The sequence below is a fragment of the Streptomyces sp. NPDC051109 genome (genome assembly GCF_044455885.1).
Taxonomy (GTDB): domain Bacteria; phylum Actinomycetota; class Actinomycetes; order Streptomycetales; family Streptomycetaceae; genus Streptomyces.
Map to the genome: position 1 here is coordinate 66,795 of NZ_JBITFF010000005.1, position 110,550 is coordinate 177,344.

The following is a 110,550-nucleotide window of genomic DNA, read 5'->3' on the forward strand; positions in this document are numbered from 1 at the left end:
GCTCTGGCTTGGGCTCGGACGCGATGCGTGCCAGCAGGGTGGGGATGTCCGCGGCGGAGCCGTAGGCGTGGCTGAGTTGCGGCCAATCTGTCATGCCGGGGATCCAATCATGCCTGTGGCTGCCAGGAACGATGGGATGGCCGCTCTCCAGCCCCAGCACTGTGGGCGGGCGGGGTGTCCTCTCTGTCACGTCAGGATGACGCACCCCCGTCGCTCCAGCTTGCTAAGGAGCGGCAGGGAGGGATCGACTTCGTTCCAACGTAGATCCAGCTTCTCCAGCGATGGCATATGGGCGAGCCAGTCGGGCAGCTGGCCGAGGCGGTTGCTCCGCAGGTCGATCTGACGCAGTCGCGGGAGGCCGGCTAGTGACTCCGGCACCCCAGCCAGGGAGTTCTCGCGTAGGTCTAGGTGGCGTAGTTCGCTCAGCTCGGCGGCCGACGATGGCAAGTGCTGGATTGCATTCCCTCGAAGCCACAGCTCACGCAGGCTGCGGAGCCGGCCGATGGAATCGGGCAGGGCGGTGAGCCGGTTGTGTTGCGCCCTGAACTCGATGAGGCCGCTCATCCCGCCGATGGTTTCCGGCAGGGTGGTGAGGGAGTTCTCGCCGACGTTGAGGTAACGCAACCGGGTCAGGTTTCCCAGAGAGTCCGGAAGTTGGGTCAGCTGGTTGTCGTGCAGGTAGAGGCAACCGCCGAGCTCGGTCAGCTTGCCGAGTTCGTCAGGCACAAACGTCAGCGCGTTGTGGCCGAGGTCCAGGGTGTTCAGCTGATGGAGTTGCCAGATTTCCGGCGGCAGGGTAGTCAGCCCGTTGTCCGCGAGGATCAGCACCTGGAGCCCGGTCTGATGCCAGACCGACTCGGGTACCTCTCCGAGCCCTTGACGCCACAAGTTCAGTGTGTGCCTCACGGCCATCCCCCTCGGTCAACACTCCTGGGCTCCGACTGTCGTCCGGGACTTCGGGGCCGGCAGACAGTTGGGACGTGATCAACCAGCCTCGGCGTGTTCGACCCGTCCCTGGCAAGCACCCTAGCGACTTCAAGACCCGTGAATAAAGCCACGCTTCCGCCGATTCGTCACGGACCAACTTGGTAGTAGCTGTTTCCGTTTGGAGAGAGTACGTGTCGCCGTATTGGGTCCCAGGCTCGCCGGAACACAGTGGCGAGGTAGCGGTGTGCGACGAGCGCTTCACCAGCGCGGTGGGATGGGTCGAAGGTGTGGGCGCGTCGTTGCTGCGCAAGTCGGATGGCGGGGCTAAGGGCTGGTTTCCGGAGATGACGTTTGGCGTCGTGGACGTAGATGGGAGTAAGCGGAGAGCGCTTGGCGTTCATGTTGGCCCAGTGACTGATGGGATCATTTTCGTGCTCTTTGTATCTGTAGTTGGGGTGTCGTAGCCGGTGGGCGATCTCGGTGTTGAAGAGGTGGCGGTTCCAGGTTGATTCCTGGGCCTGGTGTCTCCAGTAGGGCGAAGCGAAGAGCGGGGCCAGCGCGACGGCTTCGGGATAGACCACGGCGCAGAGGCGTGCGACGGAGAAGGCCGATTCGGCTGTATCAGGCGGGATGAGGATGCCCGCCCGGCGGACCCAGTCGTGCCAGGCTCCGCCGTTTTCGTTCTCCGGGCGTGACCAGAGCTGGCCGCAGATGAGTATGGCGGTGAGAACCGCGTCATAGGTGGTGGCCCAGCCGTGACGCCGGAGGATGCGCAGATGCCGGCGCTGTGCTTGCACGATTTCCGGGAGGGCGTGGAGGGGCGTGGTGTGTCCGTCGGCGTCAGACGGGCAGAGCCAAAGTCGGTGTTGGGTGCAGACGTAGCGGTGGTGCGGCACGATCCTGATGACTTCGCCGCCGGGGTGTTTGGCGTTGCAGTGAGGGCAGCCGGGTTGTGGCTGGTGACGGAACATGGCCCAGTCGGGCTGCGGATGGCGTAGCTCCGGCAGAGCACCGGAGAGAGCGTGGACGGTCCGGCCGGTGATGGTGGCCAGGCGTTCGGGGACGACGACGCGACGTATGCCTCCGGAGGCTTCGCGTTCGGTGAGGCATCGCCAGAGGTCGTTGATGTCGAGGCCGTGGAGCCGGGCCAGGCGGGCGATGTATGAGGCGGTGATCTCATGCCGGGCGGGTGGGACGGGATCAGGAAGACGGCGCAGGAGCATCAGGCCGCCCGCCTCCGCCGGGAGGCGGGCCTGGTCGGTGCGGTGAGCCTCTCGGACTGCTCGGCGGCGAAGTCGATGGGGACGAGAGCCAGCAGCTCTTCGGAGATGCGTTCACTCTCGTCCTCAATCGCCAGGACGGCGGCGCCGCGGATGAGCTGGGAGAGGCTGCCGATCATTCCGCCGGTGCGGTGGAAGATGTACTCGCTCAGTCCGGTGAGCGTGCCTGGGGTGTGGTGGTGCAGCCGGAGCATGGATTCCAGGGTGCCCACGAGGGCCCGCCAGGTCTCCCGGTCGGCGGTGGCGGCGTGGGAGAACGGGGCGGCGGGGATGACGATGAACCGACCGGCGATCTGCCGTCCCCGGGTCCCGGCGAACAGTCCCTGCGATTCGATGTCGATGCCCGCGTAGGCGAAGGTGGCGGGCAGCCGTTCGGCGAAGTACTTCAGCTGGTCGGAGGCTTCGGCGCCGGACCGCGTGGCCAGGTTGAGGTTGTGTAGCTCGTCAACGAGGACCAGGTCGACGTGGACGTGTGCGGCGGTCGCGCAGACTGCGTCCACGATGTCGGTGACGTTCACCCGGGCGGGTAAGGCCAGCCCGAAGAACCGGGCGAACTCCATCGCGAGCATCTTCGGTGTGGCCGCCGGCGGGACGGTGACGTAGACGACCGGCAGCCGGTTCCGGTCGCGTGGGTGCCGCTTGCGGATGGCCAACTCATGGGCTCGGCCCAGCTGGGTCAGGGCGGTCGTCTTGCCCGTGCCGGAGGCGCCGGAGAGGATCACACCGCGACGGGCGGAGATCTGATTGCGGTTGAGCTGGATCAACAGCCGCGACGTGGCGATGACCTTGCGGATGGTCGGGGTGTTCACCATCGGAAGGGCAGCGTGATACTCGCGGCGCCGATCCTCCTCGCGCAGGCGCTCGTTCCGGGTCAGCGCTGCCTTTTCGGTCCCTGTCAACAGCCGGGATGGGACCGGCTCATGTGCGACGAAACGGCCCCATCCCTCCTTCGTGGTCAGTGGACTGTCCGGAGGCGCCTGCCCGCCCGCGTCGGTGTCCGGGACGGACGGCTTGCGCTTGCTCATAGCCACCTTTCGGCTTCGGCGTGGGCGTCGAAGACCCCGAAACCTGCCACCGCGGTCGGAGGGCGAGCCTCGGGTTCTGGGTCGGGGTCCGTCTCGATCTCAGGTGCCGCAGCGGGCGTGTGGACGCCAGCAGCGACGCGGGTGCGGCCGACCACCTTGGCCGACCGGGTGTCCGGTCCGTGTTCGGCGCGGGTCAGCAGCGTGTCCAGGACACGGGCGATCGCCGTCTCGTTGGTGTCGTCTAGGCCCGCTTCGGCAGCCAGGCGACGGGCGTGGGCCCAGGTGAAGTCCGCGAACGGCGCGTTCACCAGCGGCAGGTGGACCCAGGGGACGGTGACCCAGCCCTGCTGGGTGCGTACGAACACCTGGGACAGGTCGTAGGGGTCGTAGTGGACTTCCCAGAGACCGTGCTTGGCCGTGTGCCCGGAGTGCTGGCGCCGGTGCGGTCCCAGCTCGGCGTTGTCATAGGTGCGGTAGCTGATCCGGATGCCGTAGTCGTTGATCGCTCGCCAGGCCACGGGCAGCAGCTCCAGATAGTCCTCGCCGCGCAGGACCAGCGGCAGGTAGCCGCAGGCCGCGACAAGCGAGGCGTACTTGTCGTTCGGGGACACAGGCTTCTTCGGCCGGAACGGGTCGCGCAGAGCGTCGTGCGGCCGCGCCTGCCACCCGGCCAGCAGCCACTCGTCCAGGAGGTCTTGGAGTTCGGGAACCGTCCAGACCGCCCGCTCCTCGACCCGCTCGCCGCGCCGGGCGACGTCCCGCCCCGTGTAGCCGGCCAGGTGCTGGACGAACAGCGTGTTGATCGCGGAGAACGTCGCCTCCACGATGCCCTTGTCGGTCGGTGTGCGCGGGCGTGCCCGCTGCACCGAGATACCGAGCCGGTCGCAGGCCCGGATGAACGTGTCGGAGACGAACACCTTCCCGCCGTCGATGACCACGGTGTCCGGCACGATCACCGGTTTCGCGGCGGCCTGCTCCATCCGCGTGTCCACGTCCAGCAGCCGCCGGTGCGGCAGCCGAGAGGCCGCCGCCCGCAACGAGGCGGACCACCCGGGCCGCATCGGCTCGGGCACCAGCATCCGTGCCAGCAGCAGCGATGCGTCCACTGCTTTGGTCCCCACCGGCCGCAGCACCGCCGCACAGATCGTGCGGGTGGCGACATCCACCGCGATCGTCAGATCCGCACGGACGGTGAGACCGGAATCCAGCACCACCATCACATCCAGGGGGGTGGAGTCGATCTGTACCTGTTCCCCGGGACGGTCGGCGAACGTCGGGGTGAACGGGCCTTCGGGTCGGTTCGCTGTCTGCCGCCGCGTGACGGCCGAGCCAAAGGTGTGCCTCCCCGTGGACAGAGCGTCGATCAGCTTGTAGAAGGTCCGCTGACTCGGCATGGGCACCACCCCTTCGCCGTGGGTGGCCTCCACCAGCTTGACCACCCGGCGGATCAGCCGCGATCGGGTTCCTGTCGAGGTGTGCGTCTCCGCGTCCAGGGCTTGCTTGACGGCTACGACCAGCCGAGCGTCCGCCCGCCCTGTCGCCTCCCAGGTCTGGGTTGTCCGCTGGTCCACCAGCCCCCAGACACCCTGGCGGACGTAGCGAGACCGTCGACTTTGCACGGTGCGAACGGTCACTCCCAGTTCTCGCGCCTTCGCAGCCATCCGCTCCATCAGCGAGAAGGCAGCCGGGTCATAGCCGGGGCGCGGCGGAGTGCCCGGCACGGTGCCGGGCAGCAGCCCGGTCTCGACTTCCACCATGTGCCGTTCCCACTCGCGCGCCGCCTCCAGCACCGGCTCCGCCAATGTCGCCAACAACCCGGACGGCTCCATCGCGGGCAGGGGCTCCGTGCCGGTGCAGGCGAAGTCCGGCGCCGCCATCAGATGCGACGCCAGCACCACCGATTCCGCCCCCGTCGCAGAGCGCAGCCGCACCGACGTGCCGGCGAGCGCCACCACCTGGTGATCCCCGTCGTCGTAGGTGACCCAGTCGCCGGGCCGCAACACCGGTTTGCCTCGTCCGGCCGTCATCTCCGCACCCCTGCCGACACCAGCGAGACAGCATGCAGCGGCACCGACACATCCGCGGTCAGCTCGTGCGACCACAGCAGGTGGAACAGCACCGGCAGCACCCTGATTGGATCCCCCACCGCCGAGGCCCCGTCCATCAGCGGCTGTGGCTCGGCGAACGCCGCCAGCAGCTTCGAGGCCACGGGTTCAAGTCGGTGCCGGGGGTGGCGGTAGCCCGCCAGCCAGCGCACATTTCGCACCACGATCGCGTCGGGTGCACCCACGAGCCGGAACTCCCACCCCACCTGGGCGCAGGCTGCCTGTGTCGCATCGAACTTCGCCACGTCTCTCGGCTTGCGCCGATTCGCAGGGCGGCAGTCGATCACGACCGCCGTGCCGTTCTCGCGGCGGGCGAAGTAGTCCGGCGCATGCGAGACGCTCTTGCCCGCGTCCGATCGCCAGAACAGCCAGAAGGGCTGCGACGAGATGCCCACCACCGACGGGTCGAAGTCCAGCAGCATCACATGATCGCGCTCCAGCCAGGACTCGTACCCGATGTGCCCGCCCACCGTGGACGACCACCACAGACCCGGCAGGTACCGCTGACCCTTGTACGACTTGAACGCGCGTACCGGCGCGACGTCCTCGAACCGCACTGCCCAGGTATCCACCAGCGAGCGCCGGAACTCAGACCCGCCCCGCTCGGCGTACGCGATCTCGAACCCCTCCGCCCGTGGCGCAGAGACACCACCCGGCAGCACCCCTAACGAGCCTGTCACGACTCACTAACCCGAGTCCGCGACGAAAGGTCACTCTGCAAGACGAAGCATCAGACGAAGGATGAAGCTGCAAAGCGAAGAGATCCACGTCAAAGGACACCGCCGAGGGGTGTTCGCCGGGGGCGAACGGGGAGTTGGGAACATTGGGGGGCGCACATGCATTGAGTCGGCATAGCTCAACTTCACTGCCGGAGGGAAGATCATGGCTTCGACGTCCGTAACGCTCACTCTGCCCGTGCTGCCGCTCGACGACGAGGTCGTGCTGCCTGGGATGGTCGTTCCGCTGGACCTGTCCGACGCCGAGGTGCGGGGGGCCGTCGAGGCCGCCCAGGCGGCGGTCCGGAGCGGGAAGCCCCGGGTGCTGCTCGTACCGCGGGTCGACGGGAAGTACGCCGGCACCGGTGTGCTCGGGACCGTCGAGCAGGTGGGGCGGCTGTCCGACGGTGACCCCGGGGCGCTCATCCGCGGTGTCGGCCGCGTCCGGATCGGGGCCGGGACCACCGGCCCGGGGGCGGCGCTCTGGGTCGAGGGCGAGAGCGTCGACGAGAGGCTGCCCGATCCGCTGCCGGGGTCGGTCACCGAGCTCGTCAAGGAGTACAAGGCACTCGCCACCAGCTGGCTCAAGAAGCGCGGGGCCTGGCAGGTCGTGGACCGCGTCCAGCAGATCGAGGGCGTCTCGGCCCTCGCCGACAATTCCGGGTACTCGCCCTTCCTGACCGTCGCTCAGAAGGTCGAGCTGCTGGAGACCGCCGACCCCGTCGCCCGGCTCAGGCTGGCCGTCGCCTGGCTGCGCGACCACCTCGCCGAGCAGGACGTCGCCGAGTCCATCGCCAAGGACGTCCAGGACGGCGTCGAGAAGCAGCAGCGCGAGTTCCTGCTGCGCCGCCAGCTGGACGCCGTCCGCAAGGAACTGCGGGAGCTGGGCGGAGAGAAGGACGGCGAGGAGTCCGACGACTACCGGGCCCGCGTCGAGGGCGCCGACCTGCCCGAGAAGGTACGGGAGGCCGCGCTCAAGGAGGTCGACAAGCTGGAGCGGTCCAGCGACCAGTCCCCGGAGGGGTCCTGGATCCGCACCTGGCTGGACACCGTGCTGGAACTGCCCTGGAACGAGCGGACCGAGGACGAGTACGACATCCGCGGCGCGCGGGCCGTCCTGGACGCCGAGCACGCCGGGCTGAACGACGTGAAGGACCGCATCACCGAGTACCTGGCCGTGCGCAAGCGGCGTTCCGAGCGCGGCATGGGCGTCGTCGGCGGCCGCCGCGGCGGCGCCGTACTGGCGCTCGTCGGGCCTCCCGGCGTCGGCAAGACCTCCCTCGGGGAGTCCGTCGCCCACGCCATGGGGCGCAAGTTCGTACGCGTCGCCCTCGGCGGCGTCCGCGACGAGGCCGAGATCCGCGGCCACCGGCGTACGTACGTCGGCGCCCTGCCCGGCCGGATCGTACGCGCCGTCAAGGAAGCCGGGTCCATGAACCCGGTCGTCCTGCTCGACGAGATCGACAAGGTCGGGTCGGACTTCCGCGGAGACCCGGCGGCCGCGCTGCTGGAAGTCCTGGACCCCGCCCAGAACCACACCTTCCGCGACCACTACCTGGAGGTGGAGCTGGACCTGAGCGACGTGGTGTTCCTGGCCACCGCCAACGTCCTGGAGGCCATCCCGGAGGCGCTCGCCGACCGCATGGAGCTCGTGCGCCTCGACGGGTACACCGAGGACGAGAAGGTCGTCATCGCCCGCGACCACCTGCTGCCCCGCCAGCTGGAGCGCGCCGGACTCGGCGCCGACGAGGTCGTGCTGCAGGAGGACGCCCTGCGCAAGCTGGCCGGGGAGTACACCCGCGAGGCCGGCGTCCGCACCCTGGAGCGCTCCATCGCCCGCCTGCTGCGCAAGGTGGCCTCCCAGCACGAGCTGGGGGAGCGGGAGTTGCCGCTGAGCATCGTGGCCGAGGACCTGCGCGCGCTCATCGGGCGCCCGCACCACGTCCCGGAGTCCGCACAGGACCCCGCCGAGCGGCGCACCGCCGTCCCCGGCGTGGCCACCGGGCTCGCCGTGACCGGCGCGGGCGGCGACGTCCTCTTCGTCGAGGCCTCGCTGGCCGACCCCGAGACGGGGGCCGCCGGACTCACCCTCACCGGGCAGCTCGGCGACGTGATGAAGGAGTCGGCACAGATCGCGCTCAGCTTCCTGCGCTCGCACGGCGCGGAGCTGGAGCTCCCGGTCGCCGACCTGAAGGACCGCGGCGTGCACATCCACTTCCCGGCGGGCGCGGTGCCCAAGGACGGCCCGAGCGCAGGCATCACGATGACCACGGCGCTCGCCTCGCTGCTCTCCGGGCGGCAGGTGCGGACCGACGTGGCCATGACCGGCGAGGTCTCGCTGACCGGTCGCGTCCTGCCGATCGGCGGCGTCAAGCAGAAGCTGCTGGCCGCACACCGGGCCGGTCTGACCACCGTGATCATCCCGAAGCGGAACGAGGCCGACTTGGACGACGTGCCGTCCGAGGTGCTGGAGGGCCTGGACGTCCACCCGGTGACGGACGTGCGCCAGGTCCTGGAGCTGGCCCTCACGGCGGACGCCGTCCCGGTGGCCGCCGCCGCCTGACCGGCCCGCGGCCCGTCCGGCCGGCAGTGCGACCGGCCCGGCGGATGCGGCCGCCGCGCCGGAGCTCACGGCCCGGGACCCCTCTGCGGCGGGGTCCCGGGCCGGTGGCGTGCCCGCTGCGAAATACTGGTGCCTCGGGACACCATCGATGGGAGCGGACGTGCACGGAAGCGAAGACCAGGAGTTCCTTGCCCTGGAGCGGGAGCTGTCCGTCTTCCTCCGGCGCGCCAGGGCCTCGTCCGGGGAGATGGCCCGCGCGCTCCATCCCGAGCTGGAGCCGGCCGCGTACGGGCTGCTGGTACGGCTGGAGGCCGCGGGCCGGCAGCGGGCCACCGAGCTCGCCGCGTACTTCGGTGTCGGCAAGGCCACCATGAGCCGGCAGCTGCGGGCCCTGGAGGTGCTGGGGCTGGTCGCGCGCGAGCCGGACCCGGCCGACGGCCGGGCCTTCCTCGTCGGCCTCACGGACGAGGGCCGGGAGCGTTTCCTGCGCGTACGGGGAGCCCGGCGCGAGCAGTACATGCGCAAGCTCGCCGACTGGGACCGGGGAGAGGTCGCGGAACTGGCCCGGCTCCTGCACCAGTTGAACCAGGGCGCGGAGTAGCCGCCCGAGCAGTCACGACCACGGCGGACGGCGACCGCCGCGGCTACAGCTCCGCGTACGCCGCCGACGCGTCGTCGTGGCGCTTGCCGCGCGTGCGGGGGCGGCCCGCGTCCGACTCCAGGGTGCGGACCCGGGCGATCAGGGACTCGGCGCCCTCCTTCCGGAGCACCGCGAGGCACTGGGCCCAGTCGCCCTCCCCGAACGTGTCCGTCCACCGGCTCGCCCCGTCGGTCAGCGCCGCCAGCGCCCGGACCCGCTCGCGCGGGGTCCGGCCCGTCACCGCCCGGGCGGCCACCTCCGGGTCCGCGGCCGCCGTGAAGAAGCCGCCCTCCGCGTTGCGCAGGGCGTCCGCCGAGGCCTGCGTCCGCAGCAGCTCGCGCGGGATCCGGTCCAGCCGGTCGTCGAGCACGGCCGTCACCTCGCCGCCGGGCGCTTCGAGGAGCAGTACGGAATCCGAGAGCACGAGGTGCTCCACGCACTCCTCGTCCCACCGCGCCATCACCACCGTCGCCTGCGGGGTCCGTACGTGAGAAAGGTCACAGGTGTCCCGGTGCGCGTCGGCGGTGCCGCGGACGGCCTCCGCCAGGATCCGGTCCAGCGGCATGTCCCGCCGCGATCCGGACAGTTCGGTCAATCGGCCTCCGAGCCGGGCCGCGAACCAGGGCACGCCGTGCGAACAGCCCACCTCGCCGCTCGGCGGGGTGACCCCGTCCAGGGCGACCAGGACTCCGCCGCCCGCGGCGGGCATCGCCGCCGATAGCCAGTCCTCGTTGGGGCGTTCCGGGCTGCCGGGGGCTGAGGCGAGGTCGATGCGCATGCGGGCATTCTGCCCGCCCCGCAGGTGTCGGACCTCGGAGCGGGGCGAAAGGTCCGTACCAATGCGGCGTCCGTCGGGCGCGCCGTATCCGCGCGGCCGACGCGGTGCCCGGCGGGCCTCCGGCGGCTGTGGGCGGGCATATTGCCAAAGCCCTCACCGATCTTTCAACCACCCGTCCATGACGGCCCCCTGCAGGCGCACCGCCGAGTTGGTCGCCAACTCATCCGTGATGTTCACTCGTTCGAGTGGCCGGGTGGGCGATGTCAGGCTCTCTCCCCAACACACTGCGAAGGTCTGAGGCGGTACGAGGGGGCAGGGGGCGTTTACTTGTTGACCGGCCGTTACCTCGGCCACACGAGTAGACGAGCACGAGCACACGTACAGGATTGCGAGCACCGGTGCAGAAGAAGCGGTCTCGGAAGAACGGCACCGCCACCGACGGACCAGCCCCCGCAGGACGCCCCGTCCGCGTGCGCAGCAGGCTCGTCATCGGCGTAGCCGTCGCCGGCCTCACCGTCCTCGCGGCCGGCGCCCCAGCCGTGGTCTCCGCGACGCGGGAGCTGAACGACTCCCAGCAGCTGGTCACGCTCGCCGAGCAGACCCAGCACACCCTCACCCTCGCGCACCTCCTCGGAGACGAGCGCGACGCCGTCGTCGAGTACGTGGCCAAGGGCCGCCCCGGCGCCCAGGCGAAGGGCCCCGTGCAGGAGCGCACCGCGCTCACCGACCGCCAGATCGCCGAGGTCCAGAACGAGGCCGACGAGGCGCTCGCCCGCGCCCTCGGCCGCGTCCAGGCCGTCCGCGCCGAGGCCGTCGACGGCAAGGGCAGCGCGCTCGCCGCACAGCAGGCGTACGCGGGCGTCATCGCGGAACTGCTCGCGCCGGGCGACCGGCTCGCCGAGCTGACCCCGCCGCGCGCCGTCGCCGCCCTCGCCACCACCCGACCGCTGGCCCCCCTCGGCCAGGCCGTGGAGCAGGCCTCCGCCACCCGCGGACTGCTGCTCGCCGCGCTGGCCGTCCCCCGCGGCGAACAGCCCTCCAACACGGCCGCCGCGGACGAACTCAGCACCGCCGCCCAGCGGGCCCGCGTACGGGAGCAGGCCGCGCTCGACGACTTCAACCGGGTCGCGCGGCCCGACGTGCGCCAGACCCTCGCCGCCACCGTCACCGGACCCGACGTCAAGGCGGCGGACGACTACCTCAAGCGGCTCACCGAACGGCCCACGCTCTCCACGGCCGACCGCCGGCTCGACGGCGCCGCCGTCGCCCCGTCGCTCACCGCCCGCATCGACCGGATGCGGTCCGTCGAGGCCACCCTCGCCGGGCAGCGGGCCACCGCGCTCGCCACCCTGCGCGACGACGACGTGACCCGGCTGGAGATGCTGGTCGCCGTCCTCGGGCTGCTGTTCCTGGTCGCCGTCGGCTTCTCGACGGCCGTCGCCCGCTCGCTGACCCGGCCGCTGTCCGTACTGCGCCGCGGCGCGGCCCGGCTGGCCACCCCGGAGGGCTCCGTCGAGCCGGTCCGCTTCACCGGCCGCAACGACGAGTTCGCCGAGGTCGTACGCCACCTCAACGCGGTCCGCGACCAGACCGTCTCCCTGCACACCCGGATCGCCGGCCTCGACGCCGACGGGCGCCGGCTCATCGGCCGCAACGAGGCGCTCTCCGCGGCCCGCGAGACGCTGGAGCGGGAACTGACCGCGAGCCGGGAAGCGGTGGAGCAGGAACTGGCGCAGCTGCGGGCCCACCTCGAAGAACACCGCCGCATCATGTCGACGACGTCGGTCTCGCTCTCGCTGCGCACGCTGGGGCTCGTGGAGCGCCAGCTCGCGGTCATCGAGGAGCTGGAGTCCAAGGAGCAGGACCCGGACCGGCTGGCGACCTTGTTCAAGCTGGACCACCTGGCGACGGTCATGCGCCGCCACAACGAGAACCTGCTGGTCCTGGCCGGCCAGGAGCACGGCCACGGCGCCGGGGCCGGACCGGTCCCCCTCGTCGACGTGATGCGGGCCGCGGTCAGCGAGATCGAGCGCTACGAGCGCGTCGACCTGGCGGCGCTGCCGCCGTTCACGCAGGTCGCCGGGCATGCGGCCGACGACATCTCGCACGTCCTCGCCGAACTGCTGGAGAACGCGACGACGTTCTCGCCGCCCGAGGCCAAGGTACGGGTCTCCGGGTGGCTGCTCGACTCGGGTGACGTGGTGCTGTCCGTCGTGGACGAGGGCATCGGGGTCACCGGCGACCGGCTGGAAGCGCTGAACGCCCGCCTGGCCACGCCGGAGGCCTACGACGAGGAGCCGGAGGCCGAACACGGCCTCGGCCTCGGCCTGTACGTCGCGGGCCGCCTCGCGGCCCGCCACGGGGTCACGGCCGAGCTGCGCGCCGGACGGCACGCGGGCACGGAGGCCCTGGTGGTCGTCCCGGCCTCGCTGCTCCCGGCCACGCCGCCGAGCTCGCCGGTGCACACGTACGCCACGCCCGCGCAGGGCGTGCCGGAGCTGCGGCTGCCGGGCGTGATCGCAGAGGCGAACGAGAACACGATCCCGGGGCGCCGGATGCCGGAGCCCCCGGCGGTGGAGCGGGAAGCGGAGGCGTCGGCGCAGGCCGGCCAGGCCCCCGCCCCGGCTGCCGAGCCCTTCCGGGACCCGGGCCCCGAGGCGGACGCCGAGCTGCTGCGGGGCATGGAGTGGGACCCGGTCGCACCGGACGGCGCGGACGAGCCGACGCCCGCAGGCACCGACACGGGCCAGGGCCCGGGCCAGGGCCTCGCGCCGACCGCGGAAGCGGAGCCGGAGCTGGTTTCGGATCTGGACTCGGACCCGGTCTCGGCCCCGGACCCGGACCTGGTTTCGGACCCGGAGTCGGACCCGGTCTCGGCCCCGGACCCGGACCTGGTTTCGGACCCGGTCTCGGAGCCGGAGTCCGCCCCGGTCTCGGAGCCGGACTTCGCGTCGGGCGCGGGCCTGGCTCCGGACTTCGGGCCGGATCTGGCCGGGGGGCTGGAGCCCGACGCGGCCGGGCACGCCCCGGCGGCGGACGGTCAGCTGCCCCCCGCCGACCAGGTGTTCACCGCCGGCCGCGGCCTCGGTGATCCCGCGGAGGTACTGCCCCCCGCCGACCAGGTGTTCACCGCGTCCGGCGGACCGGCCCCGGCCGAGGAGCTGCTGGCCCGCGTCGTCCCGGACGCCGCCCCGGCGGCGGAGCCCGAGCTTCCGGGCGCCGACCAGGGGGTCACCGCAGCCGGCAGCCCCGCAGAGGCCCCGGGCGAGCCCGATCCCGGCGAAGAACTCCTCGCCCGGGTCGTCCCCGACGCAGGACCGGACGGCTTCGCCGGGCCCGACCCCGACCCGGCGGCCCCCGACCGGCTGCCCGCTGCCGGCCCGCGGGCCGACGTACCGGAAGCAGGACTGCCGCTGCCCGGGGACCCCGCCACCGCCGTCGCCCCCGACGGCCCGGCGGAGCCCCACCGGCACGCGCCCGACGAGGCCGACTGGGTCCCCCGCCAGGGGAGCCACCCCGACTCCGGGCCGGAGGCGGCCGTCACCGGCAAGGGGCTGCCCAAGCGGACCCCGCGCACGGTGGGCGCGAGCCGCCCCGAGGCCGCGCGGCCGCCCGCGCCGCCGCGCCGCGTCGACGCCGACGAGCTGCGCCGCCGGCTCGGCGGCTTCTACCAGGGGACGCGGGACGGACGGCGCGTCGTGGCCGCCGAACTCGCACAGGACACCGACCAGGGGGACACCGCACAGGAGGCACGCACATGACCGCGCCCAGTACGTACGGACTGAGCACCCAGGCCCGCAACCTGCAGTGGCTGCTGACCGACCTGGTCGAGGAGGTGCCCGGCGTCAACTCCGTCGCCGTCGTGTCCTCGGACGGGCTCCTGCTGCTGTCCTCCGACCCCGGGGGAGCGGCCGCGGGCCGGAACCCCGCGCGCACCAAGGGTCCGCGCGGCGCCTCCGCCGACCTGGCGACCATCGTCTCCGGCCTCGGCAGCCTCACCACGGGCGCCGCCGAGCTCATGGAGGGCGGGGCGGTCAAGCAGACGATGGTGGCGATGGAGCACGGCTCCGTCTTCGTCATGGCCATCAGCGACGGTTCGCTGCTCGGCGTGCACGCCACCCCCGACTGCGACATGAGCGTGGTGGCGTACCACATGGCCCTGTTCGTCGGCCGGGCCGGCCACGTCCTGACCCCCGAAGTCCGCAGCGAGCTGCGCCAGTCGATGGAGAAGACCCCGTGAGGAGTACGGCCTCGGCGGCGTCCGCTTCGGCGTCCGACCGCCTGCCGATACGCGGAGCCGACCGCCGGCCCGCCCGCGTCCGCCCGTACTCCCTCACGGGCGGCCGCACCCGCTTCGCGCAGGTCCTGCACGTGGAGACGTTCGTCGCCGCCTGCGACACCCGGGCGTCGGAGCCGCAGCGGCCCGAGCCCGAAGACCGCATGCCCGAGATGCCGGCGATCGTCGAGGTCTGCCGCCGCATGCGCACCATCGCGGAGATATCCGCCCTGCTGAAGCTGCCGCTCGGGGTGGTCCGCGTCCTGGTCAGCGACCTCGCCGACCAGGGGCGGATACGCGTCTACGGGACGGGGCACGGCCCCGGGCGCCCCGAACGCGCGCTGCTGGAAAGGGTGCTCAGTGGTCTTCGCAGTCTCTGACCCGCCCGTCGGCACGCCCGTCGCGATACCCGGCCACGCCGGGACCGCCTGGGACGACGAGCCCGTCCAGCCCTGGCAGTACGACCGCTCCCGCGCACCCGTCGCCGTCAAGGTGCTGGTCGCGGGCGGCTTCGGCGTCGGCAAGACCACCTTCGTGTCCTCCGTCTCCGAGATCACCCCGCTGCGCACCGAGGCGGTGATGACCCAGGCCGCCGCCCCGACGGACGACCTGTCCGGCACCCCGGACAAGAGCACCACCACCGTCGCGATGGACTTCGGCCGCGTCACCCTCGCCGACGACCTCGTGCTGTACGTGTACGGGACCCCTGGCCAGGAGCGCTTCTGGTTCATGTGGGACGACCTGGTGCGCGGCGCCATCGGCGGCGTCGTCCTGGCCGACACGCGCAGGCTGCGCGACTGCTTCCCGGCGCTCGACTACTTCGAGAGCTGCGGTCTCCCGTACGCGGTCGCCGTGAACCACTTCGAGGGCTCGCCGTCGTACGAGCCGGAGGACGTGCGCGAGGCGCTGACCGTCCCGCCGAACGTACCGGTGCTGATCATGGACGCGCGCAGCCGGGAGACGGTCGTCGAGTCCCTGGTGACCCTGGTGGGCCACGCGCTGGACGCGACCCCCGAATAGGTCCCCCGCGCCGCCCGACCGGCGAACCGCCGAACCGCCGAACCGTCGAACCGCCGAACCGACACCCGAATCGAGAACGTGAGATGCGCAAGATACTCGTCGTGGGGGCCGGCCAGTCCGGTCTCCAGCTCGCCCTCGGCCTCCAGGCGAAGGGGTACGAGATCACCCTCATGTCCAACCGGACGGCGGACGAGATCCGCACCGGTCGGATCATGTCCACGCAGGTCATGTTCGACACGGCGCTCCAGCACGAGCGCGACCTCGGGCTGAACTTCTGGGAGCGCAGCGCCCCGCGGATCGAGGGCATCGGCGTGTCCGTGGCCGCCCCGGACGGCTCGCGCCCCGTCGACTGGCTCGGCCGCCTCAAGGGGTACGCGCAATCCGTCGACCAGCGCCTGAAGATGGCCGGCTGGCTCGACACCTTCGTGCAGCGCGGCGGACAGCTGGTGATCCACGGCGCGTCCGTCGCCGACCTCGACTTCTTCTCCCGTACGTACGACCTGGTGCTGGTCGCCGCCGGCAAGGGCGAGCTGGTGTCGATGTTCGGGCGGGAGGCGGCGCGCTCCCCGTTCGACGCACCGCAGCGCGCACTGGCGGTCTCGTACGTGCACGGGCTCGAACCGCGCCCCGAACACCCGGAGACGGAAGCGGTGCGCTGCAACCTGGTCCCGGGAGTGGGCGAACTGTTCGTGATGCCGGCGCTGACGACGTCGGGGCGGGCGGACATCCTGTTCTGGGAGGGGATCCCGGGCGGCCCGCTCGACGTGTTCCGCGGGGTGCACGAGCCGGCCGAACACCTCGCGCTCACGCTGGAACTGATGGAGAAGTTCACGCCCTGGGAGTACGCGCGGGCGGCGAACGTGGAGCTGACGGACGCGGGCGGCACGCTGGCCGGCCGGTACGCGCCGGTCGTCCGCAACCCGATCGGCCGGCTGCCGGGCGGCGGCCTGGTGCTGGGCGTCGCCGACGTGGTCGTCGCGAACGACCCGATCACAGGACAGGGCTCGAACTCCGCGTCCAAGTGCGCGGCCTCCTACCTGTCGTCGATCCTGATGCACGGGGACAAGCCGTTCGACGAGGCCTGGATGAAGGCCACCTTCGACAAGTTCTGGTTCACGACGGGCAAGCCGGTGACCCAGTGGACGAACGCGATGCTGGGCGTCCCGCCGGAGCACGTGCTGAACCTGATCGGGGCGGCCGGGCAGCTCCAGCCGGTGGCGGATCGTTTCGCCAACGGCTTCGACAACCCGGCCGACTTCGACGCGTACTTCTACGACCCCGAAGACGCGCAGGACTACTTGGCGGAGGTCGCGTCGTCGGCCGGAGCCTCCTCGGCGAAGTAGCCGGCGTCGCCGCCGTCCGCGGGCGAGGCAGCGGGGAGCGGCGGTGCGGTGAACGCGGCGAGCGGGGCCGCGTCCGCATCGGGCCGTACGGCGCCGAGCAGCGGATTGGCCGCGATGGGGGACACCTTGACCTTCGCGCCGGGGCGCGGGGCCTGGATCACCTTTCCGTCGCCGACGTACAGGGCCACGTGGGTGGCGGTCGGGAAGTAGACCACCAGATCGCCGGGGCGCAGCTCGTCCAGGGGCACCTTGGGGAGCTGCGCCCACTGTTCCTGGCTGGTCCGGGGGATGGACCGGCCCGCGTGCGCCCAGGCCCGCGAGGTGAGCCCGGAGCAGTCGAAGGACCCGGGCCCCTCGGCGCCCCACACGTACGGTTTGCCGATCTGCTCGGTGGCGTAGGTCAGGGCGGCGCCGCCCGCGGCCGTGGGCGTACGGGGGGTGTCGCCGAGCCGTCCGGAGTCCAGCAGCTCCCGCTGCGCGGCGGCGGTGTTCGCGGCCTCGCGGGAGCCGAGCCCGGCGAGCTGCTCGGGGGTGAGCGAGGCGAGGACCTGCTCGACCTCCTTGAGCTTGCGGTCGACCTCCTGTTTGTGGCGCTTGCGCTGCGCGGTCAGGTTCTGGCGGGCGTCGAGGGACTTGCGGGCGGCGGTGGCGAGGAGAGCGGCCCGGTGCTCGCTGCGGGTGAGCCGGGCCAGCACACCGGCCCGCCGGGCGCCCTCGCGGGCGGCGAGCCGACGCTGGTCCTGGGCGGCCTGGGGGTCGCCGGTGAGCAGCATCCGGGCGTACGGGGAGAAGCCGACGGCGCCCTGGTACTGCTCCCGCGCCACCCGCCCGGCGGCGGCCTTCTCGGCGCCGAGGTCCGTACGGGCCTTCGCGAGCTCGGCACTGAGTCGCCGCTCCTCGTCCTGCCCGGCCTTGAGCGCGAGTTCGGTGGCCTTGTACCCCTCGGCGGCGGCTTCGGCGTCCCGGTAGAGCCCCTGCAGCCGCGTGAGCAACTCCCCGACCCCGAGCCCCTGGAGGGCGCCGGCTCCTGTGCCGCCGGCTCCTGTGCCGCTGGCCCCTGTGCTGCCGGCCCCTGCGGCGCCGGGCCCCGGTAGCGCACCGGCCGCTCCGCTGCCGGGCTCCTGCCTGGCGGCCGCGCCTGCGTCCTCGGGGTTCCGCTTGGCGGCCGCGCCTATGTCGAGGGGGTTCCGCGGGGTGGCGGTCTGCGCGTCGGCGCCGTCCCCCGAGCCGGGCCCCTGCGCGGCGGTGGCTCCGCGGGCGCCGGGGGTCCGCCCGGAGGCGGTGTGCCCCGGGTCGGGGTGCTGCGCCGCAGGGGCGGTCTCCGCGGCGGTGGCCTGGGTCGAGCCGTGGGCCTGCCGGGCGGTGGTGCCCCGGGTGCCTGCGGGGTCGGCGGCGCGTGCGGTGGTACGGGGCTTCGGGGTCGTGGCGGCGGCCGAGGCCGCCAGGAAGTCGGGTACGGACCCGGCGTGCGTGACGGGGAGCGGCCCGGCCGACACGAACAGGGCGGCGATGCAGGCGGCACGGAGCACGCGGCGTGACATGTGATCACCTCCAGGCCGCCGATGCTGCCACGCCCGGTATGACAAATCCCCCACCGGGGACGGCCAGTTCCCCGTGCCCACCCGTCCGGCCCACCGCTGCCGCAGGCAGGGCCCCATCAGGCCCCCTGGGCGCGGCACCGGGCAGCCGGACCCTGCGGTCGGCCTCGGCCTCGGGCCGCCCCCTCCGTGCAGCGCGGCTTCGGATGGGCCGGGGCCGGGGCCGAGGCCGGGGGCCGGGGCGGGGCACGGCCATGGCGGCTGTCCGGGTCCGAGAGGTGCTCGGGGTCCCGCCGCACAGCACGTCTTACGCCCCGGCCGGCACCCCGCCCCACCCCACCTCACCCCCGACCCGGTCGGTCCCGCGCCCCGGCGCATTCGGCCCGACGGCGTCCGGGCACGGGTCCGGGAGGAGCCCGGGAAACGCGGCGGCACCCGTGCCGCCGACCGGCAGGGCCGGGTGGCCGGGTGCCTCCGCGCCGGGCCCTCAGGAGTGGAGGAGGCGGGTCTTGGCTTCCTTGAACTCCTGGGGGGTGAGGAGGCCTTCCCGGGCCAGGTTGGCCAGTTGCGCGAGTTCCGTGGCCAGGCCGACGGGCGGGGGCAGGGGCCCGCCGCCGCCGGTGGTCGTCCGGCGCTCCGGAGCAGCCGCCTCGGCTCCTGCCGTCCGCTCCTCCTCCGGCGCATGGCCGACCGCCTCGTGTCCCGTCGGCTGCGGGCCGGCTCCTAGGCCCGCGGACCCGGTGGGCTCGGCGCCCGCCGCGTCGGAGTCGGAGGGGCCCTCCGCGTCACGTGCCACCGGCGGCCGGCCCGCCGCTCGGGCGAGGAGCCCTTGGAGGAGGGGGTGGCCCGTGGGGCGGCGGGCCGGCTCCACTCTCGTACCGACCGGGCGGATGAACATCAGGCCGCCTCCGTCCGCTCCGGCGGGATCCGGACCGAGCCCACGATGCGGCCGCCCGCCGCCCGTACCGCGATCGCCGCGTCCTCGGCCCACACGTGCTCCACGAGCAGCAGCAGCGCGCAGCTGCCCCGTTCCAGCAGCTGCGCCGACTCCTCGACGTCCTCGGCCCCGATCAGCTGCGCGGCCTCCCGGTGCCGCAGCAGGCCCTGCAACTCCATGAACTCGTCGAACTCCGCCGCCAGCACCTCACCCGCCGCCGTCTTCGTGACCACGAGCCCGTCGATCAGCCGTACGACCCCCGCCTTGCGCAACCCCATCACGGCCTCGACCGCCGGTACCCGCAGCTGCTCCTCCGGGAAGGCCAAGACGATGAATTCCACTGGTCCCATGTCTCGCCGCTCCCACTCGTGACCGATTCTGACTACTCCTCGGCACTCTATGACATAAGCGGACATACCATCCGTCCGCTTGCTACGTTTCCGATATGACCGCTCTGACGGCAGAGGTGGCGGAGCCCGCGCCGCCCCCGCCCCCCGACGGCTCCGCGTCCACGCGCAGAGGCGTCGAGCTGACGCTCCTCGCCGGAGCAGTCCTCATCTGCGTCCTCGGCCACCTCTACGTCGGCCTGGCCACCACCGGCAGCGCCCCCGGGTCCGCCGGCCGCTACGCCGCCGGGCTGGGGGGCGCGGCCCTGCTCGCGCACCTCGCCGTCCGCTTCCGGGCCCCGTACGCCGATCCGCTCGTCCTGCCCATCGCCGTCCTGCTCAACGGGCTCGGCCTGGTCCTGATCCAGCGCCTCGACCTCACCACTCCCGCCCACCTCACCGCCGCCGACCAACTGCGCTGGTCGGCGCTGGGCGTGGTCCTGTTCGTCCTCGTCGTCGTGCTGCTGCGCGACCACCGGGTGCTCCAGAAGTACGCGTACCTCTCCGTGGCCGCCTCCCTCGTGCTGATGCTCGTCCCCGTGTTCTTCCCGGCGGTCAACGGCGCGCACATCTGGATCCGGTTCGCCGGACTCTCCTTCCAGCCCGGCGAGTTCGCCAAGATCCTGCTCGCCGTCTTCTTCGCCGCCTACCTGGCCGCGAACCGCACCGCCCTCGCCCTCACCGGCCGACGGCTGTTCTGGAAGCTGCGCCTCCTGCCCGGCCGGGTCCTCGGCCCGATCCTCGCGATCTGGCTGCTCAGCGTCGGCGTGCTCGTCCTGGAGCGCGACCTCGGGACCTCGCTGCTCTTCTTCGGGCTCTTCGTCGTCATGCTCTTCACCGCCACCGGCCGGATCGGGTGGATCGCGATCGGGCTGCTGCTCGCCGCGTTGGGCGCGTACGCCGTCGGCACGCTGGAGCCGCATGTGCACAGCCGTGTCGAGGACTGGCTGAATCCTTTCGCCTCCATCGAGAGGGGAGAAGGGCCGGGCCAGCTCGCCCAGTCCCTCTTCGCCTTCGCCGCCGGCGGGCTGCTCGGCTCCGGGCTCGGCCACGGGCAGTCCTTCCTCATCGGCTTCGCCGCCAAGTCGGACTTCATCCTCGCCACCGCCGGCGAGGAGCTCGGCCTCGTCGGCCTCACCGCGATCCTGTTGCTCTACGCGCTCCTCGTCCACCGGGGGTTTCGCGCCGGGCTCGCGCTGCGGGACCCCTTCGGCCGCCTCCTCGCCACCGGGCTCGCCTCGATCGTGGCGCTCCAGGTGTTCGTCATCGCCGGAGGGGTCACCGGGCTGATCCCGCTCACCGGCATGGCCATGCCCTTCCTCGCCCAGGGCGGCTCCTCCGTCGTCACCAACTGGGTCATCGTCGCGCTGCTCGTCCGGCTCGGCGACAGCGCCGGCCGGCCCCGCCCGGCCGAAGGGGGCGGCGCGTGATCCGGTACATCCGCTGGTGCGCGTACTTCTGCGCGCTGCTGCTCGCCGCCCTGCTCGTCAACGTGGCCCGGGTGCAGGTCTGGGAGGCCGCCGCGTACGGGGCGAACCCGGCCAACAAGCGCCCCGCCATCGAGCGGTACGCCGAGCCCCGCGGGGACATCCTGGTCGACGGGCGGCCCGTCACCGGATCGCGGGACAGCGGGCAACTGCTGCGCTACGAGCGGACGTACGCGAACGGTCCGCTGTACGCGCCGGTCACCGGTTTCTCCTCGCAGACGTACGGGACCAGTCTCCTGGAGCGCGCCGAGGACGCGATCCTCTCGGGCACCGATCCGGGGCTCTCGGCCTTCCCGCTCTGGTACGACCTGGCCCGCGGCCGCCCGTCCGGCGGCAACGCGGAGACCACCGTACGGTCCGGCCCGCAGCTCGCCGCGTACACCGGACTGGCGGGCCGGCGCGGCGCGGCCGTCGCCCTGGAGCCCTCCACCGGCAGGATCCTCGCGCTGGTCAGCAGCCCCTCGTACGATCCGGCGGCGCTCTCGGGCACCGGCGGGCCCGTGAAGGCGGCCTGGGCCCGGCTGAACGCGGACCCCGCCCGGCCCATGCTGAACCGGGCGCTGCGCGAGACGTACCCGCCCGGCTCCACCTTCAAGATCGTGACGGCGGCCGCGGCCCTGGACGCGGGCGTGGTCACCGATGTGGACGCGCCCACGCAGACCCCCGACCCCTACCCGCTGCCCGGCACCAGCACCCTCCTGCCGAACGCGGCCACCGGCTGCCAGGACGCCTCGATGGCCGAGGCGGTGCAGTGGTCCTGCAACACGGTGATGGCGAAGATCGGGGTACGGGTCGGACTGCGCGCGATGGCGGACGCGGCGCGCCGGTTCGGGTTCAACGAGGAGGGGCTGCGGGTGCCGGCCTGGGTGTCGCGGTCGAACTTCGACACGGACATGAGCCCGGACCAGCTGGCGCTGTCCTCGATCGGGCAGTTCAACACGACGGCGACGCCGCTCCAGATGGCGATGGTCGCGGCGGCGGTCGCGAACGGCGGCGAGCTCAAGTCCCCGTACCTCGTCGACCGGACCACCCAGGACGACGGGGGCCAGGTCCGGCGCGGGCAGCAGCACGGTCTGGGCCGGGCGATGACCCCGGCGACGGCGCTGCGGCTGCAGGAGATGATGGTGCAGGTGGTGGAGAACGGCACCGGGCGCAACGCCGGGATCCCGGGCGCGGTGGTCGGCGGCAAGACCGGTACGGCGCAGCACGGCGTCGGGAACGCGGGGACCCCGTACGCGTGGTTCATCGGCTGGGCGAAGGCCGAGGACGCGCCGCAGCCGGGGGTCGCGGTGGCGGTGGTGGTCGAGGACGCCGAGGCGCACCGCGGGGACATCAGCGGCAACGGCGCGGCCGCCCCGATCGCCAGGGCGGTGATGGAGGCGGCGCTCGCCGCCCGTTGACGCCGCCCGTTGACGCCGACCGATTGACGCCGCCCGATGGGGGCCGACCGGTTGACGCCGCCCGATGGGGGCCGACCGATTGACGCCGCCCGATGGGGGCCGACCGATTGACGCCGCCCGGTGTCGCCGACCGACGGGGGCCGACCGGTTGAGGCCGCCCGGCTCCCGTGCGGGGTCCGCCCCTACGCGGGGTCCGCCCCCTCCGCGATCGCCCCCTCCGCGATCGCCCCCTCCGCGATCGCCGCCTCCACCTCGGCCACCCGGTCCGCCTCCTCCGCCGCGAAGCGCTCGCGGTCCAGTGCCTCGGCGATCTCCTCGTCCTGGCTCATCAGCAGGTCCAGATTGGAGTCGCCCATCTCGAAGACGCCCATGTCCAGGTACGCCTTCTGCAGCCGCCCGCCCCACAGCCCGATGTCCTTGACGCACGGCACGATCCGGCTGAACAGCAGCTTCCGGAACAGGTGCAGGAACTCCGACTGCTCGGTGAACTCCGCGGCCTCCTTGCGGGAGATGCCGAAGTTCTCCAGCACCTCCACCCCGCGCAGCCGGTCCCGCATCAGGTAGCAGCCCTCGATCACGAACTCCTCGCGCTCGCGCAGCTCGGCGTCCGTCAACTGCTTGTAGTAGTCCCGCAGCGCCATCCGCCCGAACGCCACGTGCCGTGCCTCGTCCTGCATCACGTACGCCAGGATCTGCTTCGGCAGCGGCTTGTCGGTCGTATCGCGGATCATCCCGAACGCCGCCAGCGCCAGGCCCTCGATCAGCACCTGCATGCCCAGGTACGGCATGTCCCAGCGGGAGTCGCGCAGGGTGTCGCCGAGCAGCCCCTGGAGGCTGTCGTTGATCGGGTAGAGCATCCCGACCTTCTCGTGCAGGAAGCGGCCGAAGATCTCGGCGTGCCGGGCCTCGTCCATCGTCTGGGTCGCGGAGTAGAACTTCGCGTCCAGGTCCGGCACCGACTCCACGATCCGCGCCGCGCACACCATCGCGCCCTGCTCACCGTGCAGGAACTGGCTGAAGTTCCAGGCGGCGTAGTGCCGGCGCAGCTCCCCCTTGTCCCTCTCGGTGAGTCCGGCCCAGTGCCGGGTGCCGTAGAGGGTCAGCGCCTCGTCCGGGGTGCCGAGCGGGTTGTACGGGTCCACCTCCAGGTCCCAGTCGATGCGCTTGGCGCCGTCCCACTGCTTGTCCTTGCCCTTCTGGTACAGCGCGAGGAGCCGTTCGCGGCCGTCGGCGTACTCCCAGCTGAAGCGGGCCGCGCCGGAGGCCGGAACCTGCCAGGCCTCCGCGCCCGGGTCCTTGGTGTAGAGCTCGTGCGTCGACACTGACGCCCCCTCGGCTCGGGTACTTCCGTACAGGACTGGATGGTTGGCAGCGTCACACGTTGGTAGACGCGGGGTCAACAAGTCGCGCGCAGGGGATTGACGGTCTTGCTGACAAGCAGTCTCATAACTGTTGACCGCCGGTAACCCGATGAGCGAGGTATCCGAAGCCATGACGACCGTGACCGATCGAGGCGCGCTGCGTGACGCGCTCGGCCTCCTCAAGGACCGTGAAGAGATCGCCGCGCGACTCCTCGAATCCTCGGCCAAGCACTCCTTCGACCCCGACAAGGAACTCGACTGGGACGCCCCGCCCGTCGACGGCACGTACTACTGGCCGCCCGAACTGCTCTCCCTCTACGACACCCCGCTCTGGAAGAAGATGGGCGAGGAGCAGCGCATCGACCTCTCGCGCCACGAGGCCGCCGCCCTCGGCTCCCTCGGCATCTGGTTCGAGGTCATCCTGATGCAGCTGATGGTCCGGCACATCTACGACAAGTCTCTGACCAGCAATCACGTCCGGTACGCGCTCACCGAGATAGCCGACGAGTGCCGCCACTCCATGATGTTCGCCCGCATGATCGAAAAGGCCGGCGCCCCCGCCTACCCCGTCTCCCGCACCCACCACAACCTCGCCCGCGTCCTCAAGACGATCTCCACCACCCCCGGCTCCTTCGCCTGCACCCTCCTCGGCGAGGAGATCCTCGACTGGATGCAGCGCCTCACCTTCCCCGACGAGCGGATCCAGCCCCTCGTCCGCGGCGTCACCCGCATCCACGTCATCGAGGAGGCCCGGCACGTCCGCTACGCCCGCGAGGAGCTGCGCCGGCAGATGCTGACCGCCCCGCGCTGGGAACAGGAGCTGACCCGCGTCAGCTGCGGCGAGGCCGCCCGCGTCTTCTCCCTGGCCTTCGTCAACCCGCAGGTCTACGAGAACGTCGGCCTCGACCGGCGGGAGGCCCTCGCCCAGGCCAAGGCGAGCGGCCACCGGCGCGAGGTCATGCAGACGGGCGCCAAGCGCCTCACCGACTTCCTCGACGACATCGGTGTCCTGCGCGGAGTCGGCCGCAGGCTCTGGAAGAGCTCGGGACTCCTCGCCTGAACCGCCTGTTTCGGGGCTACCCTGCGGGCATGACGACCGTACGCGCGTACCGCAGGCTGAGCGTCGAGGAGCGGCGGGCCCAGCTCCTCGACGCCGCCTTGTCGCTGTTCGCGCACCGGGCCCCGGAGGAGGTCTCGCTCGACGACGTCGCCGAGGCGGCCGGCGTCTCGCGGCCCCTGGTCTACCGCTACTTCCCGGGCGGCAAGCAGCAGCTGTACGAGGCGGCCCTGCGCTCGGCGGGCGACCTCCTGGAGCAGTGCTTCGCCGAACCGCAGGCCGGTCCGCTCACCCAGCGCCTCTCCCGCGCCCTGGACCGCTACCTGGCCTTCGTGGACGAGCACGACGCCGGATTCTCGGCCCTCCTCCAAGGCGGCAGCGTCGTCGAGACCTCCCGTACGACGGCCACGGTGGACGGCATCCGCCGGGCCGCGGCCCAGCAGATCCTCTACCACCTGGCCGTGCCGGCCCCCGGCCCGCGACTGCGGATGATGGTCCGCACCTGGATCACGGCGGTCGAGGCGGCCTCCCTGATCTGGATCGACGAAGGCAAGCAGCCGGAGGTCTCGGCCCTGCGCGACTGGCTGGTCGACCAGTTCATAGCCCTCCTGACGGCGACGGCCGCCACCGACCCGGAGACCGCGGCCGCGGCGCGCAGCGCGCTGGCCCTGGAATCGGCGGACGGCCCGGTCGGGGTCCTGGCCCGGCGCGTGATCCCGGTGGTCTCCGAGGCCGCCCACCTGCTGTGACACTGGTGGGGTGAGAAGCGAACCCACGCCCTTCGAGGGCGGCCCGATGGACGGCCGGGTCCTGCCGATCCTCGTCGGCCCGACCGGCCACCCGCCGAAGTGGTACGAGATCCCGGTCCCGTCGGCCGACGGCGGCCCCGCGACGGTCCTGCTGTACGAGCGGGTCCCGGCGGGCTATTCCAAGCGGCTGCACCTCCAGAAGGGCTGGAAGTACACGTACTCCCCGTCCGGGCAGAAGCCCAGGCTCCGCTGGCCCTGGACGAAGCCGGCCACGAAGCCGACCCCGCCGCAGGAGGACACCCCCTGACGGGGGCGCCCCCTACAGGGAGTCCGCCGGGGCCGCCGGGAGCGTCAGGACGGCCAGCGCCCCGCCGCCCTCCGCCTCCCGGAACTCCAGGCGCGCGCCGATGACCTCCGCCTGCCCCACCGCGATGGTCAGCCCCAGCCCGTGCCCCTTGCCCGTTCCCGCGCCGCCGGTCCGGAACCGCTGCGGGCCGTGCGCCCTGAGGTACTCCGGGAACCCGTCCCCGTGGTCGCGCACGCTCACCACCGGACCGTCCACGGTCAGGAGCACCGGCGCCCGCCCGTGCTTGTGCGCGTTGGCCACCAGGTTCCCGAGCACCCGCTCCAGCCGGCGCCGGTCCGTCTCCACGTGCGCGTCCCGCAGGACCACCAGCTCCGTCTCCGTCCCGGACGCCCGGACCACCCGCCGCGCCAGGCGCCCCAGCTGGTGCAGGTCCGTCTCCACCACCTCGCGCCCCGAGTCCAGCCGCGAGATCTCCAGCAGGTCCTCGGTCAGCCCGCGCATCGTCCGTACCCGCTCCTGCACCAGCTGCGTCGCCCGCCCCTCCGGCAGCAGCTCCGACGCCGCCTGCAAACCCGTCAGCGGCGTGCGCAGCTCGTGCGCGACGTCCGCCGTGAACCGCTGCTCGCTCAGCAGCTTCGCCTGCAGGGTTCCGGCCATCGTGTCGAGCGCCCCCGCCACGATGGCCACTTCGTCCTGGTGCCGGGAGGGGTCCTTCGTCCGCGGATCGTCCACGCGCGCGTCGAGATCGCCCTGCGTGATCCGCCGGGCCACGGTCGCCGTCTGGTGCAGCCGCCGCGTCACCCGGGTCACCGCGAAGGCGCCCACCAGCAGCGTTCCGCCGATCGCCAGCACGGACGACCCGATGATCGCGTTGTCCAGGCCGCTGATCGTCCGCGCGCTCTGCGAATAGTCCACGGCCGTGGCCAGGGCCTTGCCGTCCGCCGGGGCCGCCGCCCACATCGTCGGACGGCCCTCGTACTCGGCCACCATCGTCGCGCGCTGCCCGGACACCGCCAGGGCGCGCAGCGCCGGGGGCAGCCCCGCCGGGTCGATCCCCGCGTCGGGCGGGAGGGCCTCGCCGGCCTCGTACTCGCGGGACACGTCGTGCAGCTTCTCCAACGCCTTGTCCCGCGCCGCCGCGACGGTCTGCCGGGTCACCTCCACGTGCACCAGAGCGCCGAGCACGGCGGCGAGCGAACAGCACATCACGACGATGAACAGCCCGGACTTCCAGGTCAGCGTGGCCGTCCACGCGGGCAGCCGCCTCCGCACCCCCTTCACGGGGTCCCCTCGGCGGTCGGCTTCAGCGGCGGGGACGGGGAAGGGCTCTGCGCCGTCCCGGGCAGCCGTACGATCTGCTCCCGCGCCGGCAGCATCGTCCGCTGCTTCTCGTCCCAGGACCACGCCGTGATCAGCTCGTAGCCCGGATGGCCGCTCGGCACCCGCAGGATCACGTCCTGCCCGGCCAGCTCCACGGTGACGACGGTCTGCGTGGTCGCCATGATCCGGTTCAGGCGTCCGTCGGGGTCCGCCGTGTACGCCCGTACGGACATCATCCGGTCGGGCAGCTCGATGCCGACGACGAGCTCGTCGCGGCCGTTGCCCGTCAGGTCCCGGTAGTACGGGGCCAGCACCGGGCACTTCCCGCGCGGCTGCCCCGCCGGCCCGCACGCCTTGATCGCCGCGACGGTCTCCGGGGGCATCCCGTCCGGGCCGACCCCGGTGTTCGGATGGGCGGCCAGCTCCGCCTGGACGAGGGCCACCGGATCGACCCCGTGCACGTTCTGGTCCCTCACGGGCGCCAGCCCCTGCACGTACTCCGGCGGTGCGCCGCCGGGATCGGCCGGCGGTACGGAGGCCCCTTTGCGCTCCGGCCACAGGTGTACGGGCCCGCTCGCGGTCGGGGTCGGACCGGCGCCCACCGGGCCGCCGGTGTCACCGCATCCGGAGAGCAGGGACAGCAGCGGGAGCAGCGGCAGGGCGAACAGGGCGGCGCGGGCGCGGCCTCGGGAGGAGCGGGCGCGGGGGGCGCGGGCGCGGGGGGCGGCGGCCGGGACGGACAGCGCATGCACGGCCGACTGGGTCTCCTCTCCACGGACACGACGCCTCATCAGCGCATCTTAACCTTATGTGGAGATATGACCGTTTCTCGATGCTCCCGAGGGGCCCTCGCGGATCAGCCCTCGGTACGGCCGCGGCGCAGCATGGCGAAGCCGAGCCCGGCCGCGCCCACGGCTGCGATCCCGCCCCCCGCGGCGAGCAGCAGCACTCCGTCGCCCGGACCCTCGGCCAGCGTGTCCAGGGTCCCGCCGGCGACCGTGCGGGCGTGCCCGGCGGAGGCCTGGACGACCCGGCCGTCGCGGGTCCCGGTCTTGTACCCGTCGGCGAGGGGCGTGGCGGTGCGGCCGTCCGCGGCGCCCGCCTCGCCGACCCAGGAGGAGAGCCGGCCGTCGGGCTGCAGGGCCGCGTGGAGCGGGCCCGAGCGGCCGATGCCGGCGACGCCGTCACGGCTGGTCAGGGTGGCCGACTTGGCGCCGTCGGCGGCCAGGATGTCGGCCTGGAAGCCGCCCTGGGCGATCCGGTAGACGTTCGCCCTGGACACGCCGTCCGCGAGGGCGAGGCTCTTGACCAGGGTCCGGGCAGCACCCGCGGACTGCGCCGCCGACGCGGCGGGCACCCCCTCGGCGAGTGCGGCCGCGGCGGGCAGCGCGAGGAGGGTTCCGGCGCAGGCGGTCACTGCGGCGGCTCGTACGAGAGTGCGGCGGTCGACGGTGCTCACGGGAAATCCTTCGGTCCGGTCCAGGTGCGACAAACCTAGGAGCCCGCTGTGTCAGTACCGCGATGAGCTTGTAACAGGCACCCGGCGGAGTCCCGTAGAAGCTGTTACACGGTCGAGAACTCCACCGGGGGATTGCCGCGGGGCGGCCGGGCTGCTCCCATGTACGGCGGGGGGTGAGGTCCATGCGGGGACTCAAGGTGCTGCCGAGCGGCCGCCCCGGCCGCGGCCGGCTCTACGTCAACCTGCCCGACGGCCGGGCGGTGGCCTGGTACGACCGGCAGACCAACCGGATCAGCGTGCTCGCCGACCAGCACCGCGATGCGGTCGTGGCGGCGTTGCGCCCGTACATAGCCGGCCCGTTCACGGTCGGCCCGCCGCCGGTGCCCACACCGGCGGACCTGCGCAGACTCGCCCTTGCGCCGGACGAGGACCTGGCTCCGAACCGCCCCGGCGAACTCCTGCTGGGCGAGCTGGAACACGGCTCGGCGGGCAGCCGGACCCGGCACCGGATCCGCCAGGACCTGGCCGCCCAGCAGCGCATGGGCGAGCTCCTCGACGCCCTCGAACCGGACGGCTGGCGGGTCCTGCACGGCGTCCCGCTCCCGGGCCTCGGCGCCATCGACCACCTGCTCATAGGCCCCGCGGGAATCCTCTGCGTCCGTACGCTCCCGGGCCGCCGCCAGCGTGCGGCCGTCGGCGACCTGCTGCTGACGGTGGGCCGGGCCGAGCCGCGCCCGGACCCGCGATGGATCCGCCAAGCGGCCGCCGCGGCCACCCGGGCGCTCGCGGCGCCGGTCCTGCCGGCCCTGGCCCTGGTCGACGCCTCCCGCGTCGAGCTGGCCCCGACGGTCCGCGACATCCGCGTCCTGGAGCCGGCCACGGCCCGGGCACACCTCGCGTCGGCGCCGGCCACCCTCAAACCCCCGGACACGGAAGCCCTGTTCACCCAGGCCCGCGACGCCCGCACCTGGCTCCCGCCCCTACCGCACCGCCCCCCACCGCGCACCTTCCCGATCCGCAAGCCCCGCGGCACCCCCTAGGAACGCAGCGCGCGCGGGCCCTTGCCCACGCGGCGGCGCAGGAGCGCCCGCAGGGCGCCGGGGCCCTCGTACCCGACCCGGCGGGCGACGACCGCCAGCGGCAGGCCGGTGGTGCGCAGGAGGTGCTCCGCCTGCTCCACCCGCAGGTCCTGCACCAGCCGGATCGGCGCGCGGCCGAGCGTACGGGCGACCGTGCGCTGGAGGGTCCGCTCGCTGACGCCGAGGTCGCGGGCCGCCTCGGCGATGGACAGCGGCTCCGCGATGCGGGCGCGCACCCACTGCTCGAAGGCGGCCACCAGCGGATCGTGCCGGGCCAGGGCGCTGGGGATGGCGTACGCGGCCTGCGAGGCCCGGTCGTCGACCACGAGGTAGTGCCGCACGAGGTCGGCGAGGGCCGGGCTGCGCATCCCCACGATCCCCAGCGCGAGGTCGAGGTGGCCGAACGCCGCCCCGGCGGTGGTCATTCCGTCCGAGGTGGTGACCATCCGGGTCTCGTCCACGGTGACCTCGGTATAGCGCTCCCGGAAGACCGGGGCGAGCCACCAGCTGGTGGTGGCCCGGTGCCCGTCCAGCACGCCCGACTCGGCCAGCAGGAACGTTCCGGTGCAGGCGGTGGCGAGGGGGGTGCGCCGCTCACGGGCCTCGGCGAGCAGCCGGCGCGCGGTGCCGTGCGCGGCGCCGGACACGGTCTCCACCAGGACCTCCGGGCGGCGCTCCATGAGGGCGGGCACGACGAGGAGGTCGGCGTCCTCGGCGGTGCGGGCGGCCTCGGTGTCGATCCGGTGTCCGAGGCCCGTGCGGACCGTGCGGCGGACGCCGACGGTACGGATGTCGAAGGCGGGCGGCGGGGCTCCGGGCAGCCGGCCGCGCAGGGCGTTGGCCGTGTGCAGGACGTCGAGGACGGCCGAGACGCCGGAGTCGAACGCTCCGTCGAGGACCAGGACGGCGGTTTTCACCGGCTCACCCTAGCGGGTGCGACGCCTGTCGGAATCGGTGTGGAAAGTGCCGGATCCGCCACTCCCGCGGCGGGCGGGGCCCGCCTAGGCTCGCGGCCATGACCACGACCACCCCGTACGCCGCCGCTGCCGCAGACCGATCCCGTACCCACACCTGGCATTCGCGCCCCGAACCCACCCCGGAGATCCTGGGCATGAGCGGGCTCGAAATCCTCCAGGCCTGCATCAAGGGCGCCCTGCCCGAGGCATCGATCATGAGCACCCTGGGGTTCCGGCTGGTGGAGGCCGAGGAGGGCTTCGTCGTCTTCGAGGGGGACCCGGGCGACCACCTGCTCAACCCGATGGGGACGGTGCACGGCGGGTTCCTCGCCACGCTCCTCGACTCGGCGCTCGGCTCGGCCGTGATGAGCCGCCTTCCGGCGGCCACCACGTACACGACCGTGCAGTTGGGCGCGCACATGATCCGCCCGGTGCTGGCGCAAACGCCGACGCTGCGGTGCGAGGGGACGGCCCTGCATGTGGGGCGGACCACCGCGACGGCCGAGGCGCGGGTGGTCGGCGCCGAGGACGGCAAGCTGTACGCGCACGGCACGACCACGTGCGTGGTCCTCAGGCCCTGAAGGGTGTTGCCGACGGATCCGGTCGACTGATCCGCCCGTCGAAGGGGCACCCCCCAGGCGCGCCTCAGGCCGAAGCCCGCTTGCGGGGGGCCGCCTTCTTCGCCGCAGCGGCCGTCTTCTTCGCCGAAGCCGTCTTCGAGGCGGACTTGGCGGTGGATTTCGTGGCGGTGGACTTGACCGTGGACTTCGTGGCCGTCGTCTTGGCCGCAGTGGACTTGGTCGAGGTCGACTTGGCCGATGCGGTCTTCCTCGCACCGGAGGCCGCCGTCTTCTTCGTCGCGGCCGTGGACTTCTTCCCGCCCACCGCCTTCGGCGCGGCCGGCGCCGACTTCCGGCGCATCGGGGTGACCTCCCCCTCGGGGCCCGCCTCCCCCCGCGAGGCCTTCGCGGCGCTCACGCTCTTCTCCAGCGCCGCCATCAGGTCGATGACCTTCCCGCCGGCCGGCTCCACCTCGGCCTCCGAAGGGGGTTCGAACGCACCCTCCGACTTCGCCGAGATCATCGCCTCCACGGCCTCCCGGTACTCGTCCGTCAGCGAGTCCATCTCCACCTCGCCCAACGTCGCCATCAGTGCGTCCGCCAGGTCCAGCTCGGCCTCCCGCACCGACACCTTCCCCTCCGGAGCCACCCCCTCCGGCACCCGGATCTCGTCGGGCCACAGCAGGCCGTGCATCGCGATCACGTCGTCGACCACCCGCAGCATGCCGAGCCGCTCCCGCCCCCGCAGGGCGTACTTGGCGATCGCGACCTTCCGGCTCCGCTTCAGCGCCTCCCGCAGCAGCGTGTACGGCTTCGCCGCCGTCGGGCCGTTCGCCGCGAGGTAGTACGCCGCGTCCATCTGCAGCGGGTCGATCTCGTCCGCCGGCACGAACGAGACGATCTCGATCGTCTTCGCCGTGGCGATCGGCAGCTGCGCCAAGTCCTCGTCCGTGATCGGGATGATCGACCCGTCCGCCTCCTCGTACCCCTTGCCGATCTCGGCGGTCGCCACCTCCTCGCCGTCCAGCTCGCACACCTTGCGGTAGCGGATCCGCCCGCCGTCGCTCAGGTGGATCTGGCGAAAGGAGATCGAGTGGCTCTCGGTGGCGTTCACGAGCTTGATCGGAATGCTGACCAAGCCGAAAGAGATTGCGCCGTTCCAGATGGATCGCACGGTTCCTCCCGATTCATGGCAATCTCATCGTATGACGCCGATCACCATGGTGGAGGGGCGTCGCATCCCGCTCTCCAACCTGCACAAGGTCCTGTACCCCGAGACCGGCTACACCAAGGGCGAGGTGCTGCACTACTACGCCACCGTCGCCGCTCCGCTGCTGGCCCACATCCACAACCGGCCGGTGTCGTTCCTGCGCTATCCCGACGGCCCGGACGGCCAGCTCTTCTTCACGAAGAACCCGCCGCCCGGTACCCCCGACTGGGTGAAAACCACCCCGGTGCCCCGCTCCGAGGACGTCACCGCCCGGCAGGTGGTCATCGCGGACCTGCCCTCCCTCATGTGGGCCGCCAACCTCGTCGTCGAGTTCCACACCCCCCAGTGGCCCGCCGGCAGCCCGGCCGTCGCCGACCGGCTGATCATCGACCTCGACCCCGGCGCCCCCGCCACCGCCGTCGAGTGCTGCGCCGTCGCGCTGTGGCTGCGCGAGCGCCTCGCCGCCGACGGGCTGGAGGCGTACGCCAAGACCTCCGGCTCCAAGGGCATGCACCTGGCCGTGGCCCTGGAGCCGACCCCGTCCGACCGCGTGTCGGCGTACGCGAAGGGCCTCGCCCAGGAGGCCGAGCGCGCGCTCCCCGCCCTCGCACTGCACCGGATGGCCAAGGCCCTGCGGCCCGGCAAGGTTTTCGTCGACCACAGCCAGAACGCCGCCGCCAAGACCACCGCGGCCGCCTACACGCTGCGCGCCCGGGCCCGCCCGACGGTCTCCGCCCCCGTCTCCTGGGAGGAGGTCGCGGCCTGCCGCGCCCCCGCCGACCTGGTCTTCCTCGCCGACGACATCCCGCCCCGGCTGGAGCGCCACGGGGACCTGTTCGGCCCGCTGACCGACCCCGACCGCGTCCACCGGCTGCCCGCACCCCCCGGGGGCCGGCCGTGATCCGCGTCGCGCTCGCCGCCACCGTACGCACCCTGCCGCGCGGGGCGGGCCTGGCGTACGAGCCCAAGTTCGACGGCCACCGCCTCGTCGTCGTGCGCACCGCCGAGGACGTGGCGCTGCAGGCGCGCTCGGGCCGCATCGTGACCGCGGCGTTCCCCGATCTGGTGGCCGCGGCCCGGCAGTTGCCCGCCGGGACCGTCCTCGACGGCGAGGTGGTCGTCTGGCACGCCGGCCGTACGGACTTCGCCCTCGTCCAGCGCCGGGCGGCGGCCACGGTCGCGCGGGCCGCGGTACTCGCCCAGAGCCTGCCGGCCTCGTACGCGGCGTTCGACGTGCTGGAACTGGCCGGGCTGGACCTGCGCGGGCACACCTACGAGCGGCGCCGGGCGCTCCTGGTCGACCTGCTGCTCCCGCTGGGGCCGCCGCTGCAGCCGGTCCCGATGACGACCGACCCGGAACTGGCCGCCACCTGGTACGAGACCCTGCCCGCCAGCGGCATCGAGGGACTGGTCGTCAAGCGGATGGACCAGACGTACCCGGCGGGCAGGCGCGGCTGGCAGAAGCTGCGGCACACGGATGTGCGGGACGCGGCGGTCGTCGGGTACACCGGCACCCCGCGCCGCCCGCTCGCGCTGGTCCTGGTGCTGCCGAACGGGGACGAGACCCCGCTGGTGTCGAGCCCGCTGACGGCGGCGCTGCGCGCGGACGTGGTGGCGGCGGTCGCGGAGCGCGACGCCCCCGCCCGCACCCCGGCCGGGCCCCGGGCCGGTGGGGGCACGGTGACCGCGATCGGGCTCGGCGAGGTGCCCTACCGCCCGCTCGACCCGCCGCTGACGGCCGAGGTCCGCCACCCCTCGACGGCCCGGCACCCGCCGCCGGAGGTGCTCAGGCTGCGCACGGAGCCCTGACCCGGGCCGTGGGGGCGGCGCCTGCGGACGGCGCCCTGACCCGCGCCGTGGGGCGGCGCAGGTCAGGGCTGGCCGGGACGCCGGGAGCCGGGTTCAGCTGTGCGCGCCGCGCCCCGCCTCGGGGGGAGCGCCGGGCTGTACGTGCGGATGCGGCCCCTCCACCTGCTTCCAGTCGGCCTCCCGCTCGGCCCGGACGGCATCCGGGTGGCTGGAGGTGGTGGAGCCGAAGTTCCCGTAGCCCTGCATCTCGTGCGGGCGCAGCCCGCCCTCCGGGATCTCCACCTGGTCGCGTTCCTCGCGGACCTCGTAGACCGCGCCGCCGGCGGGCAGGTGCGGCTGGCTCTCCGCGGTGGGCGGCGGGGGCTCCTTGGCCCGGACCCGCTGGCCGAGCTTGAAGCCGGCGAGCAGGAAGCCGACCACAGCGATCCCGACGACCAGGAACCACACGATGTGCGTCGCTGTCTGGTCCAGACTCAGGGTCATGTCCATACAGACTATTTTCCCCGATATAGGACGATTCACGTGAGGCCGGGAAGATCCCTTCATCCGACCCGGGTGTGACTACTGCGCCGAAACCAGGGCAGGCGCCGGGACGACCGCCCCGAAGGGAGCCGCAAAATGCCCCGCGGATCTTCACCCAAACGAGAACGCCAATACGAGCACATCAAGGAGAGCGCCGAGCGGCGCGGCGAGTCCGAGCAGCGGGCCGAGGAGATCGCGGCCCGGACCGTCAACAAGGAACGGGCCCGGGCCGGCGAGTCCAAGACCGCGAGCAGGGAGTCGCTGGAGGACATCTCCTCCGGTCGGCGCGGCGGCCTGCGCTCCCATGCGGGCGCGCAGGGGCCGACGTACGAACAGCTCTACGCGGAGGCCAGGCGCCGCAACATCCACGGCCGCTCCGACATGAACAAGACGCAACTCAAGCGCGCCCTCGGCAGCTGAGCCCGGACGAGCCGGCCGAGCCCGGCGTGCGCCGGGGTCCCGGCGCCTACCGCAGCGGCCCGTCCGAATCCCGCAGCGCCCGGACCTCGTACCCCCCGAGCACGGCCAGGATCTCCGCGCAGATCGCCAGCGCCGTCTCCGGGGGCGTCCGGGCCCCCAGGTCCAGCCCGATCGGGCCGTGCACCCGCGCCAGGTCCGCCTCGGACACCCCGGCGGCGAGCAGCCCCTCGCGCCGCCGCGCCGTGGTCTTGCGGGAGCCGAGCGCACCGACGTACGGGACCCCCAGCGCGAGCGCGCTCCGCACGGTCGGCACGTCGAACTCCGGATCGTGACTGAGCATCACCAAGCAGGCGGCGTCCCGGCGCGCGCCCAGCAGCTTCTCGGCCTCGGCGACGGAACCGACCGGTGCGGCCCCCCACCCCAGCAGCAGCGCCTGCGCCTCGATGATCTCCGCGAGCTCGCCGCCCCCGCCGATGACCACGTACGGGGCGGACGGGTACGCCTCCACGAACACCAGCCCGCGCTCCCCGTACAGCGCGTCCCGGCCGGGCCGGCGCGTGGCCAGCAGCTCCCCGGCCCGCCGCTCGGCGTCGTCGGCCGGCGTGTCGACGGCCCGGACCACCTCGCTCACCGCGTGCTCGGCGTCCTCGCCGAGCCGGGTCACGAGCGCGACGCCGACGCCCTCCCCGAGCAGGTCCCACCACGCGGCGGGCACGGCCGACAGCGGCTGGAGCAGGATCTCGGCCCGCCCGCCGCAGGTCAGCTTCGCCGCGACGGCCTCGTCCGCCCCCACCGACACCTCGCACACCCGCGCGGTGGCCCCGGCGGCCAAGGCTCCGGCCTCGGCCACCAGCTCGGCGTCGAAGACCCCCCGGTACAGGGCCCCGACGCATTCCCCGCGCGCGTCCACGAGCAGAGCCCCGGCCGGGTCCCGCGGACCGAACCCCTGCTCGGCCACCGGCCTGGCCAGGAACGCGGGCCGCCCCTCGGCCGCCCACTGCCGCGCCGTCTCCACCAGCTCACGCATCGCGCTGCCCCCTCCTCGTCGTCAGAGCCCGCCCCATGGCACCAGGTCAGCGGCGCACCGCGGCCTCACGGCCAACCTACGCACGCACCGCACCCCTACCCATCCCTCAAATCCCACAGACCCGGACCCACCTTCCTCGTACGGACCGCCGGACCTGACTTGCGCGCGGGCGCCGGGAGGCGTTGTTTCGAAGTACGGCAGGGAACGTCGGGGACGACCCTTGGGGATGACCCGCAATGCTCTTCACGGACCGCGACGACGCAGGCCGAAGACTCGGCACGGAGCTCGCGAGGTACGCGCTGGACGACCCCGTGGTCCTGGGGCTGCCGCGCGGCGGGGTCCCGGTGGCCTTCCACGTGGCCCACGCCCTCGGCGCCCCGCTCGACGTGATCGTCGTCCGCAAACTGGGCGTTCCGTACCAGCCCGAGCTGGCGTTCGGTGCCATCGGGGAGGGCGGCGTACGCGTGATCAGCGAGGACATCGTCCGGCGCGGGCGGCTCCGCCCGCAGGACATGGCCGCCGTCGAGGAGACGGAGCAGGCGGAGCTGACCCGCCGGGCCGCCCGCTACCGCGCGGGCCGGCCGCGGGAGGACCTCCGCGGCCGGACGGTGATCGTGGTGGACGACGGCATCGCGACCGGCGCCACGGCGGCCGCCGCCTGCCAGGTCGTACGGGCGCAGGGCGCGGCGCGGGTCGTGATGGCGGCCCCCGTGGCGCCGCCGGACGCGCTGGGCCGGGTGGGCGCGGTGGCCGACGAGGTGGTCTGCCTGTCCGCGCCACCGGGGTTCTCGTCGGTCGGCCAGTGGTACCGGGACTTCTCCCAGACCCCGGACGAGGAGGTCGTCTCCCTGCTCGCCCGGTCGCCGCGCCGGCCGGCCCCGGCGGAGCGGGCCGCGGCGGAGGTGTCGGTGGAGGCGGCGGGCCTGCACCTGCCCGGCGACCTCACCCTCCCGCCGGGCGCGGGCGCGGTGGTCGTGTTCGCGCACGGCTCGGGCAGCAGCCGCCACAGCCCCCGCAACCGCCGGGTGGCCGAGGCCCTGAACCGGGCCGGCCTGGGCACCCTGCTGTTCGACCTGCTGACCCCCGCCGAGGAGGCGGACCGCTCGAACGTCTTCGACATCGAGACCCTGGCCACCCGCCTCGCCGACGCCACCACCTGGCTCCGCACCCGGACCCGGGCCCCACTGGCCTACTTCGGCGCCAGCACGGGCGCGGCAGCCGCCCTCGCGGCGGCGGCCTCGCCGGACTCGCCGGTCTTCGCGGTCGTCTCCCGAGGCGGCCGCCCGGACCTGGCCGGCTCCCGCCTCGCCGGGGTCCGGGCCGCCACGCTCCTGATCGTCGGCTCGGAGGACCACCAGGTCCTCGCCCTCAACCGGGAGGCGCAGACCCGCCTGCGCTGTGAGAACCGCCTGGAGCTGGTCGAGGGCGCCACCCACCTCTTCGAGGAACCCGGCACCCTCGACCAGGTCTCCGCCCTCGCCGAGCGCTGGTTCACCGCCCACTGCCCACGGCCCGAGACGGATCCAGGAGCGGGGCCGCTCGGGTGATCGTTGCCGAGACATGGGTCGCAGAGCAAGGATTTGATCGCTGAGCGTCAACAATGGCTTCGTTCGTAGCCAGAGGCGCGCGCCTTGCTTTCGGGCGTGACCCTCCCAGTCCCGTGAGGACGGTTCTCTTGAGTCATCGAACGATCCGAACCAGACGCCTGAAGTCCGCCACCATGGTCGGGGCCGGTGTGCTCGCCGTGGCGCTCAACGTCGTCCCGACCACGACGGCCATCGCGGACGCTATCCACCGCTCCGGCACCGACGGCGCCGTGGCACTGCCCGGCCCGGCCGGTGCGGTCACGGACGGTGACCACGGGGGCAAGGGCCGCGGCCCGCAGGGCCCCCAGGGCAAGCCGGGCCGCCCCGGCCACCCGGGCAGGCCCGGCGCCCAGGGCCCCCAGGGCCCGCAGGGCTTCCAGGGAGCTCAGGGCAACCAGGGCTTCCAAGGCAACCAGGGCTTCCAGGGCAACCAGGGCAACCAGGGCTTCCAAGGCAACCAGGGGTTCCAGGGTGAACCGGGTGCCATCGGCAGTTCGTACGTGAGGTCCGCGACGGGCACGCAAACCGCATCCGTCACCTGCGATCCCGACGATGTCGCCACCGGTGGCGGCGTCACGCTCGCGAGCGGCGCCCTCCGGGCGAGCTTCCCGACCGGCGGTACCCCCACCACGCCCCCCACCGGGTGGCAGGCCACCACCACCGCCAACGACCCCAACAACATCACCGTCTACGTCGTCTGCGCCGAGGGGACGACGTAACCCTCCCCGCAGAACGACGGCGCCCCGGGGCTCTGACCCCGGGGCGCCGTCGTTTCCGCGGGGAGGCGCCTACACGAGCAGCGGTCCGCCGCAGCGCGCGGCGCCCTCCTTCATCGCGATGAGGTTGGCCACCACGTACGAGATGTCGTTCTTCGAGTGCCAGTCGGTCGGAAAGTAGGTGACCAGCCGCGACGACTGGAACTTGGCCTCGATCGTCGGGACGAAGGTGCGGTACTGGTCGTCCGTGTAGTACCAGAACGAGTTCTCGTTGTAGTACGCGACGTGCGTCGGGTCCTGGTAGGCGCCGCGCCCGTCCGAGCTGGGCGTCATCGTGAGGAGCATGCCCCCGGGTGCCAGCAGCCGGTACAGCTCGTTGATCAGCGGCACCTTCGAGGGCACGTGCTCCAGGAAGTCCACCGCCCTCATCAGACCCACCGAACCGTCGGGCAGGTCCAGCTTCCCGGGCAGCGTCGCGACGATGTCGACGCCCTCCCCCGGGTACTGGTCCACGCCCAGGTAGCCGGGCGGCTTGCGGTGGGCCGCGCCGAGGTCCAGCGCGAGCAGCCCGCGCCGCTGGGTCCACGCGAGGGCGTTGGCCTCGATGTACTTGTCGTACAGGACGACCGTCTCGCGCTGGATGTGCGCGTTGACCTCCGGGTCGCTCTGGGTGTTCGCGGGGTGCACCCGCTGGAGGTACAGGCAGCGGTTGATGTGGTGGAAGTCCCCGATGTGGAACAGGCGGCACATCAGGTCCTGGTCGTCCAGGACCGTCCGCGCGGCGTCGTACCCGCCGGCCTGCTCGTAGCTCTCCTTGCGGAAGGCCCGTACGTGGTTGGGCGCGTACCAGATGTAGGAGACGTTGTGCGGGGTCGGCGCCATCGAGATGATCTGCTGCAGCTTGCGGCCGTCGACCTCCACCTCCTCGTACTGCCAGCCGCAGGATTCGTCCCACCGGGTGTCGTCCCGGCTCCCGTCCTCGGCGATCTGCGCGGTGTTGCTGTAGACGAACACGGCCTCGGGGTGCTCGTCGAAGGCCGTGCCGAGCTCCGCCAGGCACGACTTCGCCAGCAGGTCGTCGTGGTCGAGCTCCACGAGGATCTCGCCGCGCGCGAGTTCGCAGGCCCTGCGCTTCGCCGCTCCGACGCCTTGGACCTCGTCCGCGATGACCACGCGGACCCGGTCGTCGGGCTGCTCCGGGCGCCATCGGGCGCCGCTGTTGAGAAGGACGATCCACTCCCAGTCCTGGCAGGTCTGGGCCTGCAGGGTCTCCAGGCACTCGTCGAGGAAACGAGGGCGGTGGCTGGGGGTGAAAACGGAGAACCTCGGTGTCGCGGTCGACGTCATCTGGTGCTCCCGGCTGGGGGTGTCTTTCCGCGCGACGTTACGAGGACACCCGGGAGATGCCGCCGAATGGCAGGCAGTCGGAGCCCAAGACCACTCGAATGTACGTTGAGACCGGCCGACCGGCGTCTACACCAGCCAGCCGGCGTCGCGGGCGATGCGGATCGCGTCGACGCGGTTGCGGGCCTTCAGCTTCATCACGACCGTCGTCAGGTAGTTCCGTACCGTCCCGGTGGACAGGTGGAGTTCGCCGGCGATCTCCGCGGCCTCCGAGCCCTGGGCCGCCATGCGCAGCACCTCGGTCTCGCGGTCGGTCAGCGGGCTCTCCAGACCGTTCCAGGCGGCCACGGCCAGCTTGGAGTCGATGACACGGTGCCCGGCGACCACCCGGCGGATGGCGCTGGCCAGTTCCTTCGGGGAGTCGTCCTTGAGGAGGTAGCCGGAGACCTGGGCCGCCAGGGCCCGGCGCAGGGTGCCGGGGCGGCCGAGGCTGGTGAGCATCAGCGTCCGGCACTCCGGGAGGTGCTCGTGGATCTGCACGGCGGCGCTCAGCCCGTCGAGCCCGGGGAGGTCGATGTCGATGATGGCGATGTCCGGCCGGGCGTCGAGGGCGGCGGCCAGGATCTCGTCCCCGCGCGACAGTTCGCTGACGACCTCCAGGTCGTCCTCGAGGTCGAGCAGGGCGACGAGCGCACCGCGCACCATGTGCATGTCTTCGGCCAGCAGGATTCTGATCACCGTGACGAGCCCCCCGTCCGCGCGGTCGATCTTGTACTTCCGATCATAGCAACCGGGCCGGTCCGGGAGCCGGTTGGCAGCCGGTGTGCGCCGTCACGTCAGGCGACGAGCCACGACCGTTCGCCCTGCGCCGACTCGTCCGACTCGTCGAGGTCGGGGTCGACGTCCCCGTGTGCGGGAACCTGCGCGACCAGCCGGAACAGGGTGCCGGGGCCCCGTTCGACCGTCAACTCCCCGCCCACCGCCCGCAGGCGCAGCCCCAGGTTCCCCAGGCCGCTGCCGCTGTGCGGCGAGGTGTCGCGGTAGCCCTCGGTGACGCCGTCGTTGGTGACCGACAGCGTCATCAGGCCGTCCTCCTCGACGGCGGTGATCTCGCAGTGCACGGCGCGGCTGTGGCGCAGCACGTTGGTGACGGCCTCCCGCAGCACGGTGGCGAGCACCGTGTCCACCGGTGAACTGACCTCTCCCATGCGGATGTCGGTCACCGCGTCGACCTCGGCGGCGCCCAGCACCGACTTGGCCGAGGCGATCTCCTCCTCCAGTGACATGTCCCGGTAGCCGCTCGCCACCCGCCGTACGTCGGCCAGCGACTGGCGGGAGATGGCCAGCACGTCCTCGATCTCGTCCATGGCCCGGGCGGGATGGGCCGGGATCAGGCGGTGGATGAGCTCGCCCTTGAGCTGGATCGCGGAGAGGCTGTACCCCAGCAGGTCGTGCAAGTCGCGGGCGAAGCGGAGCCGTTCTCGGGTGACCGCGGCGCGGGTGAGTTCGCCGCGGCTCTCGTGCAGGACGCGGACCAGCTCCGACAGCCGGGTCAGGCCGAAGGTGACCAGACCGGTCAGCAGGGTGGTCTGCACGAGGTAGACGCTGTCGAGGACCGGCCGCCCTTCCAGCAGTGGGGGCACCAGCATGCTGATGCCCACGAAGCCGTACAGGATCCAGCCCAGTCGCGGGGGCAGGAGCAGCAGCAGGGAGCCGGCGAGGAAGCCCGCCATGGCGCCCCACTGCGATTTCAGGGCGATGAGCGGCAGGTAGGTGAAGGCGGCCTGGGCGCCGAGCGTCAGCGTCCTGCGGGCGGTCGGGACGCGTTGCGTGCTCGTCCGGGAGTGCAGGAGCTGGAGGGCGAAGACCGCGGCGAGGCAGCCGAAGGCGGCTGCCAGGGCGGGTCCCTCGACTCCGGCGCTGAGGATGTTCAGGGCGGTGATGCCCACGTAGCAGAGGAGTGCGGCGATGAGGATGACCTGTGCCATCCGGGGTGCGGGTAAGTCCCGGCTCCGTCGCAGGATGCCCTCGACCAGGACCGCCTCCGACGGTCCATCCGAGGACTTGAGGCGGCCAGGCATGTCAATCCCCCTTAAGCGTTCCTCTGTTACACGCCAGGTGTGAGCATAGGGGAGGGGCGTGGGCAAGGGGCGCGAATCGTTCCCTCACACGAACAGCGGGACGGGGTTGAGCTGGTCGTACGGAGTGGGTTCGGCCAGTCGGCCGAGGCTCACGGGGACGTCGAAGAGTCGGCCGGACCCGTAGCGCGCCCAGAAGTGGCGCAGTCCCGGTACGACCACTTTCGTCACGGGGAGTCCGAGGTCAGGTCGGCTCTGGTCGAGCACCAGCAGGTCCATACCTTTACCCCGGACCAGCTCGGTGATCAAGCGTACGTCGTCGAGCAGATCGGTGCTCCGGACCGAGGGCCAGTGGTCCGGCGTACGGGTCTGCGCCATCGGATCGGCCACCAGATATGGCTGGTTGCCGATGGTGGCCTGCCGCCACCAGGCCAGCGGCTCCGGGTCGGTGATCCGGTATCCGCGGCCGTCCGGCCGTACGTCGCCGACGGCGGGGAGCAGCTGCCCCAGCTCCGACACGGCCCGGGACAGCGCCACCCGCGGGTCGAAGTGGGCGCCGAAGCCGAAGATCACGTCCTCGCCGGGCTTGTCGGTCCGCCGGGACAGCGCCGCGAACACCGGAATGCCCAGGTCGGAGGTGAGGTCGAGGGCCCACATCTCCCGGTTCGCCCGGCGCAGTCCGTGGCGGGTCCGCTCGATCCACTCGTCCTCGAAGGAGCCCAGGTCCACCCCGGGTTGACGGGTGCGGTTGTACCACCACAGGGCCACCGCGTCCCGTTCCACCAGCTCCAGGAAGCCCTGTACCAGCGCGTCCTCGGGGCTGCTGCCCGCCGCGTTGCCGTTGGAGTCGGCCCACGGCCCGTCCTCGGCGGCACGACCGGCGCGATCGCCGGCGGAACCCGCTCCCCGCCCGAAGTACAGCATCGAGGTGGGGAGCAGCCGCTGGACGCCCCCGGTCAGCGACCACACCGGGGTCCAGTCGGTCGGACGGGTCTCGTCGAACGGGGCCGGGACGCGGTGGAAGCGGGAGTGCCGCGCGTTCCAGAGCTCCCGCTCCGCGAACTGGCGGGGGCTGTAGAGCTGGCAGGCGTTGGGGTGCACGGCCGCTTCGCCCAGGCCGCGCAGGGAGTCGCGGACCACCGGCTCGTCGCCGTGCCGCGTACCGCTGTAGCGCTCGACCGCCTCGCACAGCGCGCTCGTACGCGCTTCCTCGGCGGTGCGGCCCTTGCCGCCGCTGAGCGCGCGCAGACCGGAGCTGAGACCGGCGAAGGAGGCCGATTCCATGGCCAGGTTGTGCCCGGAGATGTACGCGTGGACGAAGTCCGGGGCGCCGGAGGCCTCGCGGATCTCCTTGACCACCCCGGTCACCGGGTCCACGAGGTGCCCGTACGCACGCAGCACCTGCGCCGGGGTCAGGGCGCGGTCCCCGCCGCCGGTCGCGGCGGCCTTGGGCCGCGACACGGGGACGAAGGGGGCGCCGACCCGGCGCGCCACCAGAGCGGGGTCCCCGCAGCCCGCGCACTGCGGAAGCCGGCTCACCGGGTGGCTGGCGGTGCGCAGGCGCAGCGTGTCGAAGGTACGGATGTGGGCCTGCTCGGGATGGCGCAGCCCGGCCAGCCACTTGGCGGCCTCCAGGACGGCGAGGTGCACCGCGAGCGCCGTCCCGGCCGCCAGCCCGGCGGGCGGCCGCGGTACGGGGCCGTCCAGTCCGAGCGCGCGCCGCACCGGCACCTCCGAGTGCCGGTGGCCGCGCAGCCGTACGGCCAGGCAGTGCCAGCAGGGGCCGGAGTCAGGCCGGAAGAACGGGCCCACCCAGGGGTCGGTCCCGCACAGCTTGACCGGCACCCACGGCCGGCCCGCCGCGCGGTGGCGGGCGTCCACGGCGGCCAGACCGGGGGAGAGGTAGTCCTCGCACAGGACGAGGACCAGGTCGGCGGCGTCGGGGTCCGCGGCGACCGCTATTCCCGACGCCCGGCAGGCCTCGGCCACCGGCCGCGGATCCAGGCCGGGCAGCGCCTCGATCGCCACGGCGGCCCGGGCCAGCCCGGCGGCGGCCATGCCGCCGTCCAGCCCGGCCAGATCCCAGTACGCCTCGGCCTCGGCCCCCGCGTCGGCGGGCGCGGCGGCCGGGGCGGTGGAGCGGATCAAACCGGCGTCGGCCAGCGAGAGGAGGGCCGCCTCGGCGTCCTCGGCGCCCAGGATCCGCGAGGCTTCCTGCCTGACCGCCCTGGCGGTCCGGGTGCCGTCGAGGAGCGGTACGAGGATCTCCGCCCCACTCCCGCTCAGGGCGGTCACCCCGCGCCGTGACACCAGGTAGGCGGCGTCGCCGGGGACGACCGTCGGCCGCAGATGGGCCTTGAAACCCACCAGCGCCTCGGCGGCGGCCGGCGGCGGCGTGAGCGGTACGGCGGGCCTCTCGCGCTCGGCGGTGCTCATGCTCCCAGCCGTCCGGCGCTCGGCGCCGCCGGGCCCGTGAGCTGCGTCTGGCTGCAGACGCTGAACAGGGCGTACGCGGTGTCCGGCAGGGCGTCGAGGTTCTCGATCACCAGGCCGGGCTTCGAGGGGCGGGCGGGTATCGGTACGGATCCGGTGCTGGGGCTGATACGGGCGTTGGCCGAAAGGCTGGTCATGGCGGTGGAGTTCCCTCTGCGTCGTCGTGGCGCGGGTCGGTCCGTTCACTGACGATTCTGCGAGGATCCGGTGATCGCGGGACAGTGCCCCGGTCACCAGCGGAAGGTGAAGTTTTCACATGGAGCGGTGCGGCCGGCGCAGCTGAACGTTCAGGCCGGCCAGCGGACGGGCAGCCGCCGGGGGCCGCGGATGAGGAGGCCCGTGCGCCAGGCGAGGTCGCGGGGGTCGGCGTCCAGGCGGAGGCCGGGGCAGCGGGCCAGGAGCGCGGTGACGGCCGTACGGGCCTGGAGGCGGGCCAGCGGGGCTCCGAGGCAGTAGTGGATGCCATGGCCGAAGGCGATGTGCCCGCCCGCGGGCCGGCGGATGTCGAAGCGGTCCGGGTCGGGGAAGCGCGCGGGGTCCCGGCCGGCGTCGGCGAGCGCGACCAGCACCAGTTCGCCGCCGCCGGGTATCGGGGTCCCGGCGATCTCCACGGGCCGGGTGGTGAACCGGTACGTGGTGGTCTCGACCGGCCCCTCGTACCGCAGCATCTCCTCCACGGCGCCGTCGATGAGCGAGGGGTCGGCGCGCAGCGCGGCGAGCTGGCCGGGGTGGCGCAGCAGTGCGAGGACGCCGCCGGAGATCAGCTGGACGGTGGTCTCGAAGCCGGTGACGAGCAGGAGCCAGGCCATGCCGATGAGTTCGTCGGGCGAGATCCCGCCGCCGTCCTCGTCGGTGGTGCGGATGAGGGCGCTCATCAGGTCCTCGCCGGGCCGCTCGCGCATCTCGTCCACCATGGCGACGAGGTAGCGCGTCATCGCTGCCGTGGCGGCGGTCCTGGCGGCCTGGTCCGGGCTGCTCAGGGCGTGTTCCGCCCAGTCGCGGAAAGCGGTGCGGTCGAGCGCGGGCACCCCGAGGAGTTCGCAGATGACGCCCATGGCCAGCGGGAACGCGAGGGCCTCGACGAGGTCGGCCGCGCCGTCGGCCCGGGCCAGCATGGCGTCGAGGAGCTCGCCGGTGAGGGCCCGCACCCTCGGGGCGAGCGCCTCGACGCGGCGCGGCGTGAACTCCTTCGCGACCAGCCTGCGCAGCCGGGTGTGGTCGGGCGGGTTCGAGCTCAGCAGGTTCTCGCCCGCGGAGAGCCTCGTCAGGGGGAGCGCGGGGGAGGCGTCCTGCCAGGACTTGGACAGGGAGGGCTCGGTGAGGGCGGCGCGGCAGGCCTCGTGGCCGACCACGAGCCAGGCCCCGGCGCCCTCGGGTACGCGGACGCGGTGGACCGGGCCCCGGGCGCGGAGCGCGGCGTACACCAGGTGGGGATTCCTGGTGAATTCCTCGCCGAGCGCCCCGAAGTCCGCCACGCATTCCGCCGGGATGTCCGCTGAGATGTCCGCTGAGATGTCCGTTCCCACGGATTGACCCTCCTGCCGTCGTACCGTCCGGTGGCCGTCACGTGCCGTCGCCTTACCGAGCAGGGGTGTTCCGCTTCTCGAACACCTCCCTGGCCGCCCCGAGGGCGTTCAGCACCCGCGGGAAACCGGCGTACGGCACCACGTGGATCAGCGTCTCCACGACCTGCGCCGGACTCAGACCGACGTTCAGGGCGGCGCCGATGTGCACCCGCAGTTGGGGAGCGGTGTCACCGAAGGCCGTCAGGGCGGCGACGGTGACGAGCTGGCGCCGCCTCGGCGACAGCCACGGGCGGTGGTAGACGTCCCCGAAGGTGAATTCGACGATGAACCGGCCGAGGTCCGGGGCGATGTCCCCGAGCGACTCGATGACTTCCAGGCCGTGGTGCCCGTCGATTTCCACGAGCTTCTCGGTCCCGCGCACGTAGCGGTCGCGGGTGTCGTGCACGACCGGCGGTTCGAAGGCGACGCCCCGGTCGGCGAAGACCGACCTGGCGACGCCGACCGCGTTGAGCGCCCGCGGGAATCCCATGAAGGGCACGATGTGGATCAGGGCCTCGATGACCTCCTCGGGCCGCACGCCGACGTGCAGCGCCGCGCCGATGTGGAAGTCCAGCTGCGGGGCGGTGTCCCCCTGGGCGGCCAGCGCGGCGACCGTCGACAGCTCCCGCTCGCGCAGATCGAGTCCCGGCCGGGCGTAGACGTCCCCGTACGCGAACTCGACGACGTAGCGGCCGAGGTCCGGGGCGACGTCCCGCAGCGACTCGATCACGGCCGCTCCGCGCTCGCCCGAGGTCTCGTGCAGGACGGCCAGTCCCCGCTCGTAGCGGGAGTCGTCGCGCGAGGTGGCCGCGGCCGCGGCCGATGCCGGGTTCAGCAGGCCCTCGGCCAGGCCGATGCCGACGAGGGCGCCCCCGGTGAGGGTGGCCCGGCGGGTCATCTCGGCGGTGCTCCGTGCGTCGTTCATGGCGTGTCGTCTCCGTCCGTCGGTGCGAAAGGCGCGAGAGGTGCGTGGGGTGCGTGGGGTGCGTGGGGTGCGTGGGGTGTGAGGGGTACGAGAGGTTCGGGCGGCGCGACCCAGGGGCCCGCGGGCACCGTGCCGACCGCGATGACGTTCCCCTCGCTGATGTATCCGTCCGGGTCGCGCAGGGGTCCGGACGGATCGTCGGGGTCGAGGAAGGGGGCCCAGTTCCCCGGGACGCCCTCGTCCGCCGCCTGCCGGGCGAAGCGCGCGCACGCGTTCGCGTAGAAGCGGAGGGCGGCCGGGGTCAGCGGAGCGTGGTGCTCCATGAGGATCGTGCGCTGCCGTACGTCCGTCAGACCGGCCGCCCGCAGCCGGCGGTACAGATCGCGGCCGCGGAGCAACTGGCGGGCGTAGCCCGGGGAGGCGGCGGACGCCCGGAAGAAGTCGGTGATCAGGAACGGGTCCGCCGGGCGGACGGTGCTCAGCGAACCGTCCACGTCCTTGACCGCGACGAGCCCGCCGGGCCTGGTGACCCGGCGCAGTTCCGCCAGCGCACGCGCCAGCTCCGCGTCGTCCAGGTACTGCGTCGTGTTCGCGCACCAGACGGCGTCGAACATGCCGTCCGCGTACGGCAGGTCGAGGACGCTGCCCCGCCGTACCACCAGCGGTGCGGCGCCCGGCCTGCCGCGCAGCCGTACGGCGGCCCGCTCCACGTTCTCCTCGGCCAGGTCGATGGCCGAGATCCGGCCCGACGGGCCGACGAGCTCGGCGATCCGGGGCAGGAACGCACCGCTGCCGCAGCCCGCGTCCAGTACGTGCCACCCGGGCCGGACGCCCACGCCGTCCAGGGCGTCCCGGTAGTACGCGGCGCAGGCCTCGAAGTGCTGGTCCACGATCTCCTCGTGGGTGAAAGGCAGTCCGGTGGACGTGGTGTACCCCCACCCCGCAGGGTCCGCCGTCAGCATGCCGCGACCTCCGCCCCCGCCCGTACGACGGCCTCCGCGGCCGTGGTGTCCGCGTGGGCGAGCAGGTCCGCGAGGATCTCCGCCGTCGCCTCCGGAGCCTCCAGGGGAGCGAGGTGTCCGACTCCGGGGAGGACGAGGAGCCGGCCGCGCGGCAGCGCCTTCGCCGTCCGGCAGGCCTCGCCGAGGGGGACGAGCTCGTCCTCGGCGCCGATCACGACCACCGCGGGTACGTCCGCAGCCCGCAGGGTGGCCGTGGAGTCCGTACGGGCCGCGATGGCCCGCTGCGCCCAGGCGACGGACCGCGGCCGCGCCGCCAGGGCCAGGCCGGTCACGTGCGCCGTCAGGTGCGGCCGCCGGGCGCGCGTGGTGGCGCCCAGCAGGGACGGCGTGGTCGCGGCGACGAGCCCGGCGCGCGCCGAGTCGTCGAGGACCGCGTCGGCGAAGCGCAGGCGCCGGCCGGCCGCCGCCGCGGAGTCGGCCGTGCCCCTGGCCGCCAGCAGGGCCAGCGCGCGGACCCGGTCCGGATGGCGGCGCAGGAAGGCCATCGCCACGTAGCCGCCCATGGAGCAGCCGGCGAGGGCCACTTCGCCGATCCCCTGCCGGTCGAGCTCGCGGGCCAGGCCGTCGGCCACGAGATCGAGCGAGGGCGCGCCGTGGGGCAGCGCCGCGGCACCGAAACCGCACTGGTCGGGGGCGAGGACCCGGCGGCCCCGGGCGCGCAGGGCCCCGGCCGTCCCGTCCCACAGCGAGGAGTCGAGGGGCAGGGCGTGGAGCAGGACGAGGGGGAGGCTCATCGGCGGGCCGCCCGCTCCGCGTCGGCGACGAACCGCCTCACGTGCTCGGGCGGTTCGCTGCCCCGCAGCCAGGCGAAGGCCACCGGAGAGGGCGGCAGGTCGTGCACCGGCACCACGCTGACGTCCGGCGGAACCACCGCGTCGAGGGACTGGAACGAGAGGTGGATCGCGTACGTGCTCCTGAGCAGCTCCGCCATCGCGGTGAGCGTCGTCATGGCGTGGATCCGGCGGATCGGCCGGCCCAGGGGGGTCCGCGGCGGCACCACCCGGTCCCAGACGTGGGCCGGGAAGTCCCCGGGGCACCGGAAGCCCCCGTACTCCGCGACCTCCTCGACCGACACCGCGGCGCGGCCGGCGAGCGGGTGGTGGGCTCCGACGAGGACGGCCCGCCCGTCGGAGCCGACCGGCTCGCTCACGGCGAGGTCCGGCTCCAGCGGGTCGTACTTGACGATCATGATGTCCATGGATCCGGCCCGCAGCGGGGCGAACGGCTCGGTGACCTCGTACGGGACGTACTCCACCGCCTCCGGCGCATGGCCGGCGGCCGCGACGAGGCGGGACGCCAGGTGGGTCGAACCGTGGACGCCCAGGCGGACGGTGCGGGTGCGGGTGGCAGTGCGGGTGGGCGTGGCGGTGCGGGTGGGCGTGGCGGTGGGAGTTGGCATTTCAGACCTCCGTGGTCAGTCCGGCATAGGCCTGGAGCTCGTCCGGGCGGTGGACGTCGGTGTCGACGCGCAACATGGCGAGCTGCGCGCCCAGGCCGGTCAGGCGCGGTACGAACCGCAGCGTCAACCGGTCTCCGGGACCGATCAGCCCGTCCAGGACGGCCTCGGCGAGCAGGTGGTTGACGTGCACGAGCGCCTCGGTGACGGACACCTTGGCGGTGGCGATGTACAGCTCGCGGTGGGCCGGGGGGCGGGTGTCCGCACGGCCGGGCACGGTCACGGTGGCCGACCGCTGCGCGGTCAGCTCGTGCGCCGCCTCGAACGTTTTCAGCAGCCGGCGCAGCGTGGCCGTCTCCGCGCCGGGCGCGGGCCCGGCCCAGGCGACCGAGCCGTCTCCGGCGACGTGGTCGAAGGCGAACCGCTCGCGGAGGTTGGACGGGCTGCCGGCCAGGTAGACGGTGCGGGTGAACGAGCGCCGCCACGCCTCCCGTTCACCGGGGGCGAGGGCGAGGGCGAAAGCGCAGGTCTCGCGCACCCACCGGGGCAGGTCGAGCCGGCGGATGACGACCACGGCCAGCACCTCGTCGGTCGGGGCGGTGCGGTTGCCGTGGAGTCCGGCCCGGACGGCGCGCAGCGCCTGCGTACTGGACAGGTCGATCCCGTCCGCGAGCTCCGGGCGGGCGGACCGGACGCGGTCCGCCGCCGACTTGAGCAGGGCCGCGGAGGACAGGGGGAAGGGGGTCACAGGAACACCGCCGACAGGAGTGCGGGATCGGGAGCGGGGCGGCCCTTGCCCAGGAGCGAGCAGGCCAGCCGGTAGGGGTCGACGTACGGGTGGCCCCGCCGGTGCCGCTCCAGCGCGCCGGCCAGATCGCCGTCGCCGGTCGCGGACCGCGAGCGCCGCAGGAGCCGGGCGGCCACGGCCATGCAGTGGCTCAGCAGGTCGTGGCGGAAGGACTGCTGCTCGCCCGGGCCGAGGGTCGCGATGAAGTACAGGCGCATGCCGAGCCGCAGCGCGTCCTCGCCGTGGCCGTCCGCGGCGCCGCCCGTCTCGGCCCAGGCCCGCAGCAGCGCGCCCGCCGTGTGGTCGCGCCAGCCGCCGTGCCGGGCCGAGGTGATCTTGCCGTCGATGGGCACCCGGCCGATGGGCACCCGGTGCACCGGCGGCCCCAGGCTGGTCAGCACGCGGTGCAGCAGCCGGTAGTCCGCGTCGAGTTCACGGTCGTACAGCAGGACCACCTCGTCGTACCAGGGCACCAGCGGCAGCAGCTCGCGCAGCGCGCAGGCGAGGTAGTTGGGGCGGCCGTCCGCGGTGACGATCCGGCGCAGCGGCATCCCGTACCGGGTGAGGTCCAGGTAGACCGGGCCCCCGCAGTGCCGCTGGTCGAGGACCAGACTCGCGGCCGTGAGCCGTTCGATCATCTCCTCCAGCCCGAGGCCGGGCGGCTGGTGCTCCCGCAGGCCCGGGTCGTGCATCCCCAGCCGCTCGTAGTGCCCGGCCCACAGCCGCAGCATCCGCTCGCTCGCGGGGTGCACCCAGCCGCTGTGCTCGACGGCGTCCCGGTAGGGCCGCAGGACCTCGGCGCCCTGGCGCCGCTCCTCGGAGCGGTAGCGGACGTAGAGGTCACCGATCTCCTCCTCGGAGAGCTGCGCGTAGTCGGTCTCCCCGCGGGTGCGGTCGAGGTACTCCCAGAAGCCGACGGTCTGCTCGGTGACGTGGTAGGCGGTGTGGCTGTAGCGGTACGTCACCGCGGCGAGCGGGGCCGTGGCCCGGAACATCACGTCCGTCCACAGCAGGCCCTTGAGGTGGCTGGGGGTCAGCGGTTTGGTGGGCGTGATCGTGACCGGTGCCAGCAGGACGTTCTTGCGGGGCGGCACGTTCATCCTTCCTCCCGGCCCGGGGCGTGGGCGGTGACGGTCTGACGGAGTTCGGCGTAGGTCGGCGGCCGTGGGCCGGACGGCACGCGGGGGTGGGGCGCGGCCGCCCGTACGCGGGCCAGGAACTCCGGGTCGGAGAAGATCTCGGCGGGGGCGGCGAGGCCCGTCCCGATCCGGGTGGTGCCCCGCCATACGGCGCGGTCGGTGGCCGCCGCCGCGCTCGCGGCCTCCCGGACCGGCCCGGGCACGGGCGGTGCGGGCCGGCCGGGATCGGGGACCGGCGGGGCTCCGGCGGCGGCCCGCCACCGTTCGGCGCGCGACCAGGAGTCGTGCACCCCCTGCTCGTACCAGGGCCGCAGTACGCGGTCGGCGAGTTCCGTGGCGGCCAGGCCCAGCCACTCGTCCACCGACGGATGTTCATCGATCAGGTCCGCGAGCCGGAAGGCGTGCATGAGCGCGAGGGACAGACCGCGGCCGAACATCGGATCGGTGACGCAGGCGGCGTCCCCGGCCCGCACGAGTCCGGCGACCGGACGCTGCCGGCCGGGGCCGGCCCCGCGCAGGATGTTCGGCGGCATCGCGATGGCCCGGACCGGGCCGAGCGGCGACGCCACGCCCTCGTCGACCCAGTCGGCCAGGTACGGGGAGAGCCGGCAGGCGGCGGTGAAGGCGGCGGGCGTGCGCAGGGCCGCCATCGCGCGGTCGCCGGGCAGGGCGCCGAAGGTGATGGCGAAGACCTCGTTGTCCGCCGGGTGCAGGACGGCGGAGTAGTGGTCCCAGACGCCGCCGGCCGCATTGCCCCGGTTGAGCGGGCCGGGCGGCGGCCCGCTGGAGTCGTGCAGCCGGTAGAAGCGGCCGAAGGCGTGCAGCCGGCTGGGGCCGGTCAGGTCGCCCGCGGCCGGTACGCCCGCCGCGGCCAGCCAGGACCGGGAGGCGGACCGGCGGCCGGACGCGTCCACCACCAGATCTGCGGGGATCCGCCCGCCGCCTTCCGTGACGACTCCCGTCACCCGCAGGCCCGTCGGCCCGGACGGGGCGGTCAGCACCCCCGCGACCGCGGTCCGGTGGCTCAAGGCCACCCCGGGCAGGGCCTCGACGGCCCGGTGCAGTACGAGGTCCAGGACGGCGCGGCGGACGAGCAGGGTGACGAGCTCCTCGTCCCCCGGCTCCGCGGGACCCGGCGGAGCCGCGGCGGTGAGATCGGCGAGCCGGGCCCCCTCCGCCAGCGCCGCGTCGAGCACGGCCGGAGCGTGGGAGCGCAGCACGCGCACGCCGAGCGCGTTCAGGATGTGGTCGTGGCCGGCCTGGGGCACCGAGGGCCGCTCCCACAGCTCGGCGCTCTTGACGACCGGCCCGTCCGGCGGGGGTGCGCTCCGCTCCAGGACCCGCACCCGGTGGCCGCGGCCGCCGAGCGCCAGGGCCAGGGCGAGGCCGGCGGTGCCGCCGCCCGCGATCACGATGCTCGCCATGGTCAGCGACGCCTGCCGTGCACGAAGAACACCCGCCGTACGTCCTCCACCTCGCGGGCGGGCACCGGGTCCGGCCACCGCCCGAAGTCGGCGTCGGGCTCGCCCGGCTGGACGGCGCGCACGTCGAACCCGTACTGCTCGAACAGGGCCTCCGGCTCGTCGGTGCCGAACACCCACGGGCACCCCCAGCCGGCGAAGACGTCCAGCAGGCCGCGCATGTGGGGGAGGGTCAGGGCGGCCCGGTTGACGATGTCTGCGGCGATCCGGCTGCCGGGTGCCGAGATCGCGGCCACCCGCTCCAGCATCCGGTGCGCTTCGGCCTCGGGGACGTAGTAGAGCAGCCCCTCCAGGAGCCACGCCGAGGGGACGGCGGGGTCGTAGCCGGACGCGGTGAGGCGCTCCTCCCAGTCGTCGGCGGTCAGGTCGACGGCGACCGTACGGTGGTCGACCCGCGGCCGGGCTCCCCGCAGCCGCTCGGCCTTGAAGTCGAGCACCGCCGGGCGGTCCACCTCGAAGTAGCGGATGTGCCCGGGCCACGGGAGCCGGTAGGCGCGCGAGTCCATGCCGGCCGGGGCCAGCACGAGCTGGGTCGTCGCCGGGTCCTGGGCCGCGTCCTGGAGCAGGTCGTCGAAGAACCGCGTGCGGATGGCGTTGTAGTCCGGGGTGCTGGGCAGGGTGCGCGGCCTGTCGGGCGGGAACGTCGCCGCCCGGATCTCGGCGAGCAGTTCCGGGCCCGCCTCGCCGACCAGTCCGGCGGCGTACGGGTCCTCGTACAGCCGGTCCTCGCGGCGGGTCTCGGCGGCCCGCAGGGCGGCGGTGAGCAGGGCGGTCCGTTCGACGGGGTTGAGCACGGGCATGGTGGCTCCTTGTACGGGGGGTGCGGGCGCGGGTGTCGGACGGCCGGGGGTGCGGTGGGGTGGGAGCGGTGTCAGGCGAGCGGGGTCCGGGGGTCCCGGGTCAGGCGCTCCCAGAGGACGTCGTCCTGCCGGAAGAGGCGGTCTTTGACCTGCGTCGGGCGGACGCCCTCGGCGACGGCTTCGTGCCGGTCGCGGTCGAACGCCTCGGCGTCCAGCAGGCGTACGGCGGGGGCGGCCAGCCTCCCGGCCGCCCGGGCCCGGGCGTACCCGGCGGACCGCGTTCCCAGGGAACGGTCCAGGGCGGCGGTGAAACGTACGGTCTCGGCCGCGTGCCAGGGGTCGCGCGGGGAGATCGCGAACACGTAGTGCGGGACCCCGCGCTCGGTCGTACCGGCCGCCTGGCCGGCCGTCGTACCGGCCGCCGGCTCGACCCGGCACGCCACGTTGCGCAGCGCGAGCCCGCCGGAGCCTAGGGCCGTGTGCAGGGCCCGGACCACCTCCGCGTCCCGCAGCCGCTCACCCGCCGCGTCGGAACGGCCGCCCCGGCCCGCGTACTCCAGCCGCGGGACTCCGCCGGAGGTGTCCACGACCCGGACCACGTCACCGACGGCGTACCGGTACAGCCCGCCGACGTGGCTGAAGACCACGTGGTAGTCCTGGCCGGCTTCGAGCTCGTGCGGCAGCAGCGTGGCCGAGTCCGGGGCGAGATCCTGATCGGCCGGCACGAACTCGTACACCGAGGCCGACGCGACGAGGCTGCCCGCCGAGGCGTGCCGGTCCAGCGCCACGCCGACCGGGCCCTCCGAGGCGGCCACCGGGGCGGGCAGCACCGCTACGCCGGGGCCGAACTCCTCCCGCAGCGCGGGCAGGTACAGCGAGGCCACCCCGGTCGTCCAGCAGAAGACCGCCCGCAGCCGGGGCCACACGTGTGCGGGCCGTACGGTGCCGAAGTACTCCGCGAGGTGTTCGAGCTCGGCGGCCCGCTCCGGGTCCGGCGCCCGGTGCGGCAGGCCGCCGAGCGTGCCGTCCCGCACCTCCTTCACGATCCGCGGCCACCACAGGTTCAGCTGGTACGGGACGGCGGCGACCATCGCCGGATTGATGCCGATCAGCGCGCGCAGATCGCTCTGCACCGCCAGCCGCAGCCGCAGGTACGCCCGCTCCAGGTGGTCACCGGGCTCGGTGGGGATCGCAAGCGTCGCCCACGGTGCGCCCGTGCCGGGTTCGGCCGAGAGGGGTTCGCCGAAGCGCGCCCCGAAGTCCACCTGGCTGGCGCCCACATGGGGCCGGCCGTCGCCCGTGGTGGGCGGGGCGCTCAGCGGATCGTGCTTGAGGTTGAGGACGGCGTCGGGCCGGTCCAGCACGTCGGGGAAGTGCTCGATCAGCGGGGCCCAGGCCGCGTAGTAGAACGGCATGAAGGTCGTCCGCATGAAGCGCGGGGTGACGGGCACCTTCTTGTGCGCTCCGGTGCTGCCGCTGCTGGTGAAGTAGACGGCGGGCGCGTCGGCCGACAGCAGGTTCCGCTCGCCGGCGGCCGTCCGCTCGATGAGGGCGGCGTGGTCGGCGTAGTCGCGTACGGGGACGGCCTCCCGGAAATCGTCCACCGTGAGGACGCGGCCGAATCCGTGCCGCCTGCCGAACCGGGTGGAGGCGTTGAAGCCCACCAGGTCGGTCAGGACGCGCTGCTGCGTGCCGCGCAGATCGGCGTGCTCGGCGGCCAGCCGCTCGCGCGCGGCGAACACCCGCTCGCGGTAGCGGCCGGTGTGCCCGGGGGTGTGCCAGACGGACGAGGCGTTCACGAGGCCAGTACCTCCCGTACGGCTTCGGCCGCCCGATCGGCGTCGGGCTGCTCCGCCAGCATCGTCACCGGCACCTCCCGCACCTCCTCCAGCAGCAGCTTGCGCAGGTTGCGCTGGTAGCCCTCGAACTCCGCCCAGCTCCCGTCCTGCCCGTCGTGCTCCAGGGCGTTGAGCCGTGCGCCGTCTCCCCTGCGGCGCCAGGCGGACCCGGGCGAGACGTCGAGGAAGACCACCCCGCTGGGCTGCGGGAAGGAACGCCACCACGAGTACATCCGGCTGTCCCTGACCCCTGCCATCCGGCACTTCGCCAGGATCTTGTAGTAGTACGAGTCCACGAGCACCGGAACCCGTGGGTCCGTCTCCTGCACCTGGTCGCGGAGGTGGACCACGGCCGTCTGCAGCACGCTGGCCATGAAGTCCGCCGAGTAGGCGGTGCCGAGGCCCGGCAGCAGGTGGTCGTGCACGTCCCGCCGCAGCCGGGTGATCAGGGCGTGCTCGGGGGCGACGAACGCGCGGTCCGTCGACACCATCCGCCACTCGGGCAGCATGGACACCAGACGCCCCATCGCCGAGGACTTGCCGGCCCCGTCGGGACCCAGCAGCACGTGGAACCGGCGCCCGCTCATCGGACGGCGATCGTCTCGGAGCGCCGCCGGGAGAGCAGCCCCAGGCGCTCGCGCAGCTCGGCGTCCCCGCCCACGGCCACGGGGTGCCCCACGAGCTCCAGCATCGGAAGGTCGGAGACGTGGTCCCCGTACGCGAAGCAGTCGCGCGGGTCGACGGCGGGCCGCGCGGCCAGATGGGCCAGGACCGCGGCGCGCTTTCCCTCGCCGATGACCGGGGCGGCGACCTCGCCGGTGTAGCGGCCGTCCTCGATCAGCGGGCGGGTGCAGAGGACGGTTTCCGCGCCCAGCTCGCGCGCCAGCGGTTCCAGGAGGGGCGGGAACGAGCCCGAGACCAGGACCAGGGGCGCGCCGGCGGCCCGGTGGCCGCGCAGGGCCCGGCGCGTGGAATCGATGTAGAAGCCCCGGGTGGAGGCGGTCCGTTCCGTGAACCAGTCGTCCGCCAGCCGCGTGACCGTCTCCACGGACTCGCCCGCGTAGTGGCTGTAGTAGAAGCGGTTGATCTCCTCGCGGGGCGCCCCGGCGGCGGCCCGCCGGCCGATCACCTCCGTGATCCGCTCGTACTCCTCCTCCCCGGCCGCGCCGTGCCGGCGCACCAGCTGGTAGTGGAGGAAGTCGAACATGCTCTTGACGTTGATCAGCGTCTCGTCGACGTCGCTGAAGACGATGTACGGCCCGGGCGTCTGGTCGGTCATGACGTACGGACCTCCGCCCGCCGCGCCGGAGCCGCGGCCTCCGCGGCGGCCGCCGCCGCGGCCAGCGCCACCCCGTCCTGGAGGGACCGCTGCGCCGCCCGCGTCTCCTTGGCGTGGGAGACCTGGGTGTCGAACGCGGTGAACCGGACCTCCATGCCCGCCGTCTCCGACCCGCCCTGGCTCACGGAGAGTTCGCAGTGGAAGGTCGTACGGGTGCGGTGCGGGGTGCGGTGGGCGAGGACGCGGCAGCGCACCACGGCGGGGAGCGGGAAGAGGAAGTTGCGGTACCGGGTGGCGAAGGAGTCGATGACGAAGTAGCTGCCCCCCACCGCCTCGGGCGGCAGGTAGAACTGCTCGGCGACCGCGATGAACATCTGCCGGCCCGCTTCGGTGGCCAGCATCCCCTGCATGTGCTGTCCGGTGAGGTGGTCGGACATCACCTCGTTGTCGCCGTCGACCAGCAGGTCCGCCTCGTACCAGTCGGCGCCGACCGGACGCGGCGCGGAGATCAGCACGTTCTCCGGACGGTGCTTGTGGGCGATCTCCCGGCCGGCGCGGGTGTGCAGCGCCTGGTCGTCGATGACGACCCGGTCCGCGAGCCCGCGCCGGGCCAGGGTGTCGCGTATGAACTGGACGTCGAACAGGGAGACCCCCTGCCCCACGCTCACGCGGACCCCGTCCGCGCCGTCGGCGCTCTCCGGGAACGTCCCGTTCCTGATCAGGCGGGCCAGCTGGGAGACGGTGAACACGCCCTCGTGGTGGGCGAACTCGGCGAACACGTCGCCCACGAGGAACAGCGTGCCGGGCTTGGCATCGGTGGCCTGCGACGACTCATGGGGCATGGGCACGGACATGGCATTCGGCCTTTCCTGTTCGGGTGGTGGAGGGGGGCACGTCATTCGGTCAGGCGCCGGCTCAGCACCGGGAACTCCGGGTCGCTGCCCAGGGCTCCGCCCTCCGTCCAGCGGTTGCGCGGCACCTCCTGGACGTAGACCGTGATCTTGTCCAGGGGGGCTCCCGTGACCTTCCTGACGGTCCGGGTCAGCTCTTCCATGAGCTCCCGGCACTGGGCGTCGTCCTGGCCGTCCCAGGTGGTGACGGAGATGATCGGCATGGGAGGGGACCTCTCAGGGTGTGGTGCGCAGGTCCTGGAAGGACGGGCCGCGCAGTTTGAGGTGGGCGTGGATGTCCCCGCCGAGGCCGAACTCCCCGATGGCGCCGCCGTAGCTGCGCTGGTAGCTCATCCACAGCACGACGACGTTGATGATCCGGTTGGCACCGGGCCGATCCGGGTCCGGGAACGGGTCCGGCATCGTGGCGTGGTAGCGGCCGGAGCCCTCCGCGTCCGTGACGAACACGTTCGGCACTCCGAGCGGTCCCGGCCGGGTCGGGCCCGCCGGATCCAGGTCGCGGGCGCGCAGCGACATCACCGTGTAGACGCTGTTCGGTACGAGACGGGAGAAGTCGAAGTCGAAGGTTCCGGACCGGCCGTCCGGGGTGACGGCGACCTCCAGGGTCCCGCTCGCCTCCATCCACCGGCCGAAGGTCACCGGCTCGACGACCTTGGGCCCGTCCTCCGCCCGCAGGTCCGGGATCGGCACCTGGTGGAAGGCGTGGCTCGGGCGCTCGACCCGGCCGGCGTCCGGCAGCTGCTCCGGCGCGAACACCATGGGGTAGTTGTTGCACGGCAGGGGCAGCGGCAGGGTGTGGAGCACGAGGTCCCGGTCCGCCCCGCCGGGGTCGGTGTCCAGTTCGCGCACCACCGTGTAGGGGGCGAGGCGGCCGAACTCGGGAACTGGGCTGGCCGGTGAGACCAGGGCCGCCCCCCACTCGGGCGCGGCCCCGCCGGCGGTGGCGGGCCGGTTGACCATGCCCACCACCACGAAGTTGCCGTCGCCGTCCATGACCTCGCTCGGCGGGTACAGCGGACCCTGGGTCGTGAGCGCGAGTTCGTACGTCTCCTTGCGGTTCGGGGTCGCGGGACCGGCCGCGAGGCGGGTCGCCGTACCGGTCGCCGTGCCGGTCGCCGTGCCGGTGGCCGTACCGGTGGTCGCACCGCTCGTCGTGCCGATCTCAGACATCGGCGCGCTGGTAGACGCGGGTGTAGAGGCCGCCCTCGCCGCCCACGATGTAGCGGTCGCCCGCCTGGCGGACGATCTCCTGGTACTCCGGCGACGTGAACACCGCCTGGTACTCGGCCGGCTCGGCCTCGAAGCCGGACACGAACATCACGCCAGGCTGCGAGCTGATCAGCGAGTGGTACGCCAGGAACGTCTTCACCTCGTCCGCGCGCCGGACGACGTCGAAGATGGTGTTCTCGCGCCACTCGCGGTACGCGGCGTACTCGCGGGGCTTCACCTCGATGTAGCGCAGCTGCACGTAGGGGGTCTGCGGCACCGGGTCGGCGGTGTCCTTGGGCGCCTCGACGAACTCCAGGAGGTGGCGCCGGAAGTCCGTGACGAGGTCGCCCGACACGGCCTCCCAGAGCTGCTTCCAGCCCGCGTTCAGGCCGTCGAGCTCGGAGAGCTCCTCGACCGGCGTGATCTCCAGGACGTTGCCGTCGTCCACGCTGACGTACAGCGCGCGGCCGGCAACCGGCTCCTTCTGGTGCAGCCGGCTCCACTCGGCGAGGACCTGGTCCAGTCGGCCGGGGGCCACGGCGACTTCATTGAGGACGAGCAGGGTGGAAGACATGGGTGTGCCCTTTCGATGAATGCGCGAATACGTGAATACGCAATACGTGGATACGCGGGTGCGGAAATCCGTGTGGTGGTGGGGGGATCGCGTCAGGCGACGGTCACGCCCTTGGCCGCGATCACCGCGGCCGCCTCCGCGACGGTCTGCTCGGGGACGAGTTCACCCATCTCGATCTCGACGCCGAACGTCTTCTGCAGTCGCAGGGCCAGTTCCTCCAGCAGCAGCGAGTCGATCTCCATCGCCTCGAACGTGGTGTCCGGCGTAACATCCGCCGTCGACACGTCCAGCTCGCCCAGGACCGTGACCACCCGGCTGACGATCGAAACATCCATGAGAATCCTCCGTGAATCACTGGGAACGCCGACTTTCGCGTTGCGGGATCGGAGCTGGTGAATTCAGCGGATCGAATTTCCTCCGCGTCCCACGGATTCATCATGGGATCCGGGACCGGGCGGAGGAAGTGTCTCCTGATCATGGTGGTGCGAACACCACCGGCACGGGAATCAGGCGGCCTCGGCATGGCGGCCGACGAATTCGCGCGGCCGCGCGGCCGATTCCGCCCCGGGCCGGGCGATGTACAGGGTCAGCAGGGACTCGGGGCTCTCCGGCACGCTCATCACCACGCGGTCGAAGACCCGCACCCCGGCCTGCGGGAGCGCGATCTTGCGACGGCTCTGGTTCGGGCCGACCACCTCGTGGCTGTCCCACAGCGTGGCGAAGCGCGGGCTGCGCTCGCTCAGCCGCTCGGCGATCCGGCCGAATTCCCGGTCCTCGGGGAAACGGGCGGACTGCGCCCGGAACTGGGCGACCAGACCGCGCCCCACCTCGTCCGCCTCGGGGTACTTCTCCCGCGTCGACGGCTCGGTGAAGAACTTCAGCACGCAGTTGTCACCGCGCGCGTCGATGCGGAACAGGGATCGGGCCGAACGACTGGCCAGTTCGATCCGCCCGTACCGGTCGGTGATGTACGCCGGATTGCGCGACCACCCCTCGACGAGCGCGTTCATCCGCGCGTACTCGCCGTCCCAGCGGCGGCCCGCCGTGGGCTGCGGCGGATTGTGGCCGGCCAGCCGGTAGAAGTAGGTGCGCTCCACGTCCCCGAGCCGCAGCGCATTGCTAACCGCGTTCACGATGCCTTCGGAGACGTTGATGTCCCGGCCCTGTTCGAGCCAGGTGTACCAGGACACCCCGACCCCGGCGAGAGCCGCGACCTCCTCGCGCCGCAGCCCCGGCGTACGTCTGCGCTCCACGTTCACCAGACCGACTTCCTCCGGCGTGATCTGCTCCCTGCGGGCCCGCAGGAAATGCCGCAGCCGTGTCCGCCGTAAAAGTCCGGATACCGGAGGGGATGCAGTCGTCTGCATTCCTCGACCTCTTTCTCTTTCCGACTGAAGAAAATTTCGGTGCGGTGCGCCCGACCGGCAGGCCCACCGATGGTGGTGGCACCACCCCGTTCGACAGACACTCCCTCCCGCCGGAATCCCCCGCCACACTGGCGGCATGTTCCACACAGCGGCGAACATCCCGGTTTCCAGGGCGGCGGGTACGGCGAAGAGCATCCCGGCGAGGAGTGCACCGACCCGGCTGCGCCTGTTCTGCTTCCATCACGCGGGCGGCAGCGCCTGGTCCTTCTCGGGCTGGGGGCAATGGCTCGGCCGCGGCGTGGAGGTGGTGCCGGTGTCCATGCCCCCCAGGTCGGCGCCCGCGGCCGGCGTCCCCGGTGCCGTCAGCACGATGGACGACCTCGTACGCGAGGTGACAAGTCAGCTGACCCCCTTCCTCGACGAGCCCTACGCCTTCTACGGACACAGCATGGGAGCGCTGGTCTCCTACGGCGTGGCGCAGCGGCACATCGCCGCGGGACGGCGCCCGCCCGCCTGCTTCGTGGCCGGGGCCCACCGCGCGCCGCATGTCCAGGCTGCGCCCGACCTGACCGTAGGGCTATCGGATCGAGCCTCCCTTGAGCTGTTGCTGGGTCTGGGTGGAGCCGGTCGGCTGCTGCGGGAGAACCCCGTCCGCATGGGAACCGTCGTCCAACGGCTCCGCGATGACCTGCGCGTATGCGGTACCTACCGGCATCCCGAGGCCGGCCACCGGCCGCTGCCCTGCCCGGTCCACGTACTGCTGGGCAGCGGTGATCCGCTGGTGCCCGCGGCGGACGCCGAGGCGTGGCGCGTGCACGCGGGCGGGCCGTTCTCGTTCCGCACCCTCCCCGGGGGCCACTTCTTCAACCGGGAGCACAAGGACCTGTTCTTCGCCGAGTTGGGGCGCATCCTGGGGGCGGTCGAAACCCGCACCGTGTGATTCCCACCGCTGACACCGCGTGGGGGTGTGACCTACCTTCGGGCGGTATGGACGCCATGCCGTTAGGGACCGACCGCAACGACCGCCACGACGACCGCACCGGCCGCAACGACCGTACGAAGAAGAAGCGCACCGAGCTCGCGCACTTCCTGCGGAGCCGCCGGGCGGCCCTCTCCCCCGAGGACGTCGGACTGGCGACGGCCGCCCGGCGCGCCCGGGTCGGGCTCCGCCGCGAGGAGGTCGCGGTCCTGGCCGGGGTGAGCGCATCGTGGTACGCGTGGCTGGAACAGGGCCGCCCCATCAAGGTCTCGGACGGGATACTCGACGCGATCAGCCGCGCCCTGCGCTTCAGCGAACCCGAGCGGGTGCACCTGTACCGGCTCGCGGACGCCAACCCCCCGCTGCCGCTCTCGGCGCCGGACCTCCCCGACTCCGGACTCTTCCGACGGATGGTCGACACACAGCTGTTGGGGCCCTCCTGCGTCATCGACCGGTACTGGGAGATCCTCGCGGCCAACGAAGCGGCCGCCGAGGTGCTGCGCCTGGGCCTCGACGGCAACGACAACTTCCTGACCAGCCTGTTCAACGGGTCCCACGGCGAGCGGTATCTCAACCGGCCGCAGCTGGCCCGCCGGATGGCCGCCCGGTTCCGCCTGCAGTCCTCGTACGGGGCCGACGACGCGCGGTACGAGGAGATCGCCGACGAACTGGCCGAGGGGGACCCGCGGTTCGCCGAGCTGTGGGAGCGCCACGAGGTCGAGGAGTTCGTACCGGCGACCGTGGAGGTGGACCACCCCACCGAGGGCCGCGTCTCCTTCGTGCTCTTCACCATGGACCTGGACGCGGCCGCCGGCACCCGCCTCCTGGTGTACCTCCCGCCCGGCGCCGCCGGGCCCGGGTCGGCCTGGTCGTAGTCGTAGTCCCCGTCACAGGGGTCCCGCGGCGAGGGGGGTGGTCCCACCACCACCGGCGGCACGGTCTGGATGGGTTCCGGCCGCCGCCGGAGAATCGTCGGGTGGCCTGCCCCCGCGCGGAGAGCGGCCCGTTCCACCGTGCCCGGGAGCGGCGTCCCGCACCGGCGACTATGGAGGCCTCCCTTGACTCTTGCGACTGATGCCGTAGATGCCGTCGACGCGCTGGGCCGCGGCCGGACGGCGGTCCTCGCCGGGCTCGGCACGTTCGTCCCGCCCCGCGTCGTGACCAACGAGGAGCTGTCCCGGACCATGGACACCTCGGACGAGTGGATCCGCACCCGTACGGGGATCACCCGGCGGCACTGGGCCGACCCGGGGACCGCCACCGGCGACCTGGCGGTGGCGGCGGGCGAGCGGGCGCTGAAGTCGGCCGGCTCCGGGGACGCCGACCTCGTGGTGCTCGCCACGACCACTCCGGACCACCCGTGCCCGGCGACGGCGCCCGAAGTCGCCTCCCGGCTGGGCCTGGAGGGCGTGCCCGCGTACGACGTGGCCGCGGTGTGCAGCGGCTTCGTCTACGGGCTCGCCTCCGCCGCGGGCGCCATCGCCGCCGGCATCGCGGAGCGCGTCCTGGTCATCGGCGCGGAGACGTACTCGACGATCCTCAACCCGCAGGACCGCACCACGTCGGTCATCTTCGGCGACGGCGCCGGAGCGGTGGTGCTGCGGGCCGGCGATCCCGCCGAACCGGGTGCGCTGCTGGGGTACGACCTGGGCAGCGACGGCTCGCTGAAGGACCTGATCATCGTCCCGGGCGGGGGTTCGCGGCAGCGCTCGGCCCCGGCCGACGGGCCCGAACCCGACCCCGCCGACGCCTACTTCAGCATGCAGGGCAAGTCGGTCTTCCGGCACGCCGTGACCCGTATGGCGGCCTCCTCCCAGGCCATGCTCGACCGCGCCGGATGGGCGGCGGATTCCGTGGACTGGTTCGTGGGCCACCAGGCGAACGTACGGATCCTGCACGCCGTGGCCGACCAGCTCGGCATGGCGCGGGAGCGGACGGTCGTCAACCTCGACCGGGTCGGCAACACCTCGGCCGCCTCCATCCCGCTGGCCCTCTCCGACGCCGTCGCCGGGGGCCAGGTCACACCGGGCGACCGCGTGCTGATGAGCGCCTTCGGCGGTGGCGTGACCTGGGGCTCGACCGCGCTGGTCTGGCCGGACATCACCGCGTACTGACGAACCGCCTGGCCCCTGCACGAGCGAACGAACCCCCTGGGTCGGCCGCCGGTCACCGTGACCGGCGGCCGACGTCCGTTTGGAGAGCGAGGAGTTTCAGATGACCGGATCGGCACCGGCGGGCACGACGACCCCCCTGGCCATCGCCGTCCTGGGCGCGGGCAACATCGGCCGCCCGCTCGGCCGGCACTGGGTGGCGGCCGGGCACCGCGTGGCGTTCGGCTCCCGGGACCCGGGCCGGATCGCGTCCTTCGCCGAACCGCTGGGCGAGGGGGCGCGCGCCGCGACGTACGCGGACGCGGTCGAGGCGAGCGAGGTCGTCCTGCTGTCCGTCCCGCACCCGGCCCTCGACGGCCTCCTGGACCGGCTGGCTGGCCCGCTGGCCGGTAAGACCGTGATCGACGCCACCAGCCCGATCGGCGTCTCGGAGGGCGGACTGTTCGTCTCGGTGCTCGGGCCGGGCGTCACCCGGGGGAGCCGGAGCGCCGAGCGGCTGCCCGACAGCCCGCTCGCCCGCGCGTTCTGCCACTTCCCGGACGAGCTGCTGTGGTCGCGCGGCACCGGGCAGCGGCACTTCTGGGGCATGGGCACCGCCTCCGACGACCCCGCGGCCCGGGCGGTCACGGAGACCCTGGTGCACGACGCCGGTTTCGTACCGGTCCATCTCGGCGGGCTCAAGGAGTCGGCTGCCCTGGACCCCGGCGGCGCGCTCTTCGGCCTCGCCTCCACGCCCGCGGGCCTGCGCGCCGCGGCCGGCCTCTGAGGTCGGGCCTCGGCCGTACGGCCCGTGCCGTACGGCCTGTTCCACCTGTGACGCATGACCAGTGACGCACGACGGGGACCGCCTGCCTCCTCCGGCCGGAGCCGGAGGAGGCAGGCGGTCCCGTTTCCCACGGGCCTTCGGTCACGCGGTGGGGGAGGACGCGACCTTCTCGCCCGCCCCGCGGACCGCGAGGGGCCGGGGCTCGGCGGCGGGGAGGGGGGCCGCCACGAGCTTCTTCCTCGGGTTCGACCAGCGCCGCGTGATCGGCCGCTCGACCAGGGTGTACAGCGCCCACGAGGCCAGGACGGCGACGCCCATGGCCAGTGCCATCAGCCCGACGGCCGCGGGGTTCGAGTACGAGTGGCCGCCGAGCAGCTTCCACACCGCGACCATCACCGTGTAGTGCACCAGGTAGAAGGCGAACGAGATGTCGCCGAGCCAGACCATCACGCGATTGCGGAAGAGGGTGAACCTGCCCTCGTCGTCCGCGATGGCGCCGGCCGCGATGAGGAGGGCGGCGGGGACGACGCAGACCGCGCGCGTCGCGTAGATGGGCGGAACGAAGTAGCCCAGGGCGAAACCGGCGGCCAGCAGGAGGCCGGACCGGACCATGCCGATGTTGCGCCAGCGTCCCGCCATCACGGAGCGCGCCACGAGGATGCCGAGGACGAAGTCCAGTACCCGGGGCAGCGGCAGGATGTAGGAGAAGAAGTACTGGTTGATCGAGGTGTCGGGCTCGGTGGGCATCATCGCCCCGGCCGGCACCAGCAGCGTGGAGAGCAGCGGCGTCGCGATGATGCCGGCGACCATGCCCGCGACCCAGAGGTTCAGCCGGCGGGCCGGGATCTTCTTGGCCCAGTGGAGCAGGACGGGGAAGAGGAGGTAGAAGACCGCCTCGACGCCCAGGGACCAACCAGCCGGGTTCACACCGAAGTTGATCGCGAAGTCCGGGTACCAGACCTGGACCATGAACAGGTTGAGCAGGCCGATCGTCATGTCCGTGAGGGGCGCCGCGAACACCAGCATGGCCAGCGCCCAGACGATCACGTAGTTCGGGACGATCTTGAGGAAGCGGCGCCGCCAGAAGCGCGGCGCGATATCGGTGTCGCGGGCCGACCAGGTCAGTACGAAGCCGCTGAGCACGAAGAAGAACGTGACGCCGAGGGCGCCGGCGTGGGCCACGGCGTCGTAGTACGTCGTGACGGCCGAGCTGCTGCTCAGCCAGGGGACGCCCAGGAAGCCCAGGAGTGCCGCGTGGTAGAGGAACACCACGAAGGCGGCGGGAAAGCGCAACCCGGTCAGCGTGTCGAGGCGGGTCACCCGGGTTCGCATTCTGTCCGTCGACACGATGCTGCTCCTTCGGAAGAGGGATGCTGGGAAAGACGCCAGGAAAGCTACCCGAGTCACGGCCCAATTGCCGGGGCGTACTTATCCGGTTGGTCCCACCACCAGGAGCCGGAGGCACTTCCTCCGCAGGCGTGGGCGCGGGAAAATTCATCGGCGGGCTTTTCCGCCTTTTCGAATCCGAGCGTCACCTGGCGCCATTTCTCGCTTCGCGCACATTCCTCGACCCGGGAGCAACCATGTCCACCAGCGTGACCAGTCAGAGCAGCACGACGCCCCCGGTGACGGAAGTCCCGGCCCCCGCGGCCGCGCCCCCGGCCTCGCCCTGGCGGTCCTGGCTGGCCGTGGTCGGACTGGCCCTCGGCGTCTTCTCGTTCGTCACCACGGAGACCCTGCCCATCGGCCTGCTCCCGTCCATCGCCGAGGGCACGAAGGTCTCCCTCGGCTCCGCGGGCTTCCTCGTCACCGGCTTCGCGGTGCTCGCCGCGGTGACCGCCGCCCCCCTGACCGCACTGACCGGCCGCGTGGACCGCAAGTGGCTGCTCGTCGCCCTGATGGTCCTCTACGTCGCCGGCAACTTCATGGCAGCCGCCGTCTCCGGCTACGCGCTGCTCCTGACCGCCCGCCTCATCGTGGCCCTGGCGCACGGGGTGTTCTGGTCCATCGCCGTGTCGATCGCCGTACGGCTGGTCCCCGAGCGGCACGCCGTCCGCGCGACCTCGGTGGTCCTCGGCGGCATCTCCCTCGCCTCCGTCGCGGGCACCCCGCTCGGCACCGCCGTCGGCCAGTCCGCCGGCTGGCACGCGGCCTTCGTCTGCGTCGGCTTCCTCGGCTTCCTCGTCCTGGCGGCGAGCCTGCTGTTCATGCCCGCCCTGCCCGCCAAGGGCACCGGCAGCCTGGCCGCACTCGTGCACGTACTGCGCCACCGCGCGCTGCGCGTCGCGGTCGGCGTCACCGCACTGATCATGAGCGGCCACTTCCTCGCCTTCACGTACGTGGCCCCGTTCCTGCAGGAGGTGACCGGCGTCCGGCCCTCCCTCGTCGGCGCCCTGCTGCTGGTCTTCGGCGCGGCGGGACTGGCGGGGAACTTCGCCGCGGGCGCCGTCGTCGGCCGGGCCCTGCGGGCGAGCATCATCGGCTGCACCGGGCTGCTGGCCGTCGTCATGGGGGTGATGTACGCGGGCGGAGCGAGCGGCCCGCTCGTCATCACGATGCTGGTGTGCTGGGGCGTGCTCTACGCGGCCCTCCCCGTCGCCCTGCAGACCTGGGTCATGCGGCTCGTCCCGGAGGAGAGCGAGGCCGCCTCGTCGCTGTACGTCGCCGCCTTCAACGGGGCCATCGGCGTGGGCTCGTTCATCGGCGGCCTGATCATCGACTCCGACGGACCGCGCCTGGCGATGGCCGTGGCCGGCGCCTTCGCCCTCGCCGCGATGCTGATGACCGCTGCCTTCGGCCGGAGCGGGGGAGAGGCGCCGAAGCCGGCCCGCTCCTGATCGCGGCGCTTCGAAACGTCCCGTACAGGCCTGTGTGAGGGGTGCTCAGGGGCGGCGTGAGGAATTCATGGTGGCCGTATGGCGCACGACCTGTCGTGAGGCTCGGGCGCGCGGCCATACTCGTGAAACCCTCCGCCCGGGCAAGAGAGGTGCAACATGCGGTATTCGACCGGGGGTGCCCAGACCTTCCATCTCTGGTCGCTGTCCGAGGACGTGATCGTCGATCAGGGGACCGGCGGCGACGTGCTCCTGCTCACCAGCCGCTGGGGCCAGGACCGGCTGGACCGGCCCAGCCCGGCGGTGCGCGAGGTACTGCGGAGGATGGAGCTCGGGCCGGTCCTGCTGGCCAACGCCCTGAGCGAGCCCGAGGACCAGTGCCCGTTCACCCTGCCGGCGCTCAGCAAGCTGTCGCACCTCGTGGTGCGCACGCTCGGCGTGGACGACCTGAAAGGGCCGCTGCTGTCCGTGGTCCCGCTGTCGTCGGCGGCTTCGTTCGTCCTGATCCGGCCTGCCGGCGAGCGCCGCGTGTGCCTGCCCCGGCACGTGGCCTTCACCGTGCCGGAGTCGGGCACCGGATGCGTCCTGGAGTCCGAGCGCTCCCCCCACCGCGTCGTCCTGCACCGGCAGGAGGCGGCGTGGGTGGCGATGACCCTCGCGTGGCCGACCACGCTGACCGCGGTCTCGGCCGCCCTGCCGCTGCCGCCGCAGGTGACCGAGGACATCGTCGGCTATCTGGCGGCCGCCGGACTGGTGACGTCCGTGGACGAGCCCGCGTAGCGGTGCGGGGCTTCGCGGGGCTGGTGGCTTGGCGGTTGGCGACTCGGGGGCTCGGTGACTCGGTGGCTCGGTGGCTCGGTGGCTCGGTGACTCGGTGACTCAAGGGACGCTGGTGTTCCGGCCGAGTTCCCGTCCAGACGGTTTCAAGCCACTTGCCCGATAGTGCGGCGCATGCAGCGGGGAAGTCCCGTAACTGACTCGACGGAGTGGCCATCATGCTGGACACGGATACCTTCCGTAAGGTTTTCGGTTCCTTTCCGACGCCTGTCGCGATCGTCACCGCACTCGGCGAGGGCGGCGCACCGACCGGCTTCACCTGCAACGCGTTCTCCGCCGTCTCGGCGGCGCCGCCCCTGCTCCTGGTGTGCGTGGGCAAGGGGTCCAGGACCCTGCCCGCGATCCTCGCCTCCGGGGTGTTCGCGATGAACTTCGTGGCCCACCGGGGCCGGGACGCCGCCCGGACCTTCGCCGGGAAGTCGGTGCGCAAGTTCGACGCGGTGGCCTGGCGCGGCGGGCTGGCGGGGGTTCCCGTACTCACCGACGACGCGGTGGCCTACGCGGGCTGCACGCTCGTGGAGACGGTGGAGGCGGGCGACCACCTGCTGCTCATCGGGCGGATCGACGAGAGCGAGACCTTCCCGGGCGCTGCCGCCCTCTACCAGCAGGGCGAGTTCGGCCGCTGGGAGCCGGACCGCCGACTGGCCGTCCAGTACTGACGCGACGACGAAGCTCCTGGCGGACACGGTGTCCGCCAGGAGCTTCGTCGTCGTCGTTCGTACGGCGCGGCCGTATCGCCTCGTGGGGGGCGGCGCCTGCTAGGTGGAGAGTGCATGCAGGGTGGAGGAAGGGGCCTGCAGGCCGGTGTCGTTGGACAGGATGGCCTGGTGCAGCCGCTGGATCCGGGGCGACGGTTCGACCCCCAGCTCGTTGATGAGCGCGTGGCGCAGAGCCTGGAAGGCGTCGAGCGCACGCCAGGGGTGCCCGGCCCGGTACAGGGCGGTCATCAGCTGGGCGGACAGGGTCTCGTGCAGGGGCTGCCGGCTCACGAGCATGCGGAGCTCGCCGATGATCTCCGCGTGCCGGCCGAGGATGAGGTCGGCTTCGAGGCGCATCTCCAGCGCCCAGTCGCGCTCCTCCTGCATGCCGATGACCTCCGTGCTGAGGACCTCACCGATCGGGACGTCGGTGAGGGCCGGGCCGCGCCACAGGTCCAGGGCGCGGCCGAGCTGCTCGGAGGCCCTCCCGGGGTCGTTCTCGGCCATCGTCCGGCCGCCGGCGCGCACCAGCTGCTGGAACGCCAGCAGGTCGAGGGAGAACTCCTCCGGGGCGAGCCGGTAGCCCCCGTAACAGGTCGCCAGTACGTCCTTGGCACTCCGGCCGGACTGCTGCTGAATTCCGGCCTGCGTGAGTTTCCGGCGTAATTGGAGGATGTAGGTCTGGAGCGTGGTGGCGGCACTGCGGGGAATTGCGTCGCCCCACAATTCGGCCATCAGCGTTTCCACTTGTACGACACGCCCCGCGCGGATGGCGAGCAGCGCGAGGATCTGGCGTGGTTTTCCGGCGGTCGGTGCGATGGACATGCCGTGCATACGGGCTTCGAGCGGTCCGAGAACTCCGAATTCCATGGACTCAGCATCGCAGCCGCCTTGAGCGGGCGACCAGTGACGAGTGCACGGGCGGACATGAAGTTCTCATATGCGTCCGCCCGCCTGCTGAGGAGCAGGCGGGCGGAGGGGGACACGGGCGGGACGGGCGGGACGGGCGGAGCGGGCGGGACGGGCGGAGCGGGTTGGAACCCACACCGCGGGCTCAGCCGTTGACGAAGGTGAGCCCGGTCGGGTCGTAACGGGTGCCCGCGATCTCCTCGGGCGGCGCCGCGGCCTCGATCGCGGCGAGGTCCGCGGGGGAGAGCTCGACGGCCAGGGCCGCGAGGTTCTCCTCCAGGTAGCGCTGGCGCCGGGTCCCCGGGATCGGCACCACGTCCTCGCCCCGGTGCTGCACCCAGGCGAGCGCGAGCTGGCCGGCCGTGACCCCCTTCGCCGCCGCGAGCTCCTCCAGCTTCGCGACGATCGCCAGGTTCCGCTCGCGGTTGCCGTCGGCGAAGCGCGGGTGCCCGCGCCGTACGTCGGTCTGCGCGAGCTTCTCCACCGAGCCGTACCGGCCGGTCAGGAACCCGCGCCCGAGCGGGGCGTACGGGACCACCCCGACGCCGAGCTCGCGGCAGACCGGGAGGATCTCCGCCTCCAGGTCCCGGGACCACAGCGACCACTCGCTCTGCAGCGCGGCGATCGGGTGCACCGCGTGCGCCCGCCGGATGGTCCGCGCACCGGCCTCGGACAGGCCGAGGTGGCGCACCTTCCCGGCCCGCACCAGCTCCGCCATGGCGCCGACGGTCTCCTCGATCGGGACCTCGGGATCGACCCGGTGCTGGTAGAGAGGTCGATGTGGTCGACACCGAGCCGGCGCAGCGACGCCTCGCAGGCCTGCCGTACGTACGCGGCGTCGCCCCGTACGAGGGTGGGCTCGCCGAGCCGGTTGGCGAAGCCGAACTTCGTGGCCAGCACGACCCGGTCGCGGCGCCCGGCGACGGCCCGTCCGATCAGCTCCTCGTTGTGCCCGCTGCCGTAGAAGTCGGCGGTGTCCAGCAGGGTCACCCCGAGGTCGAGGGCGCGGTGCAGGGTCGCGACCGACTCCGTGTCGTCGGTGGCGCCGTAGCCGTGGCTCATGCCCATGCAGCCCAGGCCCTGCGCGGAAACCGCCAGCTGGCCCAGGTGTCGGGTGGGGACGTCGGTCATGCTGCCTCCAGGGCAAAGGGTCGGGACGCGTAGAGAACGGCGGCCGGATCGAAGGTCAGGGCGATGTGCGTGGCAATGGAATTGACGTCCCGCCACGCCCGCTCCAACGGACTCCCGGTGCTCTGCCCGGAAGTACCGGACGCGGCGAACATCCGGTTGACGGCGTTCACCAGGAGCTCGGTGGACAGCGCGTAGTCGCGCACGTTGCGGGCGATCTCCTCTGCGGAGGTACGGGCGCCCCGGTCGGCGACGGACGCGGCCCGCTCCAGCAGCAGCATCGCGGCATCGATCTCGCCGGAGCTGCGGGTCAGGACGGCTTCGTACGTACTGAGGGAGGGCCCGGGACCCCCCACCCGCCCGCCGCCGCGCGCGAGCCGCCGCGCCGTCTCCCCGGTCCACAGCGCGAGCGCGCCGCGGGCGGCCCCGAGGGCCGCGGGCGCACACGACAGCCCGTTCACGGCCTGGATCGGCGCGGTGCGGCCGTCGGAGAGCCGCTGCCGGTCCGCACTGCGCGACTCGGGAACGAACACGTCGTCGACGATGACCGTGTTGCTCCCGGTCCCCCGCATACCGGACCCGGTCCAGGTGTCCTTGACCGCGTAGGCACCCCGGGGCAACGCGAACAGCCGCGCCCCGCCGCCCCCGGCCAGGACGGCACACACCACGACCCAGTCGGAATAGTCGACGCCGCTGACGTAGGCCCAGCTCCCGGACACCCGCCACCCGCCCGGGGCCGGCACGGCCTTCCCGAGCGGCGAAAGCGACCCGACGACGAAGACGTCGGCCCCGCCGCCCCACAGGTCAGCCCGCCCCTCCTCCGGCAGGCAGGCGGCCACCCGAGCCAGACTGGCCGCGACGGAAGCACACCACGCCGTGGCCGCACACCCCTCGGCGACGGTGGCAACGGCCCGGGCGAACTCACTGAAGCCGCCCTCCACCCCACCGAACCCGACGGGCACGAAATGCCGGGCGAACCCGCTCTCCAGCATCAGCGCCACCACATCGGGCGTCAGCCGCCGCTGCTCCTCCGCATCGGCAGCCCGCCGCCGCCCCAACTCGCGCAACCTCCCGGCCCGCTCGACGAGCCCGGTCCCCGTAACCATCCTGCCTCCCAGAAAGACACCGATGAGCGGCCGGACCATCCCACACCCCCCTCAACCCCCACTCGCACCCCCCTGGAGCCGAGTGCTTCGTCGGCCGATACGGGGAGCAGTACGCGGGCCCGGACGACGGGCGCCTTCCGGGCCCGGCGGCAGCGGTGACGAGGGCACCGACTGGCTGGCCGGGCACGGACTGCTGGTCCCCGCAGGTCTCGACCTGGTGGAGCTTCCGTACGAGGTCGCCCGTGCGCTCCGCGATGGGAACGCCGCACCCGGCCCCCGGCTGGAACCGGAGCCGTTCACCGCCACCACGCCGCTGCCGTCCGGCTGGGAGGTCGAGGGCGGCACGGCCACGCGGCGGCCGCTTGGCGGGCCGAACTGGTAATACGGGTGCTGGCCGCCGAGCCGGTCGCGATCCGCAAGGCGGGCGGGATCGCCGTACGGGGCCCCCGGCGACCGACCAAGGCGGCCGGGGCCGATGAGGCCGCCACCCGGCTGTGGCCGGACCTCGCGGTGAACGCCGGCCCGACCGCGCCTCAGGCCGACGAACCGGCCGCCGCTCCCCGGGGCCGCCGGAACTCCAACGGCCCCAAAGCCCGTCTCCGGTGTGCAGGCGGATGTCCGCACGGAGCCAATCTCGTCGCGACGTTCTATCGCCGGCGGCAGCTCAAGAAGGGGCCGGCTCCCGAACGGGACGTGCGGATTCGGAGGTCGGCGCGAGGACGAGTGAACCACTTCGCTGGAGGAAGCGGCGTGCGCACGGGAAGACCTGCAACCCGCAGGGCGTCCGCGTGGCCACCGGCCTCCCGGACTCCGAACTCCGGGCAGCTGCTGCCCAGGAGGACGTACGGCCGGGGTGCTGCGGGGCGTCCACTACCGGCTCTCCTTCGAGCCGGCCAAGCAGCGCGATGGCGCCTGCGGATCCTCACTCGCCACTCACTCGCGACCAGCGCCGCCCAACGACAAAGGCCCGGACTCAGCTGGACTGAGTTCGGGCCTTCATGCTTGGCACTTCAGCAGGTCAGCGGGTTGATCACGCTGGTCTGGCTGGAGTGCCCCCGGCAGGATTCGAACCTGCGCACACGGCTCCGGAGGCCCCGTGCGTCCGACGGGTTGCCCCAGGTCAGGAGCGCAGACCCGTCTAGTGACGCCTCCCTAGTCCACAAATGGGCCGCACTTCAGCTCAGCACCCAAGATCGACTCGTTCCGCGCCAGCTTGGCGGCTGGCAGATGGCCCGAGCTGGCGCGATCCGCACTCGGCTCGCGTCTGGGGGCCCTGGGATGGTCTCGCGACCGGGAGCGCGGACTGTGTAGCGGTCACCCCTGGATCACCAGTTTTGGGCTGTGAGGGTCATGAGGGGGGCATGCATCCCTAAGATGCCGGTGGGGCTGGTTCGCGTGGCGTTGAACGATCGACGCTAGGTGCGAAAAACCAGTGAAATGCCTGCTCAAGGTAGCTGTAGGGCAGTTTTCAGCCACTGGATGGCGTCATCGAGATGTTGCACTTATTTCGACTGCTTCGGATACTGTACTGACTACCGTAGGCGCACTGTCTACCTGAGCAGCGAGGGGTGTGAGATGACCAAGACAGACATCAGGCCAGTGACGATCCCCCCCGAGCAAGCCGCGTCCACGAACCGGGCCCTGCAGCGGGTTCGCGGCTACCTGGAGGCACACAAGGACAGGCGTGAGATCACAGTCACTGTTGAGGATGGCGAACCCGAGCAGCTGACCCTGCCCCGCGAGGCAGTCGAGCTCTTGGCCGGCCTCTTGGCGCACCTGGGGGCAGGTCGTGGGGTCTCCGTCGTTCCAGCGGATGCGGAACTCACCACCCAGCAGGCCGCGGACATGCTCAACGTTTCCCGGCCTTTCCTCATCGGGCTCCTGAACGCTGGCGAGATCGAATATCGAAGCGTCGGAACCCACCGCAGGATCACGGCCTCATCGCTCATGGAATACAAGCAGCAGGATGACCGCAGGCGTCGCGCTGCCGCCGATGAGCTTACCGAGCTCGGCCAGGAGATGGGACTGATGTAGTCAATGGCATTTGTCGCCATCTATGACGCCAACGTGCTTTATCCGAGTGTCCTGCGTGACGTGCTCATCCGGGTTGCTGCTGCTGGCCTGGTGCAAGCTAAATGGACGGACGCGATCCTTGACGAGACCTTCCGCAGTCTCGAAGCGAACAGGCCCGACCTGAGCCCCGAGAGTTTGGTTCGCACGCGCAGCGCCATGAAGGGGGCTATTCGAGACTGCATGGTCGTCGGCTATGAGCCTCTCATTGGCGCGATAGAGCTCCCGGATCCTGATGATCGCCATGTCCTAGCAGCGGCGATACGGGCAAAAGCTCAGGCAATCGTCACCTTCAATCTGAAGGATTTCCCGAAGGGAGCCTTGACTCCGTGGGATGTAGAGGCAATCCATCCCGATGCATTTCTGGAAGCGCAGATCGACCTGAATCCACAGGTGATCTATGCGGTTCTTCAGCAAATTTCGGATGGATGCAAAAGGCCGCCACTGGCTGTGGCGGATCTGATTGAAAGCCTGGAACGAACGGGACTCGTCTCATCGGTCGCCGCTCTGCGCGCTTTGAGCTAGGACGCCGCGTGCACCAGATGTAATCTGTTCGAATTCGCCGTCGGGGGTCTGGTGTCGGACAAGAAGATTAGCCCTATTGCTTACTCGGCGCTCACGGACGCCCTCGCTTTGATTTTTTGGTACAAGAAAACGCTGGCGAGATTCCTCAATGTGGCTCTGCGGGAGTACCCGGAACTCCTGGCGGGGCTGGATCTGGCGAACAGTCAAAAGCGGGATACTGCGGCTGCTCTTGTCGGTCGATTGGCTGCAAGCGAGCATCGGTACCAAGATGTGACTGTATCCCTTATGGTTGAAATATCTTCGCTCACGAAGTTTCGAGAGCTGGAGGAGCTTGAGGACGGTCAGTGGTTGACCCGGGCTCAAGGTGCAGTAGCCGAGCTTCGGGAACTAACTCAGCAGCACAAGCAGTCGGCTGATGAGCATAGCCGGTTCGAGCGAGAGCTGTCAGAGGCAATCGAGGAGGCCGAGCATGGCAGGGCGACCAGCAGTGCTCTTGCTGAGCTCAAAGATAAGTTTCTGATCCTTGGGTCCGACCCTGATCCTCAAGAGCGTGGGCGACAGTTTGAATCGTTCCTGAACGAGCTCTTTGCGCTCTTCGATTTCTATCCCCGCGCCGCCTATTCTCTTGAGCGTGAGCAGCTGGATGGCGCCTTCACGTTCGATACGGATGACTATATCCTGGAAGCGAAATGGCTAAAATCTGTCGTTTCCCGGGAGCAGCTGGACGTCTTCGCTAAGAAAGTCGAGCGTAAGGGGCGTAATGCGCTCGGACTCTACGTGAGTGTCAATGGATTTAGCAAAGATGGCCTAGGTGAATACGGAGATAGCTCGCCATTCATCACCATGGATGGTTCTGATATTTTCATGGTGCTGGATGGGAGGATTGGCCTAGATGATCTATTTTTGCGAAAGCGGCGCCACGTTAACGAGACTGGCAGTTGCTTCTTTCCTGCATCGCACATTTTCTTCGAATGATGCGGTCATCCTCGGAGTTGGGTAACCGGTCAGCCCTGAAACCTCAGCTGTCATCCCGTCTGCCGTCGACCCACACGGAGTGATAGCGGGGCAGGCTTCTGGCGCCCAGGTGGAGCACCCCACTGGATGAACGACCTGGGCGCCAGAAGCCTGGTCTGCTATGGCTTGCCTGGGTCGACGGCAGACGGGATGACAGCTCCCCACCCCCACCACAAACCGGCCCGCAGTCGCACGACTGGCCCCGGTCATCCCGGAGCTTGAGCGCCCCCGCCGGAGGCATGTCTTTGAGCGGCTGGATGCGTCGGACCTTGGCCTCGTGCTCAGGCCTTGGCGGCTCGGCGCGTTCCGCTCGGGTCTGCGTCAGGGCTACGCCTGCTGGTGCTCGGTGCCGTCGTGGTTCCGCACGGCTCTGGCGCTTGGCGGGCAGGGGCTCTTCGCGGGCTCGGATGCGTCAGCCGCACCGCGGGTCTCCCACCATCGAACCCGTGCCTTCTGGCGCGCGGCCGGCGGTCGGGCTGGAGCGGGGCGGAGACAGGAGCGCAGGCCCGGGCGACGGGCGCGCTCGCCGCGCTGTGCGCGGCGGGTGCCTTGATGAAGTAGGGAAACTTTCACCCCACGCCCTACCCCGCCTCGGAGCGGGGCGCGTCGTGATCGGGCTTTGCGCTCTTGTGGCATGGGGTTTTGGCTGCTCCCATGGCCTTCGGGGTGGGATGCGGTCGGGGGTGGGCGTGGCTGAACTGAAGGTCGTCCGGTGGAAGAAGTACGGTCAAGATCGGGTGTATGTGAACCTGCCCGATGGCACCGCGGTTGCGTGGGCTGACGCCCGTTCGGGGAAGGTCACGGTCCTGCTCGAAGAGCATCGGCGTGAAGCTCTCCGGTTACTCCGACCGCACCTCGCCACAGGGACCGTGCCAGCACCGCCGCCTGGACAGTCGCCAACAAGCACACCTCCTGCCGCCTCGAAGGCCAAGCGTGCCCCGCGGTCAGCGCTACCGGTACTCACGACCCCGGATGACCTCGCGCTGAACCGCCCCGGTGCCGAATTGCGGGGTCTGCTCGCGGCCAAGGGCCCGACACCTGTGGAGCGCATCTTCGCTCGGCTGCTGCGCAGGAAGACAGAGTGGGACTCCTGGTTCAAGGGACTGGCCGGCGAACGCAAAGTGGGGGCTGAGCTGGAGCGCTTAGCGCCCCTCGGCTGGAAGGTCTTGCACTCCATCCCGCAGTCACGGGGAGGAGACATCGACCACCTCCTGATCGGTCCTGGCGGGGTGTTCACCATCAACACCAAGAACCACCAAGGGAAGTCGGTGTGGATTGGGGACACCATGGTCAAAGTGGATCACGGTCCTCCCCGGCCGTACGTGGCCAAGAGCCGAAGTGAGGCTCAGCGCGTTCGCGCTGTTCTGGAGGGCCATTGCTCGTTCCCGGTGCCGGTGGAGCCGGTCCTGGTGTTCGTCGGCGTGAAGGAGCTGCCGGTGGTGCCCACGCAGCTCGCCGTGAGGGTCTATAGAGAACGCGAGGTCGCTGCGTTGGGACCGCTCACTGGGAAGCTCTCCATTGAGCAGATCGAAGCGGTGTACGCCGTTGCTCGCCATCGCAGGGCATGGCTCGGTACGTAGTCAGCGGTAGTGCTGGATGGCTAGGCTGGTGCGATCCAGCCGGTGAGCAGAGGGGTGTGCTGAGGGAATGGGGCCGAAGTCGGAGCGGGTGTACCGCACCATCCGTGAGTGGATCACGGCGGGGAGGTACCTGCCCGGGGAGAAACTTCCCTCCGAACGCAGCCTCTCAGAGGAGCTGGAGATCGGGCGCACACAGCTACGCCAGGTGCTGGCCAAGCTGGTCGCCGAGGGCGTCGTCGAGGTGCACGGGCGCAGCTCGTATCGCGTGCCGGACCGTTCGGTGTCGGTGAAGGCGCCGGCCGACCTGGAGCCGTGGCGGATCCATGGTGAGCGGACCGTCTACGACAACCAGTGGGTGAAGTTGACGCTCGCTGACGTCGAGCCGCCCGGCGTCGAGCGTTTCGAACACCACGTCGTACGGCTGCACCACGTGGCGATCGCTGCTGTTCTGGATGAGCAGGACCGCGTCCTCATGCTGTGGCGGTATCGCTTCGTCCCCGAGACCTTCGGCTGGGAACTGCCTGGCGGCATCGTGGATCCCGGAGAGGATCCGGCTGCGACGGCGCTTCGTGAGGTCGAGGAAGAGACCGGGTGGCGGCCCGACGCTCTTGAGCACGTGGTGACGTATCAGCCCATGGTTGGCATGGTGGATTCGCCGCACGAGATCTACGTGGGCCGGGGTGCTCAGCTCGTCGGTGAGCCCAGCGACCTTGAAGAGGCCGGCCACGTTGCCTGGGTGCCGCTCGCCGACATTCCAGGGCTCATGGCACGCGGGGAGCTGATGGGCTCTGGGACGCTGGTCGCGCTCCTCCACGTGCTGGCCTCGCGTGCTGCCGGCTCGTCGCCTACAGCCGCTGCGTGAGCTGCTCGATCCGGCGGCGTTGGCGTACGGATCCAGTTCGGTTCGCCAGTAGCCGGGCCTGTTGAAGGTGCTCGCGGCCCTGCTCGTACTCGCCGCGTGCGAGGTGTGCCTGAGCCAGGTCGCAGCGCAAACCGGCCGCGGCTCGGATGAACGTGGGGTCCAGCGCGCCGAGAGCGTCGTAAAGGCTGTCCACCGCGTCATCGTCGCCGAGCAGGGCCAAGGCGTTGCCTCGCCATCGCCGTAAGTGCCCCTCGTTCAGGAAGATGCTGAGCATGTCGGGGTCGCGGGCTTCTTCCCCGTCGGGGAGCCACCGGGCAGCTTCGTCCAAGGCCCGTCGGCAGTCGTCGGCGAGCCCCGCCTTGGCGCAGATCTCGGCCTCCGCTGCGTACAGCCACGCCTTGAGCCTGGGGGACAGGTGTGTGCCACCCACTCGGATCGCGTCGCGCACCAGCTCAACGGCGGTGGTGGGCCGTCCGGCGTCGCAAAGTACGTACGCCTGCTCGGCCGTGGCGTGGGCGAGGTACATGGGCTCGCCGGCCTCCTGCGCCGCCCGCTTGCCTAGCTCGTAGTTTCTCCAGGCCCGTTCCACTGCACCTGAGTCGAGAGCTTGCCATGCCGCCAGCGTTGCGGCACCGGCAAGAGCCTGGGCGACCGGACGCCGCGTCTCCGGCAGGACGGCGAACGTGAGCGCGTCTTCAAGCGTGGCCAGGTGGCCTGTCATCTGGTCGATCAGACTCGCCGCACCCATCTGGCGGTCCACTGTTCGTAGCAGCTCTGTCTGGTCCATGAAGGTTTTCACCATGGTGAGGCTGACGCTGCGGGCTGCGTCGATACGGCTCACGAGCTCGTCGTACCCATCCGCCGCCGGCGCGACCGCACTGGTCCGCCGACCGTGAAGTTCGTCGTCGGTGATGCCGAGCAGGGCGCGAAGGATCTTGGCGTACCGCTCGGAGATCTGGCGTCTGCCGTTCTCCCACTCCGAGACGTAGACGTGCAGGCTCGCGAGTGAGGCGACAGTCAGCACGTGCTGGCGTGCGTAGCGCTCGATCTCGCGAACCAGCCGCTCCTGCGACCACTCGCGCGCGTTCCGAGCCGCTCGAAGTCCGTTCGTCACGTGCACCGCCCTGCATGCGATTCCTGAGCTGTGCAAGCAGCATGCCTCACATCGACGCAGGTCGGCAGGGGTTAACTCGGACAGGGTTAACCCCTGTTGACTACCGGGCCGTTGGAGCCTGAGGTTCTCTAGAACCGTCGCAGAAAGGCGAGTTGAGAGGTCCGAGCGCGACAACGCTTGACATCTGGTGCGCACCAGATGCAACCTACTGGTGCGCACCAGTTGGGAACCGAAGAGCCCGTGGGCCTGATGGCCGGGCTAATGCCAACGCAACGGAGCGGCGACCCACCGCCAAGTAGCCCGCCGCTCCCGCCCCTCTGAAAGGGAGTTCCATCATGCGTCAGATTCCCGTCGACACCTCCGCCGCCATGGTGATGGTGGCTCAGCCCCCGGTCGCGAAGATCAAGGACCGGCGTACCGGTGAGATTGCGACCGACCCCGAGACCGGTGCCCAGATGATGAGCGTGGACGTGCTCTTCGCCGCTTACGGCGAGGCCGAGGTTCTGTCGGTCACCGTCCCGGCGCCCGGCATCTCGGGTGAGCTGGTCATGGGCACCCCGGTCGCACTGACCGGCCTGGTCGCCCGGCCGTGGGAGAACGAGTTCAACGGTCAGAAGCGCCACGGGATCAGCTTCCGCGCCGTCGCGGTCACCTCGCTGGCCGTGGACGCGTCGAAGCCGAAGGCGGCCTGATCGTGGACTGGTTAACAGTCTCGCTGCTGGTGCTCGCCACGATCGCTCTCGTTCTGCGGTGGCGGCGACCGGCCTGGTACTGGCTGACCTTTGGGGTCACCTTCGCGGCCCTGCGGGTGCTGGTCCGCTACCGGTCGGTGATGGAGGCCTGCGGGCTCACCGTCTCGCCCTCGCGGTGGCGTCTGGCCCTGGCTCGCTGGTCCGATCGCCCCATTCCGGAAACCCGGGCACCTCGGATCCTACGGATTCGGCCGACCCGCACGGGGCTGGTCCTGAGGCTCAAGCTCCGGCCCGGCCAGGACGCCTACGACGTGGCCGCCGCCACGGACCGCCTCCGGCACTCGTTCGCCCTGCACGGCGTGAGTGCCCGTGAGATCAAGTCGTCTGTGATCGAGCTGCGGATGACCGGCTACGACGTCCTCAAGCGGGTGCAGATGCCCGCCGTCTGCGACGACGAACCGATGAGCATCCCGGTGGCGCTGCGGGAGGACGGGGAGGTGTTCCTCCGGGACTACCTCCAGGTGCCGCACGCCCTGAACGTTGGGGCGACACAGTCCGGGAAGTCCGTCTACCTGCGCAACCTGGTGGCCGGCCTGGCGACTCAGCACGTGGCCCTTGCAGGGATCGACTGCAAGAACGGCGTGGAACTGGCCCCACTGGCCCGCCGGTTCACCGCGCTCGCCGACAACCCCGACACCGCCGCCGACCTGCTTGCCGCACTCGTGCGCTACATGGCCCGCGTCTACGAGATCATTCGGCGCGAGCAGCGCATCAGCGCCGACATCCCCGACGCTGAGATCACTGCCAACATCTGGGACCTGCCCAAGCATCTGCGCCCGGTGCCGGTAGTGCTCCTGGTCGACGAGGTGGCTGAGCTGGCCCTCTACGTCACCAAGGCAGAGGAGCAGCGCCGAGACCAGATCATCACTGACCTGGTCCGTCTCGCCCAGCTTGGCCGCGCCGCCGGGATCTACCTGGAGATCTGTGGCCAGCGCTTCGGCTCCGAACTCGGCAAAGGGATCACCATGCTCCGGGCCCAGCTCACCGGCCGTACCGCGCACCGGGTCAACGACGAGACCTCGGCGAACATGGCCTTCGGAGACATCTCCCCGGACGCCGTCCTTGCCACCGTCCAGATCCCCACCGACCGCCCCGGCACGGCCGTGGTCGGCGACTCCTCCGGCGGCTGGGTCCGTATCCGCACCCCGCACACCACGCTCCGCCAGGCCGTGAACCTCTGCAACGCGAACGCCCACCGCACCCCCGACATCGGCGAACTCGCACCCTTCCGGCCCGTACTGCCCGCCCCGGTGCTCTCCGGCAACGTCCAGCCGAAGTCCACCGCCGCGAGCGTCTAATTCCCTCCTCGCTCCATCGGTCGGCGTGACCGCATCACGCCACGTCCCTACCCCTCCCATGCCACGAACCAGGAGTGATTCTCATCGCCACCGCGTGGAAGACCACCGCCCGCAAGCCCACCGCGAAGAAGTGCCCCGACTGTGAAGGCAAGGGCGAGACCGCCGAGACGGTCCGCGTCGGGAGCCGCAAGATCCGTGAGACCGCCGACCGGCAGGCCGCCCTGTGCCTGACCTGCTTCGGCACCGGAGAGGTCCCGACCACCTGAGCCGCCGGGACCGGGCGGCCGGCCAAATCTCCCGCCCGGCCCTGGCTCCAACCCTGGAAGGAGGAATCCTGATGCTCCCCAAGGCCCGCCCGGACGCCGTCCTCGTACAGGCCGTGATCGCAGGGGCCCTGTCCTTCGCCCACCTCCACGACCTCGCCGAAGCAGCCGGACAAGACGGTTGGAAGGCGTGGGCCTACCCGGTCAGCGTGGACCTGCTCCTCGTCGCCGCCTGGCGCCGCCTCCGGCTCCTCCGAGACGCCGGGGAACGAGTCCGCTCGGCCTGGACCTGGTTCACCGTGGCCCTCGCCGCCTCACTCGGGGCGAACGTCGCCACCGCCGGACTCCTCGACCTCGGAAACGTGCCGGACTGGCTGCGGATCCTGGTCGCTGGCTGGCCCGCCCTCGCCTTCCTCGGCGGCACCTTGCTCGTCCACCCCGCCGCCGGGACCGACCCCGGCCCAGCCGTCGATCCCGCGCCTGCGGACGAGATCCCGCCCACGGTCATCGAACGCGACACAGCACCTGAGCCTGTCGCCGAGCCGGAGTTAGTCCCGGCTCTCCCCGCACCCGCGCCCGCGCCCGTTCCTGAGCCGGTGCCCGTTCCGGCCCCCCTGGTCGAGCACGCCCGCAAGCTCGCCGCGGATCACCTGGCCCGCACCGGCACCGAGCTCGACACCGACACCCTGCGCGCCCGCCTCGGCGTACCGGCGGCCATGGCCGCCGCCATCACCGCGCAACTCATCTGACAGGAGATCCCGAATGCCCGCCCCGGACCGCTTCCACTCGCTCATGCAGATCGGCCCCGTCCAGATCGGCACCTACCGCGACCGCTACGGCCGCACCAAGCACGCCGCCGTCTGCACCACCGACGGATGCGGCTGGTCCGTCACGAACTACACAACCAGCACCGCCGCTCAGCTCGCCGCCCGCTCCCACCGCTGCCGCGTCAGCTAGGAAGGCCAACGTCATGGACGTCCCGCTCTGGCTCGCACTGATCGTCGTCGGCGCCCTGGGCATCAAGCTGATCCGCCCGCCCTGGTGGCTCGTCGCCGTGATCCTCCTCGGCGGCTACCTCCTCGCGGACAGCCTCCTCGCCCCGGTCATCGACACAGCCATCACCAAGTAATCCGCCCAGAAAGGAGATCACCGATGATCCGCCCCAAGATCCCGGTCAACCCGCTCCCGACCGGCCTAGTCATCCCCCTCGACCAGCCGACCACCAACGCCACGGTTGAGCCGCACCACAGCACCGCCGTGGCATGTGGCTGCCAGCACACCCCGGCACCGGCTCAGCCCCGCGTCCAGATGCCCGCCGTCCGCCTCACCCCGACCGGCCTCGTCGCCGTCGTCGCCGGTGGCGCCGGACTCGTCCTCGTTGTCGGCGCGGTCCTGGTCTCCATGCTCCTCGCGGTCGCCATCACCGGCGCCTCGGTCGCCGTCTGCGCCGTCGTCCTGCGCTCCCTGGTCAACGAGCAGCACCACCGCTGACCGGCCCCGGGACGGCCTCAACCGCCAAGTCTCCGCCGTCCCGGCGCCGTGCTCCCACCCGAACCAACCGATCCGGAAGGAAGCACCATCATGAACCAGCACCACCACACTTCGGGCCAGGTCTGCCCGAACTGCGACGGTCACGCCTCTGTCGCCATCACTCTCGGCGGCCGCGACCGCACCGGCCACCTCCGCACGATCATCGCCCACTGCCCCGCCTGCCACGGCACCGGCACCCGCGCCCGCCGCACCGCGACCGCCTCGGCTGGACGGTGACCGCGTGACCGACCTGCTCCAGGACCCGGCCACCCTCGGCGACATGCTGAGGGTGGCCTCGGCCCCCGACTACCAGCGCTGGCACGAGCAGATCCGCCGCACTGGCGGCTGCTCCGACCCCATCCACATCACCGGGTGGACCCTCGCCAAGGACAAGACGTCCGGCGAGACCCTGCACCGCTACTCCACCGAGGGTGAGCCCGGCGGACGCCTGCGGATCGCCTGCGGCAACCGGCGCGCCTCACGCTGCCCCTCCTGCGCCTGGACCTACTCCGGAGACACCTATCACCTCATTCGCGCCGGACTCGCCGGAGACGATCGCCGCGACATCCCCGCCACCGTCCGCGAACACCCCCGCGTCTTCGCCACCCTCACCGCACCATCCTTCGGCCCCGTCCACAACCGGCCCTCCTCCGGACGCTGCCGTTGTGGTGTCCAGCACCACAGTGAGGACCCCGCGCTCGGCACTGCCCTGGACTCGGCGACGTACGACTACGCGGGCGCCGTCCTCTTCAACAACATGGCCGGCGCTCTCTGGGCCCGCTTCACCAACCGGCTCCGTCGCGAGATTGCCCTACGCGCCGGCCTGACCCGGCGAGAACTCGCCGACGTCTGCCGTGTCGCCTTTGGCAAGGTCGCCGAGTTCCAGAAGCGCGGCGCCGTCCACTTCCATGCAGTGATCCGCATCGACGGCCCCGAGGGCCCGGAGACCCCTCCGCCGGCCTGGGCGACCACGGAACTCCTCGACACCTCGATCCGCTCCGCCGTCGCACACTCGTACACCTCCGTCAGCCTCCCCGCCGTGGAAGACCAGCCTGCTCGTACCTTCCGCTGGGGCACCCAGTTCGACGTCCGCCCCATCAAGGCCTTCGGTGACGGCTCCGACATCACGGAGCAAGCTGTGGCCTCGTACGTTGCCAAGTACGCGACCAAGGCCGCTGAGAACACTGGCACCCTCGACCGCCGCATCGGCAACCGTGAGGCCCTGTTCCTCCTCGACGTCCCCGACCACACCGCCCGGTTGATCGAAGCCTGCCTCGACCTGGACTCGCTCTACCCGGACCGCCGCCTCGCCGCCTGGTCGCACATGCTCGGCTTCGGCGGCCACTTCTCCACCAAGTCCCGCCAGTACTCGACCACCCTCGGCGACCTCCGCCAGACCCGCGCCGACTACCGCGCCGCCCAGGAGCGCGAAGCCCGCGGCCTCGGCGACGCCGATCCGGACACGGTGCTCGTCCTCGCCTGCTGGCAGTACGCCGGCCATGGCCACAGCCCCGGTGAGTCCGTCCTCGCCGCCACGATTGCCCGGGACATCCAGCTCAACCGCGAGACCGCCAGAGAGGCCCTGCGCGACCAAAATTCCTTGGAAGGAGACGTGACGTGAAAGACGAGCTGATGACCACGGCGGAGATCCTTTCCGAGCTGAAGGGGATCTCGCGACGCACCTTCTACAGGTGGCGTGAACTCGGCAAGGCCCCCAAGGCCTTCACGCTGCCGAACGGGGAGCTGCGGGTGTGGCGGAGCGACCTTCATGCCTGGCTGAGGAGTCGGGAGGGCACTGCCGCGTGAAGTCGCTCGACGTCAAGATCTGGAGCGTCCGAAAGCGGGATACGAAGCGGCCTTCCTATGACGTCCGCTGGTCCGTGGCTGGGCAGGTCTTCTCTGAGTCCTTCCGGACGAAAGGGCTTGCTGACAACTTCCGCTCCAAGCTCATGCGGGCGGCGCGTGATGGGGAGGAGTTCGATACGGCGTCGGGTCTTCCCGGCTCGATGGCCGAACAGAAAGCGACCCTGAGCTGGTACGCGTTCGCCCTGAAGTACCTCGCCATGAAATGGCCTCATGCGGCGCCCAACACGCGTGATGGGATCAACGAATCCTTGGCCTCGGTCACGTTGGCGCTGCTGGACGATCGACCTGGCCGCCCCACTGATGCCGAGCTACGGAAAGCGCTTCGGAACTGGGCGTTTGTCCTGCCCGGCCCGGACAGTAGGGAACTTCCCCCAGAGATCGGAAATGTCCTGCATTGGGTTGCGAAGGCCTCTCGGCCGTTGTCGGACCTTGCTGATCCGGCGCTGGGGCGGGCGGTCCTCGATTCACTGAAGATCAAATTGGACGGAACCGCGGCTGCTGCCGAGACCGTACAGCGGAAGCGGCGCACCTTGGTCAATGCCCTGCACTACGCCGTGGATCTTGGGGAATTCCGAGAGAACCCACTCTCGGCCGTCCGCTGGCAGAAGCCCAAAGTGTCGAATGAGGTCGATCCCCGAGTGGTGGCCAACCCGGAGCAAGCCCGCTCGCTCCTGCACGCGGTCTCGTACGTCGGTGGCTACAGGCGGGCGCGTGGGCGGCGGCTGGTGGGGCTCTTCGCGGGGATGTACTTCGGGGGCTTTCGGCCGGCTGAAGTCGTGGGGCTGGCTGAGGCAGATTTGACTCTTCCGGATTCCGGATGGGGGACGGCTTTGCTGCACCGGACGCGGCCGAGCGCCGGCAAGCGGTGGACCGACTCGGGGGAGAGCCATGACGACCGCGGGCTGAAGAACCGGCCCACTGAAGACGTGCGGCGGGTGCCGATTCCTCCGCAGCTCGTGACCATCCTCCGCGAGCATCTCGACACCTTCGGGACCGCCCAGGACGGGCGGCTCTTCTTCAGTGAGGGTGGGGGAGTGGTCTCCTCGTCCACGTACTACCGGGCTTGGCAGGAAGCCAGGGTGCTGGCGCTGCCGCCGACCGTGGCTGCCTCGCCGCTGGCTCAGCGGCCGTACGACCTAAGGCACTCGGCGCTCTCCACGTGGCTCAATGCCGGGGTCGATCCGACCGAGGTCGCCGAGCGGGCCGGCAACAGCGTGGAGGTGCTGCTGAGTCGGTACGCGAAATGCCTCGACGGGCGGCAGGAGGTGGCCAACCGTCGGATCGAAGATCTGCTGCGTGAGTACGAGTGATCGTGAGTGACTGGCGATACGTTGCGAGGCCCCTGGACCTGTCCGGGGGTCTTCGGCGTTTCCCGGGCTGACCTGCGCCGATGGGTCAAGATTCTGTCCACGAATAGTCCACAGGTCCTGACATGGGGCTGCGTACGGCGGCAGTTGGCTGCACATACGCGAAGACCCCGGCTTCAGCGTTACCGCTGATGGCGGGGTCTTTGGGCACTTCCTGCGAAGTGCCCCCGGCAGGATTCGAACCTGCGCACACGGCTCCGGAGGCCGTTGCTCTATCCCCTGAGCTACGGGGGCGTGTCGTTCGCTTTGCGGCGACGGGTTGAACACTACCAGCTTCCGCGGGGTGATCAGGAACCGATTACGGGCCCGGGGGGCGCGGGTCGCTCGGAGGGGGTGGAAGTGGCAAAAACCCGGACGCGGGGGCTTAGGCGGACCTACTCTCGGGTTGTGCCAGGCGCCTCGGGCCGGGTGCTTGTTGTCGACGACAACAAGGTCATCCGGCAGCTGATCAAGGTCAATCTCGAACTGGAGGGCTTCGAGGTCGTGACCGCGAACGATGGTGCCGAGTGCCTGGACGTCGTGCATCGCGTGTGTCCCGACGTGATCACCCTTGATGTGGTCATGCCCCGGCTGGACGGGTTCGCGACCGCCGCGCAGCTGCGTGCCGATCCGCGGACGCGGGACCTGCCCCTCGCCATCGTGAGCGCCTGTACGCAGTACGAGGTCGAGGCCGGGATCGAGGCCGGGGTGGACGCGTTCCTCGCCAAGCCCTTCGAGCCCGCCGAGCTCGTACGGGTCGTACGCCGGCTCGCCGAGCGCAAGGACCGGCGCGAGCGGAAGGGTGCTCCGGCCGGGCGCGGCCGAGGGTAGCGCCGGTCGCCTGTTCACATGGCGAAACCGTTCGCGGGATGGGAGGGCTTCTCCCCTAGGCTGGTGCCGTGACCCCCGCCGACCTCTCCAGCACCGTCGCACGCGCCGTGCGCTGCGCCGTCGAGGACGGGGAGCTGCCCGCCGAGGCGCGTGTGCCCGAGCGGGTCGTCGTCGAGCGGTCCCGGCCCGGGGGGGTGGGCGACTACGCCACCCCCGTCGCCTTTCACGTCGCCAAGACCGCGGGCCGTTCTCCTCGTCTCGTCGCCGACGTGCTCGCCCGGCGGTTGGGCGGGGTGGCCGGCATCGAGCGCGTCGAGGTCACCGGCCCCGGGTTCCTCAACTTCGTGATGGAGCGGGTCTCCGTCGGGGGACTCGTGCGTGACGTACGGGCGCGGGGTCTTCGGTACGGGTTCTCCGGCGAGAGCGAGAACGAGCGCGAGAGCGAGCGTGAGAACGAGCGCGGGAGCGAGCGCGAGCTCCGGGCTCGTGTCGTCGGTGAGGCCGTGCGCCGCATCGGGCTCAGTCGGGGGCTGGCCCCGACGAACGCCCTGCGCGTCGCCCCCGTCGCCCGGCGCGACGGCGACGTCGTCGCCCTGTACGGAGAGGACGCCGCGGCATGGGCCATGCTCTCCGTCGCGCCGCACGAGAGTGCCGCGTTCTCCCCCCGGCTGCTCGTGCAGGACGAGTCCAACGACCTCTTCCGGGTGCGGTACGGGTACGCGCGGACTCGGGCGCTCACGGCCAACGCCGCCCACCTCGGCTTCGCCAGCGAGGCCGGCGGCGTGCCGGAAGGAGGGGCGCTCGGCGCCCTCCTCGCCGAGTACCCCCTCGCCCTGGACGCCGCCGCGCACCGGCGGGCGCCGGAGCAGCTCGTCCGGTTCCTCGTCCGCGCCGCCGACGAGCTGCTCGACTTCCAGTACTGCGTCCTGCCCAAGGGGGACGAGAAACCCTCGGCCGCCCACCGCGCCCGGCTGGCCCTTGCCGAAGCCGCCGGGACGGTGCTGGCCGGCGGCCTGGCCCTTCTCGGCATAGACGCACCTGACTGCCTGTGATCTGCGAAGAGAGATACCGATGAGCCGTTCCGCGCACCCCGCCGGGCCCCGCCACGCCGACGTCCTGCCCGAGGGGCACTACTCCCCGCCGCCCGCCGACCTCAACGCGCTCGACGAGAAGGTCTGGGCGCGGACAGTACGGCGGGACGGCGACGGAGTGGTGACCGTGGGGGGCGTGCCCGTCACCGCGCTCGCCGAGGAGTTCGGGACGCCCGCCTACTTCCTCGACGAAGAGGACTTCCGGGCCCGCTGCCGGGCCTGGGCGCACGCCTTCGGGTCGGACGCCGACGTGTTCTACGCGGGCAAGGCCTTCCTCTCCAAGGCCGTCGTGAAGTGGCTCAAGGAGGAAGGGCTCAACCTCGACGTCTGCTCCGGCGGCGAACTGGCCACCGCCCTCGCCGCCGGGATGCCCGCCGAGCGGATCGCCTTCCACGGCAACAACAAGTCCGTGGCCGAGATCACCCGGGCCGTCACCGCCGGCGTCGGCCGGATCGTGCTCGACTCCTTCCAGGAGATCGCCCGCGTCGCCCACATCGCCCGTGAGCTGGGCGTGCGCCAGCCCGTCCAGATCCGCGTGACCGTCGGCGTCGAAGCCCACACGCACGAGTTCATCGCCACCGCGCACGAGGACCAGAAGTTCGGCATCGCCGTCGCCGACGGCTCCGCCGCCGAGGCCGTACGGCGCGCCCTCGGGCACGACAGCCTCGACCTGCTGGGCGTCCACTCCCACATCGGCTCGCAGATCTTCGACATGGCCGGCTTCGAGGTCTCCGCCAAGCGCGTGGTCCGGCTGCTGGCCGCCGTACGGGACGAGCACGGCGTCGAGCTGCCCGAGATCGACCTCGGCGGCGGCCTCGGCATCGCGTACACCTCCTCCGACGACCCGCGCGAGCCGCACGAGATCGCCAAGGCCCTGCACGAGATCGTCGCCCGCGAATGCGAGTCGGCCGGTCTGCGCGCCCCGCGGATCTCCGTCGAACCGGGCCGCGCCATCGTCGGACCCACCGCCTTCACCCTCTACGAGGTCGGCACGATCAAGCCGCTCGAAGGGCTGCGCACGTACGTCTCCGTCGACGGCGGCATGTCCGACAACATCCGCACCGCCCTCTACGACGCCGAATACGCCGTCACCCTCGTCTCCCGCGTCTCCGACGCCGAGCCCATGCTCGTCCGCGTCGTCGGCAAGCACTGCGAGAGCGGTGACATCGTCGTGAAGGACGCCTTCCTGCCGGCCGACCTGGCCCCCGGGGACCTCCTCGCCGTACCCGCCACCGGGGCGTACTGCCGCTCCATGGCCAGCAACTACAACCACGCGCTCCGCCCGCCCGTCGTCGCCGTACGGGACGGACAGGCCCGGGTGATCGTCCGGCGCGAGACGGAGGAAGATCTCCTGCGTCTCGACCTCGGATGATCCGGTTGTTTCCGGGAGAAGCCCCCAGACCCCCAAAATAGGTGTCTCACTCAATGGACCGAAGGTGGAAAGTGCTGTCCATTGAGTGAGACTGGTTGAGACCCGGCGGGCAATACCGCACGCCGGGTGTGATGGAAGATCGAAAGGCGTAGGTCGAATGATGCGTACGCGTCCGCTGAAGGTGGCGCTGCTGGGCTGTGGAGTGGTCGGCTCAGAGGTGGCGCGCATCATGACGACGCACGCCGACGACCTCACGGCCCGCATCGGTGCGCCCGTCGAGCTCGCCGGCGTGGCCGTGCGCCGTCCTTCCAAGGTGCGCGAGGGCATCGACCCCGCCCTGATCACCACCGATGCGACCGCCCTCCTCAAACGCGGCGACATCGACATCGCGATCGAGGTCATCGGCGGCATCGAGCCCGCCCGCACCCTCATCACCACCGCCTTCGAGCAGGGCATCTCCGTAGTCTCGGCGAACAAGGCGCTGCTCGCCCAGGACGGTGCCGCCCTGCACGCCGCGGCCGAGCAGCACGGGCTGGACCTGTACTACGAGGCCGCCGTCGCCGGCGCCATCCCGCTGGTCCGCCCCATGCGCGAGTCCCTCGCCGGCGACAAGATCAACCGGGTGATGGGCATCGTCAACGGCACGACGAACTTCATCCTCGACAAGATGGACTCCACCGGCGCCGGGTACCAGGAGGCGCTCGACGAGGCCACCGCCCTCGGGTACGCCGAGGCCGACCCCACCGCCGACGTCGAGGGCTACGACGCCGCCGCCAAGGCCGCGATCCTGGCCGGCATCGCCTTCCACACCCGGGTCCGCCTCGACGACGTCTACCGCGAGGGCATGACCGAGGTCAGCGCCGCGGACTTCGCCTCCGCCAAGCGCATGGGCTGCACCATCAAGCTCCTCGCGATCCTGGAGCGCGCCGCCGACGGCGAGTCCGTCACCGCCCGCGTGCACCCGGCGATGATCCCGCTGACCCACCCGCTCGCCTCCGTCCGCGAGGCGTACAACGCCGTCTTCGTCGAGGCGGAGGCCGCCGGGCGGCTCATGTTCTACGGGCCCGGCGCGGGCGGTTCGCCGACCGCGTCGGCGGTCCTGGGCGACCTCGTCGCCGTCTGCCGCAACAAGCTCGCCGAGGCAACGGGGCCCGGTGAGTCGGCGTACACCCAGCTGCCGGTCAGCCCCATGGGCGACGTCGTCACGCGGTACCACATCAGCCTCGATGTGGCCGACAAGCCGGGCGTCCTCGCCCAGGTGGCGACCACGTTCGCGGAGCACGGTGTCTCCATCGATACCGTACGACAGCAAGGACGACCGGACGGGGTCGGCAATGAGGCCTCCCTCGTCGTCGTCACCCACCGCGCGCCCGACGCCGCCCTCTCCGGGACCGTCGAGGCACTGCGGAAGCTGGACACCGTGCGCGGTGTCGCCAGCATCATGCGTGTTGAAGGGGAGTAAGGACCCATGAGCAGCAATCGCACCCACCAGTGGCGCGGCATCATCGAGGAGTACCGGGACCGCCTGCCGGTGACGGACGCGACTCCCGTGGTCACGCTCCGCGAGGGCGGCACTCCCCTCGTCCCCGCGCAGGTGCTCTCCGAGCGCACCGGCTGCGAGGTACACCTCAAGGTCGAGGGCGCGAACCCGACCGGGTCCTTCAAGGACCGCGGTATGACCATGGCGATCACCAAGGCCAAGGAGGACGGCGCCAAGGCCGTCATCTGCGCCTCCACGGGCAACACCTCGGCCTCCGCCGCCGCGTACGCGGTGCGCGCCGGGATGGTCTCGGCCGTCCTCGTGCCCCGCGGCAAGATCGCACTCGGCAAGATGGGCCAGGCGCTCGTGCACGGCGCCAAGATCCTCCAGGTGGACGGCAACTTCGACGACTGCCTGGACCTGGCCCGCGCGCTGTCCGACAACTACCCGGTCGCGCTGGTCAATTCCGTGAACCCGGTGCGCATCGAGGGCCAGAAGACGGCCGCGTTCGAGATCGTCGACGCGCTCGGCGACGCCCCCGACATCCACGTGCTGCCCGTCGGCAACGCCGGCAACATCACCGCGTACTGGAAGGGCTTCAAGGAGTACAGGGCCGACGGCCTGGCCTCCCGTACGCCCCGCGTGTGGGGTTTCCAGGCCTCGGGCTCCGCGCCCATCGTGCGCGGCGAGGTCGTCAAGGAGCCGCACACCATCGCCACCGCGATCCGCATCGGCAACCCGGCCTCCTGGGACTACGCGCTTGCCGCGCGCGACGAGTCGGGCGGCTTCATCGACGAGGTGACGGACCGCCAGATCCTGGCCGCCTACCGCCTGTTGGCCGCGCAGGAGGGCGTCTTCGTCGAGCCCGCCTCGGCGGCTTCGGTGGCCGGCCTGCTCAAGGCCGCCGAGCTGGGCCTGGTCGACCCCGGCCAGACGATCGTGTGCACCGTGACCGGAAACGGCCTCAAGGACCCCGACTGGGCCGTGGCCGGCGCTCCGCAGCCGGTCACCGTCCCGGTGGACGCCGAAGCCGCGGCCGTCCGCCTCGGCCTGGTCTGACCGCGGTACCGCGGTACCCCGGTTGCCGGATTCCGGAATGCCTCCGACGGGCTTCCGGAATCCGGCAACTCAGGCCGTACGGCACAAAAGACAACGGCATTCGGCGGAATCCACCGGAAGACACCGACACGCATCGTGCGCCTCCTGTGCGCCCTATGTCGCGAGAGAACCTTCCTTGGATACGCTGTACTTACATCCGCCACCGCGCATATGACCGTGGTGCTGCCCAGAGGGCCTTCGGGTGTCGTACGTTCTCCAGTACATTCGCAGCGAGCCAGCGAAGATCTCGTCTCGCACAGTCACAAGGAGTGTCATCGGACGATGGCCGGTCCAGCGTTCCGCGCCGCCGCCGTACGGGTGCGCGTTCCCGCCAGCAGTGCCAACCTCGGCCCGGGCTTCGACGCCCTCGGCCTGGCCCTGGGGCTCTACGACGACGTCGTCGTCCGGGTGGCCGACTCCGGCCTGAACATCGACATCGCGGGCGAGGGCGCCGACACCCTCCCGCGGGACGAGAGCCACCTGCTCGTACGCTCCATGCGCACCGCCTTCGACCTGCTGGGCGGGCAGCCGCGCGGCCTTGAGGTCGTCTGCGCCAACCGCATCCCGCACGGCCGCGGCCTCGGATCCTCCTCCGCCGCCATCTGCGCCGGCATCGTCGCCGCCCGCGCCGTGACCATAGGCGGAGAGGCCAAGCTGGACGATGCGGCCCTGCTCGAACTGGCCACGGAGATCGAGGGCCACCCCGACAACGTCGCCGCCTGTCTCCTCGGTGGATTCACCCTCGCCTGGATGGACGGCGGCAGCGCCAAGGCGATCCGTATGGAGCCCGCCGATTCCATCGTTCCGGTGGTCTTCGTCCCCTCCAAGCCGGTCCTGACGGAGACCGCGCGCGGCCTGCTGCCGCGCAACGTCCCCCACGTGGACGCGGCCGTCAACGCGGGTCGAGCGGCCCTGCTCGTCGAAGCCCTGACCAGGCGTCCCGAGTTGCTGCTGCCGGCCACCGAAGACCGGCTCCACCAGGAGTACCGGTCCCCGGCGATGCCCGAGAGCGTGGCACTCGTCAACCGGCTGCGGGCGGACGGCATCCCCGCGGTCATCTCCGGCGCGGGCCCCACGGTCCTCGCGCTGGTCGACAACGGCGCGGCCGACAAGGTCGCGCAGCTCGCGGGCGAGGGGTGGGCGGCGAACCGGCTCGCCCTCGACGCCGCGGGCGCGAGCGTCCTGCCGCTGGGAACCCAGGGCGGCTAGGCCGTAGGGGCATACCCGCCAGGGGCGGGCGGCCAGGGCAGGCCGCCCGCGCTGTAGGCGCGATTGCCGGTGATTGAGAGGGGGAATATCTGTTGGATCCGGTAGTGTTAGTCTCAAGTGCGCAGCCGAAGCCGCCATGGCTCGGTGCTCAGTGTCCCCATCCGGGACCACCTTTCTTCCGGGAGCCTCCCCGACTGCTTTGATCGCTTCCAGCAGTTTCGAGCACGCTCCGGAATCGGCGTGACATTCCCACGCTTCCAGCTCGGGGGCTTCTCGCCGGAACCACCCATGCACGTTTCTCTCCGCCGTTCCTCTTTCGGCGGACCACCGCCCCGGCCGCGGTCCATGAGCCAACAGATCATGGTCCGTTGTCGGACAGCACAACCGGTCGCCGAGCCAGACAGGCCGACGTCCGCTCCAGGGAAGGACCCTTCGTGAGCGACACCACCGATCTGATGGGCGCTGCCGACACCACTGTCGACACCAGTGCCCCCGCCGCGGGCACCGCCCCCAAGCGTCGCCGCTCCGGCACCGGCCTTGAGGGCATGGTCCTGGCCGAGCTCCAGCAGGTCGCGTCGGGCCTCGGCATCAGGGGCACCGCGCGGATGCGCAAGAGCCAGCTGATCGAGGTCATCAAGGAGGCGCAGGCGGGCACCAGTGCCCCCAAGGCCGCGGCTCCCGCCGCCGACGCCGCCGAGGCCAAGCCGAAGCGCCGCGCCACCAGCAAGGCCCGTACGGGTGAGGCCGCCGCCACGGCGCCCGCCGAGAAGCCTGCCGCGCAGGCGCAGATCGAGATCCCGGGCCAGCCGGCCTCCGACGACGCCCCGGCCGGCGAGCGCCGCCGCCGTCGGGCCACGGCCCCCTCCGGCAGCCCGGAGACCGCGGCCCCCGCGGCCGTGCAGGTCGAGGCGAAGACCGAGACCGCCACCACCACCGTGACCGCTCCGGCCGAGGTCAAGGCCGAGGCCGCCACCGCCGTCGGCGCGCCCGCCCAGGAGGGCGAGGGCCGCGGCCGGCGCGACCGCCGCGACCGCGGTGACCGCACCGAGCGCGAGGGCGGCCGCCGCGACCGCCGCGACCGCGGTGCCAAGGCCGACGACCAGGGCCAGGGCGCCCAGGGCCAGGGCCAGGCCGGCCAGGGTCAGGGCGGCGGCCAGGGTGGTCAGGGCGGCGGCCGTGCCGACCGCCAGGACCGCCAGCAGCAGGGCGGCCGCCAGGACCGCCAGCAGCAGGGCCGTCAGGACCGCCAGGGCCCCCAGGACAACGGCCCGCAGGACGACTTCGACGACGAGGGCGGCCGTCGCGGCCGTCGCGGCCGCTACCGCGACCGCCGTGGCCGTCGCGGCCGCGACGAGTTCGCGCCGAACGAGCCGCAGGTCGCCGACGACGACGTCCTGATCCCCGTCGCGGGCATCCTGGACATCCTCGACAACTACGCGTTCATCCGGACCTCGGGCTACCTGCCGGGCCCCAACGACGTGTACGTCTCCCTCGCCCAGGTCCGCAAGGCCGGCCTGCGCAAGGGCGACCACACCACCGGGGCCGTGCGCCAGCCCAAGGACGGCGAGCGCCGCGAGAAGTTCAACGCCCTCGTGCGTCTGGACTCGGTGAACGGCATGGCGCCCGAATCCGGCCGCGGCCGACCGGAGTTCCAGAAGCTGACGCCCCTGTACCCGCAGGACCGTCTCCGTCTGGAGACCGACCCGGGCGTGCTGACCACCCGCATCATCGACCTCGTGTCGCCGATCGGCAAGGGCCAGCGCGGTCTGATCGTGGCCCCGCCGAAGACCGGCAAGACCATGATCATGCAGGCGATCGCCAACGCGATCACCACGAACAACCCCGAGTGCCACCTGATGGTCGTCCTGGTCGACGAGCGTCCGGAAGAGGTCACCGACATGCAGCGGTCGGTCAAGGGCGAGGTCATCTCCTCGACCTTCGACCGCCCCGCCGAGGACCACACCACCGTCGCCGAGCTGGCCATCGAGCGCGCCAAGCGCCTCGTCGAGCTGGGTCACGACGTGGTCGTCCTGCTGGACTCCATCACCCGTCTGGGCCGCGCGTACAACCTCGCGGCGCCCGCCTCCGGCCGCATCCTGTCCGGTGGTGTCGACTCGACCGCGCTGTACCCGCCGAAGCGCTTCTTCGGTGCCGCGCGCAACATCGAGGACGGCGGCTCGCTGACCATCCTGGCCACCGCGCTGGTCGACACCGGCTCGCGCATGGACGAGGTGATCTTCGAGGAGTTCAAGGGCACCGGCAACATGGAGCTCAAGCTCGACCGGAAGCTCGCCGACAAGCGCATCTTCCCGGCCGTCGACGTCGACCCGTCGGGCACCCGCAAGGAGGAGATCCTCCTCAACAGCGAGGAGCTCGCCATCGTCTGGAAGCTGCGCCGGGTGCTGCACGCGCTCGACTCGCAGCAGGCCATCGAGCTGCTGCTCGACAAGATGAAGCAGACGAAGTCGAACGCCGAGTTCCTGATGCAGATCGCCAAGACGACCCCGTCCGGCAAGAACGACGACTGATCCGCGGATCCGTCGCCGTACACCGCATCACCGCACCGCCCCCACCGCAGCCGCGGCGGGGGCGGTCCGCGTTTTCCGCTGCGCGTTCTCCGCACTCCGCCCGCCTTTTCCGCACGTATCGGCAGGTGCGAGCTTCGCCACACTCGCCGTTTTCGTGAACCTTCCGGCCGCGCGCTGCGTCCCCCTGGGAAACCGCAGGTGGGCGCGGTGCGTCCGGCGGGGCACGGGCCGCCCGTCCCACCCCGGCCGCCGCAGGGCCCCCGTAAGGGCGGCCTTCCGGCCGTGGAACCCTGGAGCACATTCGTCCGTCTGTGTCAGAGGGCAGTGCGGGAGGCCACCGAGCCGGGCAGCCGGCCGGGAACGTACTCAGGACCGAGGAGAGCATGAGCGAGGACAGCAGGGGCGGCGGCGGGCGTGCCGCGGGCCGGCGCCGACGGAAACCGCCGAAGCGCCGCAGGGCCCTGGTCGTCGCCGCGTGGAGCGCCGCAGGCGTGGTCCTGCTGGGCGGGGCCGGTCTCGGCTGGTTCTACTTCCACCTGAACGGGAACCTCAAGACGGTCGACATCGACCAGGCGCTCGGCACCGACCGCCCGCAGAACGTGGACAACGGCTCCATGGACATCCTCGTCCTCGGCTCCGACTCCCGCGGCGGCGCCAATGCCGAGTACGGGCGGGACGACGGCGGCTCGGCCCGCTCCGACACGGCGATGATCGTCCACCTGTACGACGGCCACAAGAAGGCGACCGTCGTCTCGATACCCCGCGACACCATGGTCAACCGGCCGCCCTGCACGCTGGGCAACGGCAAGACCGACCGCGGCAGCTCGCGCTCCCAGTTCAACGAGTCGTTCACCATCGGCGGGGCCGCCTGCGCGGTCAAGACCGTCGAGAAGATGTCGGGGATCCGCATGGACCACTACATCGAGGTCGACTTCACGGGCTTCAAGAAGATCATCGACAACCTCGGCGGCGTCGAGGTGACCACCAACAAGCCGATCAAGGACTACGGGAGCCACCTCGACCTCCCGGCCGGCCCCAACAAGCTGAACGGGGAGCAGGCCCTCGGCCTCGTACGGACCCGCAAGACCGTCGGCGACGGCTCCGACCTGGGCCGAATACAGCTCCAGCAGGCGTTCATGAAGGCCCTGATCAAGCAGGTCAAGGGCATCGGCGTCTTCGACAACCCCAAGCGGCTGCTCGACCTCGCCGACACCGGCACCAAGGCGCTGACCACCGACAAGTCGCTCGGTGACGTGAAGTCCCTGATGGGCTTCGCGCAGAGCCTCCAGGGCATCGACGCCCAGGACATGAAGATGATCACTCTGCCCGTGGGCCCGGACCCCCGCGACTCCGACCGGGTCGCCCCGCTGGCCAAGGAGTCCAAGATGGTCTGGGACGCCCTGCTGGCAGAGCAGCCGGTCCCCGCCGAGGCCACGGCGAACTCCATGGGCGACAAGGGCACCGCCGGGCAGATCGTCCAATAGGCCACAAAATGCCTGGTCAGGCGCCTTCCCTAAGGGAGCGGAATAGATGACGGACCGCCCTCGTTGAGGGAGGCGTCCTCAGAATTTTGACAGGCAGCCCGGTCCTGGCAGACTGGTCTGTCGGCCCCGGTTCACGCAGTGCGCAATTCGGCTCCTGCGACCCGGCGCCCTCCCGAATCTAGGAGACACCTTGAAGCGCGATGTTCACCCCGAGTACGTCGAGACCCAGGTCAGCTGCACCTGTGGCGCGTCGTTCACCACCCGCAGCACCCTGACCGAGGGCACCATCCGTGCCGAGGTCTGCTCCGAGTGCCACCCGTTCTACACGGGCAAGCAGAAGATCCTCGACACCGGTGGCCGCGTCGCCCGCTTCGAGGCCCGCTTCGGCAAGGCTGCCGGCTCGAAGTAGCGAGCCCCCGGCGCCGGACCCGGCTGCACCCTGTCCACACGGGGGCAGCCGGACCGGCGCCTTTGTCGTCCCGCAGCCCTTTTTCGTACTTTTCACTTCAGGAGCCCCCGATGTTCGAGGCGGTCGAGGAACTGATCGGCGAGCACGCCGATCTTGAGAAGAAGCTCGCCGACCCTTCGGTCCACTCGGATCAGGCCAACGCGCGCAAGCTCAACAAGCGCTACGCGGAGCTGACCCCGATCGTCGCGACCTTCCGTGCCTGGAAGCAGTGCGCCGAGGACATCGAGACGGCGAAGGAGTTCGCGGCCGACGACCCGGACTTCGCGGCCGAAGTGAAGGAGCTGGCCGCGCAGCGCGAGGAGCTCACCGAGAAGCTCCGGCTGCTGCTGGTCCCGCGCGACCCCAGCGACGACAAGGACGTGCTCCTTGAGGTCAAGGCGGGCGCGGGCGGCGACGAGTCGGCCCTGTTCGCCGGCGACCTGCTGCGCATGTACCTGCGCTACGCCGAGCGCGTGGGCTGGAAGACCGAGATCATCGACGCCACCGAATCCGAGCTCGGCGGCTACAAGGACGTACAGGTCTCCGTCCGCACCAAGGGCGGCAACGGCGCCACCGAGCCCGGCCAGGGCGTGTGGGCGCGCCTGAAGTACGAGGGCGGCGTGCACCGCGTCCAGCGTGTTCCGGCCACCGAGTCCCAGGGCCGCATCCACACCTCCGCCGCCGGCGTGCTCGTCACCCCGGAGGCCGAGGAGGTCGAGGTCGAGATCAACCCGAACGACCTCCGCATCGACGTGTACCGCTCGTCGGGCCCCGGCGGCCAGTCCGTCAACACCACCGACTCGGCCGTGCGCATCACGCACATCCCGACCGGCGTGGTCGCCTCGTGCCAGAACGAGAAGAGCCAGCTCCAGAACAAGGAGCAGGCGATGCGCATCCTCCGGTCGCGCCTGCTGGCCGCGGCCCAGGAGGCCGCCGAGCAGGAGGCCTCCGACGTGCGCCGCAGCCAGGTGCGCTCCGTGGACCGCTCCGAGAAGATCCGTACGTACAACTTCCCGGAAAACCGGATCTCGGACCACCGGACGGGCTTCAAGGCGTACAACTTGGACCAGGTGCTCGACGGCGACCTCGATCCGATGATCCAGGCCTGCGTCGACGCGGACTCGGCCGCCAAGCTGGCGTCCGCGCACTGATCCGCGCCTGACCGCACCGCCCCGCACCACCCCGCTCGACCCGCATCAGCGTGTACGCCCCGCACCACCCCCGTACGACAGCAGCCCGGAGGACCAGCGTGAACTTGCTGCTTGCCGAGGTGGCCCAGGCCACCCAGCGGCTGGCCGCCGCCGGCGTGCCCTCACCGCGCTTCGACGCGGAGGAGCTCGCGGCCTTCGTGCACGGCGTCAAGCGGGGGGAACTGCACCACGTCAAGGACGCGGACTTCGACGCCCGCTACTGGGAGGCCGTCGCCCGCCGAGAGGCGCGCGAGCCGCTCCAGCACATCACCGGCCGCGCCTTCTTCCGGTACCTGGAGCTCCAGGTCGGGCCCGGGGTCTTCGTGCCCCGGCCCGAGACCGAGTCGGTCGTGGACTGGGCCATACACGCCGTCCGGGCGATGGACGTCGTCGAGCCGCTGATCGTGGACCTGTGCACCGGCTCCGGCGCCATCGCGCTGGCCATGGCCCAGGAGGTGCCGCGCTCGCGCGTGCACGCGGTCGAGCTGTCCGAGGACGCCCTGCGGTGGACCCGCAAGAACGCCGAGGGCTCCCGGGTCACCGTCCACCAGGGCGACGCGCTGAGCGCCCTGCCCGAGTTGGACGGCCAGGTCGACCTGGTGATCTCGAACCCGCCTTACATCCCGCTCACCGAGTGGGAGTACGTCGCCCCCGAGGCCCGGGACCACGACCCCGAGATGGCCCTGTTCTCCGGCGAGGACGGCCTCGACACCATCCGCGGCATCGAGCGCACCGCGCACCGGCTGCTGCGGCCCGGCGGCATCGTCGTCATCGAGCACGCCGACACCCAGGGCGGCCAGGTCCCGTGGATCTTCGCCGAGGAGCGGGGCTGGGCCGATGCCGCCGACCACCCCGACCTGAACAACCGCCCGCGCTTCGCCACCGCCCGCAAGGCCATGCCGTGACGGGCGCGACCCACCCCTCCACCCCCCTGCTGCACGAGGAGTCCCGCTGATGGCCCGGCGATACGACTGCAACGACGCGACGGACCGCAAGACGGGTCTGCGTGAAGCCGCATCCGCCGTGCGCCGCGGCGAGCTCGTCGTGCTGCCCACCGACACCCTCTACGGGATCGGCGCGGACGCCTTCAGCGCGGAGGCGGTCGGCGACCTGCTCGCCGCCAAGGGGCGCGGCCGCAACATGCCGACCCCCGTGCTCATCGGCTCCCCGAACACCCTGCACGGCCTCGTCACGGACTTCTCCGAGCAGGCCTGGGAGCTCGTCGACGCCTTCTGGCCGGGCGGCCTGACCCTCGTCGCCAAGCACCAGCCCTCGCTGGCCTGGGACTTGGGGGAGACCGGCGGAACCGTGGCCGTCCGCATGCCCCTGCACCCCGTCGCGATCGAGCTGCTCACCGAGGTCGGGCCGATGGCCGTGTCCTCGGCCAACCTGACCGGCCACCCGGCGCCGGAGGACTGCGACGCGGCCCGCGAGATGCTCGGCGACTCGGTGTCCGTGTACCTGGACGGCGGCCCGACCCCGAGCACGCTGCCGTCGTCGATCGTCGACGTCACCGGGAAGGTTCCCGTCCTGCTCCGCGAGGGGGCGCTGACCGCCGAGCAGCTGCGGGAGGTCGTACCCGACCTTGAGGTGGCTCCGTGAGCCCTCAGGGGCGTGGCATAGCAAGCGGGCGCACCTCCGGCGGCAGCCACGGCTGGGGGGACCCCCACCCGGCGGGCGCCGGCGGGGACACGTTCCGCATCCTCCACGTCAGCACCGGCAACGTGTGCCGCTCGCCGATCACCGAGCGGCTGACCCGGCATGCGCTGGCGCACCGGCTGGGAGGCATTCCGGCCGGAGACCTGATCGTGGAGAGCGCGGGGACGTGGGGCCACGAGGGGGCCCCGATGGAGGCCAACGCGGCGGCCGTGCTCGCGGACTTCGGTGCCGACGCGTCCGGGTTCACCGGGCGGGAACTGCTGGACGAGCACGTCATACGGGCGGACCTGGTGCTGACCGCCACCCGGGACCACCGGGCGCAGGTCATCTCGATGGGGCATTCGGCGGGGCTGCGGACGTTCACGCTGAAGGAGTTCACGCGGCTGGTGCGGGCCATAGATCCGGCCACGCTGCCGCCGCTGGACGACGGTGTCGCGGAGCGGGCCCGGGCGCTGGTGCGCGCCGCTGCCGCGCTCCGGGGGTGGCTGCTGGCTCCGTCGCCGGACGCGGACGAGGTGTACGACCCGTACGGGGCGCCGATCACCTTCTTCCGGTCGATCGGCGACGAGATCAACCAGGCGCTGGACCCCGTGGTCACGGCCCTGACGGGCGTCACGGCCTCTCGCTGACGCTGGTCCGCATTTCAGCGGGGTGAAAGCGGGCGAATCAGGTCGGGGCGACCTAGAGTGGGCGTATCCGGACCGGCCACTGGGAGTCGCGCCATGAGCGTCATCACCCCGCCTTCCGACCTGCTGCGGCAGCAGGATCCGCAGATGGCCGACGTGCTCGCGGGGGAGGCGCAGCGGCAGGCCGTCTCGCTGCAGCTGAGCGCCGCCGAGAACTTCACCTCGCCCGCCGTACTGGCGGCACTCGGCTCGGCGCTCGCCAACAAGTACGCCGAGGGTTACCCGGGCCACCGCTACCACGGCGGCTGCGAGTACGCGGACCTCGCCGAGGGGCTGGCCGTCGAGCGGGCCCGGGCGCTGTTCGGGGTGGAGCACGCCAACGTGCAGCCGCATTCCGGTTCCGCCGCCGTGCTGGCCGCGTACGCCGCGCTGCTGCGGCCCGGGGACACCGTCCTCGCGATGGGGCTTCCGTACGGCGGCCACCTCACCCACGGTTCGCCCGCCAACTTCTCCGGCCGCTGGTTCGACTTCGTCGGGTACGGGGTCGACGCCGAGACCGGCCTGATCGACTACGAGGAGGTACAGGACCTCGCCCGCACGCACCGGCCCAAGGCCATCGTGTGCGGCTCGATCTCCTACCCGCGCCACCCCGAGTACTCCGTGTTCCGGGAGATCGCCGACGAGGTCGGGGCCTACCTCATCGCGGACGCCGCCCATCCGATCGGGCTCGTCGCCGGGGGAGCGGCGCCCAGCCCCGTCCCGTACGCCGACATCGTCTGCGCGACGACGCACAAGGTGCTGCGCGGCCCCCGCGGCGGGATGGTCCTGTGCGGGGCCGAGTTCGCCGAGCGGATCGACCGGGCGGTCTTCCCCTTCACCCAGGGCGGCGCCCAGATGCACACCATCGCGGCCAAGGCCGTGGCCTTCGGCGAGGCCGCGGCCCCGGCGTTCACCACGTACGCGCACCGGGTGGTGGCCAACGCGCGGGTGCTGGCCGACGAGCTCGCCGCCCACGGGTTCGCGGTGACGACGGGCGGCACCGACACCCACCTGATCACCGCCGACCCGGCGCCGCTCGGCCTGGACGGCCCGACCGCGCGCGGCCGGCTCGCCGCCGCCGGGATCGTGCTGGACACGTGCGCCCTCCCGTACGGGGACCAGCGCGGGATCCGGCTCGGCACGGCGGCCGTCACCACCCAGGGCATGCGGGAGCCCGAGATGGCCCGGATCGCCACGCTGTTTGCCGCGGCACTGCGCGGGGCAGGCGCGAACACCCGCGCGGAAGTGGCCGAGCTGACGCGCGGATTTCCCCCGTACAGGGAGTAAGCGGTACAAACGGGGCGTACTGCAACCGGGACGGCGACCCCTCGCGTCCTCGGTGAGGGGTACATCGCAGCTAATGTGTGGGGCTGAGATGGCCGGCGATACATCTGGGGCAGCCCGTGCGTGAATATCTGCTGACGCTTTGCGTCACGGTCGCGGTGACCTACCTGCTCACCGGGCCCGTGCGGAAGTTCGCGATCGCGGCCGGTGCGATGCCGGAGATCCGCGCCCGCGACGTGCACCGCGAGCCCACTCCGCGGCTCGGCGGCATCGCCATGTTCGGCGGACTGTGCGCGGGGCTGCTGGTCGCGGACCACCTGCGCAACCTCAACGGCGTCTTCGAGCTGTCGAACGAGCCTCGGGCGCTGCTCTCCGGAGCCGCCCTGATCTGGCTGATCGGCGTGCTCGACGACAAGTTCGAGATCGACGCCCTGATCAAGCTCGGCGCGCAGATGATCGCCGCCGGTGTGATGGTCATGCAGGGCCTGACCATGCTGTGGATCCCGGTCCCGGGCATCGGGACGGTCGCGCTGACCCAGTGGCAGGGCAACCTGCTCACCGTGGCCCTCGTCGTGATCACCATCAACGCGGTGAACTTCGTGGACGGGCTCGACGGCCTGGCCGCCGGCATGGTCTGCATCGCCGCCGCCGCGTTCTTCCTCTACTCGTACCGGATCTGGTTCGGGTACGGGATCGAGGCGGCCGCGCCCGCGACCCTGTTCGCGGCGATCCTGATGGGCATGTGCCTGGGCTTCCTGCCGCACAACATGCACCCGGCCCGGATCTTCATGGGCGATTCCGGATCGATGCTCATCGGTCTGGTGCTGGCCGCCGCCGCCATCTCGATCACCGGGCAGGTGGACCCGGACACCATGGCCCTGTTCGCCGGCGGTGAGCGCAACGCGACGCACGCGATGCTCCCGGTCTTCATTCCGCTTCTGCTCCCGCTGACGATCATCGCGATCCCGATGGCGGACCTGGTCCTGGCCATCGTGCGGCGTACGTGGAAGGGCCAGTCGCCGTTCGCGGCCGACCGCGGACACCTGCACCACCGGCTGCTGGAGCTCGGGCATTCGCACAGCCGCGCGGTACTGATCATGTACTTCTGGTCAGGTCTGATCGCGTTCGGCGCGGTGGCGTATTCGGTGCACTCCGCGTCGATGTGGATCGTCCTCGCCATCGTCGGGCTGAGCGCGCTGGGCCTCGTCCTGCTGCTCCTGCCGCGCTTCACCCCGCGCGCCCCGCGCTGGGCCGAGGGTCTGGTCCCGCCGCGCTACCGGCACCGCGAGCGCGCCGCCGAGGCGGCCGCGCTCGACGCCTCGGGCCGCGAGCCGGAGCCCGCCGGGCCGATCCGGGTCGGCGTCTCGGGCGTCAACGGAGCGACCGCCGTAGGCCCCCGTTCGCGCTTCCCCGACCGGCGTAAGGCCGAGTCGGCGCGCTGACGCCCGCAGGACATGTCGGACATCAACCGCCTTTACCACACACAACGACGGCTTGTCGCGCACACACGGGCGGGTTAGCTCTCATGTGTGACAGTCGGCACACTCCGTGGGTAAAGCTCTCATCAAATAGTTTGTGATACCGTTCACTAAACCCGGCGACAGAGCCGAAGGACCGTAGTGCGACGGCCCATCGGCCCGAGGTTCGATCTCGGACCGGGCTTACGCTCGTCCCGTACGAGTCCCCGTAGTACGAGTCCCGTACGAGTCCGTGCCCCCACCACCACGCGGAGCAACCCGCCATGCGGTCAGATGACGTCCGATCCCTCCTGCACGCCGCTGTACCCACAGCTGTCGCCGGCGCTCTCGCCGCCGTCATCAGCGCGGTGGCGGCAGGCGGCAAGGGGGCTCTCGGAGCCGTCATTGCCACGCTGCTGGTGATGCTGTTCATGGGCATCGGATTCGTCGTTCTGCAACGCACCGCGAAATCGCTGCCGCACCTGTTCCAGGCCATGGGCCTCATGCTCTACACGGCCCAGATCCTGCTGCTCTTCGTCTTTCTCGCCGTGTTCAAGAACACGACGCTGTTCAACCCCCGTGCATTCGCGATCACGCTCGTCGCCACCACCCTGGTGTGGATCGGCGCTCAGACGCGTGCTCACATGAAGGCCAAGATCCTGTACGTCGAACCGGACTCGACGAAGGGCGACAAGCCCGAAAATTCGGGGCCGAAGTCGTGAGGGGTAGGGCCGGGATAAGCGCTCGTTCGAGATGCTGCTATCGTCCGGTTCCAACTGCGGCATTGCGGGCGCGGGCATCTGAGCTGACGCCTGTCCCATCGCGAGGCTCGATGCCTGATCGCCGCCCCCACACCCGTAACACCAGTCCAGTGCCGAACAGCGGCTGTGCGCCGCGCCGACACAACGAGGTTGCCGTACCTATGCGCCACGCTGAAGGAGCCCGCGGTGAGTGCTGACCTGACGCAGGTGCTCGCTTTCGAGACCGACTGTCACATCTTCGACGGATGTGGCTTCCCCGGCCCGGGCCTGCACTCGTTCCTCTTCGAGCCGCTGTGGGGCGAAGCCGGCACCACCAGTGCCTACTTCAACAAGCCGATGCTGCTGGCCCTCCTGGGCTCGGTCATCATCGTCGCCTTCTTCTGGGCCGCGTTCCGGAAGCCGAAGGTCGTACCGGGCAAGCTGCAGATGGTCGCCGAGGCCGGTTACGACTTCGTGCGCCGCGGCATCGTGTACGAGACGCTGGGCAAGAAGGAGGGCGAGAAGTACGTCCCCTTCATGGTGTCGTTGTTCTTCTTCGTCTGGGTCCTCAACGTCTGGTCGATCGTCCCCGTGGCCCAGTTCCCGGTGACCGCGATCATCGCGTACCCGGCGGCCCTCGCGGCGATCGTCTACTTCATCTGGATGTCGGTGACGTTCAAGCGTCACGGCTTCGTCGGCGGACTCAAGAACCTGACGGGCTACGACAAGTCGCTCGGCGGCGTCCTGCCCCTGGTCATGGTCATCGAGTTCTTCTCGAACGTCCTGGTGCGCCCGTTCACCCACGCGGTCCGACTGTTCGCGAACATGTTCGCCGGTCACACCCTGCTGCTGCTGTTCACCATCGCCAGCTGGTACCTGCTGAACGGGATCGGGATCGCCTACGCGGGCGTCTCTTTCATCATGGTCATCGTGATGACGGCCTTCGAGCTCTTCATCCAGGCTGTCCAGGCCTACGTCTTCGTGCTGCTGGCCTGCAGCTTCATCCAGGGCGCGCTCGCCGAGCACCACTGAGTCCGGCCCTCCCCCAAACCCCCTGTCGTCCGGTGGCCAACCCCCACCGGTCCGTGAAAGAGAAGGAAGAACTGGCATGTCCCAGATCCTCGCTGCCGCCGATGGCGTCACCGGCTCCCTCAGCTCCGTTGGTTACGGTCTCGCGGCCATCGGCCCGGGTGTCGGCGTCGGCATCATCTTCGGTAACGGCACGCAGGCTCTCGCCCGTCAGCCCGAGGCTGCCGGTCTGATCCGCGCCAACCAGATCCTCGGCTTCGCCTTCTGTGAGGCGCTCGCCCTCATCGGTCTGGTCATGCCGTTCGTCTACAGCTGACGAACCGCGACCACTAGTCCGATTAGACGAAAGGCACTGATGTGAACCTCCTGGTTCTCGCGGCCGAGACGGAAAACCCGCTCGTCCCGCCGATCCCCGAGCTCGTCATCGGTCTGATCGCCTTCGTCATCGTCTTCGGTTTCCTCGCGAAGAAGCTCCTCCCGAACATCAACAAGGTTCTGGACGAGCGTCGCGAGCAGATCGAGGGCGGTATCGAGAAGGCTGAGGCCGCTCAGACCGAGGCCCAGAGCGTGCTGGAGCAGTACAAGGCCCAGCTCGCCGAAGCCCGGCACGAGGCCGCGCGCCTGCGCCAGGAAGCGCTGGAGCAGGGCACTGCGCTCAAGGAAGAACTGCGCGCAGAGGGCCAGCGGCAGCGTGAGGAGATCATCGCTGCCGGCCACGCCCAGATCGCGGCCGACCGCAAGGCCGCCTCTCAGGCGCTGCGCCAGGACGTGGGCAAGCTCGCCACCGACCTGGCCGGCAAGCTCGTCGGCGAGTCCCTCGAGGACGCCGCCCGGCAGAGCCGCACGATCGACCGCTTCCTCAGCGAGCTTGAGGAGAAGGCCGAGGCGGCCCGATGAACGGAGCGAGCCGCGAGGCGCTGGCCTCCGCGCGCGAGCGCCTCGACGCGCTGACGGACAACACGTCCGTCGACGCGACGAAGCTCGCCGGCGAGCTGGCAGCCGTCACCGCGCTGCTCGACCGTGAGGTCTCGCTGCGTCGGGTCATCACGGACCCGGCGCAGTCCGGCGAGGCCAAGGCCGAGCTGGTACGCCGGCTGCTGGGCTCCCAGGTCGGCGGGGAGACCCTCGACCTGGTGTCGGGCATGACCCGGTCCCGCTGGTCGCAGTCCCGCGACCTGGTGGACTCGCTGGAGGAGCTGGCGGCCACCGCCGACCTCACGGCGGCCCAGCAGGCCGGCGCGCTCGACAACGTCGAGGACGAGCTGTTCCGCTTCGGCCGGATCGTCGCCTCGAACACCGGGCTGCGCTCCGCGCTGACCGACCGGGCGGCCACCGCCTCCGCGAAGAGCACGCTGCTGCACAGCCTGCTCGGCGGCAAGGCGAACGCCGTCACCGAGCGTCTCGTCACGCGTCTCGTCACGCACCCGCGTGGACGTAGCCTGGAAGCGGGACTCGAATCCCTGTCCAAGCTCGCCGCCGAGCGCCGTGACCGCATGGTCGCCACCGTGACCAGCGCGGTTCCGCTCAGCGACGTGCAGAGGCAGCGTCTCGGCGCGGTACTGGCCAAGCTGTACGGCCGCCAGATGCACCTGAACCTCGACGTGGACCCCGCGGTCCTCGGCGGGATCTCGGTGCGGGTCGGCGACGAGGTCATCGACGGCACCATCGCGGACCGCCTCGCCGAGGCGTCCCGCCGCATGGCCGGCTGACCAGCCACCAATAGAACAAAGCATTCCTAGCGGCCCGGTTGGGCCGTGCAGAACTTGCAGAAGATTCCTGGGGGTCGCCCCCAGACCCCTAAGAAGCTTCAGGCCCAACAAGGAGAGCAGGGAACCCAGATGGCGGAGCTCACGATCCGGCCGGAGGAGATCCGGGACGCACTGGAGAACTTTGTCCAGTCGTACCAGCCGGACGCGGCCTCGCGCGAGGAGGTCGGAACGGTCAGCGTTGCCGGCGACGGCATCGCGAAGGTGGAGGGCCTGCCCTCCGCCATGGCGAACGAGCTGCTGAAGTTCGAGGACGGCACCCTCGGTCTCGCCCTCAACCTCGAGGAGCGCGAGATCGGTGCGATCGTCCTCGGCGAGTTCAGCGGTATCGAGGAGGGCCAGCCGGTGCAGCGCACCGGTGAGGTTCTCTCCGTAGGTGTCGGCGAGGGCTACCTCGGCCGCGTTGTCGACCCGCTCGGCAACCCGATCGACGGCCTCGGCGAGATCGCGACCGAAGGCCGCCGCGCCCTCGAGCTGCAGGCCCCGGGCGTCATGGTCCGTAAGTCGGTGCACGAGCCCATGCAGACCGGCTACAAGGCCGTCGACGCGATGGTGCCGATCGGCCGTGGCCAGCGTCAGCTGATCATTGGTGACCGTCAGACCGGCAAGACCGCTCTGGCCGTCGACACGATCATCAACCAGCGCGACAACTGGCGCTCGGGCGACGTGAACAAGCAGGTCCGCTGCATCTACGTCGCCATCGGCCAGAAGGGCTCGACCATCGCGTCCGTTCGCGGCGCCCTGGAAGAGGCCGGCGCGCTCGAGTACACGACGATCGTCGCCGCCCCGGCGTCCGACCCGGCCGGCTTCAAGTACCTGGCGCCGTACACCGGTTCCGCCATCGGCCAGCACTGGATGTACGCCGGCAAGCACGTCCTGATCATCTTCGACGACCTGTCGAAGCAGGCCGACGCCTACCGCGCCGTGTCGCTGCTGCTGCGCCGCCCGCCGGGCCGTGAGGCCTACCCGGGTGACGTCTTCTACCTGCACTCGCGTCTGCTGGAGCGCTGCGCCAAGCTCTCCGACGAGATGGGCGCCGGTTCGATGACCGGTCTGCCGATCGTCGAGACCAAGGCGAACGACGTGTCGGCGTTCATCCCGACCAACGTCATCTCCATCACCGACGGCCAGTGCTTCCTGGAGTCCGACCTGTTCAACGCGGGCCAGCGCCCGGCGCTGAACGTCGGTATCTCGGTCTCCCGCGTCGGTGGCTCCGCGCAGCACAAGGCCATGAAGCAGGTTTCCGGCCGTCTGCGCGTGGACCTCGCCCAGTACCGCGAGCTGGAGGCGTTCGCCGCCTTCGGTTCCGACCTGGACGCCGCGTCGAAGGCTTCGCTGGAGCGCGGCAAGCGCATGGTCGAGCTGCTGAAGCAGGGCCAGTACCAGCCCATGCCCGTCGAGGAGCAGGTCGTCTCCGTCTGGGCCGGCACCACCGGCAAGATGGACGACGTCCCGGTCGAGGACATCCGCCGCTTCGAGTCGGAGCTGCTGGAGCACCTGCGCCGCGAGCGCAAGGACCTCCTCACCTCCATCGCCGACGGCGGCAAGATGTCGGACGACACCCTGTCCTCCATCGCGGACGCCATCGCCGGATTCAAGCGGCAGTTCGAGACCTCGGACGGCAAGCTTCTGGGCGAGGACGCGCCGGCCGTCAACGTCTCTAAGTGACGACGGAAGGGACCTGACTCATGGGAGCGCAGCTCCGGGTCTACAAGCGTCGCATCCGTGCCATCACGGCGACCAAGAAGATCACCAAGGCGATGGAGATGATCGCCGCCTCGCGCATCGTCAAGGCGCAGCGCAAGGTGGCGGCGTCGATGCCGTACGCGACCGAGCTCACCCGTGCGGTGACCGCGGTGGCGACCGGTTCGAACACCAAGCACGCCCTGACCACCGAGGTCGAGGCGCCGACCCGCGCCGCGATCGTGCTCATCACGAGCGACCGCGGTCTGGCCGGCGGCTACTCCTCGAACGCCATCAAGCAGGCGGACCGGCTCACCGAGCGGCTGCGCGCTGAGGGCAAGGAGGTCGACAGCTACATCGTCGGCCGCAAGGGTGTCGCCTACTACGGCTTCCGTGAGCGCAAGGTCACGGACTCGTGGACCGGCTTCACCGACAGCCCGGCCTACGCCGACGCCAAGCGCGTCGCGGCGCCGCTGATCGAGGCCATCCAGCTGGACACGGCCGAGGGCGGCGTCGACGAGCTGCACATCGTCTACACGGAATTCGTGTCGATGATGACGCAGAACGCGGTGGACGGCCGGATGCTGCCGCTCAGCCTCGACCAGGCTCCGGAAGAGGACGGTGCGAAGGGCGAGATCCTTCCGCTGTTCGAGTTCGAGCCGTCGGCGGAGGACGTCCTCGACGCCCTGCTGCCGCGCTACGTCGAGAGCCGTATCTACAACGCACTGCTGCAGTCGGCCGCTTCCGAGCACGCCGCCCGCCGCCGCGCGATGAAGTCGGCGACCGACAACGCCGGAGACCTCATCAAGAGCCTCTCCCGGCTTGCCAACGCGGCCCGCCAGGCCGAAATCACCCAGGAAATCAGCGAGATCGTCGGTGGCGCCAGCGCCATGGCCGACGCGACCGCGGGGAGTGACAAGTAATGACGACCTCTGTTGAGACGGCCGCCGCCACGGGCCGCGTCGCCCGGGTCATCGGCCCGGTCGTCGACGTGGAGTTCCCCGTCGACGCGATGCCCGACATCTACAACGCGCTGAAGGTCCAGGTCGCTGACCCGGCCGAGGACGGCGCGCTCAAGACGCTGACCCTGGAAGTCGCCCAGCACCTGGGTGACGGCATGGTCCGCACCATCTCCATGCAGCCCACCGACGGTCTGGTCCGCCAGGCCGCGGTGACCGACA

Annotated in this window: 111 protein-coding genes, 1 tRNA gene and 1 pseudogene (2 of these 113 running past the window's edge); 66 read left to right on the plus strand and 47 right to left on the minus strand. The window is 71.6% G+C overall.

Annotated elements, in window-relative coordinates:
• The 6 genes from ACIBAD_RS11435 to ACIBAD_RS11460 form a co-directional block, all read right to left on the minus strand.
• On the minus strand, positions 1–94 hold the start of the coding sequence (locus ACIBAD_RS11435) for a hypothetical protein (protein WP_398906030.1). Its footprint begins 641 nt before the window's first position; only the first 94 of its 735 coding nucleotides appear in the window; the start codon lies at positions 92–94; its stop codon lies off the left edge, out of view.
• A gap of 92 nt (positions 95–186) precedes the next feature.
• Positions 187–912 carry a leucine-rich repeat domain-containing protein gene (locus ACIBAD_RS11440; RefSeq protein ID WP_398906032.1) on the minus strand — a complete coding sequence of 242 codons (726 nt, stop codon included), beginning with the start codon at positions 910–912 and terminating at the stop codon, positions 187–189.
• Between the two features lie 161 nt (positions 913–1,073).
• Positions 1,074–2,150: a TniQ family protein gene (locus ACIBAD_RS11445; RefSeq protein ID WP_398906034.1), complete on the minus strand. Its 1,077-nt coding sequence runs from the start codon at positions 2,148–2,150 to the stop codon at positions 1,074–1,076.
• Positions 2,150–3,019 (minus strand): AAA family ATPase, encoded by an 870-nt coding sequence (locus tag ACIBAD_RS11450; RefSeq protein ID WP_398906036.1) that lies wholly within the window; start codon positions 3,017–3,019, stop codon positions 2,150–2,152. Before ACIBAD_RS11450 ends, ACIBAD_RS11445 begins: the two co-directional genes overlap by 1 nt.
• A 209-nt stretch (positions 3,020–3,228) precedes the next feature.
• Entirely contained in the window at positions 3,229–5,259 is a 2,031-nt protein-coding gene (locus ACIBAD_RS11455; RefSeq protein ID WP_398906406.1) for a Mu transposase C-terminal domain-containing protein, read from the minus strand.
• Positions 5,256–5,909 (minus strand): TnsA-like heteromeric transposase endonuclease subunit, encoded by a 654-nt coding sequence (locus tag ACIBAD_RS11460; RefSeq protein ID WP_398906408.1) that lies wholly within the window; start codon positions 5,907–5,909, stop codon positions 5,256–5,258. The genes ACIBAD_RS11455 and ACIBAD_RS11460 overlap by 4 nt, the downstream gene beginning before the upstream one ends.
• Positions 5,910–6,219: 310 nt before the next feature.
• Here ACIBAD_RS11460 and lon point away from each other — a divergent pair, with 310 nt between their 5' ends.
• Both lon and ACIBAD_RS11470 read left to right on the plus strand, forming a co-directional pair.
• Entirely contained in the window at positions 6,220–8,616 is a 2,397-nt protein-coding gene (lon, locus tag ACIBAD_RS11465) for an endopeptidase La (protein WP_398906038.1), read from the plus strand.
• 148 nt (positions 8,617–8,764) lie between these two features.
• Positions 8,765–9,217 carry a MarR family transcriptional regulator gene (locus ACIBAD_RS11470; protein WP_030153656.1) on the plus strand — a complete coding sequence of 151 codons (453 nt, stop codon included), beginning with the start codon at positions 8,765–8,767 and terminating at the stop codon, positions 9,215–9,217.
• Positions 9,218–9,260: 43 nt separating this feature from the next.
• On the opposite strand, the gene ACIBAD_RS11475 is transcribed toward ACIBAD_RS11470, so the two are convergent.
• A complete protein-coding gene (locus ACIBAD_RS11475) occupies positions 9,261–10,034 on the minus strand; it encodes a hypothetical protein (RefSeq protein WP_398906040.1) in 774 nt (257 codons plus the stop codon).
• Positions 10,035–10,504: 470 nt separating this feature from the next.
• On the opposite strand from ACIBAD_RS11475, the gene ACIBAD_RS11480 reads away from it, so the two are divergent.
• The 5 genes from ACIBAD_RS11480 (at position 10,505) to ACIBAD_RS11500 (ending at position 16,673) form a co-directional block, all read left to right on the plus strand.
• The gene (locus tag ACIBAD_RS11480; protein WP_398906042.1) at positions 10,505–13,795 is read left to right on the plus strand and encodes a nitrate- and nitrite sensing domain-containing protein; all 3,291 of its coding nucleotides are present in this window, start codon (positions 10,505–10,507) and stop codon (positions 13,793–13,795) included.
• The gene (locus ACIBAD_RS11485) at positions 13,792–14,274 is read left to right on the plus strand and encodes a roadblock/LC7 domain-containing protein (RefSeq protein ID WP_398906044.1); all 483 of its coding nucleotides are present in this window, start codon (positions 13,792–13,794) and stop codon (positions 14,272–14,274) included. Before ACIBAD_RS11480 ends, ACIBAD_RS11485 begins: the two co-directional genes overlap by 4 nt.
• Entirely contained in the window at positions 14,271–14,690 is a 420-nt protein-coding gene (locus tag ACIBAD_RS11490) for a DUF742 domain-containing protein (RefSeq protein ID WP_134074406.1), read from the plus strand. The genes ACIBAD_RS11485 and ACIBAD_RS11490 overlap by 4 nt, the downstream gene beginning before the upstream one ends.
• A gap of 25 nt (positions 14,691–14,715) precedes the next feature.
• Entirely contained in the window at positions 14,716–15,330 is a 615-nt protein-coding gene (locus ACIBAD_RS11495) for an ATP/GTP-binding protein (protein WP_134074407.1), read from the plus strand.
• Between the two features lie 83 nt (positions 15,331–15,413).
• Positions 15,414–16,673, plus strand: coding sequence for a styrene monooxygenase/indole monooxygenase family protein (locus tag ACIBAD_RS11500; RefSeq protein WP_134071277.1), 1,260 nt, complete (start codon positions 15,414–15,416; stop codon positions 16,671–16,673).
• Here ACIBAD_RS11500 and ACIBAD_RS11505 read toward each other — a convergent pair.
• The 3 genes from ACIBAD_RS11505 to ACIBAD_RS11515 all read right to left on the minus strand — a co-directional run bounded on the left by ACIBAD_RS11505 (position 16,625) and on the right by ACIBAD_RS11515 (position 19,498).
• Positions 16,625–18,214 carry an NlpC/P60 family protein gene (locus tag ACIBAD_RS11505; RefSeq protein ID WP_398906047.1) on the minus strand — a complete coding sequence of 530 codons (1,590 nt, stop codon included), beginning with the start codon at positions 18,212–18,214 and terminating at the stop codon, positions 16,625–16,627. The genes ACIBAD_RS11500 and ACIBAD_RS11505 overlap by 49 nt on opposite strands.
• A gap of 484 nt (positions 18,215–18,698) precedes the next feature.
• A complete protein-coding gene (locus tag ACIBAD_RS11510) occupies positions 18,699–19,109 on the minus strand; it encodes a hypothetical protein (RefSeq protein ID WP_398906049.1) in 411 nt (136 codons plus the stop codon).
• Positions 19,109–19,498 carry a DUF6325 family protein gene (locus ACIBAD_RS11515; RefSeq protein ID WP_134071271.1) on the minus strand — a complete coding sequence of 130 codons (390 nt, stop codon included), beginning with the start codon at positions 19,496–19,498 and terminating at the stop codon, positions 19,109–19,111. The genes ACIBAD_RS11510 and ACIBAD_RS11515 overlap by 1 nt, the downstream gene beginning before the upstream one ends.
• Positions 19,499–19,593: 95 nt before the next feature.
• On the opposite strand from ACIBAD_RS11515, the gene ACIBAD_RS11520 reads away from it, so the two are divergent.
• Both ACIBAD_RS11520 and ACIBAD_RS11525 read left to right on the plus strand, forming a co-directional pair.
• Positions 19,594–20,964, plus strand: a complete 1,371-nt coding sequence (locus tag ACIBAD_RS11520) for an FtsW/RodA/SpoVE family cell cycle protein (protein ID WP_398906050.1) — start codon at positions 19,594–19,596, stop codon at positions 20,962–20,964.
• Complete coding sequence (locus ACIBAD_RS11525) at positions 20,961–22,421, plus strand: penicillin-binding transpeptidase domain-containing protein (RefSeq protein ID WP_398906052.1); 1,461 nt, start codon at positions 20,961–20,963, stop codon at positions 22,419–22,421. The genes ACIBAD_RS11520 and ACIBAD_RS11525 overlap by 4 nt, the downstream gene beginning before the upstream one ends.
• Before the next feature lie 182 nt (positions 22,422–22,603).
• Here ACIBAD_RS11525 and ACIBAD_RS11530 read toward each other — a convergent pair whose 3' ends face one another.
• Entirely contained in the window at positions 22,604–23,743 is a 1,140-nt protein-coding gene (locus tag ACIBAD_RS11530) for a ferritin-like domain-containing protein (protein ID WP_398906054.1), read from the minus strand.
• A 169-nt stretch (positions 23,744–23,912) separates the two neighbouring features.
• Between ACIBAD_RS11530 and ACIBAD_RS11535 the strand changes: the two genes are divergently transcribed.
• The 3 genes from ACIBAD_RS11535 to ACIBAD_RS11545 are packed head-to-tail and all read left to right on the plus strand — an operon-like array spanning position 23,913 to position 25,895.
• Positions 23,913–24,842, plus strand: coding sequence for a diiron oxygenase (locus ACIBAD_RS11535; RefSeq protein WP_134071265.1), 930 nt, complete (start codon positions 23,913–23,915; stop codon positions 24,840–24,842).
• A gap of 29 nt (positions 24,843–24,871) precedes the next feature.
• Positions 24,872–25,588 (plus strand): TetR/AcrR family transcriptional regulator, encoded by a 717-nt coding sequence (locus tag ACIBAD_RS11540; protein ID WP_134071263.1) that lies wholly within the window; start codon positions 24,872–24,874, stop codon positions 25,586–25,588.
• Positions 25,589–25,598: 10 nt separating this feature from the next.
• Entirely contained in the window at positions 25,599–25,895 is a 297-nt protein-coding gene (locus ACIBAD_RS11545) for a hypothetical protein (protein ID WP_134071261.1), read from the plus strand.
• A 12-nt stretch (positions 25,896–25,907) separates the two neighbouring features.
• On the opposite strand, the gene ACIBAD_RS11550 is transcribed toward ACIBAD_RS11545, so the two are convergent.
• The 3 genes from ACIBAD_RS11550 to ACIBAD_RS11560 all read right to left on the minus strand — a co-directional run bounded on the left by ACIBAD_RS11550 (position 25,908) and on the right by ACIBAD_RS11560 (position 28,674).
• A complete protein-coding gene (locus ACIBAD_RS11550) occupies positions 25,908–27,167 on the minus strand; it encodes a HAMP domain-containing sensor histidine kinase (protein WP_134074405.1) in 1,260 nt (419 codons plus the stop codon).
• Positions 27,168–27,172: 5 nt separating this feature from the next.
• Positions 27,173–28,006 (minus strand): hypothetical protein, encoded by an 834-nt coding sequence (locus ACIBAD_RS11555; RefSeq protein ID WP_398906057.1) that lies wholly within the window; start codon positions 28,004–28,006, stop codon positions 27,173–27,175.
• Positions 28,007–28,071: 65 nt separating this feature from the next.
• Positions 28,072–28,674: a hypothetical protein gene (locus ACIBAD_RS11560; RefSeq protein ID WP_134071259.1), complete on the minus strand. Its 603-nt coding sequence runs from the start codon at positions 28,672–28,674 to the stop codon at positions 28,072–28,074.
• Between the two features lie 182 nt (positions 28,675–28,856).
• Between ACIBAD_RS11560 and ACIBAD_RS11565 the strand changes: the two genes are divergently transcribed.
• Positions 28,857–29,714 carry a nuclease-related domain-containing protein gene (locus ACIBAD_RS11565; protein ID WP_134071257.1) on the plus strand — a complete coding sequence of 286 codons (858 nt, stop codon included), beginning with the start codon at positions 28,857–28,859 and terminating at the stop codon, positions 29,712–29,714.
• Here ACIBAD_RS11565 and ACIBAD_RS11570 read toward each other — a convergent pair.
• Positions 29,711–30,670, minus strand: a complete 960-nt coding sequence (locus ACIBAD_RS11570; protein ID WP_398906060.1) for a GlxA family transcriptional regulator — start codon at positions 30,668–30,670, stop codon at positions 29,711–29,713. The genes ACIBAD_RS11565 and ACIBAD_RS11570 overlap by 4 nt on opposite strands.
• A 98-nt stretch (positions 30,671–30,768) precedes the next feature.
• Here ACIBAD_RS11570 and ACIBAD_RS11575 point away from each other — a divergent pair, with 98 nt between their 5' ends.
• Entirely contained in the window at positions 30,769–31,290 is a 522-nt protein-coding gene (locus ACIBAD_RS11575; RefSeq protein ID WP_398906061.1) for a PaaI family thioesterase, read from the plus strand.
• A gap of 64 nt (positions 31,291–31,354) precedes the next feature.
• Here the strand turns inward: ACIBAD_RS11575 and ACIBAD_RS11580 are convergent, their stop codons facing one another.
• Entirely contained in the window at positions 31,355–32,443 is a 1,089-nt protein-coding gene (locus ACIBAD_RS11580; RefSeq protein WP_398906063.1) for a Ku protein, read from the minus strand.
• 31 nt (positions 32,444–32,474) lie between these two features.
• On the opposite strand from ACIBAD_RS11580, the gene ligD reads away from it, so the two are divergent.
• Both ligD and ACIBAD_RS11590 read left to right on the plus strand, forming a co-directional pair.
• The gene (gene ligD / locus ACIBAD_RS11585) at positions 32,475–33,380 is read left to right on the plus strand and encodes a non-homologous end-joining DNA ligase (protein ID WP_134071249.1); all 906 of its coding nucleotides are present in this window, start codon (positions 32,475–32,477) and stop codon (positions 33,378–33,380) included.
• A complete protein-coding gene (locus ACIBAD_RS11590; protein ID WP_398906411.1) occupies positions 33,380–34,288 on the plus strand; it encodes an ATP-dependent DNA ligase in 909 nt (302 codons plus the stop codon). Before ligD ends, ACIBAD_RS11590 begins: the two co-directional genes overlap by 1 nt.
• Positions 34,289–34,381: 93 nt before the next feature.
• Here the strand turns inward: ACIBAD_RS11590 and ACIBAD_RS11595 are convergent, their stop codons facing one another.
• Positions 34,382–34,777: a DUF6479 family protein gene (locus ACIBAD_RS11595; RefSeq protein ID WP_134071247.1), complete on the minus strand. Its 396-nt coding sequence runs from the start codon at positions 34,775–34,777 to the stop codon at positions 34,382–34,384.
• Positions 34,778–34,906: 129 nt separating this feature from the next.
• Here ACIBAD_RS11595 and ACIBAD_RS11600 point away from each other — a divergent pair, with 129 nt between their 5' ends.
• Positions 34,907–35,230: a plasmid stabilization protein gene (locus ACIBAD_RS11600; protein WP_134071245.1), complete on the plus strand. Its 324-nt coding sequence runs from the start codon at positions 34,907–34,909 to the stop codon at positions 35,228–35,230.
• A 46-nt stretch (positions 35,231–35,276) separates the two neighbouring features.
• On the opposite strand, the gene ACIBAD_RS11605 is transcribed toward ACIBAD_RS11600, so the two are convergent.
• Positions 35,277–36,257 (minus strand): XdhC family protein, encoded by a 981-nt coding sequence (locus tag ACIBAD_RS11605; protein ID WP_398906067.1) that lies wholly within the window; start codon positions 36,255–36,257, stop codon positions 35,277–35,279.
• Positions 36,258–36,493: 236 nt separating this feature from the next.
• Here ACIBAD_RS11605 and ACIBAD_RS11610 point away from each other — a divergent pair, with 236 nt between their 5' ends.
• Positions 36,494–37,804: a phosphoribosyltransferase family protein gene (locus ACIBAD_RS11610; RefSeq protein ID WP_134071243.1), complete on the plus strand. Its 1,311-nt coding sequence runs from the start codon at positions 36,494–36,496 to the stop codon at positions 37,802–37,804.
• Between the two features lie 128 nt (positions 37,805–37,932).
• Positions 37,933–38,562: a hypothetical protein gene (locus tag ACIBAD_RS11615; RefSeq protein ID WP_398906069.1), complete on the plus strand. Its 630-nt coding sequence runs from the start codon at positions 37,933–37,935 to the stop codon at positions 38,560–38,562.
• Between the two features lie 69 nt (positions 38,563–38,631).
• Here the strand turns inward: ACIBAD_RS11615 and ACIBAD_RS11620 are convergent, their stop codons facing one another.
• The 23 genes from ACIBAD_RS11620 to ACIBAD_RS11730 all read right to left on the minus strand — a co-directional run bounded on the left by ACIBAD_RS11620 (position 38,632) and on the right by ACIBAD_RS11730 (position 60,767).
• The gene (locus ACIBAD_RS11620) at positions 38,632–39,906 is read right to left on the minus strand and encodes a glycosyltransferase (protein ID WP_134071239.1); all 1,275 of its coding nucleotides are present in this window, start codon (positions 39,904–39,906) and stop codon (positions 38,632–38,634) included.
• 126 nt (positions 39,907–40,032) lie between these two features.
• Positions 40,033–40,641: a response regulator transcription factor gene (locus tag ACIBAD_RS11625; RefSeq protein ID WP_134071236.1), complete on the minus strand. Its 609-nt coding sequence runs from the start codon at positions 40,639–40,641 to the stop codon at positions 40,033–40,035.
• A gap of 98 nt (positions 40,642–40,739) precedes the next feature.
• The gene (locus ACIBAD_RS11630; RefSeq protein WP_134071234.1) at positions 40,740–41,984 is read right to left on the minus strand and encodes a histidine kinase; all 1,245 of its coding nucleotides are present in this window, start codon (positions 41,982–41,984) and stop codon (positions 40,740–40,742) included.
• Positions 41,985–42,068: 84 nt separating this feature from the next.
• Positions 42,069–44,417, minus strand: coding sequence for a TOMM precursor leader peptide-binding protein (locus ACIBAD_RS11635; RefSeq protein WP_398906072.1), 2,349 nt, complete (start codon positions 44,415–44,417; stop codon positions 42,069–42,071).
• Positions 44,414–44,611 carry a hypothetical protein gene (locus ACIBAD_RS11640; protein WP_134071230.1) on the minus strand — a complete coding sequence of 66 codons (198 nt, stop codon included), beginning with the start codon at positions 44,609–44,611 and terminating at the stop codon, positions 44,414–44,416. Before ACIBAD_RS11640 ends, ACIBAD_RS11635 begins: the two co-directional genes overlap by 4 nt.
• A 150-nt stretch (positions 44,612–44,761) precedes the next feature.
• Positions 44,762–46,000: a cytochrome P450 gene (locus ACIBAD_RS11645; RefSeq protein ID WP_398906074.1), complete on the minus strand. Its 1,239-nt coding sequence runs from the start codon at positions 45,998–46,000 to the stop codon at positions 44,762–44,764.
• Between the two features lie 52 nt (positions 46,001–46,052).
• Positions 46,053–46,964: a carboxymuconolactone decarboxylase family protein gene (locus ACIBAD_RS11650; protein WP_398906076.1), complete on the minus strand. Its 912-nt coding sequence runs from the start codon at positions 46,962–46,964 to the stop codon at positions 46,053–46,055.
• Positions 46,961–47,926 carry a methyltransferase domain-containing protein gene (locus tag ACIBAD_RS11655; RefSeq protein ID WP_134071228.1) on the minus strand — a complete coding sequence of 322 codons (966 nt, stop codon included), beginning with the start codon at positions 47,924–47,926 and terminating at the stop codon, positions 46,961–46,963. The genes ACIBAD_RS11650 and ACIBAD_RS11655 overlap by 4 nt, the downstream gene beginning before the upstream one ends.
• The gene (locus tag ACIBAD_RS11660) at positions 47,920–48,720 is read right to left on the minus strand and encodes an alpha/beta fold hydrolase (RefSeq protein WP_398906078.1); all 801 of its coding nucleotides are present in this window, start codon (positions 48,718–48,720) and stop codon (positions 47,920–47,922) included. Before ACIBAD_RS11660 ends, ACIBAD_RS11655 begins: the two co-directional genes overlap by 7 nt.
• Positions 48,717–49,385, minus strand: coding sequence for a LysR substrate-binding domain-containing protein (locus ACIBAD_RS11665; RefSeq protein WP_134071224.1), 669 nt, complete (start codon positions 49,383–49,385; stop codon positions 48,717–48,719). The genes ACIBAD_RS11660 and ACIBAD_RS11665 overlap by 4 nt, the downstream gene beginning before the upstream one ends.
• Position 49,386: 1 nt before the next feature.
• A complete protein-coding gene (locus tag ACIBAD_RS11670; protein ID WP_398906081.1) occupies positions 49,387–50,130 on the minus strand; it encodes a DUF6182 family protein in 744 nt (247 codons plus the stop codon).
• Positions 50,127–51,269 carry a hypothetical protein gene (locus ACIBAD_RS11675; protein WP_398906083.1) on the minus strand — a complete coding sequence of 381 codons (1,143 nt, stop codon included), beginning with the start codon at positions 51,267–51,269 and terminating at the stop codon, positions 50,127–50,129. Before ACIBAD_RS11675 ends, ACIBAD_RS11670 begins: the two co-directional genes overlap by 4 nt.
• A complete protein-coding gene (locus tag ACIBAD_RS11680; RefSeq protein ID WP_398906085.1) occupies positions 51,266–52,732 on the minus strand; it encodes an FAD-dependent oxidoreductase in 1,467 nt (488 codons plus the stop codon). The genes ACIBAD_RS11675 and ACIBAD_RS11680 overlap by 4 nt, the downstream gene beginning before the upstream one ends.
• A 2-nt stretch (positions 52,733–52,734) precedes the next feature.
• Positions 52,735–53,589 (minus strand): class I SAM-dependent methyltransferase, encoded by an 855-nt coding sequence (locus tag ACIBAD_RS11685; protein WP_398906086.1) that lies wholly within the window; start codon positions 53,587–53,589, stop codon positions 52,735–52,737.
• A 71-nt stretch (positions 53,590–53,660) separates the two neighbouring features.
• Entirely contained in the window at positions 53,661–55,388 is a 1,728-nt protein-coding gene (locus tag ACIBAD_RS11690) for a GH3 auxin-responsive promoter family protein (RefSeq protein ID WP_398906088.1), read from the minus strand.
• On the minus strand, positions 55,385–56,014 hold the full coding sequence (locus tag ACIBAD_RS11695) for a hypothetical protein (RefSeq protein ID WP_134071214.1): 630 nt from the start codon (positions 56,012–56,014) through the stop codon (positions 55,385–55,387). Before ACIBAD_RS11695 ends, ACIBAD_RS11690 begins: the two co-directional genes overlap by 4 nt.
• Positions 56,011–56,706, minus strand: coding sequence for an HAD family hydrolase (locus ACIBAD_RS11700; protein ID WP_398906090.1), 696 nt, complete (start codon positions 56,704–56,706; stop codon positions 56,011–56,013). The genes ACIBAD_RS11695 and ACIBAD_RS11700 overlap by 4 nt, the downstream gene beginning before the upstream one ends.
• Positions 56,703–57,548 carry an AfsA-related hotdog domain-containing protein gene (locus ACIBAD_RS11705; RefSeq protein WP_398906092.1) on the minus strand — a complete coding sequence of 282 codons (846 nt, stop codon included), beginning with the start codon at positions 57,546–57,548 and terminating at the stop codon, positions 56,703–56,705. Before ACIBAD_RS11705 ends, ACIBAD_RS11700 begins: the two co-directional genes overlap by 4 nt.
• Before the next feature lie 53 nt (positions 57,549–57,601).
• Complete coding sequence (locus ACIBAD_RS11710) at positions 57,602–57,820, minus strand: tautomerase family protein (protein WP_030857091.1); 219 nt, start codon at positions 57,818–57,820, stop codon at positions 57,602–57,604.
• Between the two features lie 13 nt (positions 57,821–57,833).
• Complete coding sequence (locus ACIBAD_RS11715) at positions 57,834–58,787, minus strand: hypothetical protein (RefSeq protein ID WP_398906094.1); 954 nt, start codon at positions 58,785–58,787, stop codon at positions 57,834–57,836.
• Positions 58,780–59,400: a hypothetical protein gene (locus ACIBAD_RS11720; protein ID WP_398906096.1), complete on the minus strand. Its 621-nt coding sequence runs from the start codon at positions 59,398–59,400 to the stop codon at positions 58,780–58,782. The genes ACIBAD_RS11715 and ACIBAD_RS11720 overlap by 8 nt, the downstream gene beginning before the upstream one ends.
• A gap of 92 nt (positions 59,401–59,492) precedes the next feature.
• Positions 59,493–59,735 carry an acyl carrier protein gene (locus ACIBAD_RS11725; protein WP_134071206.1) on the minus strand — a complete coding sequence of 81 codons (243 nt, stop codon included), beginning with the start codon at positions 59,733–59,735 and terminating at the stop codon, positions 59,493–59,495.
• A 171-nt stretch (positions 59,736–59,906) separates the two neighbouring features.
• On the minus strand, positions 59,907–60,767 hold the full coding sequence (locus ACIBAD_RS11730) for a helix-turn-helix domain-containing protein (RefSeq protein WP_134071204.1): 861 nt from the start codon (positions 60,765–60,767) through the stop codon (positions 59,907–59,909).
• A gap of 136 nt (positions 60,768–60,903) precedes the next feature.
• On the opposite strand from ACIBAD_RS11730, the gene ACIBAD_RS11735 reads away from it, so the two are divergent.
• The 4 genes from ACIBAD_RS11735 to ACIBAD_RS11750 all read left to right on the plus strand — a co-directional run bounded on the left by ACIBAD_RS11735 (position 60,904) and on the right by ACIBAD_RS11750 (position 64,623).
• A complete protein-coding gene (locus tag ACIBAD_RS11735) occupies positions 60,904–61,707 on the plus strand; it encodes a thioesterase II family protein (protein ID WP_398906099.1) in 804 nt (267 codons plus the stop codon).
• Between the two features lie 56 nt (positions 61,708–61,763).
• The gene (locus tag ACIBAD_RS11740; RefSeq protein WP_398906101.1) at positions 61,764–62,621 is read left to right on the plus strand and encodes a helix-turn-helix transcriptional regulator; all 858 of its coding nucleotides are present in this window, start codon (positions 61,764–61,766) and stop codon (positions 62,619–62,621) included.
• A gap of 183 nt (positions 62,622–62,804) precedes the next feature.
• Positions 62,805–63,860 (plus strand): beta-ketoacyl-ACP synthase III, encoded by a 1,056-nt coding sequence (locus tag ACIBAD_RS11745; protein ID WP_398906103.1) that lies wholly within the window; start codon positions 62,805–62,807, stop codon positions 63,858–63,860.
• A gap of 100 nt (positions 63,861–63,960) precedes the next feature.
• Complete coding sequence (locus ACIBAD_RS11750) at positions 63,961–64,623, plus strand: NAD(P)-binding domain-containing protein (protein WP_134071197.1); 663 nt, start codon at positions 63,961–63,963, stop codon at positions 64,621–64,623.
• A 141-nt stretch (positions 64,624–64,764) separates the two neighbouring features.
• Here the strand turns inward: ACIBAD_RS11750 and ACIBAD_RS11755 are convergent, their stop codons facing one another.
• Positions 64,765–65,970: an acyltransferase family protein gene (locus ACIBAD_RS11755; protein WP_398906105.1), complete on the minus strand. Its 1,206-nt coding sequence runs from the start codon at positions 65,968–65,970 to the stop codon at positions 64,765–64,767.
• A gap of 236 nt (positions 65,971–66,206) precedes the next feature.
• Here ACIBAD_RS11755 and ACIBAD_RS11760 point away from each other — a divergent pair, with 236 nt between their 5' ends.
• The 3 genes from ACIBAD_RS11760 (at position 66,207) to ACIBAD_RS11770 (ending at position 68,953) form a co-directional block, all read left to right on the plus strand.
• Positions 66,207–67,460: an MFS transporter gene (locus ACIBAD_RS11760; protein ID WP_398906107.1), complete on the plus strand. Its 1,254-nt coding sequence runs from the start codon at positions 66,207–66,209 to the stop codon at positions 67,458–67,460.
• Between the two features lie 156 nt (positions 67,461–67,616).
• Positions 67,617–68,237, plus strand: a complete 621-nt coding sequence (locus ACIBAD_RS11765; protein ID WP_134071193.1) for an NADH oxidase — start codon at positions 67,617–67,619, stop codon at positions 68,235–68,237.
• Positions 68,238–68,452: 215 nt separating this feature from the next.
• On the plus strand, positions 68,453–68,953 hold the full coding sequence (locus ACIBAD_RS11770; protein ID WP_398906109.1) for a flavin reductase family protein: 501 nt from the start codon (positions 68,453–68,455) through the stop codon (positions 68,951–68,953).
• Positions 68,954–69,052: 99 nt separating this feature from the next.
• Here the strand turns inward: ACIBAD_RS11770 and ACIBAD_RS11775 are convergent, their stop codons facing one another.
• The 3 genes and pseudogenes from ACIBAD_RS11775 to ACIBAD_RS11785 all read right to left on the minus strand — a co-directional run bounded on the left by ACIBAD_RS11775 (position 69,053) and on the right by ACIBAD_RS11785 (position 72,135).
• Positions 69,053–69,862, minus strand: a complete 810-nt coding sequence (locus tag ACIBAD_RS11775) for a BTAD domain-containing putative transcriptional regulator (RefSeq protein WP_398906111.1) — start codon at positions 69,860–69,862, stop codon at positions 69,053–69,055.
• Positions 69,863–70,046: 184 nt separating this feature from the next.
• Positions 70,047–71,032: pseudogene (locus tag ACIBAD_RS11780) on the minus strand (aldo/keto reductase).
• The gene (locus ACIBAD_RS11785; protein ID WP_398906113.1) at positions 71,029–72,135 is read right to left on the minus strand and encodes an acyl-CoA dehydrogenase family protein; all 1,107 of its coding nucleotides are present in this window, start codon (positions 72,133–72,135) and stop codon (positions 71,029–71,031) included. The pseudogene ACIBAD_RS11780 and the gene ACIBAD_RS11785 overlap by 4 nt, the downstream one beginning before the upstream one ends.
• Positions 72,136–72,217: 82 nt before the next feature.
• Between ACIBAD_RS11785 and ACIBAD_RS11790 the strand changes: the two genes are divergently transcribed.
• The 6 genes from ACIBAD_RS11790 to ACIBAD_RS11815 all read left to right on the plus strand — a co-directional run bounded on the left by ACIBAD_RS11790 (position 72,218) and on the right by ACIBAD_RS11815 (position 78,186).
• Complete coding sequence (locus ACIBAD_RS11790; RefSeq protein ID WP_398906116.1) at positions 72,218–72,517, plus strand: hypothetical protein; 300 nt, start codon at positions 72,218–72,220, stop codon at positions 72,515–72,517.
• 1,193 nt (positions 72,518–73,710) lie between these two features.
• On the plus strand, positions 73,711–74,169 hold the full coding sequence (locus ACIBAD_RS11795) for a helix-turn-helix domain-containing protein (protein WP_398906118.1): 459 nt from the start codon (positions 73,711–73,713) through the stop codon (positions 74,167–74,169).
• Positions 74,170–74,172: 3 nt separating this feature from the next.
• On the plus strand, positions 74,173–74,730 hold the full coding sequence (locus tag ACIBAD_RS11800; protein WP_398906120.1) for a PIN domain-containing protein: 558 nt from the start codon (positions 74,173–74,175) through the stop codon (positions 74,728–74,730).
• Between the two features lie 51 nt (positions 74,731–74,781).
• On the plus strand, positions 74,782–75,705 hold the full coding sequence (locus ACIBAD_RS11805; protein ID WP_398906122.1) for a hypothetical protein: 924 nt from the start codon (positions 74,782–74,784) through the stop codon (positions 75,703–75,705).
• A gap of 728 nt (positions 75,706–76,433) precedes the next feature.
• Positions 76,434–77,324 carry a nuclease-related domain-containing protein gene (locus tag ACIBAD_RS11810; RefSeq protein WP_398906124.1) on the plus strand — a complete coding sequence of 297 codons (891 nt, stop codon included), beginning with the start codon at positions 76,434–76,436 and terminating at the stop codon, positions 77,322–77,324.
• Between the two features lie 67 nt (positions 77,325–77,391).
• Positions 77,392–78,186: an NUDIX domain-containing protein gene (locus tag ACIBAD_RS11815; RefSeq protein WP_398906126.1), complete on the plus strand. Its 795-nt coding sequence runs from the start codon at positions 77,392–77,394 to the stop codon at positions 78,184–78,186.
• Here the strand turns inward: ACIBAD_RS11815 and ACIBAD_RS11820 are convergent.
• Complete coding sequence (locus tag ACIBAD_RS11820) at positions 78,170–79,300, minus strand: XRE family transcriptional regulator (RefSeq protein ID WP_398906128.1); 1,131 nt, start codon at positions 79,298–79,300, stop codon at positions 78,170–78,172. The two genes, ACIBAD_RS11815 and ACIBAD_RS11820, sit on opposite strands and share 17 nt — an antisense overlap.
• Before the next feature lie 335 nt (positions 79,301–79,635).
• Here ACIBAD_RS11820 and ACIBAD_RS11825 point away from each other — a divergent pair, with 335 nt between their 5' ends.
• The 11 genes from ACIBAD_RS11825 to ACIBAD_RS11875 all read left to right on the plus strand — a co-directional run bounded on the left by ACIBAD_RS11825 (position 79,636) and on the right by ACIBAD_RS11875 (position 86,319).
• A complete protein-coding gene (locus ACIBAD_RS11825) occupies positions 79,636–79,992 on the plus strand; it encodes a hypothetical protein (protein ID WP_398906130.1) in 357 nt (118 codons plus the stop codon).
• A 2-nt stretch (positions 79,993–79,994) separates the two neighbouring features.
• A complete protein-coding gene (locus ACIBAD_RS11830) occupies positions 79,995–81,350 on the plus strand; it encodes an FtsK/SpoIIIE domain-containing protein (protein WP_398906132.1) in 1,356 nt (451 codons plus the stop codon).
• A gap of 74 nt (positions 81,351–81,424) precedes the next feature.
• A complete protein-coding gene (locus tag ACIBAD_RS11835) occupies positions 81,425–81,616 on the plus strand; it encodes a hypothetical protein (protein WP_398906134.1) in 192 nt (63 codons plus the stop codon).
• 71 nt (positions 81,617–81,687) lie between these two features.
• The gene (locus ACIBAD_RS11840; protein WP_398906136.1) at positions 81,688–82,362 is read left to right on the plus strand and encodes a DUF2637 domain-containing protein; all 675 of its coding nucleotides are present in this window, start codon (positions 81,688–81,690) and stop codon (positions 82,360–82,362) included.
• A gap of 13 nt (positions 82,363–82,375) precedes the next feature.
• Entirely contained in the window at positions 82,376–82,570 is a 195-nt protein-coding gene (locus ACIBAD_RS11845; protein ID WP_374775829.1) for a mobile element transfer protein, read from the plus strand.
• Between the two features lie 13 nt (positions 82,571–82,583).
• Positions 82,584–82,742 carry a hypothetical protein gene (locus tag ACIBAD_RS11850; RefSeq protein WP_328298446.1) on the plus strand — a complete coding sequence of 53 codons (159 nt, stop codon included), beginning with the start codon at positions 82,584–82,586 and terminating at the stop codon, positions 82,740–82,742.
• Between the two features lie 23 nt (positions 82,743–82,765).
• A complete protein-coding gene (locus tag ACIBAD_RS11855) occupies positions 82,766–83,104 on the plus strand; it encodes a SpdD-like protein (RefSeq protein ID WP_398906139.1) in 339 nt (112 codons plus the stop codon).
• Positions 83,105–83,194: 90 nt separating this feature from the next.
• A complete protein-coding gene (locus ACIBAD_RS11860) occupies positions 83,195–83,380 on the plus strand; it encodes a hypothetical protein (RefSeq protein ID WP_398906141.1) in 186 nt (61 codons plus the stop codon).
• A 4-nt stretch (positions 83,381–83,384) separates the two neighbouring features.
• Complete coding sequence (repSA, locus tag ACIBAD_RS11865) at positions 83,385–84,764, plus strand: replication initiator protein RepSA (RefSeq protein WP_398906143.1); 1,380 nt, start codon at positions 83,385–83,387, stop codon at positions 84,762–84,764.
• 11 nt (positions 84,765–84,775) lie between these two features.
• Positions 84,776–84,949 carry a helix-turn-helix transcriptional regulator gene (locus ACIBAD_RS11870; RefSeq protein WP_398906413.1) on the plus strand — a complete coding sequence of 58 codons (174 nt, stop codon included), beginning with the start codon at positions 84,776–84,778 and terminating at the stop codon, positions 84,947–84,949.
• Positions 84,946–86,319 carry a site-specific integrase gene (locus ACIBAD_RS11875; RefSeq protein WP_398906145.1) on the plus strand — a complete coding sequence of 458 codons (1,374 nt, stop codon included), beginning with the start codon at positions 84,946–84,948 and terminating at the stop codon, positions 86,317–86,319. The genes ACIBAD_RS11870 and ACIBAD_RS11875 overlap by 4 nt, the downstream gene beginning before the upstream one ends.
• 219 nt (positions 86,320–86,538) lie before the next feature.
• On the opposite strand, the gene ACIBAD_RS11880 is transcribed toward ACIBAD_RS11875, so the two are convergent.
• Positions 86,539–86,610: transfer RNA gene (locus tag ACIBAD_RS11880), tRNA-Arg, on the minus strand.
• 105 nt (positions 86,611–86,715) lie between these two features.
• Between ACIBAD_RS11880 and ACIBAD_RS11885 the strand changes: the two genes are divergently transcribed.
• From ACIBAD_RS11885 to atpD, 23 genes are all read left to right on the plus strand, one after another.
• Entirely contained in the window at positions 86,716–87,186 is a 471-nt protein-coding gene (locus ACIBAD_RS11885) for a response regulator (protein ID WP_398906147.1), read from the plus strand.
• Positions 87,187–87,254: 68 nt separating this feature from the next.
• Positions 87,255–88,238, plus strand: coding sequence for an ArgS-related anticodon-binding protein NrtL (gene nrtL, locus ACIBAD_RS11890; protein ID WP_134071139.1), 984 nt, complete (start codon positions 87,255–87,257; stop codon positions 88,236–88,238).
• 19 nt (positions 88,239–88,257) lie between these two features.
• Complete coding sequence (gene lysA, locus ACIBAD_RS11895; RefSeq protein ID WP_398906149.1) at positions 88,258–89,649, plus strand: diaminopimelate decarboxylase; 1,392 nt, start codon at positions 88,258–88,260, stop codon at positions 89,647–89,649.
• A gap of 157 nt (positions 89,650–89,806) precedes the next feature.
• Entirely contained in the window at positions 89,807–91,111 is a 1,305-nt protein-coding gene (locus ACIBAD_RS11900; protein WP_208328979.1) for a homoserine dehydrogenase, read from the plus strand.
• 6 nt (positions 91,112–91,117) lie between these two features.
• The gene (thrC, locus tag ACIBAD_RS11905; protein WP_134071135.1) at positions 91,118–92,188 is read left to right on the plus strand and encodes a threonine synthase; all 1,071 of its coding nucleotides are present in this window, start codon (positions 91,118–91,120) and stop codon (positions 92,186–92,188) included.
• 321 nt (positions 92,189–92,509) lie between these two features.
• Entirely contained in the window at positions 92,510–93,436 is a 927-nt protein-coding gene (gene thrB / locus ACIBAD_RS11910) for a homoserine kinase (RefSeq protein WP_030295292.1), read from the plus strand.
• A gap of 434 nt (positions 93,437–93,870) precedes the next feature.
• A complete protein-coding gene (gene rho, locus ACIBAD_RS11915; RefSeq protein WP_134071133.1) occupies positions 93,871–95,964 on the plus strand; it encodes a transcription termination factor Rho in 2,094 nt (697 codons plus the stop codon).
• Between the two features lie 383 nt (positions 95,965–96,347).
• On the plus strand, positions 96,348–97,448 hold the full coding sequence (locus ACIBAD_RS11920) for an LCP family protein (protein WP_134071131.1): 1,101 nt from the start codon (positions 96,348–96,350) through the stop codon (positions 97,446–97,448).
• Between the two features lie 190 nt (positions 97,449–97,638).
• Positions 97,639–97,857, plus strand: a complete 219-nt coding sequence (gene rpmE, locus ACIBAD_RS11925; protein WP_030153765.1) for a 50S ribosomal protein L31 — start codon at positions 97,639–97,641, stop codon at positions 97,855–97,857.
• Between the two features lie 110 nt (positions 97,858–97,967).
• On the plus strand, positions 97,968–99,047 hold the full coding sequence (gene prfA, locus ACIBAD_RS11930) for a peptide chain release factor 1 (RefSeq protein WP_134071129.1): 1,080 nt from the start codon (positions 97,968–97,970) through the stop codon (positions 99,045–99,047).
• Between the two features lie 98 nt (positions 99,048–99,145).
• Positions 99,146–99,991: a peptide chain release factor N(5)-glutamine methyltransferase gene (gene prmC, locus ACIBAD_RS11935; RefSeq protein WP_030153768.1), complete on the plus strand. Its 846-nt coding sequence runs from the start codon at positions 99,146–99,148 to the stop codon at positions 99,989–99,991.
• A gap of 49 nt (positions 99,992–100,040) precedes the next feature.
• On the plus strand, positions 100,041–100,688 hold the full coding sequence (locus ACIBAD_RS11940; protein ID WP_134071127.1) for an L-threonylcarbamoyladenylate synthase: 648 nt from the start codon (positions 100,041–100,043) through the stop codon (positions 100,686–100,688).
• On the plus strand, positions 100,685–101,374 hold the full coding sequence (locus ACIBAD_RS11945; RefSeq protein WP_166682043.1) for a protein-tyrosine-phosphatase: 690 nt from the start codon (positions 100,685–100,687) through the stop codon (positions 101,372–101,374). The genes ACIBAD_RS11940 and ACIBAD_RS11945 overlap by 4 nt, the downstream gene beginning before the upstream one ends.
• 93 nt (positions 101,375–101,467) lie before the next feature.
• The gene (gene glyA / locus ACIBAD_RS11950) at positions 101,468–102,697 is read left to right on the plus strand and encodes a serine hydroxymethyltransferase (protein ID WP_398906156.1); all 1,230 of its coding nucleotides are present in this window, start codon (positions 101,468–101,470) and stop codon (positions 102,695–102,697) included.
• A gap of 116 nt (positions 102,698–102,813) precedes the next feature.
• Positions 102,814–104,136: an MraY family glycosyltransferase gene (locus ACIBAD_RS11955; protein ID WP_182508552.1), complete on the plus strand. Its 1,323-nt coding sequence runs from the start codon at positions 102,814–102,816 to the stop codon at positions 104,134–104,136.
• Between the two features lie 299 nt (positions 104,137–104,435).
• The gene (locus ACIBAD_RS11960) at positions 104,436–104,873 is read left to right on the plus strand and encodes a hypothetical protein (protein ID WP_134071123.1); all 438 of its coding nucleotides are present in this window, start codon (positions 104,436–104,438) and stop codon (positions 104,871–104,873) included.
• Positions 104,874–105,098: 225 nt separating this feature from the next.
• On the plus strand, positions 105,099–105,923 hold the full coding sequence (gene atpB, locus ACIBAD_RS11965; protein WP_133896869.1) for a F0F1 ATP synthase subunit A: 825 nt from the start codon (positions 105,099–105,101) through the stop codon (positions 105,921–105,923).
• Between the two features lie 76 nt (positions 105,924–105,999).
• Positions 106,000–106,236, plus strand: a complete 237-nt coding sequence (locus tag ACIBAD_RS11970) for an ATP synthase subunit C (RefSeq protein WP_030153776.1) — start codon at positions 106,000–106,002, stop codon at positions 106,234–106,236.
• A 41-nt stretch (positions 106,237–106,277) separates the two neighbouring features.
• Complete coding sequence (locus tag ACIBAD_RS11975) at positions 106,278–106,817, plus strand: F0F1 ATP synthase subunit B (RefSeq protein ID WP_030295274.1); 540 nt, start codon at positions 106,278–106,280, stop codon at positions 106,815–106,817.
• A complete protein-coding gene (locus ACIBAD_RS11980) occupies positions 106,814–107,629 on the plus strand; it encodes a F0F1 ATP synthase subunit delta (RefSeq protein WP_134071121.1) in 816 nt (271 codons plus the stop codon). The genes ACIBAD_RS11975 and ACIBAD_RS11980 overlap by 4 nt, the downstream gene beginning before the upstream one ends.
• A 129-nt stretch (positions 107,630–107,758) precedes the next feature.
• Positions 107,759–109,354, plus strand: coding sequence for a F0F1 ATP synthase subunit alpha (gene atpA / locus ACIBAD_RS11985; RefSeq protein ID WP_134071119.1), 1,596 nt, complete (start codon positions 107,759–107,761; stop codon positions 109,352–109,354).
• 20 nt (positions 109,355–109,374) lie between these two features.
• Positions 109,375–110,292, plus strand: a complete 918-nt coding sequence (locus ACIBAD_RS11990) for a F0F1 ATP synthase subunit gamma (RefSeq protein ID WP_134071117.1) — start codon at positions 109,375–109,377, stop codon at positions 110,290–110,292.
• A protein-coding gene (gene atpD, locus ACIBAD_RS11995; protein ID WP_134071115.1) for a F0F1 ATP synthase subunit beta crosses the window boundary here: on the plus strand, positions 110,292–110,550 show its 5' portion. The gene runs 1,184 nt beyond the window's last position; only the first 259 of its 1,443 coding nucleotides appear in the window; it begins with the start codon at positions 110,292–110,294; its stop codon lies beyond the right edge, outside the window. Before ACIBAD_RS11990 ends, atpD begins: the two co-directional genes overlap by 1 nt.

What these genes read in the sequence shown, in the direction of transcription:
- ACIBAD_RS11440 (WP_398906032.1), bottom strand. Translation starts at nt 912, where the DNA reads ATGGCCGTGAGGCACACACTGAACTTGTGGCGTCAAGGGCTCGGAGAG.
- ACIBAD_RS11445 (WP_398906034.1), bottom strand. Translation starts at nt 2,150, where the DNA reads ATGCTCCTGCGCCGTCTTCCTGATCCCGTCCCACCCGCCCGGCATGAG.
- ACIBAD_RS11450 (WP_398906036.1), bottom strand. Translation starts at nt 3,019, where the DNA reads ATGGTGAACACCCCGACCATCCGCAAGGTCATCGCCACGTCGCGGCTG.
- ACIBAD_RS11455 (WP_398906406.1), bottom strand. Translation starts at nt 5,259, where the DNA reads ATGACGGCCGGACGAGGCAAACCGGTGTTGCGGCCCGGCGACTGGGTC.
- lon (WP_398906038.1), top strand. Translation starts at nt 6,220, where the DNA reads ATGGCTTCGACGTCCGTAACGCTCACTCTGCCCGTGCTGCCGCTCGAC.
- ACIBAD_RS11470 (WP_030153656.1), top strand. Translation starts at nt 8,765, where the DNA reads ATGGGAGCGGACGTGCACGGAAGCGAAGACCAGGAGTTCCTTGCCCTG.
- ACIBAD_RS11475 (WP_398906040.1), bottom strand. Translation starts at nt 10,034, where the DNA reads ATGCGCATCGACCTCGCCTCAGCCCCCGGCAGCCCGGAACGCCCCAAC.
- ACIBAD_RS11485 (WP_398906044.1), top strand. Translation starts at nt 13,792, where the DNA reads ATGACCGCGCCCAGTACGTACGGACTGAGCACCCAGGCCCGCAACCTG.
- ACIBAD_RS11500 (WP_134071277.1), top strand. Translation starts at nt 15,414, where the DNA reads ATGCGCAAGATACTCGTCGTGGGGGCCGGCCAGTCCGGTCTCCAGCTC.
- ACIBAD_RS11505 (WP_398906047.1), bottom strand. Translation starts at nt 18,214, where the DNA reads ATGTCACGCCGCGTGCTCCGTGCCGCCTGCATCGCCGCCCTGTTCGTG.
- ACIBAD_RS11510 (WP_398906049.1), bottom strand. Translation starts at nt 19,109, where the DNA reads ATGTTCATCCGCCCGGTCGGTACGAGAGTGGAGCCGGCCCGCCGCCCC.
- ACIBAD_RS11515 (WP_134071271.1), bottom strand. Translation starts at nt 19,498, where the DNA reads ATGGGACCAGTGGAATTCATCGTCTTGGCCTTCCCGGAGGAGCAGCTG.
- ACIBAD_RS11520 (WP_398906050.1), top strand. Translation starts at nt 19,594, where the DNA reads ATGACCGCTCTGACGGCAGAGGTGGCGGAGCCCGCGCCGCCCCCGCCC.
- ACIBAD_RS11535 (WP_134071265.1), top strand. Translation starts at nt 23,913, where the DNA reads ATGACGACCGTGACCGATCGAGGCGCGCTGCGTGACGCGCTCGGCCTC.
- ACIBAD_RS11540 (WP_134071263.1), top strand. Translation starts at nt 24,872, where the DNA reads ATGACGACCGTACGCGCGTACCGCAGGCTGAGCGTCGAGGAGCGGCGG.
- ACIBAD_RS11555 (WP_398906057.1), bottom strand. Translation starts at nt 28,006, where the DNA reads ATGAGGCGTCGTGTCCGTGGAGAGGAGACCCAGTCGGCCGTGCATGCG.
- ACIBAD_RS11565 (WP_134071257.1), top strand. Translation starts at nt 28,857, where the DNA reads ATGCGGGGACTCAAGGTGCTGCCGAGCGGCCGCCCCGGCCGCGGCCGG.
- ACIBAD_RS11575 (WP_398906061.1), top strand. Translation starts at nt 30,769, where the DNA reads ATGACCACGACCACCCCGTACGCCGCCGCTGCCGCAGACCGATCCCGT.
- ligD (WP_134071249.1), top strand. Translation starts at nt 32,475, where the DNA reads ATGACGCCGATCACCATGGTGGAGGGGCGTCGCATCCCGCTCTCCAAC.
- ACIBAD_RS11595 (WP_134071247.1), bottom strand. Translation starts at nt 34,777, where the DNA reads ATGGACATGACCCTGAGTCTGGACCAGACAGCGACGCACATCGTGTGG.
- ACIBAD_RS11600 (WP_134071245.1), top strand. Translation starts at nt 34,907, where the DNA reads ATGCCCCGCGGATCTTCACCCAAACGAGAACGCCAATACGAGCACATC.
- ACIBAD_RS11605 (WP_398906067.1), bottom strand. Translation starts at nt 36,257, where the DNA reads ATGCGTGAGCTGGTGGAGACGGCGCGGCAGTGGGCGGCCGAGGGGCGG.
- ACIBAD_RS11610 (WP_134071243.1), top strand. Translation starts at nt 36,494, where the DNA reads ATGCTCTTCACGGACCGCGACGACGCAGGCCGAAGACTCGGCACGGAG.
- ACIBAD_RS11620 (WP_134071239.1), bottom strand. Translation starts at nt 39,906, where the DNA reads ATGACGTCGACCGCGACACCGAGGTTCTCCGTTTTCACCCCCAGCCAC.
- ACIBAD_RS11630 (WP_134071234.1), bottom strand. Translation starts at nt 41,984, where the DNA reads ATGCCTGGCCGCCTCAAGTCCTCGGATGGACCGTCGGAGGCGGTCCTG.
- ACIBAD_RS11635 (WP_398906072.1), bottom strand. Translation starts at nt 44,417, where the DNA reads ATGAGCACCGCCGAGCGCGAGAGGCCCGCCGTACCGCTCACGCCGCCG.
- ACIBAD_RS11640 (WP_134071230.1), bottom strand. Translation starts at nt 44,611, where the DNA reads ATGACCAGCCTTTCGGCCAACGCCCGTATCAGCCCCAGCACCGGATCC.
- ACIBAD_RS11650 (WP_398906076.1), bottom strand. Translation starts at nt 46,964, where the DNA reads ATGAACGACGCACGGAGCACCGCCGAGATGACCCGCCGGGCCACCCTC.
- ACIBAD_RS11655 (WP_134071228.1), bottom strand. Translation starts at nt 47,926, where the DNA reads ATGCTGACGGCGGACCCTGCGGGGTGGGGGTACACCACGTCCACCGGA.
- ACIBAD_RS11660 (WP_398906078.1), bottom strand. Translation starts at nt 48,720, where the DNA reads ATGAGCCTCCCCCTCGTCCTGCTCCACGCCCTGCCCCTCGACTCCTCG.
- ACIBAD_RS11665 (WP_134071224.1), bottom strand. Translation starts at nt 49,385, where the DNA reads ATGCCAACTCCCACCGCCACGCCCACCCGCACCGCCACGCCCACCCGC.
- ACIBAD_RS11675 (WP_398906083.1), bottom strand. Translation starts at nt 51,269, where the DNA reads ATGAACGTGCCGCCCCGCAAGAACGTCCTGCTGGCACCGGTCACGATC.
- ACIBAD_RS11680 (WP_398906085.1), bottom strand. Translation starts at nt 52,732, where the DNA reads ATGGCGAGCATCGTGATCGCGGGCGGCGGCACCGCCGGCCTCGCCCTG.
- ACIBAD_RS11685 (WP_398906086.1), bottom strand. Translation starts at nt 53,589, where the DNA reads ATGCCCGTGCTCAACCCCGTCGAACGGACCGCCCTGCTCACCGCCGCC.
- ACIBAD_RS11695 (WP_134071214.1), bottom strand. Translation starts at nt 56,014, where the DNA reads ATGAGCGGGCGCCGGTTCCACGTGCTGCTGGGTCCCGACGGGGCCGGC.
- ACIBAD_RS11700 (WP_398906090.1), bottom strand. Translation starts at nt 56,706, where the DNA reads ATGACCGACCAGACGCCCGGGCCGTACATCGTCTTCAGCGACGTCGAC.
- ACIBAD_RS11705 (WP_398906092.1), bottom strand. Translation starts at nt 57,548, where the DNA reads ATGCCCCATGAGTCGTCGCAGGCCACCGATGCCAAGCCCGGCACGCTG.
- ACIBAD_RS11710 (WP_030857091.1), bottom strand. Translation starts at nt 57,820, where the DNA reads ATGCCGATCATCTCCGTCACCACCTGGGACGGCCAGGACGACGCCCAG.
- ACIBAD_RS11715 (WP_398906094.1), bottom strand. Translation starts at nt 58,787, where the DNA reads ATGTCTGAGATCGGCACGACGAGCGGTGCGACCACCGGTACGGCCACC.
- ACIBAD_RS11720 (WP_398906096.1), bottom strand. Translation starts at nt 59,400, where the DNA reads ATGTCTTCCACCCTGCTCGTCCTCAATGAAGTCGCCGTGGCCCCCGGC.
- ACIBAD_RS11725 (WP_134071206.1), bottom strand. Translation starts at nt 59,735, where the DNA reads ATGGATGTTTCGATCGTCAGCCGGGTGGTCACGGTCCTGGGCGAGCTG.
- ACIBAD_RS11730 (WP_134071204.1), bottom strand. Translation starts at nt 60,767, where the DNA reads ATGCAGACGACTGCATCCCCTCCGGTATCCGGACTTTTACGGCGGACA.
- ACIBAD_RS11735 (WP_398906099.1), top strand. Translation starts at nt 60,904, where the DNA reads ATGTTCCACACAGCGGCGAACATCCCGGTTTCCAGGGCGGCGGGTACG.
- ACIBAD_RS11740 (WP_398906101.1), top strand. Translation starts at nt 61,764, where the DNA reads ATGCCGTTAGGGACCGACCGCAACGACCGCCACGACGACCGCACCGGC.
- ACIBAD_RS11750 (WP_134071197.1), top strand. Translation starts at nt 63,961, where the DNA reads ATGACCGGATCGGCACCGGCGGGCACGACGACCCCCCTGGCCATCGCC.
- ACIBAD_RS11760 (WP_398906107.1), top strand. Translation starts at nt 66,207, where the DNA reads ATGTCCACCAGCGTGACCAGTCAGAGCAGCACGACGCCCCCGGTGACG.
- ACIBAD_RS11765 (WP_134071193.1), top strand. Translation starts at nt 67,617, where the DNA reads ATGCGGTATTCGACCGGGGGTGCCCAGACCTTCCATCTCTGGTCGCTG.
- ACIBAD_RS11770 (WP_398906109.1), top strand. Translation starts at nt 68,453, where the DNA reads ATGCTGGACACGGATACCTTCCGTAAGGTTTTCGGTTCCTTTCCGACG.
- ACIBAD_RS11775 (WP_398906111.1), bottom strand. Translation starts at nt 69,862, where the DNA reads ATGGAATTCGGAGTTCTCGGACCGCTCGAAGCCCGTATGCACGGCATG.
- ACIBAD_RS11785 (WP_398906113.1), bottom strand. Translation starts at nt 72,135, where the DNA reads ATGGTTACGGGGACCGGGCTCGTCGAGCGGGCCGGGAGGTTGCGCGAG.
- ACIBAD_RS11795 (WP_398906118.1), top strand. Translation starts at nt 73,711, where the DNA reads ATGACCAAGACAGACATCAGGCCAGTGACGATCCCCCCCGAGCAAGCC.
- ACIBAD_RS11800 (WP_398906120.1), top strand. Translation starts at nt 74,173, where the DNA reads ATGGCATTTGTCGCCATCTATGACGCCAACGTGCTTTATCCGAGTGTC.
- ACIBAD_RS11815 (WP_398906126.1), top strand. Translation starts at nt 77,392, where the DNA reads ATGGGGCCGAAGTCGGAGCGGGTGTACCGCACCATCCGTGAGTGGATC.
- ACIBAD_RS11825 (WP_398906130.1), top strand. Translation starts at nt 79,636, where the DNA reads ATGCGTCAGATTCCCGTCGACACCTCCGCCGCCATGGTGATGGTGGCT.
- ACIBAD_RS11840 (WP_398906136.1), top strand. Translation starts at nt 81,688, where the DNA reads ATGCTCCCCAAGGCCCGCCCGGACGCCGTCCTCGTACAGGCCGTGATC.
- ACIBAD_RS11845 (WP_374775829.1), top strand. Translation starts at nt 82,376, where the DNA reads ATGCCCGCCCCGGACCGCTTCCACTCGCTCATGCAGATCGGCCCCGTC.
- ACIBAD_RS11850 (WP_328298446.1), top strand. Translation starts at nt 82,584, where the DNA reads ATGGACGTCCCGCTCTGGCTCGCACTGATCGTCGTCGGCGCCCTGGGC.
- ACIBAD_RS11855 (WP_398906139.1), top strand. Translation starts at nt 82,766, where the DNA reads ATGATCCGCCCCAAGATCCCGGTCAACCCGCTCCCGACCGGCCTAGTC.
- ACIBAD_RS11860 (WP_398906141.1), top strand. Translation starts at nt 83,195, where the DNA reads ATGAACCAGCACCACCACACTTCGGGCCAGGTCTGCCCGAACTGCGAC.
- ACIBAD_RS11870 (WP_398906413.1), top strand. Translation starts at nt 84,776, where the DNA reads ATGACCACGGCGGAGATCCTTTCCGAGCTGAAGGGGATCTCGCGACGC.
- lysA (WP_398906149.1), top strand. Translation starts at nt 88,258, where the DNA reads ATGAGCCGTTCCGCGCACCCCGCCGGGCCCCGCCACGCCGACGTCCTG.
- ACIBAD_RS11900 (WP_208328979.1), top strand. Translation starts at nt 89,807, where the DNA reads ATGATGCGTACGCGTCCGCTGAAGGTGGCGCTGCTGGGCTGTGGAGTG.
- thrC (WP_134071135.1), top strand. Translation starts at nt 91,118, where the DNA reads ATGAGCAGCAATCGCACCCACCAGTGGCGCGGCATCATCGAGGAGTAC.
- thrB (WP_030295292.1), top strand. Translation starts at nt 92,510, where the DNA reads ATGGCCGGTCCAGCGTTCCGCGCCGCCGCCGTACGGGTGCGCGTTCCC.
- ACIBAD_RS11920 (WP_134071131.1), top strand. Translation starts at nt 96,348, where the DNA reads ATGAGCGAGGACAGCAGGGGCGGCGGCGGGCGTGCCGCGGGCCGGCGC.
- prfA (WP_134071129.1), top strand. Translation starts at nt 97,968, where the DNA reads ATGTTCGAGGCGGTCGAGGAACTGATCGGCGAGCACGCCGATCTTGAG.
- ACIBAD_RS11940 (WP_134071127.1), top strand. Translation starts at nt 100,041, where the DNA reads ATGGCCCGGCGATACGACTGCAACGACGCGACGGACCGCAAGACGGGT.
- glyA (WP_398906156.1), top strand. Translation starts at nt 101,468, where the DNA reads ATGAGCGTCATCACCCCGCCTTCCGACCTGCTGCGGCAGCAGGATCCG.
- ACIBAD_RS11960 (WP_134071123.1), top strand. Translation starts at nt 104,436, where the DNA reads ATGCGGTCAGATGACGTCCGATCCCTCCTGCACGCCGCTGTACCCACA.
- ACIBAD_RS11970 (WP_030153776.1), top strand. Translation starts at nt 106,000, where the DNA reads ATGTCCCAGATCCTCGCTGCCGCCGATGGCGTCACCGGCTCCCTCAGC.
- ACIBAD_RS11980 (WP_134071121.1), top strand. Translation starts at nt 106,814, where the DNA reads ATGAACGGAGCGAGCCGCGAGGCGCTGGCCTCCGCGCGCGAGCGCCTC.
- atpA (WP_134071119.1), top strand. Translation starts at nt 107,759, where the DNA reads ATGGCGGAGCTCACGATCCGGCCGGAGGAGATCCGGGACGCACTGGAG.
- ACIBAD_RS11990 (WP_134071117.1), top strand. Translation starts at nt 109,375, where the DNA reads ATGGGAGCGCAGCTCCGGGTCTACAAGCGTCGCATCCGTGCCATCACG.